The organism is Lysobacter sp. CA196 (genome assembly GCF_052078695.1).
In the GTDB taxonomy this organism is placed as follows: domain Bacteria; phylum Pseudomonadota; class Gammaproteobacteria; order Xanthomonadales; family Xanthomonadaceae; genus Lysobacter.
In genome coordinates, this window is sequence record NZ_JBQJIN010000004.1 from 1 (window position 1) to 114,498 (window position 114,498).

Sequence of the window (114,498 nt, forward strand, 5' to 3'; positions counted from 1 at the left end):
CGCGGGTAAGCCTGGACATCCGTATGCCGGCGGAGGTGTTTCTGGAGAAGCTTTACAGGCGGCCGGTGAACTTCTCTATTGAGGACGTGCTTGCGGTGGGGTGATGCACTTGGATGTTGACTCCGCCGTTACCTTTCTTTTGTTGCTTTTGACAAAAGAAAGTAACCCGCCGCTTCAGTGGCGGAAGCTTTTGGCGTTTGATCTTGGTTTCTCAAAAAGCATCAAGCAAGTGCAAAGCTTCCGCCCGCTGACGCGGCCGGGTTACTTTCTTTTGCTAAGCCCAAAAGAAAGCTAACCAAAGAAAAGGGCTCTCCTTGCAAGGGCACAAGCCCGCACGAGCGATGCATACGCAGGGATGCTCCAGACAGGCCATCCATGGCCTGCTTGCGCACGGCCCGCATCCCTGCGGGCCGCCCTACGGGTCTTCTCTTGACCGGCAAAGCAGCAAAGCAAAGCAAATCAGAATCACGGCAACGGCAACGATCGTCGCGGCGCTTGGGTAAGGCGACGCGAGCCGCGACCGTGATCCATCTGTCGCCGCCCACCGGCATTGCCCGCGCGCCTCGAAGCCATGACTTCCCTGCCGCGCGCCGTACTACGCCGCGCACTAGACTGCAGCCATCCCCGCCATCGCCAGGACCGCCGCATGTCATCCGTGACCTCACCGAAACAGATCGCGGCGTCGCTGACCGAGTTCTGGTCGCCGCGGGTGGTCGCCGAAGTCGACGACGCCTACATCAAGGTCGCCCGCGTGCAGGGGCAACTGGCCTGGCACAGCCACGCCGACGAGGACGAGCTGTTCCTCGTGCTCAAGGGCCGACTGGTGATCGAGATGGAAGACCGCAAGGTCGAGCTCGGCGAGGGCGAGATGTTCGTCGTGCCCAAGGGCGTGCGCCACAACCCGATCGCCGACGAGGAATGCCATCTGATGCTGATCGAGCGCAAGACCACCCTGCACACCGGCGACGTGGTCACCGACAAGACCCGTTCGCTCGACGAGCAATTGCGTCCGCTGGGCTGAGCCGGCATCGGGCCGGGATGGATCGCGCTCAAGCGCCCGCCTTCCGCACAAAAGAAAAGAGCGCGTCCCGTGGAACGCGCTCTTTGGTGCGGAGATGGCCTGTCCTCTGCATGGCGCTATCCGGCGCCCTCCCCCCGAACCGACCTCTTGTCTTTCCGAAGTCCTTATCGGCGTGCGGCCATAATCCAAAGTCCACGCTACGGTTGCTAGGGAGCGCGACCGGAAATTACGCTACTTTCGGTAGCGCTCGTGATTGTAAATCGGCCTAAGTCGTTGTAATAAATAGACCTGTCGATACAGGACGACAGCACAAACGCACGGGCTGGGGCGTCTATCGTTCACCTGGTGACTATTGGTAGCTGAACGTGCGATCTCGGCCGCAAACCTGTCAGGAACTGTCACATGACGCCGCAACAGCGCATCCGCCTCGCCCGCCGACACGCCGGACTCTCGCAAGCCGCGCTCGGGGCCGCGGTCGGGGTGCAACGCAGCGCGGTCGGTCACTGGGAGTCGGCGCAAAGCAAATTCCCGAGCGTCGCCCATCTGCGCGAACTGGCCCTGGTGACCGGGGTGCAGTTCGAATGGCTGGCGACCGGGCGCGGCAAGATGAGCCTGTCGCTGGACACGGCGATGGACTCGGTCGCCGCCGCCGAGGCCTTGTTGATCGACGACCCGCTGGAGCTGCGCCTGATCCAGGCCTTCCGAGAGGCGCCCACGCGCGCCAAGGCGCCGCTGGTCGAGGTCGTCGAGCAAATGGCCGAACTGCGCACCGGCCGCCCGGTGCGTCCGGTCGCCGGCGGCGGCAAGCGCAGCGCAAGCTGAGAAAGCCGTCGCAAGTACGGGCGCGAACCGTGACGCAGGGCAGCGGGCGATGTCATAAACCCCGACTAGACTCGACCGTATGCGCCCGGGGAGGGTGCATCGACCGCGTCGTTCCGCACGCACGCGTCGTCAATACATAAGGAGCCGTTCGATGCCGATGTCCGTTCGTGGCCGATCCACCGCCCTGCACTGTTCACACCCCGCACGCCCCGCCCCTGCGCGCCAGGCCGCGCGCCTGGCCCTGGCGATTTGCGCGCTGTTGCCCTCGCTGGCTTCCGCCGCCGTCTTCATCAACGAATTCCATTACGACGATGCGACTTCCGCCGGCGACGTCGGCGAGCGCATCGAGATCGTCGCGACCGCCGGCGAAACGCTGAGCAACTACCGCGTCTATCTGTACAACGGCAGCTCGCCTTCGTCGGCGGTGACCTACGACAACGACCTCGTACCGGCCGGCAGTGTCGTCACCTGCGGCGGCAGCGTGCGCATCGCGACCCTGAGCTACCCGACCAACGGCATCCAGAACGGCTCCAACGACGGCTTCGCGCTGGTCGACGGCAGCGGCAACGTGATCCAGTTCCTGAGCTACGAAGGCCAGATCACCGCCAGCGGCGGCCCCGCCTCGGGCCGCACCAGCACCAACCTGCCGGTGTCGGAGTCCGGCTCGACCGCGGCCGGCACCTCGCTACAACTGTCGGGCAGCGGCAGCGCCTACTCGCAGTTCGCCTGGCAGAACTCGGCGACCCAGACCTTCGGCGCCTGCAACAACGGCCAGAGCTTCACCACCTCGACACCGAACACGCCGCCGAGCGTGACTTCGACCACACCGAGCAACGGCGCGAGCAACTTCCCGGCCGCCGGCGACCTGGTCGCGAACTTCAGCGAAGCGGTGACCCTGGCCAGCGGCGCGCTGACTCTGCAGTGCGCGACCTCGGGCACGGTCGCCCTGACCTATCCGTCCAGCGGCACCGCCATCACCGCCTCCACCGGCACCGCCCTGCACGCCGGCGAAAGCTGCACCTTCACCGTCGTGGCCAGCCAGGTCAGCGACGCCGGCGGCGCGCATCCGGCCGCCAATACGGTCGCCAACTTCAGCGTCGCCAGCGGCGGCGGTGGCGGCACCGGCTACTACGCCCACGTCAACACCAGCAGCGCCAGCCAGCTGCGTTGCTCGTTGCACGAAACCATCAAGGGCCACACGGTCTATCCGTACAGCGGCGGCACCACCAACACCTGGTCGATCCTGGAAATCGCCGACGAAGATCCCAACAACGCCGGCCGCATCCTCGACGCCTACAAGAACCGCAGCTTCGTCAAGGTCACCGACCGTGCGGGCAGCGGCACCGGGGTGAAGTACAACCGCGAACACACCTGGCCGAACTCGCTCGGCTTCGGCTCGGCCACCGGCAACCTCGGTCTGCCGTATGCGCCCTACACCGATACCCACATGCTGTACCTGACCGATGCCGGCTATAACGCCGACCGCGGCAACAAGCCCTTCGCCGACTGCTCGCTGTCGAGCGGCTGCGGCGAGCGCGTCACCGAGGTCAACAACGGCAACGGCGGCGGCAGCGGTGTGTACCCGGGCAACTCGAACTGGTTCAAGACGCCCGACGGCAACGCCGGTTCGTTCCAGGTCTGGGGCAAGCGCAAGGGCGACATGGCACGCGCGGTGTTGTACATGGCGATCCGCTACGAAGGCGGCACCGACCCGAACAACGGCCAGAGCGAACCGGACCTGGAGTTGACCGACGACCGCAGCAAGATCGTCATCACCTCGTCCTCGCCGGCCTACATGGGCCTGCTGACCACGCTGTTGTCCTGGCACCAGGCCGATCCGCCGGATGCCGCCGAGCTGGCGCGCAACGAAGTGATCTTCAGCTTCCAGGGCAACCGCAACCCCTTCATCGATCACCCGGAGTGGGCGACCGCCTCGCTGTTCAACTCGGCCAAGCCGGCGAGCTGCCAGCCGATTCCCTGATCGCGAAACAACACGCAACAACGAACGCCCGCAGCTGCGGGCGTTCGTTTTTTTGGGGGCACAGAAATCGCCGTGCCTGGCAGAACGCTTGCCTGTATTGCCCCGTATCGATCGTATGGCCGTATGGGTCGTAACCCATCTGGCGTCATCCCCGCGCAGGGGATATAGAGACCTCAAGCGTCCTCGCATGAAAGTCCGGTGGGCACGGAGCGCCCTGGCCGGGTCGTAGAGACCTGGCGACATCCTCCGGATGAAACCCGGCGATAGCACCCGCGCTCAATCGAACACCACCACCGGCTTGCCGATCTCGCGCGCGCCGGCCATCGAAGCGATCGCTGCGGCGCCGTCGTCGAAACCGTAGCGCGCGCCGACCACCGGCTCGATGCGATGGCGTTCGACATCGGCCAGAAAGGCCTCGAAATCGCGCAGGCTGCCGACGCTGATGCCGTGGATGTTGAGCTGGCGCGCCATGATCGGCCCGATCAGATTGCCCTCGACCTGCATGCCGTGCAGGAAGCCGATCACCGCGATGTGGGCGTTGTCGGCGGCGGCCTGCAACAGTTCCAGGAACTGCGGGCCGCCGACCACATCGACGATGCCGTCGACGCCGCGACCGTCGGTGAGCTCGCGCACCGCCGCGGCCAAATCGGCGCGCTGCCGATAATCGATCACCGCGTGCGCACCGAGCGCGCGCAGGCGCTCGGCCTTGGCGGCGTCGCCGGTGGTCGCGATCACCTCGAAACCGCGCGCGACCGCGAGTTGCAACGCCATCAAGGACACGCTGCCGGTGCCTTGCACGAGCACCTTGGCGCCGGGCCCCAGGTCCATGCGCTGCAGCGCGCTCCAGGCGGTGAGGCCGGACACCGGCAGGGTCGAGGCCGCCTCGTCGCTGAGGAAGTCCGGCGCGGGCAGGATCGCGCTCGCCGGCAATACGATCTGGCGCGCCAGCCAACCGTCGAGCGGGCCGCCGAGTTTGCTGAGGTGGTTCGCCGACTTGAACGGCCCGTCGATCCAGCCGGTGGTGTAGTGGCCGAGCACGCGATCGCCGGGCGCGTAACCCTCGACGCCGTCGCCGACCGTATCGATGCGGCCGACCCCGTCGGACAACGGCACGAACGGCCGCGGCAGTTCCGGCTGATAGCGGCCGGTGGCGAGGGCGTAATCGCGGTAATTGACCGAGGCCGCGGCGACCCGGATCCGGACCTGGCCGGGGCCGGGCTGGGGTTCGGTCAGTTCGACACGGCGCAGGCTGTCGAGGCTGTGGCCCTGGAGTTGGTAGGCATCCATCGTGGTGCTCCGCTGGCGGTCCGCGGACCGGCCGGGTGGGGGGATGCCCAGGCTATTGTTGAGTCGCTCGCTGATATAGGATCTCGATGGCAACTCATCATTGAGGATGTCTCAACAATGATCGGCGGGCTCTATTCCGAACTCGAGGCCTTCGAGGCCATCCTCCAGCACGGCAGCTTCACCGCCGCGGCGAAGCAGCTACAGGTCACTCCGGGCGCGATCACTCGCCGCCTCAACACCCTGGAGGCCCGGCTCGGCGCCAAGCTGCTCAACCGTTCGACCCGGCGGCTGAGCCTGACCGAGTCCGGACGCCACTATTACGCCGAAGTCGCGCCGGCGCTGGCGCAGATCCTCGCCGCCGGCGAACGCGTACACGACTTGTCGGCGCAACCGCGCGGCGAACTGCGGGTGTCCCTGCCGATGAATTTCGGCCGTTTGTACGTGATGCCGCACGTCGAGGCCTTCCTGCAGCGCTGGCCCGGCATCGACCTGGACCTGCAGTTCGACGACCGCTTCGTCGACCTGATCGGCGCCGGCTTCGACGCGGCGATCCGCATCGGCGCGCTCGACGATTCGCGCCTGGTCGCACGCCGCATCGCGCAGACGCGGCGAATCCTGGTGGCCTCGCCCGATTACCTCGCACGGCGCGGCGCACCGCGCACGCCGGGCGAGCTGATCGAGCACGACTGCCTGCACTACACCTTGTTCCGCGACACCCCGACCTGGGAATTCCACCGCGACCGCGAACCGCTGCGCGTACCGGTGCGGGGCCGCTTGAAAGCGAACTACGGCGTGCCATTGGTCGACGCGGCCGTGCACGGCCGCGGGATCCTGCAGACCGCGACCTTCGCCGTCGCCGAGGAGTTGGCGAGCGGGCGCCTGGTCGAAGTGATGCCGGACTGGAGCCTGCTGCCGATCGGCATCTACGCGGTGTACCCGGGCCGCGACTACCGGCCGCGCAAGGTCGAGGCCTTCATCGACTTCGTCGAAGCCACGATCGGCGAGCCGGCGGTGTGGGATCGGGTGATTGCAGGGCGGGAGTGATAGGCCAGTGGTGTGGGTGCTTCGAGCAAGAGCAAATCCCCCGCGCTGGGGTTTTGCATCGGCATCGAATCTGCGCTGAGCGCTCGCCCCCTTTGTCAAAGGGGGCGATGGTCGATCGCGCTTATGTCGATGTCGCTTTGTCGACTCCAACTTGTCGCTAGAGCACGAGCAGGTGCAAGAGCAGGAGCACGAAACCTCCAGCACCAAACGTCTACCCGAAGGATTCCCCCCTTTGAAAAAGGGGGGCAGGGGGGATTTGCTCCTGCCCTCAAACCAGGAACCAACCGCCCCCGCCCCACTCCAAGCCCGGTCCCTCATTCCGCTTTCGCGCCCTTTGCTGAAAGCTTGTTCGTCGCCCCCACGGCCCGCCGATGACCCCGCCGACTCCCGCCGCAACGACATCCCACTCCTGGCGCCGCGCGCTGTCGATGCTGGCCAGCCTGGCGATCCTCGCCCTGGCGCTGCATGCGCTCGCCGGGGAATTCAGCGAGCAGGGCTATCGATCGATCCGGCACGCCTTCGCGCAATTGGAAGACCGCCGCATCGTCCTGGCCTTTCTGCTCGGCCTGGCCAGCTATGCCTGTCTGGTCGGTTTCGACGCCATCGGCCTGCGCCGCAATGCGAGCAAGGTCAAACCGCTGCGCCTGGTCGTCACCGCCTTCCTCGCCAATGCGGTCGGGCACACCCTCGGTTTCGCCGCGTTGACCGGCGGCGCGGTGCGTTTGCGCGGCTACGGCGCCGCCGGTCTGTCGCTCGCCGATATCGGCCAAGTGGTGTTGATGAGCACGCTCGGCTTCGTGTTCGGCGCCTGGGTGTTGCTGGCCTGCGCGCTGTTGTTCGAACCGGCACCGGCGGCGTTGTTGCTGCCGCTCGGCGAGCCGGCCATCCGCGCCATCGGCGCGGCGATCGCGCTCGCTTTCGTCGGTCTGTGGTTCGCGGTCGGGCGCGACGGCCGCACCCTGCGCTGGCGCGGCCATGCCCTGTGGCTGCCCGATCGCCGCACCGTGCTCGAAGTGACCGCATTGAGTGTGGTCGAACTGGCCCTGGCCGGCAGCGCGCTGTATGTCCTGCTCGCGCCGATCGCCGGCACCGACTTCATCGGTTTCGTCGGCCTGTATCTGGTCGCCGTGGTCGCCGGCCTGCTGTCGAGCGTGCCGGCCGGCATCGGCGTGTTCGAGTGGAGCCTGCTCAAGCTGCTGCCGGGGGTGGCACCGGCGAGCCTGCTGGCCGCGGCGTTGGCGTATCGGATCACCTACTACGCCCTGCCGCTGGCCTTGGCGACGGTGATCGGCATGGTCGGCGCCGTGCGTGGGCCGGTCGCGGCGCGCGCCGGCGCCCTGCGCACCGCCTGGCTCGCGATACGCCCCTGGCTGCCGCACGTGATCGCGCTCGCCGCCTTCGTGCTCGGCGCCGCGCTGATCCTCGACGGCACCCTGCCAAAACCGCGTCATCGTCTGGTCGGCGCACCGCTGCCCTTGATCGAGACCTCGCAATTGCTCGCCAGCCTCGGCGGCGTCGGCCTGCTGTTGATCGGCCAGGGCCTGCAACGCCGCAGCCATACCGCGTGGGCGCTGGCCCTGGCCGTGTGCGTCGTGTTGCCCCTGCCGACCTGGCTGCGCGGCGGCCACCTCAGTCTCGCCCTGGCACCGCCGTTGGTCGCGTTGGCCTTGTGGGCGGCGCGGCGCGAGTTCTATCGCGAAGGCGCGCTGCTCGACGAAGCCTGGTCGTGGCGCTGGCTGCGCAATCTCGGCCTGGTGCTGATCGCCGCGGTCTGGCTGCTGTTCTTCGCCTACAGCCATGTCGAATACCGCAACGAGCTGTGGTGGGAATTCCTGGTGTCGAGCAACGCGCCGCGCGCCTTGCGCGCGATGCTGCTGGTCAGCATCACCGTGATCGCCTTCGGCCTGGCGCGCTTGCTGCACGCGGCGCGCGCGCCGCTGCCGGCGGCGGGCGATGCCGAACTCGCGGCGATCCGGCCGATCCTCGCCCAGGCCGACGACAGCCAGGCTCATCTCGCCTTGATCGGCGATAAAGCCTTGCTGCTCGATCCGCAACAACGCGGCTTCGCGATGATGCAACGCTACGGCGGGTCGCTGATTGCGATGGGCGACCCGGTTGGGCCGCCCGAGGTGGCGCGCGCCTTGATCTGGCGTTTCCGCGAAGAAGCCGACCGGCTCGGCATGCGGCCGGTGTTCTACCAGGTCGGCGAACAGCACTGGCAGACTTATCTCGACCTCGGCCTGACCCTGGTCAAGCTCGGCGAAGAAGCGCTGGTGCCGCTGAGCGATTTCAGCCTGCAAGGCTCGACCCGCGCCGAGCTGCGCCAGGCCTGGAACCGCGGCAAGCGCGCCGGGCTGAGTTTCCGCATCGCCCCGGCCGACGAGGTCGCGGCCTTGCTGCCGGTACTCGCGGAAATTTCCGAGGATTGGCTGGAACACAAATCCGGCGAAGAGAAAGGCTTCTCGCTCGGCCACTTCGATGCCGATTATCTCCAGCGTCTGCCGGTCGCCCTGGTCGAGCAGGAGGGCCGCATCGTCGCCTTCGCCAATTTGTGGAACGCCAGCAACGGCCGCGAGCTGTCGGTCGACCTGATGCGCCACAGCGAGGCCGCGCCGAAGGGCACGATGGATTTTCTGTTCGCCGAGTTGCTGGGCTGGGGCCGCGAACACGGCTTTGAACGTTTCTCGCTCGGCATGGCGCCCTTGTCGGGCTTGTCCCAGCATCGCCTGGCCGGGCGCTGGAACCGCTTCGCCAACCTGGTCGCGCGCCATGGCGAACGCTTCTACGGTTTCGTCGGCCTGCGCCGCTTCAAGGCCAAGTACGACCCGGTCTGGCGCACGCGCTATCTCGCCGCGCCGGGCGGCATGCATCTGCCGGCGGCCTTGATCGACGTCACTCGTTTGATCTCGCTCGATCCGCGCCGCCACGACGATGCCGAACATCGCATCGCGCGTTTCCCGACCGGCGCGCCCGAGCCTCAGGCGCCCGGCGCGATACCCGCGGCCGACAACACCCGCGCGGCGACGCCATCGTAATCGCCGTCGAGGTGATGATCGCCCGGCAGTTTCTCGGCGCGTGCGGCGCCAGCCGGCAACTTCGGACACAGCGCGTCGCCGTCGTCGGCGCCGTACAAACATAAAGTCCGCGCCGCCGGCATGCGCGCGATCTCCGGCGCGATCGGCAGGCCGCGGTCGCTGCTGCCGATCCAGTTGCTGAGATGGAACTCGTACTCGGCTTTCTCGCCGACCGAAATCAAGGCGGTCAGGGCGATCGCCTCGCGGGTCGGCGAGGGCAAGCGGTTGTAAGCCGCTGGCAACACATCGGCGCCCTGCGAGAAACCGATCAACAACACACGCGGGCGTCGCCACTGGCCGCGGTAGTAGCGGACGATGCGATCGAGGTCGGCGGCGAAGCCCTGCGGCGTGCGCGGGCTCCAGAAATAACGCAGCGAGTCGATGCCGACCACCGGTATCCCGGCTTTCGCCAGGCGTTCGGCCACGCTCTGGTCGAAACCGGCCCAGCCGCCGTCGCCGGACACGAAGATCGCGAAGCTGTCGCGGTGGCCGCCGCTGCCTGCAGCGATCTCTGTCAACGGCAAGCCCTTCAGATCGGCCGGCGGCAACGGTGCGCTGACATGGCCTTGCGCACCCAGGCTGATCAAGGCCGCGCGCAGGCCCGGTGTGGCATCGCCGCGCGCGTCGCGGGCGAAACGGCGCGCCTGGGGAATCGCGGCGACGAAGGCATCGCTGGCCGCCTTCGGGCATTGCGCCTCGTGGCCATCCTTGCGCGCGGCAGCGACCAGCCAGGGCACGGACAGCGCCGACGGCTGCAATTGCGCCGAGCCTGCGCCGCGAGCCGGCACCAGTTTCAGGGCGCCGGACGGGCACAGGGCGCGCGGCAGGGCCAGGCGCGGGCAGAAATCGACCGCGACCGCACCTGCGAACAGGCTCGCATCCCCCTGCGCGGCGATCGCATAGGCCAAGGCGGCGCCCTCGCCGTCGCCGAGCAACAAGGGCAGGCGATACGTCGGCAAGCGGTAATAGGCCTGTACGAAGCGCGAGAAATTCTCGACGTCGCCGGAGGAGAACGCGCAGGCACCGCCGTCCTTGCGCAGGTCGCGTTCGAGCGCGGCAACGTCGACGGTCGCGACCATCGCGCCGTCGGCGACCAAGGCGTCGATACGCGTCCTGCGTTGCGCCGCGCCGAGACCGTCGGCGAACCAGAGCACGAAGCGGCGCGCCTCATCGACGGGCAGGCGCACCGGAATGTTCTGAAAGCGGCCGTGCGACACGCTGCGCGCGAGCGCAGGCGCGGCCGCCGTTGCCGTTTGCGCCGCCTCCGCCGCGCCATACGGCGCCGCGATCAGCAACAGGAACAAGGCCCATCGGGCACGAATCGTTAAGGGCACGCGCTGCATCTCCTGGATGCATGGGCTTATACCATCGGGGTTTGGATGGACTGGCGAATTGGCCGAAGGGCAAATCCCCCCTGCCCCCCTTTTTCAAAGGGGGGGCACCGCGGTTCCGCTGTTTCCGTGACGCCGGCGGAGTTCCGGCCCCCCGGCCCCGATCCGGCCTGATCGGGTTAGGCCAGCCCCGGCCGCGGCCTTACACTTGCCCGGATGTCCCTCACCGACTCCACCCCGCTGCCGAGGCTGGTGCTCAGCACCTGCCCCGACGAAGCCACGGCCGACGCCATCGCGCTGGCCCTGGTCGAGGAACGGCTCGCCGCCTGCGTGAGCCGTTGGCCGGGCGTGCGCTCGACCTATCGCTGGCAAGGCCGCATCGAACACGCGACCGAGGTCCAGTTGCTGATCAAGACCACCCCCGCCCTGGCCTCGGCCGTGCTCCAGCGGATCGCCGAGTTGCATCCGTATGAACTGCCGGAGGCATTGGTGGTCGAAGTCCGCGACGGCCTCGACCCGTATCTGCACTGGGTGGCCGAACAGACCCGAGACCGATGACTGACGACCTGCTTTCCGGTCGGCGCCCGCGCGCCGGCACCGCCCTCGCCTACACCTTCGCCTGCCTGGCCGCGCTGTTCGCCGCGCCGGCGCTCGCGGTCGACGAAAAAGACCTGCTGCCGGTCGACGAAGCCTTCGTGCTCGCCGCCGAGGCCGGTGGCGCGGATCGCGTCGCGGTGTCGTGGAAGGTCGCGCCGGGTTACTACCTCTACAAGCACCGCATCTCGGTCAAGAGCGACGCCGGCTTCGCCGCGCAGGCGCTGCAGCTGCCGAAGGGCAAGGCCTACAAGGACGAGTTCTTCGGCGACGTCGAGACTTACCGCGACCGCGTCGTCGCCACCCTGCCCGGCCAAGCCAAGGCCGGCAGTACCAAGCTCACCATCAAGTACCAGGGCTGCGCCGACGCCGGCATCTGTTATCCGCCGCAGACCCGCACCGTCAACGTCGCCCTGGCCGCACCCGCCGCTGCGATGGACCCGGCACCGGCAGCCGCGCCATTGGTTTCGTTCGGCCCGCGCGGCGGCGCCAACCCGCTGCTCGGCGGCAGCAGTCCGCTCGGCGCACCCTCGGCGGCAAGCGCCGGCACCGATGCCTTGCCGTTGCCGCCGGAACAGGCCTTCGGCTTCGAGGCCATCGTCAGCGACGGCAACACCCTGCTGCTGCGCTTCACCCCGGCGCGCGGCTATTACCTGTATCGCGACAAGACCTCGCTGAAGACCGACCAGGCCGCGATCGCCGCCGGCAAACCGCAGTGGCCGCGCGGCACCGCGCATCGCGACGAGCATTTCGGCGACGTCACCGTGTTCTTCGACCAGATCGACGTGCCGCTGCCGCTGCTGCGCAAGCACGCCGACGCCGCCAAACTGACCCTGACCGCGAATTTCCAGGGCTGCCAGACCGACGGCATCTGTTATCCGCCGATGACGCGCAAGGTGAGCTTGGACCTGCCGCGCGGCACCTTGCTGGCGAGTGCGGTCGCCGACCCGGCGGCCAGCGCCACGACGGTCGTCGCCGCCGATGCAAGCGGCGCATCGCCGGCCAGCGCCAACGCATCGACGCAGGCGGACGCCGCGGACATCGCGACCGATGCCTCGGCCAGCGGCACGGCGGCCACCGACGCAACGCCCGCGACCGGCGCGGCCGGCCTGGCACCCGCCAACGACACGCCGACGCCCGCAACGAATCCCTCGGACGCGGCCGCGCCGCAGGCCGAAGACAGCCTGCTGGCCGCTTCGCTCAAGGGCGCGAACCGCTACTGGGCGCTGCTGACTTTCTTCGGCTTCGGCCTGTTGCTCGCGTTCACGCCCTGCGTGTTGCCGATGGTGCCGATCCTGTCGGGCCTGATCGTCGGCCAGGGCCCGGGCCTGAGCGCGCGCCGCGCGTTCTCGCTGTCTCTGGTGTACGTATTGGCGAGCGCGGTGGTGTTCACCCTCGCCGGCATCGTCGCCGGCCTGGCCGGCGCCAATCTGCAGATCGCCTTCCAGACGCCGTGGGTGATCGTGCTGTTCGCCCTGCTGTTCGTGGTGCTGTCGCTGTCGAGCTTCGGCTTGTACGAACTGCAGTTGCCGCACGCGCTGCGCAGCCGCCTCAGCGAGGCCAGCAATCGCCAGCGCAGCGGCTCTTGGCTCGGCGTCGCCAGCATGGGCGCCTTGTCGGCGCTGATCGTCGGCCCCTGCGTCGCGCCGCCGCTCGCCGCCGCCGTGCTCTACATCGGCCAGACCCGCGACCCGGTGTTCGGCGGCGCGGCGCTGTTCGCGCTCGCCATGGGCATGGGCGCGCCCTTGATCGCGTTCGGCGTCGCCGCCGGCAAGGGCCTGCCGACCACCGGGCCGTGGATGGTCGCGGTGCAGCGCGCATTCGGCCTGATCTTCATCGGCATGGCAGTGTGGATGCTCTCGCGCATCCTGCCCGGCCCGGTGACGCTGGCGCTGTGGGGCGCGCTGTTGCTCGGCGCCGCGGTGACGATCGCCCTGTCGGCCGCCGGCAAGACGCTCGGCCAGGGCGTGCGTGTGTTCGCCTGGTTGGCGACGCTGCTGCTGGGCCTGGCCGGCGCTGCGCAGGTCGTCGGCGCCCTCGCCGGCAGCGACGACCCGCTGCAGCCGCTCGCCGGCCTGCGCGGCGGCCACGCCGCGCAAAGCACCGAGCTGCCGTTCCGCAAGATCAAGTCCGGCGCCGACCTCGACCGCGAGATCGCCGCCGCGCAGGCCGCCGGCCAGCCGCTGATGCTCGACTTCTATGCCGACTGGTGCGTGGCCTGCAAGGAGATGGAGAAGTACACCTTCCCCGAGCCGCAGGTGCACGCAGCGCTGAAGGGCTTCGTCCTGCTCAAGGTCGACGTGACCGCGAACGACGAGATCGACCAGGCGTTGATGAAGCGGCTGGAAATCATCGGCCCGCCGGCCACCCTGTACTTCGTCGCCGGCGCCGAACGCCGCGAACTGCGCCTGTTCGGCTTCGAGAAGGCGCCGGCCTTCGCCGAACGCGCAGCGCGCGCACGCGCCGCGACGCGCTGAGGCCGCAGCGATGGCGATCTCCCCGACCGTCAAAATCGTCGCCCTGGCGCTCGGCGCGGGCGCGCTGGGCCTGTTCGCCGGGCAACTGGTCGGCTCAGGCGGCTGGCTCATGCGCACCGACCTCGGCCAACGCTTCCTGCAGGAACGCATGACCCGCAGCGCGCCCAAGCCGCCGGCCGACCTCGCCGTGGCGAGCCCGGGCCAGGCCATGCCGGCGCTGACCCTGCCCGGCCTCGACGGCCGGCCTTCGCAGCTGCCGCAGGCCTACGCCGGCCGGCCGATCATGATCAATCTGTGGGCCAGCTGGTGCGGGCCCTGCATCAAGGAAATGCCCGAGCTCAACCGCTACGCCAAGGCCCAGGGCGGCCAGGGCACGCAAGTGGTCGGCATCGCCCTCGACAACGCCGAGGACGTCGCCGCCTTCCTGCAGCGGGTGCCGGTCGATTACCCGATCCTGCTCGACGCGCCCGGCCCGCGCGATGCCGGCGTCCGCCTCGGCAACCTCAAGGGCGTGCTGCCGTATACGGTGCTGATCGGCGCCGACGGCAAGCTGGTCAAGCAGCGCATCGGCCCGTTCGAAGACGGCGAGATCGAGGGCTGGGTCGACTGAGCCCGGTCCGGGGCCGAAGCCCGAGCAGTCATGCCCGCGCCACCTCGCGGCGGCAACCTCCGCGAAAACCCGCCGATCGTCGGGTAGCCGCGCCAGCCGCGAGCGACCGGGCAAGCGCCGATTCCGCCAACGGGTTACCGGCTTGCCCGGTCCGATCGTGCTCGAATGGGCTCCACGGACCATCGCTTCATCGCGGTCGTGCCGGCAAATGCGCCGAACCGGTCACGAAAATACGGCGACGCCGGCGAACGTGCCGGCATTCTAGAGTCGCCACTCAAACAACCGCTTAAATCGCGGCAACTTCGCCGATTTGGCGGGCAACTTCTGGACAGCAGGCCGCCCTTCACGCAAACTGCCGCCCTTTGAAGGCAACCGTCCGGTCCCAATGGCCAAGCTCCTGGTCCTGCACGGCCCCAACCTCAACCTGCTCGGCACGCGCGAGCCGGAGGTCTACGGCCGCACCACCCTGGCCGAGATCGATGCCGGGCTGCGCGACCACGCCCAGGCCGCCGGGCACGCCCTGGACAGCCTGCAGTCGAACGCCGAGCACGTGCTGGTCGACCGGGTCCAGGCGGCGCGCACGGACGGCACGGCGATGATCCTGATCAATCCGGCCGCCTTCACCCATACCAGCGTCGCCATCCGCGACGCCCTGGCCGCGGTGGCGATCCCGTTCATCGAGATCCACCTGTCCAACCCGCACACCCGCGAGCCGTTCCGCCACCACAGCTATTTCAGCGACCACGCCGTCGGCGTGGTCTGCGGCTTCGGCGCCGACAGCTACCGCTATGCGCTCGACGCCGCCATCAAGCGACTGGCGACCTGATACCCACCCAGCCCGGGCCGCGTTCGCGCGGACCGCAACGACGATCCAACCAGAGGCCCGCTCCATGGACCTGCGCAAAATCAAGAAACTGATCGACCTGCTCGAGGAATCCAACCTCGCCGAGATCGAGATCAAGGAAGGCGAAGAATCCGTCCGCCTGGCCCGCACCCCGAAGGGCGGCTATGCCTATGCACCGCCGCAGATGCAGGCCGCGCCCTACATCGAGCAGCGCCCGGCCCCGGCCATGCCGATGCACTCGCCGACCGAAGCGGCCACCGGCGGCAGCGCCAAGCCCGGCAGCGACCTGCCCGACGGCCACGTCATGCGCGCGCCGATGGTCGGCACCTTCTACGCCTCCCCGGCGCCGGACAAGCCGCCGTTCGTCACCGTGGGCCAATCGGTCAAGGCCGGCGACACCCTCGGCGTCATCGAAGCGATGAAGATGTTCAACCCGATCGAAGCCGACGTTTCCGGCACGGTGCTCAAGGTCATGGCCGAGAGCGGCCAGCCGATCGAGTTCGATCAGCCTTTGTTCGTCATTGGTTGACATGCGCGGGACTCGGGATTCGAGACTCGGGACTCGGCCGCATCGCCGCATCGGCACCGCCTTGGCGGTCGATGGCAAAGCGATAGCGCCGGCCCCCTTCGCGATCCGGCTTTACGAGTCCCCAGTCCCGAGTCCCGAGTCCCGGAATCTCTATGCTCGATAAAGTAGTCATCGCCAATCGCGGCGAAATCGCGCTGCGCATCCTGCGCGCCTGCCACGCGCTGGGCATCCGCACGGTCGCGGTGCATTCCACCGTCGATCGCAATCTCAAGCACGTCGCCATGGCCGACGAGTCGGTCTGCATCGGGCCGGCGCCGTCGTCGGACAGCTACCTCAACATGGCCTCGATCATCGCCGCGGCCGAAGTCACCGACGCCCAGGCGATCCACCCGGGCTACGGCTTTCTCAGCGAGAACGCCGACTTCGCCGAGCGCGTCGAGCAGTCCGGCTTCATCTTCATCGGCCCGCGCGCCGAGACCATCCGCCTGATGGGCGACAAGGTCGAGGCGATCCGCGCGATGAAGGACGCCGGCGTGCCCTGCGTGCCCGGCAGCGGCGGTCCGCTCGGCGACGACAACGCCGCCAACATCAAGATCGCGCGCGAGATCGGCTATCCGATCATCGTCAAGGCCGCCGGCGGCGGCGGCGGTCGCGGCATGCGCGTGGTGCATACCGAGGCCCACCTCAACGCCGCCATCCAGACCACCAAGTCCGAGGCCAAGGCCGCGTTCGGCAACGACATGGTCTACATGGAGAAGTTCCTCGAGAACCCGCGCCATGTCGAGATCCAGGTCCTCGCCGACGGCCAGGGCAGCGCGATCCACCTGGGCGAGCGCGATTGCTCGATGCAGCGCCGCCACCAGAAGGTCGTCGAGGAAGCGCCGGCGCCCGGCATCACCCCGGAACAGCGCGCCGAGATCGGCAAGGTCTGCGTAGAGGCCTGCATCCGCATCGGCTATCGCGGCGCGGGCACGTTCGAGTTCCTGTACGAGAACGGCCGCTTCTACTTCATCGAGATGAACACCCGCATCCAGGTCGAGCACCCGGTCACCGAGCTGGTCACCGGCATCGACCTGGTGCGCGAGCAGTTGATGATCGCGGCCGGCCGCAAGCTGTCGATCAAGCAGAGCGACATCGTCCTGGAAGGCCACGCCATCGAGTGCCGCATCAACGCCGAGGACCCGGAAACCTTCATGCCCTGCCCGGGCCTGATCCAGCACTTCCACGCGCCCGGCGGCCCCGGCGTGCGCGTCGACAGCCACATCTACGAAGGCTATCGCGTGCCGCCGAACTACGACTCGATGATCGGCAAGCTGATCGTGCACGGCCCCGACCGCGACACCGCGATCGCGCGCATGCGCGTGGCGCTCAGCGAGATGGTCGTCGACGGCATCAAGACCAACATCCCGCTGCAGCAGCGGATCTTGTCCGACGCCGGCTTCCAGCAGGGCGGGATGAACATCCACTACCTGGAAAAGCGGCTCAAGGAACAGAAGGAAAAGACGATCTCGATCGTCTGACCCGGCGGCGCCAGCCGCCTGGCCCGCTGCGAACTCCCGCGACAAAAAAACAACGGCCCGCGTCGATGACGCGGGCCGTTTGCTTTCGGGCGGCTCGCCGGAACGGACGCGCCGTAGCGGCGGCGTAAGCCGCGACGCCATCGGTGCTCGCGGCTTACGCCGTCGCTACGGCCGGCGGGCCGTGGCAGGCGCTGCGCCCGGCTTCACCGCAATACCGGCTCGATCCAGGACGTCATCTCCTGCACGTCGGCTTCGGTGAGTTCCGCGGACGAGGAAGCCGGCAGCAGGCTCGGCGCCTTGCCCGAGGTGCCCGACGCCTTCTTGCCCGAACCCGGCACCTGGGTGCCCGGAATCGGCTGCACGCCGCCGCTCGTCGATGGACTGACCACCATCACGTACTCGCTCGAACCGTCCGGCCAGACCACCTTGAAGGTGCTGCCGGGCGGCAGAGTCGAGAAGGGCGCGCCGCTCTGGGCGCGATAGACGGCCGCGATCTGGGCCGCGCTCAGCGAACGCAATTCGGTCTTCGAATCCACCGAGGTCACCGCCACCTGTCCCAGGTCGCTGTAGTCCTCGCCGAATACGTCGATCATCACGCCGGCTGCGCCGACCGAATACGCGCTGAGCAGCAATGCCCAGAAACCGATCTTGGCCGTATTTACGAAGTGCTCGCGTTTCATTGCACCGTCCTCTGTTCGCCGACCAGCGAATCGACCATTTCTTCAACCACATCCGCCCCCTGACGCGGGATCGCCGCGTCGTATACGAAGCTCGCAAAATCCTGTTTGGCGTCTTGCGAGCAAATTCCGCCATTGGCGCAGTAAGACGTCATCAACGAACCCTTGGGAGTGCAATCCTGCCCGAGCTCGCATGCCGCCAACTGCCAAGCCAGTTCCGCGAATTGAGTGCCGGCCACGCGCATGTCGCCCCAGCGCCGGCCGTTGGCGGCGATGCCCATGCCGGGCGACAACGCCGAATACGCTTCCGGGTCCTTCGAGCGCTGCACGCGATCGACCAGGTTGAGCCGGTACTCCTCGGTCTTCTCCAGCGGCTTGCCGGCGGCCAGCAACGAGGCCTCGGCCGGCAGGCTGCCCGATTGGGCGGCCTCGACCCGCTTGAGGAAGATCATCTGGTAACTCAGGTTGTCGCTCGGCGCGAAGCGCGCGCAGCGCGAGCTGACCCGGTTGCGCGCCTCGGTCATCGTCGAGGCGCCGCGCAGTTTCATGCTCTCGATCGTGCGCGTGTCGTTGCCGTAGTCGGCCGGTGCGTTGGCGTAGTTCGAGCAGTAGTCGTAGACCCGGCTCAACAGCCAGATCGCCTCCGGCTCGCCGGCATCGGCGCGCGAACGGATCGACTGGGCGTACGAATACAGGTCCGGCGCCTGCTCGAACTGCACCCGCAGCGGCGACGGCGCGATCGCGCCGCGCGGCGCGGTCTTGGTTTCGACCACCGGCACCGAATCGTCGCGCAGCGCATCGGCCTGGCCGCGCGCGCGCGGCTGCGGCTTGGCCGTGACCCGGACCGGCGCGCCAACCTCCGGCGCGGCCTGGTCGCCGTCGTTGCGGCGGCCGGCATAGACCAAGGCGGCAGCCAGCAAGGCCAGGCCCATGATCGCGATCAGCGAACGTCCGGACACCCGCACACCGGCCGGCGTCCCGCCTGGGCCTGGCTTGTAACCGGAGGGATAGGCATCGGACATCAAGAGCGTTTCTCTGAGCCTCTACGCTGCTTAGTGCGGGACCGCAGGCGCGCAGACGCGGGCCGGGGCCGGCGCTGCAGGGGCGGTACACGGCCCGCCTGCCGTCCCATCAGGGCCGGCTTCGGCAAGACCATGCTTCGTTGAGATGCCGATAGTAAGTCAAGCGCCGCGCCGATGCCCGCGCGACGCTGAACCGTGATGGATCTCCAACTTCGGCGAGACGGCGTCTCAGCCGGCCGGAGCGGCGCCGCCAGAAGGCGCACTGGTAGGGGCGACACTGGCAGGGGCGGCACTGGTAGGAGCCGCGCTGGCAGGAGCCGCGACGGCCTTCGCCGCGCAGGTCACCTCGCTGCCGACGACCGCGGGCCAGTAGGTCTTGCCCTCGTCTTCGCCATGTTCGCCGGCGGTGGTCACGGCAAGGCCGTCGCCGGCCTCGTTGGCGTATTCGAAGCTGCAATAGCCCTGACCGGTGCCGGCGCAATCGACGACCTCGGGATAGCCGGCCTCGATCAGGCCGCCGAGGAAACTCTCGGCGCCGTCCTCGCGGTCCGGCTGCGCGCCGCGCCAGCCCTGGGCGAGCAACTTCGCCCGCGCCTGCGGCAGGCTCAGGCCCTCGATCCGCGGCACCTTCGCCCCGCCACCGCAGTAGGCGTCCAGCTCGGGCAGCGCGACGAGTTCCAGCCCGGCGGCGGTCGCGAGCACGCGTGCACGCGCCACCTGCCACTCGCCGATACGCAGTTCGCTGCCGGCCTTGTCGGCGGCTTCCGTGCGGTGCTCGAACACGCCTTGTACGCCGCTGTCGAAACTTTCTTCGTCGGCCTTGAGGTCGCGCAATTGCGCGACCGCCCGGCCTTCGCGGAAAAACAGCACCCGCGCGGCCGGGAACATGCAGCCGAAGCCGGCCACCTGGGTCGCGCGCGGCGCCACCCCGACCACGCGGTAATCCTTGCCCCAGGCCATGTCGGCGCGGATGGTCCAGCCGGCCGCGACCGCGGCCCGCGCCTCGCTCGACTTGGCTTCCTCGGCGCAGTCGGGGACGCTGCCGTCGTCGGCCTGCGCCGGGGTGGGTGCGACATAGCGGGGCAGCTCGGTCACCGCCTCCAGCCGCAGTTGCTCGACCTGGCCCTTGGCGCTCACTCGGGCGGCATCTACCTGGGTGGTGCCGCCTCGGGCAGCGTCCGCTTGGGTAGCGCCGGCCCGGCTAGCGCCGCCTTGGGTGGTGCCGTCGCCGGCGGCGCAGGCGCCCAGGGCCAACGATCCGAGCAGGATCCAGGCCCGCGAGGCGGTAGGGACGGCGGCGGCGGTATGGGGGATGACCTGCGATTCCATGGCGTCTAGCTCCTGAGAAGAGCCCGCACGCTATCTGATCGCCGCAAAACGGGTCAATAATGACCGCCGTTTTCGCCTCTCGCCGTAACCGATGCCCTTTCTCGAACTGACCCTGCGCTGCAGCGAAGCCGAACAACCGCGCTACGAAGCCGCGCTCGACGACGTCGGCTCGCTGGCGGTGACGATGCTCGACGCCGATGCCGACACCGGCAACGAGCACGCGATCCTCGAGCCCGGCGTCGGCGAAACCCCGTTGTGGCAGTCGATCGTGCTCAGCGCGCTGTTCCCGCACGATGCCGACGCGCTGGTGATCCTGGCCGCGCTGGAGTCGTTCGACCCGGGTCTGGAATGGACCCAGGTGCGTTTTCGCCAGGTCGAGGATCAGGATTGGGAGCGCGCCTGGATGGACCAGTACGAGCCGCTGCAGTTCGGCCGCCGCACCTGGATCGTGCCGTGGAACCACGAATTGCCCGCCGGCGCCGATGCCGCCGATGCCGCGGTGGTGCGCCTCGACCCAGGCCTGGCGTTCGGCTCCGGCACCCACCCGACCACCTCGCTGTGCCTGCAATGGCTCGACGCGCTGGCCGACGAAGGCGCGCTCGCCGGTCGCAGCGTGCTCGACTTCGGTTGCGGCTCCGGCATTCTGGCCCTCGCCGCGCTCAAGCTCGGCGCCGCGCACGCGGTCGGCGTCGACAACGATCCGCAGGCGGTCATCGCCACCCACGACAACGCCGAACGCAACGACGTCGCCGAGCGCATCGAAGTGCGTCTGCCGCAGGACGAACCGGCCGCGACCTATCCGGTGGTGGTCGCCAACATTCTTGCGTCCGCGCTGGTCGCGCTGGCCGATACCCTGGCCGCGCGCGTCGCGCCGGGCGGGCGCATCGCGCTGTCGGGCATCCTCGCCGGACAGGAAGACGATGTGCTCGCGCGCTATGCCGCCGACTTCGAACAGCTGCGCGCCGACCGTCTCGAAGACTGGATGCGCGTCACAGGCGTACGCCGGCGCTGAGCGCGACGGCATGATTGAATACTGAAATGTTCGCTGCCTGCCCCCATTGCGGATACCTCGTCGCGCTGATCGTCGCCAAGGACGGTCCGACCCGGGCCTGCCCGCGTTGCGGCGGCGACTTGGCCGCCGCGGCGGCGATCGAGTCGGCGCCAGGCGAATCGGCACCAGGCAAATCGGAGCCTGGAAAATCGGAGCCTGGAAAATCGGCACCTGGAAAATCGGCGCCCGGCAAACCTGCTTCGGCCAAAGCCGCTTCGGTCAAAACCGCTCCAGCCAAATCTGCTGCGATCGAAGCAGCGTCGAGCGAGCCGATGTCCATCGAAGCGGCCTCCTCCGAAGCCGCGAGCGCGGCGGCCGCGGACGAGATCGATGCGGCCGTCGACGACGCCCCGGCGAGCGATGCCGCAACCCGAGCTGCCACCGGCGACCCTGAAGACGAATACGGCCAGGCCGGCCATCTTGCCGGCCCGGCCGGGGCGACGACGCTGGACGCCACCGACACGAACGACGAAACAGCGGCCATGGCCGCGCCGACCGTCGCGCTGGCGCCGCTCAGCGCCGCCGCCGATGCGGTGGTGCCGAAACGTGCGGTGCGCAAGCGGGCCGGCAAATCCGAAACCGCGGTGGCGCATGCGCGCCTCGCGCCGAGCTTCGTGCGCAGCCGCGCGCGCGCCGCCGCACCGGCCGCGCGCCGGCACTGGGGCGGCCCGGCCGTGGTCGTCGCGCTGGGGCTGTTGCTGGCCCTGCAACTGCTGCTGGCACAACGCGACGAACTCGCCGCCGACGCGCGCTGGCGCCCGCTCGTCGGCGCCTTGTGCGGGGTCCTGCCGTGCACGATCCCGGCGTGGCGCGAACCGGCCGCGCTGACCATGCTCAATCGCAACGTGCTACCGGTCGCAGAGCGCGCGGGCGTGTTGCGGGTATCGGCCAGCTTCCGCAACGATGCGCGCTGGCCGCAGCCCTGGCCGACCCTGCTGCTGAGCCTGGAAGACGTCGATGGCCGCCGCGTCGGCCAACGCGCGTTCTCTCCAGAGGACTATCGCAAGGGGTACAGGGAAGGCGAGCTGATCGCGCCGGGGCAAAGCGCCGCGGTGCAGTTCGACGTGCTCGAACCGGCGCCGCGCGTAGTCGCGTTCACGTTCGATTTCCGTTGAAATATCGCACCGTCGCGTTGTCTACCGCGACTCCCGCGCGCTAGACTCCCCCTCCCGTCGGCGATGCGCACGAGCGTGTCGGGTAAGCCCCGGCGGATGTCACTTGCTACGGGGACGCACTTGAACGCTCTCAACGACCGCAACGAAGCCGCCCGCTCCGGACCTCGCGTTCCGCTGCGCGACCATGTCGCGACTTCGATCCGTCGTTACCTGGGCGACTTGAACGGCAGCGGCACCGAGAACCTCTACGAGATCGCCTTGCGCGAGCTCGAAATCCCGTTGTTCGCCGAAGTCCTGCAACATTGCGACGGCAACCAGAGCCGCGCTGCGGCCATGCTCGGCATTCATCGCGCGACCCTGCGCAAGAAGCTGCGCGAGTACGGGCTGGAGTAACGGCCGTCGCAGCGCAGCGAAAGTTCTGCGCGCGCAAATCCTCTGATGCGAACCCTTTGCAGGAGCGGCGTAAGCCGCGACAGGCGAAAGGGGGCGAATACCACGCGATGGCCGGAGCGCCGACTCTACTTGCTTCCGATTGTCTGGGCTTCGGTTACGGCGCTTGCGTACACCGCTGCGGTTGGTCGCGGCTTACGCCGCTGCTACAAAAGCGACGAATCCTCCGGGGTAGGAGCGGCGCAAGCCGCGACAGGCGAAGGGGGCGGATGCCATACGGTTGCCGGAGCGCCGACTCTACTTGCTTCCGATTGTCTGGGCTTCGGTTACGGCGCTTGCGTACACCGCTGCGGTTGGCCGGGCGTGTGGCCGGACCAGCGCGCATGCGCGCTGAGCGTTCCGGTCACACCCACCAATATCTGATCAGGTGGAAGAAAACCGGGGCCGCGAAGCAGACCGAGTCGAGACGGTCGAGGACGCCGCCGTGGCCTTCGATCATGTGGCCCCAGTCCTTGATGCCGCGGTCGCGCTTGATCGCCGACATCACCAGCCCGCCGTAGAAGCCCATCAGGTTGATGACCAGGGCCAGCGCCGCCGCCTGCCAGGGCGTAAACGGGGTGATCCACCACAACGCAGCGCCGAGCGCGGTCGCCGAGGCGACGCCGCCGACGAAACCCTCGACGGTTTTCGACGGCGACAGTTTCGGTGCGATCAAACGCTTGCCGCACAACTTGCCCCACACGTACTGCAGCACGTCGGAGGACTGCACCACGATCACCAGGAACGCGATCAGCAACAGATTGCGCCCCTCGTAACCGGGAATGCGCAGATTGATCAACGCCGGCACGTGCGAGATGCAGAACACGCAGATCATCAAGCCCCACTGCACTTTCGCCGTGCGCTCCAGATAACGCGTGGTGTCGCCGCCGACCGTGGCCAATATCGGCAACAGCAGGAACGCATAGACCGGAATCAGCAAGGTGTACAGGCCATACCAGTCGGTGTAGACCAACCAGTACTGAAGCGGCAAGGCGAGATAGAACGCGGCCAGCAAGGCGTAGTAATCGCTGCGCCGGGTCGGGGTCAGGGTGATGAACTCGCGCAGAGCGAACAAAGACACCAGCGCGAACAATAAGATCATGCCGACCCGGCCGACCACGAACGCCAGCCCGACCACCAGCGCCATCACCCACCAGGCGCGGATGCGCGCGACCAGGTTGGCGATCACCGCACTGGGCCGCTCGCGCGTGCGCCAGCGCAGGTATTCGGCGATCGCGGTCGCGACCAGTAATACGGCAGCCACTCCGATGAACAACAGCAACGAGTGCGGCAGGCCGCGCAGCATCTCGATCATGAGCGACCTGCCTGGTTGCCGTGATCGTGCGCATGGGCGTGGCCCGACAGCGCCAACAAGGCATTGCGCGCACGCTCGAGGAATTGCGGCTTGTCCTCGTCCGGCCCCAGCCGCAAGGTGTCGCCGAAGGTCGCGGTGCACAGCAGCGGCAAGGGCAGCAACTTGCCCTTCGGCATCACCCGCGCCAGGTTGTCGATCCATACCGGCACGAACTCGAGTTCGGGCCGCCGGTGCGCCAGGTGATACAGCCCGCTCTTGAACGGCAGCAGCGGCTCGTCGCTCTGGTTGCGCGTGCCTTCCGGGAACAGGATCAGCGAGCAGCCCTCGTCGACCGCCTCGCACAAGGTCTCGATCGCATCTTGCTTGCGCTGCGCCGGGTCGCGCTCGATCAGCACGCCATTGAAGACTTCGCGGATCAGATAACGGCGCAGCGCGTCGCGCTGCCAGTAGTCGGCGCCCGCCACCGGCCGCACCTCGCGCCGCAAGGCCGGCGGCAATGCCGACCAGATCATCACGAAATCGCCGTGGCTGACGTGGTTCCCGTAATAGACGCGATGATCCGACGACGGCGCGCAACGCCACAATGCGCGCGCGCCGGTCAGCAGCCGGATCGCGCCGCTGAAGCCGCTGGCCAGCCATTGCGAAATCATCGCGCCTCCAGCTCGCGCACGATCGCGCGCAGGCGCTGGGCGATGGTCCAGGCGGCGCCGACGATCACCGCGGTCAGGGCCGCCAGCAACATCCAGGCGACCACCACGGCATGCCCCAGCGCCAGGCCGATCGCCGCGAGCACGGCGGCGACGGCGGTGGCGATCATGCGGGTGCGCCGCGGCATCGGGCCCTCGTCGTGTTCGCGCAGGCCGCAGGCCATGCCGAGCACGCGCACGTAGGCCGTGCCGACCGCGAGCAGCGAGGCCGCCCAGCCGAGGTCCGAGGCCCACGCCATCCACGGCGTCAGGCCGTAGCCCACGCCCAGGAACACCAGCGCATCGGCGAGCCGGTCCGGCGCGTCGCTGTAGACCTCGCCGGCCTTGCCGACCATGCCGCCGCGGCGCGCCAGCAAGCCGTCGAGCCGGTTGCACAGCAGGCGGCCGACCAGGCAGAGCGCCGCGAACAGCAACAAGACCGCGCCGTAATGCGGCGGATCGCGCAAGGCGAAGAAGAACGACAGCCCGGCCAATGCCGACAAGCCGATGGCGAACAGGGAAATGCCGTTGGGCGTGGCGCCGCGTGCGCGCAGACGCGCCGCGAGCGCCAGGCGCCAGTCCCGCCGCCGCGGCACCGGTCCGCTGGCTGCGGGCGGGGGTTGATCTCGATCAGAGCCGGGCTGGCCGGAACCGGGTCGTGTCGTCATCGCTGTGCTCCGTTCAATCGCCACCTCCACCACAGCCGCCGCAACCGCCACCGCCGCCGCTGTCGCCGCCGCTGCCGCAACCGCTGGAACTGCCGCTCGAATCGCTGGAACTCGACACCGGCGTACGTAGCGTGTGGTAGTCGGCCAGCGGCGTATCGATCAGCGCCATCGTTCCGGCCAGCGCGACGCGCTCGGCCAGATCGTCGGAGCGGCGGGTCTTGATCGTCGCATCCAGGAGCGCCCGGTCGCCGGCGCGGGTGCGGCGCTGCGCGGTGCACAGTTGCACCAACACCATCAACCCGGCCAAGGCGGTCAGCACCACCAGGAACCCGACCGGCCGCCCGCGGGCTTCGCCGATCGATATCTTGGTCACGCCGAGGACGACGACGGCGTACATCGGCAGCGCCGCGACCAGGCGCCCGCGCCAACGCTGCCTCTCGCTGAGCCACCAGCCCTTGCTTCGCATCGGCTCGGCCAGGCGCGCGTAATGCGCCCGCAGCGCCGGCATCGCCTCGGCGAGTTGCTGGGTGCGCTGCACGATCTTCGCCAGGCCCAGCAATTGCGGCGGCAGGCCGGCCGCGCCGGCGCTGGCGCGCAGCCACACCGGCGAACGCGACGAGGCGGCGCTCGCCACCTCGCCGGGATAGTCCAGCCTGATCGCATCGCGGGTGAGCAGCTCCACCACCGCCACATCGGCGGCGCGCTCGGCGCCGCCCGCCAGGAAGCCGAGTTCGATCGAGTCGGCCGGCACTTCCGCGCTCGGGCCGTCGCGGCCGCGCAACGCGCGCTGCACCGCATTACCGGCGCTGTAGGTCCAACCGATCAGGGCGAAATACAGCGCCAGGAACCAGCCGCCGCGCCACTCCAGCGGATCGAGCGTGCCGTTGCCACCGCCACCGAGCAGAAAGATCGCGCCCAACAGCCCGCTCCAGCCCCAGAACCACGGGCCCAGCCCCTTCGGCTCGAACAACCAGGGCGAGTTGACCCGGGTCAGCGGCAACCACACCGATTCGTCCGCGGTCAGGCGCGCCGGTTGCGGTTCGCCGGCCCAGAACCGCGGCGGCGGATCGCCGAAGTAGCGCCGATAGCTGTCGACGGTGTCGAGGTATTGGCGACGATGCCGCTCGTCTTCCGCCAGCCCGCCGAGCGAGGGCGAATGATGCAGCGGCTGCTCGAGCGCCTCGGGACAGAACCTCAACCAATAGTCGCGGGTGTCGGTCATATGGGTATGCCAGACCCGGTCGACGATGTCGCTCGGGGTGACTGCATGGCCGGCGCCGATGGCGAGGAAACAAAAGCGCCGGTACTCCTCGATGGCCTCCTGCGCGGTTTCGCGGGTCGACTGGCAGGCGTGGGCCACGCGTTCGACGAAGGCCTCGGGCTGATCGCCGCCGAAGCGGTAATCGCTCAAGCGCTGCCACAACGCCTGCCGTGGCGGGGTCCAGATATCGTGCTCGTCCAAGGAAACTCCGTTCATGCCCACACTCGCCCATAGGCCCAGACCAGGGCCGCCGCTTGCAACGCCAGGCTCACCGCCTGACCCATCATCAAACCACGCGCACCGCGCCAACGCGCGGGCCAGTCACGGCCGCCGCGACCGGGCTTGAGCAAACCCAGCGCCAGCAGACTCGCGTCGAGCCGTTGCGCGGCGCGCGTACTGTCCTGGTCTTCGGAGGCGGCCTGGAACAGGCGTGCGTCGAAATCCACCCGCAGCGCGTAATAGCACTGCAGCAAGCCGGCGCCGATGCTGAGCGCGAGCGGCAACGCGCCCGGCGTAGCCGTCGTCGCGACCGCCGCAGGCAGCGCCGCCATGAGCAACGCCGCTGCCAGCAACAACCACGACAGCGCGCACAGCTGCCTTCCCTGCGCCAGCAGGGCCGCCATGGCGCGCAGGTCGAACGAAGTCGTGGTCGAGCCCGTCATGCGGCCTGCCCTCGCGGCAGACCCGCATCGGCTGCGTCTACGCTGCCGAGCGCGACCTCCAGCGCACGCCGATGCGCCGCACCCAGCACGATCGCCGGCCGCGCCCTGCGCAGGATCGCGATGGCCTCGTCGACGTTGACGGCACGACCGCTGAGCAGCAACCAGGCGGCGACCGCCGCGGCGCTGCGCGAATAGCCCAGGGCGCAACAGACCAGGACCTCGCCGCGTTGACGCACGCGCTCGATGTCCTGCGCCGCCTCGCGCAGTTGCGCCGGGGTCGGCGCGGCCAGGTCCAGCATCGGCCGCACCGCATCGCCTTCGCGCCACACCGGCAGCGACAGCTCGGCGCTGCAATCGACGAGCGCGGCGAACTCACCGCGCTGGCCCGCGCCCGGCACGCGGCCGAGCCAGACCCCGTCGGCCACCGCCGCCGGTTGCGGCGCACGCCGCGTCCACCAACGCGAATTGATCCAGGCGCCGAGTAAATAAGGCGCATACAGCCAGCGCGCGGCCAGGCTCAGGCGGCCGTCGGCGCGCTTCTGGAAACCGTTGGCACCGAACAGCGCATAGTTCGCGGCGACCATCGCCAGCGACCAGGCCGGCCACAACAGCCACCACGCCGCCCCGCCGAGCGACCACGCCGCGAACGCGAACGCCGCCGCGCCGGCGCAGTAAATCGCCGCCAGTTTGCAACGCTGTGGGTCGCGCGCCAGCGCCGCATCGCGCCAGGGTGCGGCGACGCGCTCCGGCCACAACCACACGCACAGCCAACCGGCGAGCAGGCCGGTCGGCACATCGATGAAATGATGCTGGAAGGTGGTCAGCACCGACACGCCGATCAGGGCGAACCACAGGTGCAGCCACCAGCGCCACATCCCGCCCAGGTGTCGGGCGAAGCGCACCCACAGCACGATCAGCAACACGATGTGCAACGACGGCGCCTGGTTGAAAGGTTTGTCGAAGCCGAGCAGCACGTCGAACAGCCAGCCGAACACGCCGTCGCTGTCGGGGCGCTGGAAGGTGTAGCGCAGAGGCCATAGCAAGAAGCAGCCGACCGCGATGACTTGCGCGGTCAACAGGCGCAGCGCCTGGGTATCGAGTTCGCGGCGGTCGCGGCAGACGAACAGCGAGATGCCGTAGAACAGGTCGATCGACCAATACGGCACGATGGTCCAGGCCCAGAACGGAATCGCCCGCTCCCAGGCGAACACGATATGCGGCACCTCGCCGCGCGCCGCCGCCACCGAATTGGCATAGCCGTAGCTCAGAAAGAACAGCGGCCCCAGCAACAGCAACCACAGCAGCGCCGTTCCCCATGGGCGGCGCCGCACCGGCGCCGCGGTCACGCCTCGACCCGCTGCGCCAGCGATACGCTGAAGATGCCCCAGGCGTCGATGCGCTGGTCGATCTTGCGAAAGCCCGCCGCGGCGACCAGGTCGTCCATCTCCTGCTGACTGCGACGCCGCATCACCCAGGCTTCGCCGCCGCGGTGGCTGGTCAGGGCGCGGGCGATGAATTCGAGCTGCGGATGCCAGGGCTGGCCGGTGTAGACCAGATAGCCGCCCACCGGCACCGCCGCGGCCAGGCCGTCGAGCGAACGTCGCACCTGCTCGTTGTCCGGGAACAGCTCGTACAGCCCCGACACCACCGCCAGGGTCGGGCGCGGGTCCAGGGCCGCCAGCGCATGGCGGTCGAAGGCATCGCCCTGGTCGAAGCGCGCGATCGCGCCGGCGCCGAGCTCATCGATCAGCGCGCGGCCCTTGTCGACGTTGAGCTCGCTGTAGTCGCGCAGACGGATCGAATCGGCGCGTTCGGCGCCGCCCGCCAGGGCTTCGAGCGCATAGCGGCCGTGACCGGCAGCGATATCGACCGCATCGACCGGCAGGCCGGCCGCGCGCAGGCGGCGCATGGCGATGCGCAACAACTCGTGCAGATGGGTGCGGCGCACGCGGATGCCGCGCCAGCCGATCGCTTCGAGATAATTGCGATCGATCATGCGGCCGAGCGGCCCGCTGCCGCGCGCCTCGTTGCGATAGACGTAGTCCAGGCTGCTGCCGGAATCGAAACCGGTGTCGATGCCGAGCTTGATGCCTTCGGAAAACCGGCCGCCGAAGCGCAGTCCGGCACGGACGAAACGCCAGCGCAGGTCGGCCAGCGACCAGCGCTCGGGCGGCCAGGACAGTTTTTCCGATTCCTCGAAACTCGGCCCGTGGCGATGCGCGTCGAGCAGATCGGCGCGCCGCAACGGTTCGGCGAAACGCGCCTGGACGAAGCTGCGAACACGATTGACCGCCGCCGCCCGGCCCTTCTCGCCGAGGGTGTCGTGGTAGAAATCCGCCAGCAGGTGGCGTTCCTTGATGCTGGAGCCCAGGCGTTCGTAGAAACGGTCCTGGGGCCCACGATGCACCACGAAGTCCGCGCCCGACACCAGCAACTGGGTCGGCACCGTGATCGCCTGGGCGTCGGCGACGATGCGGTCGGCGGCTTCGTACAGACCCAGCAGCACGCGCACCGAGATCGGCCGCGCGATCAGTGGGTCGCTGCGGTAGCTGGCGATGCGTTCGGGGTCGTGGCTCAGCCATTGCGGCTGCACATAGCTGTTGACGAAGAAGTTGCCGCGCAGCTTCTGCATCAGCTTCAAGCCCGGCCGTGCCAACGGCACGTACAGCTTGACCTTGAAGGCCGGCGACGCCAGCACCAGCGCGCGCAGGCGCGGTGCGTAGTCGTGGACCCAGGTCGCCGCGACCACCGCGCCGACGCTCTGCGCGACCAGCGCGATCTGTTCGACGGCGATGCCGTGGGCTTCGGCGATGTGGGCGATGAAACGGTCGAGATCGCGCACCAGCGCCTCGAATCCCGGCGCATCGCCGCGCTCGCCCGGCGAGCGGCCGTTGCCGCGCGCATCCCAGGCGAAGAAATCGCAGTCGTTGAGGTTCAAATCGCCGACCAGGTGCGCGACCCGGCCGGAATGTTCGTGGCCGCGGTGCAGCAGCACGACCGCGCGGCGCGGCTGTCCCGCCGGGGCCTCGGTCGCCGGCCAGTGGCGATAGAACAACTGCGTGTCGTCGAAACTCGGGTAATGGCGTTCCTGATGTTCCCTCATGGTTGTTCTCCTTGTCGTTCGCCGACATTGTCTTGCGCGGCTTCATGCCGCAAACCGGCGCGCACCCGGCGCACCACGGTCCACACGCACATCAGACCCATCAACGCGAGCGCGAGTTCCGTAATCGCCGCGCCGACCCAACCGCCGGCAAGCAGGACGCCGAGCAGACCGATGCCGAAGGCACGGTCGCTCTTGCCCATCGGGCCGTCGTAGCGGCGCGGCGCGCCGACCATCAGCCCGAGCACACCGGCGTATTCGGTCAACGCGGCCAGCAGCACGAACACGAATAGCGGCGCCGCCGTCAGGCCCGGCACCGCCAACACAGACAGATACAGCGCGCTGTCGGACACCACATCGCACAGCTCGTTGAGGTAGGCGCCGAGACGCGATTGCTGGCCGAACTCGCGCGCGAGCATGCCGTCGATGGCGTTCATCGCCATGCGCAAGAACATCCACAGCGGCAACAGCGCGAACAGCCACGGGCGTGCGCCGGCGCCCCAGCCGACCGCCGCCGCGACCGCGAGCGAGACCACCGCCGCCGCGACGGTGACCTGGTTCGCGCTGACCCCCAGCGCGTGCAAACGCCGCACCAGCGGCCGCAGCAGCGCCTGGAAGCGCCCCTTCAAAGCGTAGATCGATGCCATTCCCTGTGCGATCCGTACGGCCCGGCCTGGGCCATCGCGCATCAGCTTAGCCGCTGGCCGGGGCGATGACAGTGCCGTGCTGGTGGCGGCGTGGCCGCCGCCGCTGCGTGGTCGTGGGATTTCGGCTGCCAGCGCTGCGTTGCCGGTGGAGTGCGGAAGAGCGAAATCCCCCCTTCCCCCCTTTTCCAAAGGGGAACAGCAACAGCAGGAGCGGAGGCGGGACTGCGCTTGGCACCTGGCGCTGACTAAGTTGGCTAGAGGCGGGAGACTGAGGTTGGAGGTTGGAGAACCGCGACCCCTCCCGCAGTTGCCCCCTTGGTAAAAGGGGGCGGCGCCTGCGCAGCAGGTGCGGGGGATTTGCTTTTGCTCTGAATCCCCCCGCCCGCCGACCTCCCAGAACCCGATCTACCCCGCCATACCGCCATGAACGGCCGGTGTCCCCGTCCCCCGCGGCTATAATTCCCGCGCCCTTCCGCTGCCCTACCTCCCCGAATGACCTCCGATCGCCTGCCCGGCACGCCGGTTAAAATCCGCCGCGCCCTGCTGTCCGTGTCCGACAAGACCGGTCTCCTCGAACTCGCCCAGGCCCTGGCCGCGCGCGGGGTCGAACTGCTTTCCACCGGCGGCACCGCCAAGGCCATCCGCGACGCCGGCCTGGCCGTGCGCGACGTGTCCGAGGTCACCGGCTTCCCGGAGATGATGGACGGCCGGGTCAAGACCCTGCATCCGCTCGTCCACGGCGGCCTGCTCGGCCGTGCCGGCACCGACGATGCGGTGATGGCCGAACACGGCATCGCCGCGATCGACCTGTTGGTGCTCAACCTGTATCCGTTCGAGAAAGTCGCGGCCAATCCGGCCAGCAGCTTCGACGACATCATCGAGAACATCGACATCGGCGGCCCGGCGATGTTGCGTTCGGCAGCGAAGAATTTCGCCCGCGTCGCGGTCGCGACCGACCCGGCCCAGTACGCCGGACTCATCGCCGAACTCGAAGCCGGCGACGGCGCGCTCAGCGCCAAGACCCGTTTCGCGCTGTCGGTCGCCGCATTCAACCGCGTCGCCCAGTACGACGCCGCGATCAGCAACCACCTCTCGGCGATCGCCGAAGACGGCAGCGCACAGACCTTCCCGGCCCAGCACAACGCCAATTTCGTCAAGGTCATGGACCTGCGCTATGGCGAAAACCCGCACCAGCAGGGCGCGTTCTACCGCGACCTGCAGCCGGTGGCGGGCACCTTGGCCACCTTCACCCAGCTGCAGGGCAAGGAGCTGAGCTTCAACAACCTCGCCGACGCCGATGCCGCCTGGGAATGCGTGCGCCAGTTCGAGCGCCCGGCCTGCGTCATCGTCAAGCACGCCAACCCCTGCGGCGTGGCCGAAGGCGTGGCCTGCGGCGATGCCTACGAATTGGCCTACGCCACCGACCCGACCTCGGCCTTCGGCGGCATCATCGCCTTCAACACCAGGCTCGATGCGGCGACCGCCAAGGTCATCCTCGACCGCCAGTTCGTCGAAGTGCTGATCGCCCCCGACTACGAAGACGGCGTGCTCGACTACGCGAAGAAGAAAGCCAACGTGCGCGTGCTGCGCATCCCGCACGGCGACGGCCGCAATCAGCACGACGTCAAGCGCATCGGCTCGGGTCTGTTGATCCAGAGCAGCGACCTGCGCGAAGTCGGCCGCGACGAACTCAAGGTGGTCAGCAAGCTCGCGCCCACCGACGCCCAACTCGCCGACCTGTTGTTCGCCTGGCGCATCGCCAAGTTCGTCAAGTCCAACGCCATCGTCTATGCGCGCGACCACCGCAGCATCGGCATCGGCGCCGGCCAGATGAGCCGCGTCGTCAGCGCCAAGATCGCCGCGCTCAAGGCCGAGGAAGCCGGTTTGATCGTGCCCGGTTCGGTGATGGCCTCCGACGCCTTCTTCCCGTTCCGCGACGGCATCGACGCCGCCGCCGCGGCCGGCATCAAGGCGGTGATCCAGCCGGGTGGTTCGATGCGCGACAACGAAGTCGTCGCCGCTGCCGACGAGCACGGCCTGGCGATGGTCTTCACCGGCGTACGCCACTTCCGTCATTGACCGAACGGCGCGGGTGCGCTGCATCCGCGCCGGTTCCGAACTCCCGACTTCTCGCGGCCGTCCACTGGCTGCGCCATCCCCACCATGAACCCACCACCGCCGCGACACACGCTGGGCCGTTCGATCGCACGCAAGCTGCTCGTGCTGGCGACGCTGTGCGTGGTCATCACCGGCTGGGCGGGTTGGCAGTATTCGCGCCGCCAGGCGGTCGACAGCGAAATCCTCGGCGACTACCGCGCCGACGGACGCGCGATGACCGTGCTGCTGGTCGAGCCGGACGTGTCTCTGAACCTCGACGCCGGCCTGCGCCGCGACTCGACCGCGCGGCTCGCGCGCGCACTCGACCGGCGCCTGACCGAGCTGGGTTACCGAACCCAGGTCTTGTCCGCGCGCAGCGACGAAGAACGCTTCGGCCAGACCGCGCAAGCCAGCACGCGCACCGCAGCGATGCAGCACCAGGCCCGCACCACCCAGGCAATCCGCGATTTCGGCGCACCGGTGCTGCGGGTGTCGCTCGACGGCATGAAGCGCGACGGCCGCGAAATCGCCGAGCAGGCCTATCGCGCCGAACTGCTGGACCCGCAGACCCTGCAGCCGGCCTGGCGCGCGACCCTGACCTGGCGCGAGGGCCGCTATCAATCGCTCGCCCTGCTCTGGCACCTGCGCCAGAACCGGCTGCCGCCGCCGCTGTGGGACAGCCTGGCCGACTTGGCCGTGGCGACGATGCGCGAGGACGGCGTGATCCGCGCCGAGGCGATCATTCAGTAGGGTTCCTCCGCTTCAGATCGGGCGCGCAACCGCGGCGAGCGCCTGCGTTGGGGTAGGAGCGGCGCAAGCCGCGACCGCTCGAAGCCCGGCCCCTCGAACGCGACACACTTCTCCGAAGCCGCGTCCTTCTTGCTGAAGCACCTCTCCGGCCGGAGGTCGCGGCTTGCGCCGCTCCTACTCCAGAGCTTCGCTGCCTCTGGAGCTTTTCCAGACGGCGGTCGCCCCGCCCCCGTGCCAGCGCGTAAAATCGACGGCTGATGTCCTTACCCCCGCTGGAGCACGCATGAAGATCCTCGTTATCGGTTCCGGCGGACGCGAACACGCGCTGGCCTGGAAGCTGGCCCAGTCGCCGCGCATCGACGAGGTGCTGGTGGCGCCCGGCAATGCCGGCACCGCGCACGAGGAGAAGTGCCGCAACGTCGCTATCGCCGCCACCGACATCGACGGCCTGCTCAAGCTCGCCGCCGACGAAGGCGTGGCGCTGACCGTGGTCGGCCCCGAAGCCCCGCTGGTCGCCGGCGTGGTCGACCGCTTCCGCGCCGACGGCCGCCGCATCTTCGGGCCGACCGCCGCCGCGGCCCAGCTCGAAGGCAGCAAGGCCTTCGCCAAGGACTTCCTGGCCCGCCACGGCATCCCGACCGCGTACTACGCCGTCCACACCGAGGTCGACGCCGCCCTCGCTTATCTGCGCGAGAAGGGCGCACCGATCGTGGTCAAGGCCGACGGCCTCGCCGCCGGCAAGGGCGTGATCGTCGCCATGACCCTGCAAGAAGCCGAAGCCGCGGTAGTCGACATGCTGTCCGGCAATGCCTTCGGCGCGGCCGGCGCGCGCGTGGTGATCGAAGAATTCCTCGACGGCGAAGAAGCCAGCTTCATCTCGATGGTCGACGGCAAGCACGCGCTGCCGATGGCGACCTCGCAGGACCACAAGCGCGTCGGCGACGGCGACACCGGCCCCAACACCGGCGGCATGGGCGCCTACTCGCCGGCGCCGGTGGTGACGCCGGAGGTGCACGAGCGGGTCATGCGCGAGGTGGTGATGCCGACCGTCGACGGCATGATCGCCGACGGCGTGCCGTTCACCGGCTTCCTCTATGCCGGCCTGATGATCGACCAGGCCGGTGCGCCCAAGGTCATCGAATTCAACGTCCGCTTCGGCGACCCGGAAACCCAACCGGTGATGCTGCGCCTGGACTCCGACCTGCTCGACCTGGTCGAGGCCGCGCTCGACGGCAAGCTCGACAGCGCGCAGGCGCAGTGGAGCCCGCGTCCCTCGCTCGGCGTGGTCATGGCCGCGGCGAACTACCCGGAAACGCCGCAGGCCGGCGACATCATCCACGGCCTCACCGCGCCGCAGCCGCCGCACGCCAAGGTGTTCCAGGCCGGCACCAAACTCGGCCCCAACGGCGAAGTGCTGACCGCCGGCGGCCGCGTCCTGTGCGTCTGCGCCCTCGGCGACGACGTCGCCCAGGCCCAGCGCGAGGCCTACACCGCCCTCGCCAAGATCCGTTGGGACGGCGAATTCCATCGCAACGACATCGGCTGGCGCGCGATCGAACGCGAACAGGCGGCGAAGGCCTGAGCCGCGTCTTTCCGGCGCAACATCCGCGCCACGCCGCTCCCTCTGTAGGAGCGGCGTCCCACGGGATTTCCTTCGGTCATAAGCCGCGACCGCGCAGCTGACGGTTGCAAGGCCTCTTACCGCAGAGCCTTGAAGCAACATCTACAGCTTCCGTCCGCTGACGCGGCCGGGTTACTTTCTTTTGCTGGCCCAAAAGAAAGCTAACCAAAGAAAAGGGCTTTCCATGACGAAGCTCCCGTGCGAGTACACAGCTGCCGCGGGGATTTTCCGATAAGACATCCTTGTCTTATCGAAAAACGGCGCACGTCCTGTGCGCCGCCCTCCGGGTCTACGGTTGCATCGCAAGGTCGCAACTGCGCCAAGCTCCATTACGGCAAAGGCAACGCCTCGCAGATTCGTCCCCGCTCTTGGGTAGGAGCGGCGCAAGCCGCGACCACGGAACGCGCAGACACCACAGGGCCATCGTCGTCGATGGAAACCACGACCGCTACGCCGTATTCGCTCCACCAAACCATTCGTTCAACGCCGTGCTCAACCCGGCATCGCTCCCATCGCCCACCCAGGCCACATACCCGTCCGGTCGGATCAACACCGCCGACGGCGCCGGCACGACACCCTCGGTCGGCAACTTCCAGAGACCGTCGTAACGAGCGTCGACCCGACGAACCCGGCGCACCCACGGTCCGATATCGATGCTGCTGCCCGCAACAAAATCAAGCAACAGCGGCCGCGCCTCATGCAACAAGGCGTACACCCGCACCGGCCTAGCGGCGACGACCACATCCAGATCCGGCATGCGCCGCCCCAGCAGCGGATGCCCGTCGCCGAATGCGTAACGAATCTCCAACCCCGACAGCATCGCCGCGAAACGCCGGCGCGATTCCTCCACCCCGAGCAACTCCGCGACGGTCTCGCGCAAGGCCGTCGTACGCTCGTCGCCGCGCCGCAACGCGATCGACGCCATCGTCGTACGCAGCACCCGCGCAGCCACCGGATGGCGCTCGGCGTGATAGCTGTCGAGCAGGCTATCGGGCGATATCCCCTTGACCACCTGCGCCAATTTCCAGCCCAGGTTCACCGCATCCTGCACGCCGAGTTGCAAACCTTGCCCGCCATCCGGCGCATGCACGTGCGCCGCGTCGCCGGCCAACAACACCCGTCGTTCGCGATAGGCCGCGGCCTGCCGCGTCGCGTCGGTGAAACGCGAGATCCAGACCGGGCTGTGCGCGCCGTAATCGGTCCCGCACACCGCGATCAGCGCCGTACGAAGATCGTCTAGCGTCGGCTCGCCGCCGGCGCCGACCTGCGCCTCGGTCAGCATCACCCGCACCGGCCCGGTGTCGCCGTAGATCACTTCGCCGTTGCGGATCTCATAATCCACCCGGCCGAAGGAATGGATGCCGAAGCCACTGCGATGAACGCCCAAGGGCGGCGTCTGCGCCATCTCGACCTCGGCGATCAGATGGCTGGTGGTCGCGTCCCAACCCGGAAAATCGATGCCGGCCGCCTTGCGCACCCGGCTGCGTCCACCATCGCAGCCGACCAGATACTGCGCCCGCAAACGCGTACCGCCGGACAACGCGACCTCGACGCCGGCCTCGTCCTGCGCCAAGTCCACGACCTCGCATCCGCGATGAATTTTCACTCCGAGCTCGTCGACCCAACCGGCGAGAATGCGTTCGATGTGGTTCTGCCACAGCCCGAGCCCATAGGGATGACGGGTCGGAAAGCCGCCCAGATCCAGCATCACCCCGGCGAAACCGGTAACCTGCGCCACCTGCCCCTCAACCAGAACCCGATCCACGATCCCGCGTTGATCCAGCACTTCGAGCGTGCGCGCATGCAGCCCGCCCGCGCGCGAGCCCGTAAGTTCCTGGCTCGCACGCCGCTCGACGATGAGTACGTCGACACCGGCCAAGGCCAACTCACCGGCCAACATCAAGCCGGTCGGCCCGCCGCCGACGATGACCACCTCATGCCGCCCCACCACGCGCTCGGCGCGCCCTTCATTCGCGCTCTCCGCCCGATTGCGAACGGCCGTCGCTGCCTCGTCCGCACGCCCGTGATCGCCGTGCTGCCGCACCGCCCATTTCGATACCCACATGCTCATAGCCCGTCTCCCGGTTCCGTAGCCTCGCTACGGCGGGCGATTGAGCATCACGCCCGGGGGCTTGCCGCAAGCCCCCGGTCGGCTAAGATATTGGCAGGGACGAAGCTCCCTCACTTCCCAGATCGCCTCCGCCCCCTTGTAGGAGCGGCGTGAGCCGCGACCGAAACACACGCAAACAGCGCCGCATCGTCGCCAGCGAACAGGGATAGGAGCGGCGCAAGCCGCGACCAAGGGACGCGCAGAAACCGCCCCCTAATCGCCAAACATCGAAGCCGCGCAAACCAAGACCCGATTCCGCGCCGACCGCCTCACAGCAAAGGCGAGAGAGGAATAGCGCTCAAGCCGCCCCCTCCTCAGGCGCCGGCTGCAAGGCCACCACCACCTCCTCCAACTCCGCGATCTCCTTCTCCAGGGCGTCGTACAACTCGCCCTGCCGCGTCATCAGTTCCTCGATGTTTGCCGCCTGCTTCAACTTCTTCAGCTCGCCGTCGAACAACAGCCACTGCGCCGTCAACTGCTCGACGTAGTTCTTCGCGTAGTGGCGCATTTCCTTGAGCTGGTTCAGCGCCGCATTGACCTGATCCAACGGTGTCTTGGTATCCGCAGACATACCGACCTCCTCTTCACCAAGGTGCCGGACCCAGGGTAATGAGGCTGCGCAGGCTCAATGTGAAATTTCGAGCAAGGTCTTGCGCCCATTCAGCGTATGAACGTTCACCCGACCCCGACATTTCCGAACGCGCCGTCGGCCCCGTACCAGACTTGGCGCGAAATTCAACGTCGTCGCGCCGCAGTCGACACAGGCATCGGATAGTCGATGGGACCGTTTCGAGACGGATGGACGAAACAAGACGTCGAAACCGCAGTCGCACGCGGACGGCCCGAGGAACTCTTGTACGTCCCCATCGTGATCGGCTTGGACCCACCCGACTGCGGATGGGCGGAAGCGATCTGTCTGTCGCTGGTCGCACACCCGGATTTCAACGTCAGAGGCGGTGCCGTCCTCGGGCTCGGCCATCTTGCCCGGACTTGCCGCCGCCTCGACTTGGCAGCCGCCGTTCCGGCAATCGCCGCGGCCTTGCACGACGACAACGCGCATGTCCGCGGCCAAGCCGACAACGCCGCGGACGACCTGCTTCATTACCTCGGAGTCCGGGTGCCGGGCCATGTCCCCTAGACCGGCAATCGCCGCGGCCTTGCACGACGACAACGCGCATGTCCGCGGCCAAGCCGACAATGCCGCGGACGACCTGCTTCGTTACCTCGGAGTCCGGGGGCCGGACCATGTCCCCTAGAGTCGTCACCGCGTTCGACTGTCGCTGGCAACAATCGACCGAGGCCGAAACGTCGACATGCCCCGAGTCCCGCCGAGCACGACACGCTAACCCCTGTCCTCTTACACTGCCGGCCCCTCCCATACGCCAAGGACACCGCCTCCATGTCGCCGACGATCGCAGAAGGCGCCTATATCGCCATGAAGCTGGGCGAGGCCCTGGCGATCCTGGTCGGGGCCTGGCTGTTGACCACGCTGCTGCGGCAGCTGGTGCGGCGGGTCTGCGTCCGCTACGACATCGCACCGGCGTTCGGGCTGGGGCTGCGGCGGGTGCTGAGTACGCTGATCTACATCAGCGCGCTGTTGCTGTTCCTCAATCGGCTCGGCATTTCCGGCTCGGTGGTATGGACGACGCTGACCGGCTTCGTCGCGGTCGGCGCGGTGGCTTTCTTCGCCGCCTGGAGCGTGTTGTCGAACATCTTCTGCGCGTTCCTGATCCTTACCACGCGGCCGTTCCGCTTGTACGACTACATCGAGGTGCTGGAGAACGGCGACAAGCCGGGGCTGCGCGGGCGAGTAATCGACATCAATTTCATCTATACCACCTTGCAGGAGATCCACGCCGACGGCGAGGACTCGGTGCTGCAGGTGCCCAACAGTCAGTTCTTCCAGCGCACCACGCGCCGGTGGCGGCAGGAGCCGGCGTGGAGCCGGGTCGCACGCGAAGAGGCCGGGAACGCGGCGGATTGGCAGGATGCGGCGGGACGTTGAGCGGGCGGGTCGAGTAAGTGGCGACGCAGTAAGTGACGATGCGGGCTGTTGCCCCCTTTGAGAAGGGGGTGGCGCCTGCGCAGCGGGCGCGGGGGACGCTTTTGCTGTTGCTTTAAGCAAAGCCGAAGCAAATCCCCCTACCCCCTTCTCAAAAGGGAGAACAGCAAAAGCTGGGCCGCGCTGAAAGAGCGGCCAGCCGGCGGCTCAGGGCGTTTCGTAACTCAAGCTGGTGTCGTTCGGCAGCACCAGCTTGCTGCTCGCCAGGTCGAGGATGATCTGCGAGCCCGTGGCCAGCGGCGCCATGGTCGGGCCCGGTTGCCCATAGAACATCAGGTCGCCCGCGCCGAGCAGCACCAGCCGGTTGCCGGCATGGACCACGTCTTCCTGCGGATAGAAATTCACGCCGACGTACTGCGGTTCGCCCGCCACGCTCGGTTTGCCGTGCGCCAGACTCTCCGCGTGATTCAGGCTGAGCGAGGCGAAGTTGAACGGACGCAGCGTGCCATTCGGCAATTGCTCGGCGAGGGTCAGCATCAAGTTGGCGCGCGCGCCGGTGGCGGCGACGATACCCTCGAAACGCGGCATGCCGGACAGGTGCAAGTCATTGGTCAGCGGCGCGGTGACGAAGGCGACGCGATCGTCGGGCAGCGGCGTCGTTTCGTTGACGTCCTGACCTGAATAATCGTTGTAGTCCGCAAAGCCCACGCCCTGGGCGGTGCCGAGCGTTCCGGTCACCTGCGGGTACAGCGTCACCTTCTTGGCGGTCGCGGGCCACCGCGGCTCGTTGCGCCACTTTCCGGCGTCGTCCTTCACCTGCACCCTGGGCGCGTCGAGGATGCCGGTGTTGCGATTCTTGAGGAACTGGTCGAACCACGCCGTCATCACCGTGATCCAGTCGCTGCGATCCGGCCAGGCGTGATCCCATTGGCCGAGCCAGGCCTTGAACGGCACGTTGCTGCCCTGCAAGGCTTCGATCCAGCCCTCCATGTTGTGCGGCTTGACGTTCCAGTCCTGCAGGCCATGGATGTAGAACACGCTGGCACGCTTCTTCGAGGGGTCGGCCTTGAGTGCGGCGAGATGGTCGCGGGCCTGCCAGTACGGGGTCTTGTTGCCCGTGACGAGGGACGCGAAGCCTTCGGCGGTAACGTCGATGCGCTCCTTGCAGACCTCGCCGGTCACCGCGTCGGGCGCGGTGACCGGATCGAGCAGCTGGCTGCCGCCTTCCAGGCCGGCCGGGACCATGCCGTCGAGCAGCCAGTAGTAGGTATTGAAGCCCCGGGTGTCTTCGATCGTCACGCCGTTGACGTAGTTGTACTTGTACATGTCGGAAATGCCGCTGATCGGCACGATCGTCTTCAGGTGCGGCGGCGCTTCCACCCACAGGTCCTGAGGCGCGGTACCGTCGTAGCTCACGCCCATCGCGCCGACTGCCTGGTTGGACCAGGGCTGCGCGGCGAAGTATTCGATCGCGGTCGCCATGTCCTTGGCCTCTTGCGGCCCGCCGATGCTGAAACAACCGCCGGAGGCGCCGGTGCCGCGCATCGACAGGATGCCGAAGGCGTAGCCGCGCTTGATCAGTTCCTGGAACGGCGCGGCAATGGCGATGTTGTACGGGTAGCTGGCGGCGTTGCTGACCGGCTTGGTCACCGTCGGATCGCCACCGCCGTAATACGGGGTGAGTTCGAGCACCAGCGGCACCGGACCGGTCACGTTCGGCCGCACGATCCAGGCATCGAGTTCCACGCCGTCGGCCATGGTGATGCGGTGATGCTCGGTGACGCCGGTCATCCAGCTCACCCCGGGAATCGGCTGCGACACGTCGTGCAGGTAGCTCGACACGGAGGCCGATGGCGTCACCTGCGGCGTGTCGAGAGGCAGGGTGCCAAGATCCAGGGCGGATACCGCCGGAATCGCGAGTGCGGCGAACAGGACGGCAAGGAAGCGACGATGACGAACTTGCATGAATCAGGCTCCTACGACGGATGCGACCAATGTCGACATTGCCGCCGAGGTCCGGCAGCCGGAAAAACCCCCAGCGGGTGGACGGAAAACCACCAATGCGATTCGGGGGGAACGGCTAGCGCGATGGTTTGGCACTTGCGCGGCTTGGTAGAGGGCGCCGTTTGCCGTTGCCCCTTTAAAGGGGGCGGTGCCTGCGCAGCAGGCGCTGGGGATTTGCGCTGTTGCTGTTGTTTTGGGTTGGAGCGAGAGCAAATCCCTCCTGCCCCCCTTGTCGAAGGGGGGAACAGCAAAGACGGGTTTGAAAGGAAAACCGCAAGACGGGTGCGAGGGGGAATCGCAAAGGCGAGCCGAGGGGAACAGCCACGCAGCGTGGCGGAAGCGCCGGGGGTAAAAGCGCTGGGGTAAAGGCGTTGCGGCTTGGGGTCGTAGCTTCGGGGTCTACTTTTCCGCTACTCCGCCGATTCCCGCTACACGGCGCGGGGACAGGTTTGTTAGGCTCGCCCGGCGAATCCTTCGCGCGAGCCGCACATCGACGTGCGGGTTTGATCGGACAAGCAGGACGGCATGGCGCACAACCAGTTCGCGTTGCTCACCCAACGGCGTTTCCTGCCGTTCTTCCTGACCCAGGCGCTGGGCGCCTTCAACGACAACGTCTATCGGCAGGCGATCATCGGCCTGTTGTTCTATCTCGGCGTCAGCCCGGAACAGCGCACGCTCTATACCAACCTCGCGCCGGCGCTGTTCATCCTGCCCTACTTCCTGTTCTCGGCGACCGCAGGCCAGATCGCCGAGCGGCTCGAAAAACACAAGCTGATCCGCATCACCACGGCCATGGAGATCGCGATCATGTCGCTGGCCGCGGTCGGCTTCCTGACCCAGAACCTGCCGGTGCTGCTGATCGCGCTGTTCGGTACCGGCCTGCAATCGACGCTGTTCGGACCGGTCAAGTATTCGATCCTGCCCTCGGTGCTCAAGCCCGAGGAGCTCACCGGCGGCAACGGCCTGGTCGAGATGGGCACTTCGATCTCGATCCTGGTCGGCATGATCTTCGGCGGCCTGATCTTCAAGCTCGCCGGCAGCCACGGCCCGGTGGTCGCGGCGAGCGCGATCATCGCCCTGGCGATCACCGGCAACATCGTCAGCCGCCTGATCCCGCGCGCCGACGCTGGCGAGCCGGGGCTCAAGATCAATTGGAACCCGGTCCCCGAGTCGCTCAAGGTGCTGCGCATGACCCGGCGCCAGCCGGCGGTGCGCAACTCGGTGCTCGGGGTGTCGTGGTTCTGGTTCGTCGGCACGGTGCTGACCTCGCAATTGCCGACTTACGCCGTCGACAACCTCGGCGGCGCCGAGACGCTGTACATCTTCGCCCTGGCGCTGTTCTCGGTCGGCACCGGCGTGGGTTCGATGCTGTGCGAGCGGCTGTCGGCGCGCACGGTCGAGATCGGCCTGGTGCCGCTCGGCGCGTTCGGCATGAGCGCCTTCATGGTCGATCTGTTCTTCGCCCGCAGCGGCGCGGCCACGGTCAGCGGCCTGGAAGTCGCCGGCTTCGTCGCCCAGCCCGGCGCCTGGCGGATCGTCATGGACCTGGTCGGCATCGGCGTGTTCGCCGGCTTCTTCGTCGTGCCGCTGTTCGCGCTGATCCAGAACCGCACGCCGAAGAACGAGCTGTCGCGCGTGATCGCCGGGATGAACATCCAGAACGCGGCCTTCATCGTCCTGGCCGCGGTGCTCGGCGTGGTGGTGCAGAAGTTCTTCCGCTGGAGCATCCCGCAGATCTTCCTGGCTCTGGCGATCGCCAATGCCGTGGTCGCGATCTACATCTTCACGATCGTGCCCGAGTTCCTGATGCGCTTCCTGAGCTGGGTGTTCGTACGCACCCTGTACCGGTTGCGGGTGTCGGGCACCGAACGCATCCCCGACGAGGGCGCCGCGTTGGTGGTGTGCAACCACGTCAGCTACATGGACGCGCTGATCCTCAGCGCGAGCATCCCGCGGCCGGTGCGCTTCGTCATGTACTACAAGATCTTCAACATCCCGGTGATGAGCTGGATCTTCCGCACCGCCAAGGCGATCCCGATCGCCGGCGCGAAGGAAAACCCGGAGGTGATGCGGCGCGCGTTCGAGGAAATCGAGGCCGCGATCGACGACGGCCAACTGGTCGGCATCTTCCCCGAGGGCGCCCTGACCAAGGACGGCGAGATCGCCAAGTTCAAGTCCGGCGTCGAACATATCCTCGACCAGCGGCCGGTGCCGGTGATCCCGATGGCGCTGCGCGGCATGTGGTCGAGCATGTGGAGCCGGCGCAACGCGCGCGCCGAAGGCGGGCGGCTGGCGCGGATGCGGCTGCCGCGGCGTTTCCGCGCCCATGTCGAAGTGGTCGCCGATGCGCCGGTGCAAGGGCCGTCGGTCGACGCCGAATCGCTGGAAGCCCAGGTGCGCGCGTTGCGCGGCGACCGCGCCTGAGGTCCGCCCGATCGGCCATGCCCGACCGAGCCGCGCCCTCCCTGCCGGGAGTGCCGGGCCGCGGGTGCGCTGCTAGGATGCCCCGACCGCCGCGTCGCGGCATCCATCGTTCGAGAAAGGGGATCTCATGAATCAGCCGTCCGCCGGAGCACCGGTTTCGCCGTACCCGAATTACCTGGCCTGGTCGATCACGGTCACCGTGTTGACGTTCTGCCTGTGCTGCATGGTCGGCTCGATCCCCGGCATCGTCGCGATCGTCTACGGCAGCCAGGTCAACGGCAAGTTCGCCTCCGGCGACGACGCCGGCGCGCGCCGCGCTTCGGAGAACGCGAAGATCTGGACCTGGGTCTGCACCGGCCTGGCCGTGCTCGGCCTGATCTGGATGATCGTGTCGTTCTTCATCAACGGCGCCTCCTTCCTGTACGGCGATGCGCTGCAGGAATTCCAGCGCATGCAGACGCGCTGATCGCGTCGGGCATCGCCGCAGCGACACGATGAAAGCCGGGTCTCGCCACCTCGCGCTCGCCGCGACCGCCGCAGCCTCCATGGCCGCGGCGGCCGCCGGCGTGTGGGTGTTGCGGCGCTTCGATCCGAGCGCCGCCGGCAGCCCGCTGCCGGGCTGTCTGTTCTACGAATTCACCGGTCTGTATTGCCCGGGCTGCGGCATGACCCGCGCCTTGCACGCGCTGGTGCACGGCGACTTCGCCCAGATGATGGCGATGAACCCGCTGTTGCCGCTGTTGATGATCGCCGTGCCCTTGCTGGCGCTGCAAGGCTTCGGCTATCGCCTGCCGTTGCCTAAGGCGGTCATCGCCACGCTGACCAGCGCGAAATTCTGGATCGGCCTGCTATTGGGTTTCTGGCTGCTGCGCAACCTGCCGTGGTGGCCGTTCGCCTGGCTCGCGCCGGGCTGAGCGCGCGCGGCTTCGCGGCTCAAAAACGATACGTCGCACTGACCAGGTAATAGCGTCCGACCGGATCGTCGTCGGCGATGCTGTAACCGCCCGGGCTTTCGTCGTAATTGACCGGCGTATGGTCGCTGAGGTTGCTGACGTTGAGGCTCAGCAACCAGTGCTCGAAGCCGCCGTAGGCGATGTTCAGATCGGTCACGGTCGCGCTCGGCGTGCGGCATTTGCCGCTGACCCGCCAGGTCTTGTAACAACTTTTGGTGGGGTCGCCGAAATCGACCTTGGCCGGCCCCATGTAGCGCAGGTTGAGGGTCGTGATCCAGTTGCGGTAGCTCCACTGCACGCTGCCGAGCGCGCTGCGGTTGGGCGTGGTGTAGCCGGCGTAGTCCAGCGCATCGACCTTCGGGTGCGAACGGCGGATCAGGTGATCGAGGTAGTGGCCGTTGAGGCGCAGCGCGAACTTGCCCAGGCGCGCGGTCTCGAAGCGGTAGTCGGCATCGAACTCCCAGCCGCGCACGTCGGTGCTGCCGACGTTGTCGAGGTACATGTTGACGCCGATCAGGTAACCGTCGGAATCGCGCACCAGGGCTTCGGGATACAACTCCGGCCGCTGCAGCGAGTTGATCACCAGGATCTCGTTGTTGCGGCGGATGCGGTAGTGATTGAGGCTCAGGCTGAAGGCGTCGGTCGGCGACCAGATCATGCCGAGCGTGCGGCTGTGCGAGGTTTCCGGCTTGAGCTTGGAGTTCACGGTCGCGTGCTTGTCGACCTGGCAGGCGGTTTCGCTGAGCTGGATCAGACAGGGATCGGTGACCGAATTCCACGGCACGATCGCGGTGTCGCCGAAGGTCATCGGCCGGCGCATCTCGAACAGGGTCGGTGCGCGATAGCCTTCGCCGACCGAGCCGCGCAGGGTCAGGCTCTGCAGCGGCGACCACTTGAAGCCGACCTTCGGCGAGACCCGGCTGCCGTAGCCGCCGTTGTGGTCGACGCGCCAGGCGGCGTCGATCGACAGGCTGTCGTGCAACGGCAGGTTCATCTCGGTGTACAGCGCCGAGTCGTAGCGGTGCGAATTGCGCGCGTCCATCTTTTGCGCCAGGGCCACCTCGCCGCGCATGAACGCCCCGCCGGGGCGGCTGCGCAGGCGTTCGCGGCGCGCCTCGGCGCCGATCGCGACGGTCGCATCGCCGCCGGGCATCGCGAACACCGGGCCGTCGAAGTTGGCCACCACGCTGTCGAGGATGACTTCGCCGCCGAGGGTGTTCTGCGGCGAGATCTCCTCGATCACTTCTTCGGTGTTGCCTTTCTTGGTGAAGCTGAATTTTTCCGCCTCGACCGCTTCTTCGAGCTTCGGCTCGTCGATCAGGCCGTCGATGCGGTTGAGCACCTTGTTGCGGCGCTGGGCCAGGCTGAGGTCCCACTCCCAGCGACCGCGATAACCGCGGAAACCCAGGGTCGAATCGCGGGTGGTGGTGGTGGTGCGGTTGCGCACCGGCCCGACCTCGGAGAACGCGTAGGCCAAGGGCAGGACCGGCATCGGCGCGAACGCGTCGGGGCTGTCGTCGGGCAGGTTCACCAGGCCGAAGAACGGCGCGTTCTGCATCTCCAGCACGACCCGGGTCGCGCGCACGTCGGCGTAGATTTCGCTGTTGCTGCCGACCGGCTGGCGATAGTGGCCGTAGAACGCGTTGCTGGTGATGCCCGGTTGCAGGCTGACGTAGCGGGCGCGGTCGAGACTGCAGGTCTGGCCCTCGCTGCCGGTGTCGAGGTCTTCGCACCCCTTGATGGGAATGTAGTAATTGCCGAAGTAATAACCGAACGGAATGCGCGCGTCCTGCAGCCCGTTGTCTTCCTGATCGAGCGTGCTCCACATGCGCTGGCTGCCGACCAGCGGGTTGCGGGTGAAGTGGTCGGCGCTGAGGAAGACGTTGCCGCCGCCGCGGGTCTGCAGGCCCAGGTTGACCGACAAACGCTGCTGCTCGGCGTCGCCGCGCTCGGACACGCCGAAGTTGGCGGTGATTTCGCCGCCGCTGTAGTCCTTCTTCAAGATGATGTTGACCACGCCGGCCATGGCGTCGGCGCCGTAGATCGCCGAGGCGCCGCCGTGCAGGATCTCGATGCGGTCGATCATGCTCAACGGGATGCCGTTGAGATCGCTGAGCGCGCCCATGTCGGTGGAGACCAGGCCGTAGTTCGCGATACGCCGGCCGTCGACCAGGAACAGAGTCGCGCGCGGCCCCAGCGAATACAGGCTCGACGAGGCCGCCGCGGCCGAGGGCACCTGCGAGGCGCCGCTCGCGGTGGCGACGTCGCGTGGATGGTGGCCGGTCATGCCCGGCATCAGCCGCAGCAAGTCGAACAAGGTCTGGTGCCCGCTCGAGCGGATCTGCTCGCGGGTGATGATGGTCAGCGGGGTCGAGGTCTGGAACGCCGAACGCGGGATGCGCGTGCCGGTGACATGCACGGTGTCGAGCTGGGTCGGCGAACCCGGACCGGAGGTATCCCGCCGCACCGTCGCACGAGGCGCCGCGACCGGGCGTGGGCGCGGCACCACCTGCAGCAAGTAGGTATTGGCGTTTACGGCCACCGCCGTGAGGCCGGTACCCTGCAGCAAGCGTGCCAGTGCGTCGCGCGCCGAGACATGGGCGTTCAGGCCGCTGCTGCGGCGGTTGGCGACCAGCGACGGGGAATAGAGGATCTGCACGCGGCTTTGGGCCGCGAAGGCATTGAGTGCGTCATCCAGTGCGCCGGCCTGGATGCGGTAGCCATCTGCAGTGAAATCGCCTTTGGGAGCCTGGAAGGCCCCGACTTCAGGCGCGAATGTCAGCGCGACGGAAACGATGAACGCATAGGAAATCTTGACCATCCACCAACCGCATCGATCAGACCAGAGCGGAACTCGGCGCCCCCTGTTGACGGCGCTGTCCAACCATAGCATCGACACGGCCCACGCAGGCCGGGTCAGCCGGATTTGCGGCGCAGGACGATGTCGCCGTCGCCGTCCGGTTCCCCTTTCAACGACCAACCGCGTTCCAGCACTTCCAGCAGCGAGGCCTGGTCGCCGATATGGAACACGCCGCTGACCGGGATCGCCCCAAGGCCGGGCTCGGCCAGGCGCAGCTTGGTCGCCGAATAGCGGTTCATTTCCAGCAGCAGGGCGTCCAGACGGCGGTTCTTGAACACCAGGTTGCCGGCCGGCCAGGCCTGAGCGGCCTTGACGTCGAGGGGCTCGGCGGCGCCGAGGCGGCCGCTTTCGTCGTAGCTGAGCTGTTGGCCCGGTTGCAGGGTGCTCGAGGCCTGGGCGACGCCGCCGGAGACGATCACCGAACCCTCGATCAGGCCGACGCTGACCACCGCATTGGTCTTCTCGACCTGGAAGGTGGTGCCGATGTCGCGGATCTCGCCGCGGCCGGCCTTGACCAGGAACGGACGCGCCGGATCGGCGGCGACCTCGAACCGGACCCGGCCGCGGTCGAGCACGACTTCGCGGCCACGGTCGCTGAAGCGCGCGACGATCGCCGAATCGGTGTCGAGCAATACCCGGGTGCCGTCGGCCAGCCGCAGCGAACGCTGCTCGCCGATCGCGGTGGCATGGCGTTCGTCGGCGACCGGCGCCGGGCCGGTGCGCAGCCAGGTCACGCCGACCACGGTCGCGACCAGCAAGGATGCGGCCAGCGCGGTCGGCGCCCACCAGCGCGAACGCGACGCTTCGCGGCCGGTGCTGCGCCAGGCGATGCGCGCGGCGGCCTGCAGCATTTCGTCGCCGGCCAAGGCCGCGGCGAGCTGATGGGTGCGCTCGGCCTGCACGTACTCGTCGACGTGTTGCGGCGACTCGTCGAGCCAGCGATCGAACTCGGCGCGCTCCTGCGCCGTGCACTCGGGCGAGGCGAGCCGCGCCACCCACGCTTCGGCGCGGCTTTCGCCGGAAAGCGCCGTGTTCGGATCCATCGATGTGGAAGGTGATGTCTTCATGGTGCTTGTAAGGTCTCGAAGCCGCTGTCCTTCATGCGTGCGCGCAACAGCGCGAGCGCCCGGCCGATATTCTTCTCCACTGCCTTTACAGAAATACCGCAATGGCGCGCAATCTGTGTGTAACTCATGCCGTTGATGCGATTGAGTAGATAGATCTGTCGACTGCGCATCGGTAATTGCATGATCGCTGCACGCACCAGCGCCAATTCCTGCTCGGTCGCCACACGCTGATCGTGCGTGGGTTCCTGCGAAGGCAGCGCGTGATAGTCCTCGTCGAGGCTGACGTGCTCGGGCGCATGCCGGGTCTTCTGGCGGCGCCCGCGGTCGTTGAGCGCGTTGATCGCGATGCGGTACATCAGGATCTTCAGCGCTTCGGCCGGCTGGTCGCGATAGCGCAGCATGCGCATCATCGTTTCCTGGGCGATGTCCTGCGCATCCTCGTGCGTCGCCGCGGATTTGCGCAGAAACGCGATCAGCGGCTCGCGATGCTCACGCAGGAACACGATGAAGTGATCCTCGTCCTGACGCATCGGAGCGGGCTGGTTCGCCGCTGGAGAATCCTGACCCACGTCCACCTTCGCCCACGCCCCGGGAAATTGCTTCGATACTAGCCCAGGCGTGTCAGCCGGGCGAACGAAACCCTGGCCGTCGTGCGTGGCGATGCCGGGCGCGAAACCGGCGTGGATGATGGACGTGAAGCGATTCACCAGATCGAGTCCTCCGCAAACGTGAGGGCGCGCAGGCGCGATGCGGGACCGCTCGCCTACAGAGTTCAGATCGTGACCACCGGACTCCTGCATTGCGTAACGGGTCTTGCATCGCTCTACCGCCGGAACCGTGCTGTTTGTCGCGAACGCGCCCAGGGGCGCGCTCGGGTCGCCAGGACATGCAGCGCGCGGGTCCGTCCGGCCCCTGAGGCTGGACCGGCGTTCGACCCACCGGCCCAAACCGGGGCGAACGCGCTACTCGCGCGGCTCGCAAGGTTCCTGGAAACCTGTTCGTTCAAACGCAGGCCGAGCGGCGCCTCCCTACCCCCATCCATGCGGGGGCGTCGGGTTTTGGCTAAACGGTCGCAATCGGCAAACCGGCGGCGCTCGCCTCAGGCGACGAAACCGGCGATCACGAACAGCGCCAGGATCGCCAGCCAGACCAGCAGGCTGCGCCAGACCAGGCTCATCGCGTCGCGCAGCTCGGGCGCCTCGGACGCGGCCAGGGCGACGGCGGTGGTGGCGGTCACGCCGGACTCGTCGACGTAGTCGGCGGCTTCCTCGGCCAGCTCGCACTTCACGCTGGCGCGGGCGACGGCGCCGAGAAAACGGTTGTCGAGGCTGAAACGCGCCCCGCCCGACTCGCGCCAGGCGCCGAGCACGGTGTCGAAATTGCCGACCAGGGCCAGGGCCAGAGTCATCAGCTGGGCCACCGGCCAATCCAGCAGCGCCAGCAGGATGCGCGCGCCGCCCAGGGTCTCGCCGGGCAGATGGCGCGAGGCCTCGCCTTCGGCGGCGAGCGCCACCAGGCGGTAACCGAGCGCGCCGACCGGGCCGAGCAGCAAGAACCAGAACAACACTCCGAACCAACGACGCAGGGCGTTGCGGAACACCGCCTCGACCAGCGAGCCGCCATCGAGCGCCGGGGTGCCGCCTTCGGGCCAGAACCGCGCCGCGGCTTCGCGCCGGCTGTTGAGGTCGCGCGCCGAGGCCAGGGCTTCGACGTCCTGGTCCAGATCGCGCGGGCCCCAGGCGTAGAACAACACGATGATGCCGAACAACAGCCCGCCGAGCCCGATCAAGGGCTCGTCGAGGGCCAGTTGGAACAGGCTCACCGCGAGCAACGGCGGCACCAGGGCCAGGACCAGGCCCCAGCGTCCACGCCAGAAGCTGTCTTCCGGAAAGCGGCTGTCGATCCAGCGCAACCAGTCGCTGTACCAGCCGTAGTGACGCACCGACGCGGCCAGCGACTGAGCAAGATGGCCGAGCACGAGTGCGACGACGGCGGCGATCAGCGTGACTGACATTGCGGCAACGCTCCTGGCATGGCGAAGAAATCTCGGTCCGATCTGTCCGGGATTCTAGCGCGACCGCGCGACACCGCGACCGCGGGCCGTGGTAACGGCGATGCATCGGCTCCGTACCGCCGCGCATGTGTTCAGCGCTGAGCACGGCCACTCCCGGCCGCGCTGCTGCGGGCGGCGATGCCGCCCTTGCGGAACTCAACGCCGCGCAGCTTCCTCGGCGGCCAGGCGCCATTGGTCGATCAGCCATCGCGAGATCGAGATGCTCGGCGACAACAGCGGGCCGTCGTCGTCAAGCGCGGCATCGCGCTCGCTTGGCGCGGACGCAGCGTCGCGTTCGCCGCGCGCGGACGCGGCACGAATCTCGTCGAGGGTGAACCAACGCGCTTCTTCGAGTTCGTCGCCGACCTGCGGCTCGTCGGCTTCGGCCAACGCGGCGAAGCCGAGCATCAACGCGCCAGGGAACGGCCACGGCTGCGAACCCAGGTAACGGCAGCTGCGCACGCGCACCCCGGTTTCTTCCAGCACTTCGCGGGCGACGGTCTGCTCCAGCGATTCGCCAGGCTCGACGAAGCCGGCGATCACCGAGTAGCGCCGTGCCGGCCAGCCGGTCTGGCGGCCGAGCAACAAACGCTGGCCGTCGCTAACCGCGACGATCACCGCCGGGTCGGTGCGTGGGTAGTGTTCGCTGCCGCATTGGCCGCAACGGCCGAGCCAGCCTGCGCGCGAAAAAGCGATCTCTCCGCCGCACACGCCGCAATGGCGATGGCGGCTGCGCCAATGCTGCAGGGCGCGGGCCTGGGCGAACACGCTGGCTTCGAGCATCGGCCAATGCGCGGCGGCGCGGCGCAGGTCGACCCGGCGCGGCGCATCGAACGCGACCAGTTCGGCATCGATCGCGAACCAGCCCTGCCCGTCCGCGGTCAGCCCAAGAAAAACCGAAGCGCCGACGCCGCCGGGGCCGTCGGTGAGTTCCGGGCCCAGCGGCGCGCACAGGTTGCCGTCCTCGTTGGCGAGGGCGTGGCCGGCGGCGTCGAGCACGATCACCCGCGCCTGCGGCCACAGGGCAGTCAGGGCATCGGCCTGGTCGCGCAGATGGTCGGCGCGGTCGAGCGACGCGCGCCAGGCCGAATCGGCTTCGACGAATGCGAACGGTGTCATCCAGCGCTCCATTCCGAGAAAGGCCGGTGCGGGAAAGGCTGCATCAAGAAAGGCTGCGTCAAAAGAAATGGTTCCGGCAAAACCCAGGCCGCACGAAACACCGCCTCGTGCGCGGCGGCGCTCAAACGCCGAACGACGACCCGCAGCCGCAGGTGGTCTTGGCGTTCGGATTGCGGATCACGAACTGCGAACCGTGCAGGCTCTCGGTGTAGTCGACCTCGGCGCCCATCAGGTATTGCAGGCTCAGCGGATCGACCAGCAGGGTCACGCCGTCGGTCTGCACGGCGAGGTCGTCCTCGCCCTGCTGCTCGTCGAACTCGAAGCCGTACTGGAAGCCCGAGCAGCCGCCGCCCTGGATGTAAACGCGCAGCTTGAGGGCGTCGTTGCCTTCCTCGGCGATCAGTTCGCGAACCTTGTTCGCGGCCGAAGACGAGAACTGCAGAGGCCGCTCCAGCGATTGATAGCCAGGCGCGGCGGAAAGAAGGGTGGTTTCCATGGTGAAAGAATGAGGGCCGCGCGGCGCGCATTCAAGCGCACCGGGCGAACACTGCGGATCAGCCGCCGGCACCGGTGCCGGCGGTGTCGCGGGTGGCGTCGGCCCAACTGAAGGATTGTTCGATCACCGCGCCCTTCTGCGGGGTCAGGCGCACCGTCACCCGCACCGGGGTCAGGCCGGGCGGCAGGAACACGTCGCCCTCGACCTGTTCGAAGTATTTGAACGAATACGGCGTGCCGGGCGCCTCGGGCTGTTGGCGCAGGTCGGCCCAGAGCAGTTTTTCCAGCTTGCCGGCGCGGGTGCCTTCGAGCGCGAGGGTGACGCGGCCGGCGCTGACGGCGCCGCGATTGAGGTTCTGGGTCAGGGTGGTGGTGAAGTGCCAGGCCGACGGCGCGCCTTGCTGCGGCTGCATCTTCAGCGCATGCACGGTCAGGCCGCGGCGCTGCCCGGTGGCCCCGACCAGGCGTTCGTAGAAGGCGACGTCGGCGCGCAGGCCGGCGATTTCCTCGTCGCGCTCGGCCAGGGCGCTCTGCAGGTCGCGATTGGCCTGGCGGCTGATGCCGTCGGAGCGGCCGAGCGTGGTCACTCGCTGGCGCAGGCCTTCGAGTTCGGCCTGCATCTGCCGGGGCGTCATCGTCGCCGCCCCCGCCGTGGGCGGCGGCACCGGCTCGTCGGAACGGGTGATCGCGCCCCACAGGCCCCAGCCGCCGAAGGCCAGGGCCACGGCGAGGGCCAGCCCGGCCAGCAGGCGGCCGCGATGCCAGTGGAGGGGCGTCGCGGCGCTGGGCGAGGCGGAACCGGTGGCCGGCGCAGCCGATCCGGCGGGTCCGGCCGGAGCCGGGGCCGGGGCCGGATCGGCGGGAGACGGAACGGGCTTGGAGGGTTCGTCGCTCATCCGTTCCGTTTTGGGGGCTGGGGCGGCGCCCCTCAATCCATCAGGGCATCCGCGGTAATCAGGGCTTCAGGCGCCGGCAACGCGGCGATGTGCGCATCGACATGAATCAAACGGCCGGTGAGCATCGAACCGGCCGTCATCTCGACGACCTTGTAGTGGACGTTGCCTTGGACCCGCGCCTTGGCGGCGAGTTCCACCCGCTCACTGGCGTACACATCGCCGTTGAGCTCGCCGTTGAGCACCACGATCGGCGCCCGCACCTCGCCCTCGATGCTGCCGTTCTCGGCCAGGGTCAGGCTGGCCGGCTGGCCGTCCTGGGCCACCAGCTTGCCGATCACCCGGCCCTCGATATACAGCCCGCCGCTGAAGTGCAGGTCGCCCCGGATCACCACCTGCGGCCCGATCATGGTGTCGACCTGGCCTTCGCGGATCTGGGTCGGTTTGTTGGTCTTGAACATCGCTTTAAGTTTCCCCGGTTACGGTAACGCCGCTCTTCCAGGCGAAATGCTGCTCGATCGCCGCATTCTCCCCACGCAGCGAGACGCGCACGCGTTGCGGGGTGAATCCGGCCGGCAACATGACGCTGCCACCGAGTTGCTGGAAGTAGCGGAATGAATAGTCCTGGATCGGTGCTTTGGGCTTCTGGTGCAACTCATCCCAACCGATCGATGCGAGCTTGCCCCCTCGCACCCCCTCGACCTGGAACTGCAGGCCGCCGTTGCTGACCGCACCCCGGTTGAGGTTCTGGGTCAGCACGATCTGATAACGCCAGGTGCCGCCGGTCTCGGGCTGGAACTCGACCGAATGCACGTTGAGGCCCTTGGCTGGCGCGGTCGCGCCGACCAGGCGCTCGTAGAAGGCGATGTCGGCGCGCAGGTCGGAGATCTCCGCGTCGCGCTGGGCCAGCGAGCCCTGCACCTGCTTGTTGGCGGCGCGGCTGATCTGGTCGGAGCGTTGCAGGGTGGCTTCGCGCTGGGCCAGCCGGTCGAGCTGGTTCTGGCGGTCGCGCAGCTCGCGCTGGGTGGTGTCCAGTTCGGCGACCAGCTTGGGCAGCCGCGGCGCGGCCAGCGACTGCGACCAGAACCAGGCCGCCACCAGCGACAGCGACCACGCCACGCCCACGGCGCTCCAGATATAAGGACGCTTGTCGGGCTGCTGCTGGACGATGACGAAACGGGGCGGCGGTACTTTGGCCATGCTCGACGACGACGGCTCACACCGCCGGCTTTACCTATACTCAACCTTAAATCTTAACGGGAATGCCACGATGTCCGATGCGCACCTGTTCGCAGTTGGCGTAGTTCTCGCCTGGCTGTCGGGGGTCCGGGTCTATCTGACCGTGTTCGGGGTCGGCCTGGCCGGCTGGCTCGGCTGGCTGGACCTGCCGCAGGCCCTGCAGGCGACCCAGTCGCCGTGGGTGCTCGGGGTCTGCGGCCTGCTCGCCGCCGGCGAGTTCTTCGCCGACAAGATCCCCGGGGTCGATTCGGGCTGGGACCTGCTGCATACCCTGTTGCGGGTGCCGGTCGGCGCCTTCCTGGCCGCGGCGACGATGTCGCCCGACGGCCAGCTCGGCGCGGGCGCGCTCGCCGCCGGCGCCGGCGTGGCCCTGACCAGCCACCTGCTGAAGTCCGGATCGCGCGCCCTGCTCAACACCTCGCCCGAGCCGATCAGCAACTGGACCGCCTCGGTCACCGAGGACGCCGCCGTGCTCGGCGGCCTGGCCCTGGTCTTCGCCTACCCCTGGGTCACCCTGGGCATCGTCGTGCTGATCAGCGTGTTGGTCGCGACGGCGCTGTGGTGGATCTGGCGCAAGATTTTCCGGCGCAAACCCAAAGGGCTTGGAGCGAGTTGAGAGGAGTGAGGAGTGGGTGGGGACGAACGCTAAACGCGGTGTCGCGGCGCCTTCATGATCGCCCAAAGAAAAAAAAGCCGCCGGCGCGAGCCGGCGGCTTTTTCTTGTCTGGCTGGCGGCGCGCGTTGCGCGCGGCTGGCTGGATAGCTGCTTGGGCAGTGAAGCGGCAGCGAACGCCTTACTCGCTCCTCACTTCTCGCTCCTTGCCACTCGTTACTAAGCCGCTCTCAGCCTTGCTCGATCTTGGTCAGCAGGTAGTTCTGCTCGCCAAGGCGCTCGATCAGGGCGAGTTGGGTCTCGATCCAGTCGACGTGTTCTTCCTCGGAATCGAGGATGTCGGCGAACAGTTTGCGGCTGACGTAGTCGCTGACCGTCTCGCAGTACTTGATCGCTTCGCGCAGCAGCGGGATCGCTTCGAGCTCGAGAGCGAGATCGCAGGCCAGCAGTTCGCGCGGGTTTTCGCCAATGCGCAGCTTGCCCAAGGCCTGGAAATTCGGCAGGCCATCGAGGAAGAGGATGCGGTCCGACAGCTTGTCGGCGTGCTTCATCTCGTCGATGGACTCGTGGTACTCGTGTTCGGCCAATTCTTTCAGGCCCCAGTTCTTCAGCATCTTGGCGTGCAGGAAGTACTGGTTGATCGCGGTCAGCTCGTTGTAGAGCGCCTTGTTGAGATATTCGATGACCTTGGGATCGCCTTTCATGGCCGTGCTCCGACGTTGCAATGGGCGGCACTTTAGCCCTTTCGCGAGCGCCATGACGGAACGCGAATCGTGCGCAACGGGAGTCGAGAATCACTGTCGTTAGGGGCCGCCGGCGAGCGGCCGCGGCGGTCGCTCAAGGCGGTCCGACACGACAGGAACGCACAGCTCTGGCCCGGCGCCCGGGCGGCGCGGCGACAGCGGATCGGCGGGGATGCTACGGACGAACGAGAGACAGGATTGGATCGGGCCGGACGGCCCGCGGGCCACGCGGCTCAGGCGGCTTGTTGCAGCACGTCCAGCGGCAGCTCGCGCACGTTGCGGGCCTGTTCGAGCAGCGAGGTGGCCAGCTCCAGGCAGCTGCCGCAATTGGCGCCGGCACCGGTGCGCATGGTCAGCTCGGGCACGCTGCGGCAACCGGCTTCGGCGGCCTGGCGAATGTCGCGGTCGGTGACTCCGTTGCAGATGCAGACGTACACGGGCGTGGGCTGTCGGTCATGCAGCCGGATGGCTGCAGGGCCATTCCGCCATGGATGCGAATGATTGTCAATTAACAGCAGCCAACAATGCCGCGGCGGCGCCGTCCGGAACCAGGCCGGGCCAGCTTGCCGGCGCGTTTGGCGGGCAGGCCGGGCCAGGTCGGCGGCGCCGGCCGGCTCGGCCGCAGCGCTCAGTCCGGCCGGTTCAGCTGCCCGATTCCGAGCCGCTGCCCCGCACCGGGTTGCCGGGCCCGCCGCAGGTCCGCGACCGCGGGTGGTTGCAGCCGGACAGATAGGCCTCGTGCAGGCGCGCGTCCGGGCTGGGCGCGGGCACCGCCTGCTGGCCGGCAACCAGGCGCGCGAACGGGGCCAGATGGCGCAGCGCACTGGCATAGACGCCGCGCTTGAACATCACCACGTGCTCGACCGGGTACCAGAAATCGACCCAGCGCCAGTGATCGAACTCGGGCTTGTCGGTCAGGTCCAGGCGCAGGTCGGACTCCTCGCCGGTCAGGCGCAGCAGGAACCACACCTGTTTCTGGCCGATGCAGACCAGGCGGTCGTTGCGGCGGATGGCCCGGCGCGGCAGGCGATAGCGCAGCCAGCCCGGGGTCGCGCCGAGCACCTCGACATGCTGCGGGAGCAGACCGGTTTCCTCGCGCAACTCGCGATACATCGCCTCGAGCGGCGTCTCGTCGGTGTTCATCCCGCCCTGCGGGAATTGCCAGCCATCGCGATGCACGCGGCGAGCCCAGAACAAGCGGCCGTCCGGGTGCATCAACACGATGCCGACATTGGGCCTGTAGCCGTCCGGATCGATCACGATGCGGACTCCAAATTCACTGTGTCCGACTCTGCCACGGGGTGGCCGGGACGACAAGTCGGGCAAACAAACCGGTCGCGATGCGCTCGGACGATTGACAAGAGCCCGTCCGGCATGAAGAATTCGCGGTTCCCCGTGGCTATGTAGCTCAGCCGGTTAGAGCACAGCACTCATAATGCTGGGGTCGGTGGTTCGAGTCCACCCATAGCCACCATAGAATCGCCGCGCAGCAAGACCCAGGGCCCGCCAGCGCAGCGGGCTTTTTCGTATCCGTCGCCAGGATGCGCGCCGGCCCAGGATTCCGATCGTTACAGATCACCTCGCTCCAGATCACGCGCCACGCCGCGCCATCGCGCGACGCGCCACCGCCCGACCCGGTACCGCACTATGACTGCTGTGAACATCTTCAAGGTCTTCACTCTCGAAGCCGCCCACCGGCTGCCGAACGTGCCCGAAGGCCACAAGTGCGCGCGTTTGCACGGGCATTCGTTCCGGATCGAGGTGCACCTCACCGGCGAGCTGGGCGAGCACACCGGCTGGGTGATGGACTACGCCGACGTCAAGAAGGCGTTCCAGCCGACGTACGACCGCCTCGACCATCACTACCTCAACGACATCCCCGGCCTGGAAAACCCGACCAGCGAACGCCTCGCGGTGTGGATCTGGGAGCAGCTCAAGCCGGTGCTGCCGCTGTTGAGCGAAATCGTGGTCCACGAGACCTGCACCGCCGGCTGCCGCTACCGCGGCTGAGCCCGGGGCGGTTGCCCTGCCCCATCTCCGATCCGATCGCAGCCGGCGCCCTGTCAGACGCCGGCAACGCCGTGGTCATGGCCCCGGATTAGGCTTTGCCTGAACGGCTGCTTGGTCGCTAACCACCTGAACAGGCAGGCTTTCTGAACGGCTTTCGACCGCTCGTCGGCTCGATGTTGCATCGCAACAAAACCCCGCCTATGCTGCACCGCACAATCCAGTCGTTCTCCGTCTGGACCTTTCAGGAGCTCAGCCATGTACCAGCAATTCAACGAACAGTTCGCCGCCGCTACGCGCCAGTTCGCGGACACGGCCGCTCAGGTCAACCGTCTGGCCCTCGACAACGCCGAGGCCGTGTTCGGCCTGCAGGTCGCCGCCATCGAAGACCGCGTCAACGCCACTTTCGCTTTCTTCGGTGAAGCCGCCGAAGCCCGCGACCTGGAAGCCTTCAAGACCCTGTGGCCGAAGGGCGCGCAGATCGCTCGCGAAAACCTCGAGCGCGCTGTCAGCACCGGCCAGGAAGCTTTCGGCCGCACCGTGAAGACCAACGAAGCGATCGCCGAGCTGGCCAAGTCGCAGATCGAAACCGCTGCCAAGGCCACCCAGGCCAACGTCGAGAAGGCCGCCAAGGCCGCGGCGAAGGCGACGGCTCCGACTGCCGCCGCGACCAAGTAAGCGCACCGTCTCTCTCTCCGGCCGTCATGGCGGATGCGAAAAACCCGGCAGCTTCGGCTGCCGGGTTTTTTGTTGGCCGCGATTTTGTTGCCCGCGATTCGGCCTCGCTAATCGCCATCGGCCTGCGACAGGCCGCCAACCACGCCGCAAACGCATCGCCGCGCTAGAACAGCGGCTGCAAGCGCGCGGCCAGGGCCTGCGGATCGGGCGAGGCGACGTACGGCAAACGCCCCCAGCACGGCACCGGCAGACGCCGGCGCAGGATCTCGAAGTTGTCGTCGGCGCGCGCCATGTGCGGATCGATGTCGTTGGCGATCCAGCCGACCAGGCGGGCGCCGTCGGTCTGGATCGCGCGCGCGCTCAGCCGCGCATGGTTGATCGCGCCCAGGCGCAGGCCGACCACCAGCACCACCGGCAGGTCCAGCGCGCGCACCAGGTCGATCTGGTCGAGCGTGGCGCTGATCGGCGCGGCCCAACCGCCGACGCCTTCGACCACCACCGTGTCCGACTGCGCCGACAAGCGCGCATGCGCGGCGAGGATCGTCGCCAATGCGATCTCGACACCGGCCTGCGCGGCCGCGAGTTCCGGCGCCAACGGCAGCGGCAAGGCATAGGGATTGACGTCGTCGTAGCGCGGCGTCGGCGCACTCGCCGCCTGCAACAGCAAGGCGTCCTCGTTGCGCCAACCCTCGGGCGTACGTTCGCAACCGCTCGCCACCGGCTTCATGCCGACCGCGCGCAGGCCGTGCGCGCGCAAGGCGTGCAGCAAGCTAGCGCTGGCCACCGACTTGCCGATGCCGGTGTCGGTGCCGGTGACGAACACGCCGCGCGGAAACACCGCGGATGCGTCCGTTGGTCGGGAGGCGGCCTCCACCGGGGGCTGGGTGTGACTCATCTCGCGCTTTTCCCTGGGGCCTGGAGTCCGCCATGGTAGTGGCGACGGACGCCGCTGTTACACTCCGATGATGTTCACAACCTCCGCACTATCGGGCGGCAAGCCCGAGCAATACGCGCAACTGGTCGCCCAGGCGCGCGGTTTGCTCGACGGCGAACGCGACCGCATCGCCAACGCCGCCAACCTGTCGGCACTGGTCAACCATGCGCTGCCGGAACTCAACTGGGTCGGCTTCTATTTCTACGACGGCGAAGAACTCGTGGTCGGCCCGTTCCAGGGTCTGCCCGCCTGCGTGCGCATTCCGCTCGACAAGGGCGTGTGCGGCGCGGCCGCCTCGACCCGCCAGACCCAACGCGTCGCCGACGTGCACGCCTTCCCCGGCCACATCGCCTGCGATGCCGCCTCGCGTTCGGAAGTGGTGGTGCCGCTGGTCCATGGCGACGCCCTGATCGGCGTGTTCGACCTCGACAGCCCGGTCCCGGACCGTTTCGATGCCGACGACCAGGCCGGCCTGGAAGCGCTGGCGCGTGTGTACGTGGAGACGCTGGCATGACCGCGACGAAGATGCGCAACATCGGTCCCAAGAGCTCGGCCTGGCTGCGCCAGGTCGGCCTGCGTACGCACGAGGACATCTCGGCGATCGGCACGGTCGAAGCCTTCATGCGCGTCAAGCGCGCCGGCTTCAAGCCGACCCTCAACCTGCTGTACGCGATCGAAGGCGCGCTGCTGGACTGCCATTGGCAGGAGATCAGCGACGAACGCCGGCAAGAGCTGATCCAGGCCGCCGAGGCCGCGACCGCCCTGCTGCCGCCGCCGCGCAACAAACCGGCCGCCGCGCCGGTGCACACCACCATGCACGCCGAAGAACGCCACGACCCGTTCGAGCCAAGCAGCCACGACGGCGGCGGCCAGGACGACGACGGCGCGGCCGACCACGACCGTCCCGGCGGCCGCGACGAGGAAGACGGGCGCGACTGAGCCCGTCGGCGCCGTCCCCAGGCTCCCTGCCCCTACCGGTGTTTTGGCCCCGGGCGCCGGCTTCGCGTAGACTGCGCACCGCTTCGAGGTGACCCGGCGGCTTTCTCCATCGCCGGGTTGAAACGGGAAGCCGGTGACGCGCCCTCTCCTGCGGGAGGATCGGCGCCAGTCCGGCACTGCCCCCGCAACGGTAAGCAAGTCAGATCGCGGCAACCGCCACTGTGCTCGGCACGGGAAGGCGCCGCGACCGGCAGCCCGACCCCGTCGGCGCTGCGCTTGCGAGTCCGGAGACCGGCCTTGAGGCGCCACAGGTTGCGATGCGGAGGGCGTCGCGGCGGCTGCTATCCGGCTGTCTCCACGGCCCGCTGCCTCCTCGCAACCGTCTTCCGCCGTCGTCGTCGCGCGCCCCCGGGCGTGCGCGCTGGAGCTGTCCCCATGTCCGTCCCCAACACGCACGCCACGCGCGCACTGAACCTGTCGCTCGCCATCGCCTGTGCGCTCGCGCTGCCCACCGCCGCCATCGCCGCTCCGGCCGGCGAGGCCACCGACCTCGACGAGGTGGTGGTCACCGCCAACCGCACCGCGGTCAGCGTCAACGACACCCTGACCCCGGTCGACGTGCTCGACCGCGAGACCATCGAGCGCAGCCAGGCACGCGACCTCAACGACCTGCTGCGCGGCCGCGCCGGCATCACCATTTCGAACCAGGGCGGCGCCGGCAAGCTCACCACCCTGTTCCTGCGCGGCAGCGAGTCCGACCACGTACTGGTGCTGGTCGACGGCATCCGCGTCGGCTCGCCGACCTCGGGCCTGGCCGCGCTGCAGGACTTGCCGCTGGAACTGATCGACCGCATCGAAATCGTGCGCGGCCCGCGCTCGAGCCTGTACGGCGCCGACGCCATCGGCGGCGTGATCCAGGTGTTCACCCGCCGCGAGAAGCAGGGCTTCGCGCCGCGCATGCATTTCGGCGGCGGCAGCAACGACAGCCTCGAATTCGGCACCGGTTTCGGCGGCCGCAACGACCGCGGCTGGTTCGGCGCCGACTACAGCTTCCGCAAGACCCAGGGCATTAATGCCTGCCGCGGCGCCGGTTTCCCGATCTTCGCCGGCTGCTTCACCGACGAGCCCGATCGCGACGGTTACGAAAACCACGCCCTGTCGCTGCGCGGCGGCCTCGAGTTCAACGAGCAGTGGAGCATCGAAGGCCAGGCGCTGCGCGCCGAAGGCGAGAACGATTACGACGGCAGCTTCGTCAACCGCTCCGAGACCGTGCAGCAGGTGATCGGCGGCAAGCTGCAGTGGCGTCCGTCGGAGACGATTCACCTGCAGTTGCTGGCCGGCCGCAACGTCGACAGCTCGGATAATTTCCTCGGCGAAGTGCCGATGGGGTTTTTTAAAACCGATCGTGATAGCGCCACGCTTCAAGCGGATTTCACCGTGGCCGAAGATCAACTTCTTACGGTTGGTTTTGATTGGCTGCGCGACCGGGTCGACAGCGACACCGTGTACGACGAAAGCGAGCGCGACAACAAGGCCGGCTTCGTCCAGTACCAGGGCCGCTTCGGCGCGCAGTCGTTCGAGGCCAGCGTGCGCCGCGACGACAACGAGCAGTTCGGCGGCCACACCACCGGCGGCGCGGCCTGGGGCCTGAACTTCGCCGAGCGCTGGCGCGTCACCGTCGGCTACGGCACCGCGTTCAAGGCGCCGACCTTCAACGAGCTGTACTACCCATTCTTCGGCAACGCGACCCTGCGCCCGGAAGAGTCCAAGACCTGGGAACTCGGCCTGGCCTATCGCGGCGAGCGTTTCAACGCCCGCATCGACGGCTTCGACACCCGCGCCGACGACCTGATCACCTACGACTCGTCGATCAACCTGCCCAACAACATCGACCGTGCGCGCATGCGCGGCGCCGAGCTCGGTATCGACACCACCTTCGCGCAGTGGACCCTGGCGGCGAGCGCGAGCTTCCTCGACACCGAGAACCGGGTCGGCTTCTACCAGGGCAACGACCTGCCGCGCCGCGCCAAGCACAGCGCGCGCATCGACCTGGACCGCAGCTTCGGCAAGTTCCGCTTCGGTGCGACCGCGGTCGGTTCGGGTTCGCGCTACGACGACGTCGCCAACAGCACCCGCCTCGGCGGCTACGGCACCCTCGACCTGCGCGCCGAGTACGCGATCACCCCGGCCTTGAGCCTGCAGGCGCGCGTGGCCAACGTGTTCGACCGCGAGTACGAAACCTCTTCGTACTTCAACCAGCCCGGCCGCGAGTGGTTCCTGACCCTGCGCTACGCACCGGTCAACTGAACGCGCCGATCAAGAGACCGGCGGATCGTTGAGCCTCGACGGAAAGCCCGGCATCGCCGGGCTTTCTGTTTATGGCGAAGGAACAGGCACAGGCACAGGAACAGGCACAGGCACAGGCACAGGCACAGGCACAGGCACAGGCACAGCGAGCGTACCCAAGCTCAGGTCGGCCGCAGTCCGCATTGCACCCAACTGCGGCCGGCGATGTCGGCGACCACGCCGATCATGCCGTGGCGCCAGCGCCCGTCCTCCGGCCCCGAGGCCAAGGCTTCGTAAAGCTGCGCCGGCACGCCGTCGGCGAGGCTGCGCAACTTGGCCGCGGCCTCGACGTCGTGATGGAACAAGCTCTTGGCCACGACGAAACAACTCAGCGCGCGCGGCGTTCCGTCCGCCGACAAGGCGATGCTGATGCCGACATGACGCGGCAAGGCGCCGCCGTCCACGACCGCTTCGAGCATCTCCATCAACGGCCCGGCATCGCCGAGCACCGCACGCGCCATCGCCACGAGCGCCGGCCGATCCAACTCGTGGCCCAGCGCATAGAACTCGACGCTGCCGTCGGGGTTCACTCCACTCAATCGCCAGGTCAACAAGTTCGAGCGCAGCAGGAAATAGCGATCCCGCCACACCGCCGGCAACCGCCCCGCATACAGATCGACATAGAGCTTGGTCGCGCGCTCTTCGCCATGGCGCGCCGACGCCCAGGCACCGAACACCAGCGGGTCGTCGCGTTGCAGTTCCAGCCACGGCGCCAGGTCGCCCTGCCAATCCAAAGCGCGCGCGGTCAGCATCAGCCGCTCGCGATCGGCTACTTCCGGCGCGGCGACCTCGGCGGTCCAACGCACCGTCGCCTCGCGCGAACTCCAGGAAAACTCGACCGGCATGCCGGTGTTGGTCAGGCGGCTGAAACTGCCGGCCACTTCCGGCCAGACCGAACGGCCGAGCGGCGCGAGCACGCCGCCCAGCAGGTCCGCGGCGGCGGCGGCCTGCGCCGGCAGCACCGTCCCGAGTCGCCGCAAGGTGGCGACGACCGGGCCGGCGATGTCGGCGCCGAGGCTTTGCTGCATCGGCGCGAGCCAGGCTGCCCCCAAATCTCCGCGCGTGCCGCCGCGCGTGTCGATGACGGTATCGCTGCGCATGTCACTGCACCGCCACCAGTTCTTCGCTCTCGGCGATCCACGCGCGCTGGTCGAACTGTCCCTGCATGCCGACGAAGGTGAAGCGCCGGCGGTAGTTGCGCAGGTCCTTGTTCTTCAGGGCGATGCGCAGCTTGACCGGATCGGTCTGGCTGCCGGCCATCTCGATGCGCTCGTTGCGCTTGTAGGCGCCGTCTTCGTACTTCACGTCGATGTAGACACGCTTGACCATGGCCGGGTCGAACACCGGGATGAACTCGAGCTGCAAGGCGTCCTCGAAACTGTCGTGGACGATCAGTTGCGGCACGTCGAGTTCGACCGGCGGCGTCGCCGGGTCCGGATTGGCCACGCCCTTGCGCCGCTGCACCAACTGATAGGTGACGCCGCGGTTGGCCGGGCCGGGCTTGGCGCCGCGCAGGCGCCAGGTCTTCGGGCCGGACTCCTTGGTCAGCTTCAAGGTGGTCTTCGGCTCGGGCTGCGAGTAACCGCGCGCCTGCAGCTTGACGTCGATCGAGTCGACCACGTCCCAATCGATATCGCCCGGAATCGCCTCGATGTGGCGGAACTCGACGTGCTCGTAGGGATTCACGAACATGGTCCGGTCTTCGGTCGAAGCGGCCGGGATCGTGTACGAGGTCCGGTCGGCGGCCCAGTCGGACTGCGGATCGAAGTGGTACTGATACGAGGCGTCGTAGTCGATGTCGCGGGTGGCGTTCATGAACACCTCGAAGCGCTTGACCCCGGTTTCGCCCGGCTCGAACACGAAGTCGGCGTGCTTGTGATCGCGCGGCTTGCTCTTGTCGCCATAGTCCAGGGCCACCTGCGCCGACAACAAATTGATCGGCTCGAACGCGATCGGCATGCTGGCTTCGACCACGAACTGGCGGAAGAACGGATCGTCGAGATCGATTTCCTTGAAGTACTTCGACTTGTCGCTGAGATCGCCGAGCATCAAGCCGAAGAAACCCTGAGGCGCATAGGTGCGGCGCGTGGCCTCGGCACGGTTGTAGCGCAAGGTCAGTTTCTTGCGCTCTTCCTGGCGCACGAACTTGAGCTTGAGCGACAGGCTCATCGCGGTCGGCGGTGTCGGCACCGTCGGTTGCGGTTGCGGTTGCGGTTGCGGTTGCGGTTGCGGCTGCGGCTGCGGCTGCGGTTGCGGTTGCGGCTGCGGTTGCGGCTGGGGTTGAGGTTGCGGTTGTGGCGCGACCGAAGCCGGACGACGCAGGCGTCCGCGCCAGCGGCTCGGCGTGGTCCCCGCGACGTTTCCGATCACATGCACCACCCGGTTGTCGGGATCGCCGCCCATCGGCGTATGCGAGCCGGGACGGCTGCTCGCCGGGACATCGCCGTGCGCATTGGCCGGAGTGACGGTGAAGTTGCCGCCGGTGCGGCGCACCACCGCCGCGGCGACATCGAGGCGGCGCTGCGACAACGCTTTGTTGCGCGCCGCACGCTGAGTCTCGTTCGCGCTGCTGACGTGCTCGTGGCTGGCGTAAGCCTCCAGGCGCACGTTGCGCGGCGGCGGCAGGCGGCGAATCCAGGCTTCCAGGCGCTCGCCACCGTGCTCCGGCCCGCTCCAGTCGCCGTCGCCTTCCATGCGCATGGTGCCCGAGGCATTCCAGTAACGGTCGTCGCCGAAGCGATTGGATGCAGGCCCGGTTCCGGGGTCTACCCGGTTATCGACATAAGCCCGGTACTCCGGCGAAGGCGGCGTCACCTGCCAACCCGTCGGCGACGGCCGGTCGAATTGGAAGAACAGAGCGAAGGTCTGCTCCTGCGTCGCCGCCGGCCATTCGACTTCGATGAGTTTGTTCGAGTCGGGATTGACGGTGACGGTGATGCGCCCTTGCGCATCCGGCGTCACCACCTGGCTCTCCACTTTCACCACCGCGCCGGCGCCGGTCACGGTGATGGTTTCGGCCAGGCCGTTCGCGGCCGGCGTGTGGGCGACCGACTGCCCCGCGGGCAAGGGCGTGGGCTCCTGCGATTCGACCGCGAGCGCGGCCGGCTGGATCTGCGGCGCGGTGGGCGCGGTGCCACCGGTACCACCGCCGGTGCCGCTGGTGCCGTTGAAGCCGCCACCGGGCGTGGTGCCGCCGGTACTGCCTCCGGTGCCGCCCGTACCTCCGGTTCCTCCGCTGCCGCCGCCAGTACCGCCCGTGCCTCCACCCGTGCCACCCGTGCCTCCACCGGTTCCACCGGTACCTCCTGTACCGCCGCCGGTGCTGCCGGAACCACCGCTGCTGCCACCGGTGCCGCCGGTGCCCCCACCAGTGCCTCCCGTACCACCCGTGCCGCCACCGGTTCCTCCGGTGCCACCCGTACCACCCGTGCCACCACCGGTTCTTCCGGTGCCGCCGGTGCCACCCGTGTTGCCACCGGTGCCGCCCGTGCCGCCGCTACCGCCACCGGTGTTTCCACCCGTGCCCGTGCCCGGACCCGCACGTGCCGCATCGGTCGCGAGTTGGCCCGGCGTCAGGGTCGGCTCGAACCACTTGCTCAGCAGATCGTCCTTGAAGAAATCCAGCGCCCACTTTTCCTGGTCGCGGCGGTCTTCGGCGTCGGTGAAGGCTTCGACCTGGATGTCGATGACGCCGTTCTGCACCAGCGACTCGAAGGCCGCGTCGATGCCGGCCTTGAACCAGGCGTACTGGCCTTCGAGGCTGGCGCTGAAGTGATTGAAGATGCGCTCGAAGTCGGCGGTGATGGTGACCCGCAAGGCCGGCCGCATCGCCAGGTACTTGAGGTCGTAGATCACCCCGATGGGGGTCATGCCGTCGCTGAGCGCCTGCTCGAGTATCGTCGCGCCCTCGGCCGACAGGCTCAGGCTGAAGGCGGCGCGGTTGGCCGCATCCATCGACGGCACCGATGCGCCGAGGATGTGCTCGACCGCGTTGAAGGTGCCGGGCGCCGCGGGTTGCGCCGAGGTCCCGCCGCTGCCCTGCACGTTCAAGGCGATGCATTGCACCGAGCCTTCCTCGAAGGTCGCGGTGGTCAGGCGCACCGGCGGCGACACGCCGGGCTCGGAATTGAGCCGGCCCATGATCTTGGATTCCATCTGCGGCGACAGCTGCAAGGTGGTCACGAACATCACGAAACCGCCGCCCTTGTCGGCCGCGGTGGCGTCGGCGACGCGGTACTTGAGGAAACTGAATTCCTTGCGCTTGTCGGCCGCGCGCACGGCCAGTTGCGGCGGACCCGGCAGGACCCAGAACTGGTTCTTGTCGGCGTGATCGCGGAATACGGTGATGCCGTCGACGGTGATCGGCTTTTCGAGGCTGAGCATGACGAACTCCAGAGTTCGAGAGTTCCTCGCGGCGGCATGCGCGCGGCGGAACGGTCCTTGTACGTGGGGACCGCGCCGCCGCGGGACGAAACCCGCGACGGTGCGGCGACCTGGCGCGTTCGCTGCGCGCCGCAGCCCGGGAGCGTGGAGCCGTCGCCGACCTCGGGTGCGCCGCAGCACAGCGGACACGCGCAAAGATCGAACCCTACGACTCCATCGCCGCCGGATCCCCGCCTCCGCGGGGACGGACAGCCACCGGCGAACCTCAAGGCATCTTCAACACCAGGTCGGTCGCATCGGTCGCGGTCCAGTTGGTGCTCTTGTTGGTGCCGTTCTCGAGCAAGTAACTGGCCTTGTACTCATAGCGCATGCGGGTCGGGTCGAGGTAGTCGTACTCGAACTCGCCGGCCGCCTGGGCGCTGTCGAATTCGAAGTCCTCGGCGAACGATAGGCCGCCGGCAAAGTCCTCGAAGCGCAGCGACACCTTGGTGCGGCGCATCTTGCGCTTGGCGAAATCGAGCGGCGGCTTGACTGTGACGATGCGCCGGCCCTTCATGCCCGACTTCAACATCACCCGGTTCCCGTTGGTCACCGACTCGGGGATCTCCTCGATGTCGCGGCCGTCCTTGTAGAGGATGCTGACGCTGTAGAACACGCCCTTGACCTCGGGATTGCGCAAGTCCACCGCGAACGTCTGCGCCGCCGCCCCTTCCTGGAACGACATCTGCTTCTCTTCCAGCAGGTCGTTGACGCGATCGACGTAGCGCAGGTCGACGAACACCTCCTGCACTTCGTTCCAGTTGAAGTTCGGCACCACCTGCACCACGCGCCGGGTCGGGAACGGGTTGCGCACCGTCACCTGCGGTTCGTCCAGGGTGGTCCAGTCGCGTACCACGTCGCCGCCGCTGATCGCGTGGAATACGGTACGCACCTCGTAGTTGACCTTGGCCGGGTCGAGCATGAACATCTTCCAGTTGCCGCCCGGAGCGTCCTTGGTCAGACGCACCAGGTCGTTCTGGTTGATCTTGTTGGCCGGGTCGCGGTAACGCAGGAACACCTCGACCGAGCTGTAGCGCTCCCACGGGAAGTTCTCGGCCAGCACCGGCACGGTGTTGATCGTGTACAGGTCGCGCGGGATGATCTCGATGTTCTCGACGTCGTAGACCTGCGGCTTCGACTTGAGCTTGGTCGGCCGTTCGGCCGCGTCCACCCCCTTGAAGCTGACTTCGTACTCGACCTGCACGTCGCGCTTCATCGCCCCGCGTTCGAGCTGGCTCAGCCATTCGAAGCTGGCCTCGCCGGCGTTCGCGTTCAACAGCGCGTTCATCGGCTTGTCGCCGTAACGCACGCGCACGTTGATGCTGCCGATGTCGTCGGCGGCCAGGTCGGCGCGCGAGATCACCTTGACCCGGCGCTTCTTGAAGAAGTCGTTGTCCAGGCTGATCTGCTTGACTAGGCGCTCGCGCGGCACGCTGCCCTCGCGGATGGTCTTGAACAGCGCCGCCAGATGGCCCTGCGGGTAGATCGAACGCTTGATCGCCACGCGCTCGGAGAAGTTGACGTTGAGCTTCTTCTTGTCGACGCGCTTGTAGTCCATGCGCTTGTAGCTGAAGCTCGGCATCAACGCTCCGATCGGCCCGCCCGCGGCTTGGGCCGAAGACTGCGCGGCGAATTTGCCGATCGCATCCAGGCCGCGCTCGAAGTCGGACTTCTTTTCCGGCGTCCACGGCGGCAGGCTGACCTGGAAGAACGCGTCGGTGATCATGTTGCGCACCTGCGCCAGGGCCGCGTCGCGGCGGTCGATGATGCCGCGGGTGTCGTCGCCCTCGGCGACGAAGGTGTCGGCCTCCAGCACGATTGCGCGGTTGTCGACCAGTTCGTCCACCGCCTTGCCGATCTCGGTGGAGAAGAACATGTTGCCGCCGGAGAAGCTTTCGTCCATGTGCTTCTGGACCCGCTCCCAGTCGACCTTGAGGCTGATGTTGTAGGCCGGGCGCAGGCCGAGGAAGTCCAGCGAATAGATCACCGCCACCGGCAGGATCTCGCCTTCCAGGCACTGCTCCATGACCGTATAGCCGTCCTGGTCCAGGCGCACCGAGAAGGCGGCCTGGTTGGAGCCGTACAGCGCCGGCTTGGCCGACTGGTCGATCTTGAGTACGAACTGCGGCCCGGCGCCGGGCGTGGGCGCGACGTCGCCGCTGGCCTTGCCGAGCATCAGCAGCTTCACCGTGCCGTCTTCCAGCGGCACCGGCGCGATGCGCGGCTTGTTGCGCAGGTTTTCGCTGTTGGCGATCTCGCGCGCGAGATCGTCGAGCTGCTTCTGGCTCGCGCCGATGTTGCAGTCGAAATTGAGGAACCCGCCGGTGCCCGCGTCGCCGCGGAAACCGATCAGGAGGAACTGCGGCACGTCGACGCCGAGGGTGTTGTCGCGCACCGTGCTCAGGTGCGGCGTGGTCGGCATGTAGTACCACTGCTCGGGATCGGCATGGTCGGGGAAGACCGAGATGCCGTTGATCTCGCGAGTGCGGCTGTCGAGGAGAAGCATGATCGGACTCCTTCCGAGTCAAGCGTGATGGAACGTTCGGATGGCACGGCGACCCGTCGTGGGGCCCGGCCGTCAGTCGGCCGGGCCCGCGGGTTCAAGCCGCCGGAAGCTCGAGGAAGACCGTCAGGTCGGTCTTGGTCTCCGGGCCCACCACCTTGCGTTTGCCGTCGCTGAGGAAGTAGGTGACGGTGGCCTTGTACTCCGGCGCTTCGCCGTCGTTGAGCGGCAGCTTCCAGTTCTTCTCCTCGTCGCCCGGCTTGAAGCGCAGGTCGATGCGCTTGGGGCCGTGCGACAAGGCCACGCTGACCATCTTCAGCTCGTCCCAGTTGAGCAGGTCCGGCACCACCGCCACTTCCAGCGCATCGAGCTTCTTGCCGACCAGGATGGTCGAGCGCGCCGCGACCTTCTCGGCCTCTTCCTTGCTGGTGCCGTCGGCGAACAAGGTGGTGACCGAATACTTGACCTCGCCCAAGTCCTCGTCGACGACCGGGAAGGTCCAGTCGAACGAGGTCATCTCGCTGGACAGGGTGACCACGGTCTTCTGGTTGTACTTGTTGGCCTTGTCGGCATAGCTGGCATCGACCGTGATCGAGGCGATCTCGGCGGTCAGGTCGCCGGCAGCGCGGAAGCTGATGGTCCTCGACGCCGAGAAGGGATCGTCGACGAACAATTCCTTGGCCTGCTGCTTCGCCGTCTTCTTGACCTGGCGGCCGTCGGCGAGCGTGTACAGGAACTCCAGGTCGATGTCCTCGGTGCGGGGCGCACCGATGATCTTGCGCAGCTGGAAGGTCGGCGTGTCCTTGGTCATGTTGAACTTGGCTTCGACGGGCTGCTTGCCGCCCTTGTAGCGCACCGTGACCTGGGTGCGCGGCACCTGGGCGAAATCGATGTCGCCGGGGCCGATGTCGAGCGCGAGCACGCCGAGGTCGTCGACGCTGATCGTCAGGTTGGTATCGTCGGTCTCGATTTCCGGCGACTGATGCTTGAAGGTGCTGTTCTTGTAGTTGACCGTATAGGAGTACTTGAACTTGCGGATGCCCTGATGAACGAAGGCCTCGAACTTGGCCACGTCGTCGGGCTTGGTGAAGGTGAACTCCTGGACTTTCTTGTTCGCTCCGTGCGGATAGCTGATCTTCACCTCGACGCTGTGGATCGGCAGGTTGGCGAAGTCGGCGTTGACCCGCATCACCACCTGCACGGTCTTGAGGAACTCGTCCAGGTTGATCTTGGAGTAGTAGTCCTCCCACTTCAGCGGCTTGTTCTTGTCGTCCTTGAGCGAGGTGATGGTCGGCAGCATGCCCTGCGGGTTGCGGTCGACGATGACCGCCTTGGCCTCGCTCCACTCCACTTTCACGTTGGCGATCTGGGTCTTGCTGATGCTGCGGCGGATGTTCTCGATGTCCTGGCCTTCCTGCAGCTCCTTGGTGTTCGGGTCGACCTCGGCGATTTCCTTGAGCAGGTTGCGTTGCACCGCCGCTTCCAACTGCTTGTTGATGATCGCGCGGATGTCGGCTTCGAGCTTGGCGTTGTCCTCGGCGCTGAGATTCGGCGCCTGCACGAACTCGAAATGGCTCTTGGTGATGTCGTTCTTCCAGCGGGTCGAGTTGACCGATTCGCTGTAGCTGTCGGGGCCCCAGAATCTGTCCTCGGTCTTGACCTCCTGCACGAAGCGGTAGAACTCCGAGGCGTTCCAGGTGCCCCAGACCTTCATTTCCGGCAGGCGCATGTAGCACTTCATCTTGTAGACGACCTGCACCGCCGAGGCCGAGCCGGTGCTCAGGGTTTCCTTGAAGATCGCCGTACCCAACTCGGACAGCTCGATCATGAACGAGGCGACGTTCCTGCCGTAGATCGAGGGCTTGCCGGCGCCGCGGATCTTCTCGACCAAGGCGCCGCCTTCGGTCAGCAGCAGTTCTACGGTGCCGTCGGTCCAGGTCACCGGCGCGATCGCCACCTTCGGCGGCGTCTTGCCCTTGTACTTCTCGGCGAGCTTCTTCTGCAGTTCGCCCGCGATCTTGGTCTGGACATCGGCGGGCACCGACAACTCGGTGTCGAAGGCGATGAAGCCGCCGAATTTCTTGCCGCCGTCCTCGCGGATCTGGCCATACTCGACGAAGCGCAGCGCCAGTCCCCCGCTGGCCATCTTCGCGAAGTTCGGCGCCTCCGGCATGATGTAGTAAGTGAAGTCGTTGGCGTCGTCGCCATAGACGACATGTCCTTGAATCGTATCTACGTTGTCGATCTTAAGCATGGACCTGCTCCTTATCCGATGTCTGAATTGCGCGCGTTCCTGTTGCGCGCCTGCCTGTTCCGTGACTGTCCTGCGTGCCCTTCCCGTGCGATGTGACGACCGCGCTTCGCGACGCAACGTAGTTCGGTACGAATGATTCAAACGCCGACGACGCTTCGCACCGGACAACGATCACACTATTTTTTCAGTAGTTTTCAGCGACTTTTCGAGCGCGCAGGCGCCCCCATCGATGCGCGCTTGCGGACGCGAACCGGCGTATCGGAGGCGAAGGGCGTCGACGCGATTCGGCATCGCGCGCGGCTCTCGTCGTTTTTACAAAGCGGCATCGCCGCCGACGCAATGCGCGTCCCCCACGGACCCGAACCGCTCCGCGAACGGTGTTTGCCAACGCGTTCGCGGTCGCGGGACGATCCAACCGGGCCGGCCGCCGCGCACGACGGCGACCGGCCCGCAAACCTAGCTGCGCGGCAGGCCCCAATCGGCGGCGTCGGCCGTGTACTGCTGTGTTTCGCCGGCCTCGCCGGGGTCGTCGCTGTCGACCCGGCTTTGTCGGTACCGCCCGGCACTGACCGCCTCCTCGCCCTGGTGCGAGCGTAGCGACAGATCGACCTCGACCGATTCGCTCCGGTAGGTCGATGCGCTGCGCCGCATCGGCGCGGCATCGGTGACGGCGTAGCGCACCGCCATCCAACCGTGCTCGCCTTGCAACGCCTTGCGCACCTTCGCCGCCTGCTCGCCGTCGAGCATGACGTTGAAGGCGGCGTGGTACGGCGGCACGCCCGATGACTTGCTATGGGCCAACGCGACATAGGCACCCTGGCCGTCGCCGAGCATCAGGCTCGCGCCGTCGACCGTCACCGGCGCCTGGCGCAGCGTCACTCGCTCCAGCGGCAGTTGCGCACGCGCGGCGAGTTCGACCCGGATCGCATCCAACGTCGCCGCCGACACGCCCCAGGCGCTGGTCAGGGCCAGCATGACCACGCTGCCGACGCTCACCAGGGTGAACTGCGGCCGGCCATCGACGCCGCTGGCCAGCCCCGGCGTACGCGCCCGGTAATGCCAGCACGCCGCTTCATCGGCTGGCGCCACCCACACGCCGAGAATGTCTTCGTAAGAGGTGTTGCTGTCGTCGGCACTCATGTGCGTTCTCCGATCGTCGTCCTTGGGGCGTCGCTGCTGTGCAACTGCAACGGCGTGTCGGGTTGCAGCACTTCGGACCAGGGCGACTGCGCCGACCAGCGCCAGCGATAGCCGGAACGGAACGGCGACAGCGATAGCCAGGTCCACTGCGCCTGGGGCGCACTGCGGGTGAATCTCACTTGCCTGCGTCGTGCAGGTTGTTCGGTGGCGTCTTCGGGGGCGATCTCGATCACCCGCTGCGGCGCGTCGTCGTCGAATTCGCAATGCAGTAGCAGTTCGCGCGAGCCGCTGCCTTCGAAGCTGAAGGCATCCAGGCGCAGGGCCTCGGCGTCGACCGGCGCCATCGCCCGCTGGGTGCCGTCGCTGCGCGCACGCGCATTGGCGCGGATGGTCGCCTGCTCGACATCGGCCGGAATGGCGAAGGCGAAGCTGGCCGAGTTTCGGTCCAGGTTCGCGCGCGCCGACCACGGCTTGCCTTTGCGCAGGCCTTTGCACTCGACTTCGATGTCGGCCTGCTCGACGAACACCGGCTCGGCCTCGACCGATACGAAACGCAGGCCGAAGTCGTCGGGCGCGACCAACAGATGCTCGCGGCTCGAAGTGCGCAGTGGGCCCTTGATGGTTTCGGCGCGCCCGTCCGACAGCAGCAGGGCGGTGGCTTGCCAGGCGTAGTCGAGTTCTTCCTTCGGCGACAGGCGCAGGTCCAGGGTGGTCGGACGATCCGCGGCGGCAAGTCGCGCCGAAGCCTTGATCGTAAACATGCGCGCCGGCGGCTTGGCCGGCACCTGCACGTCGACCTGGGCCTGGACGATGCCGATGCGCCGCTCCGGCAGGTTCGGCCGCACCGTGATCGCGCGCCAACCGCTGCTCAGGCTGTGCACGTCGTGGCGGCGCACCACCGTGTCGTGCAGGCTCGCCGCCGGCAGGGTCCGCAGCGGGCCGAGCGGGTCGGCCTCGACCGCGAACAAGCGCGGCGCCAGCACCGGCTCGGACAGGTTCCATCGCACCGAACCGGTCGTCATCGCCGCGGCGTCGAAGACGACGCGCACGCCGGTGGCGGCATCGGCCGGCGACGGCATCAAGTTGGCGTAGCGGGTGACGATGCGATCGATCAACGCATCGGCAAGCGGCTCCTTGAGCAGATCGCCGGAGCTCGCCGCGAGGCCGAGGCCCATGCTCTGCGGTGCCTCGATCAGGCGGCGGCGCAGCAGCGCCAGATCCAGCGTGGTGGCGCCGTCGCCGAGAGTCTTGACCGCGGTCAACAACGCGGCCGGATCGAAGTTCAGCGTCAGCGGCAGGCGATCGGCGACGCCGCGCACGCGCAACCAGGCCTGGCCGTTGACCGCGAGCAGGCCGCGTTGCAGCGCGGCGACGAACAGATCGGTGGCGGCACTGTCCAGTCGTACCGCCAACCCCATCGAGCCAACGCTGGCGCTGTCGAGCGGCAACAATTCGCCCAGCGACGGCGGCAGATCCAGGGCTTCGACCGCACTCAGACGCAACCAACCGCCTTCGTTCGGTAGGGCCGCCAAGGCGACGTTCTGGCCGGCATCGAAGGTGGCGCGGCGCGCCTCGTCGAGGCCGAACTCGGCGGCGAAGGCGATCGACAGAATCGAAAAACGCTCCAGCCCGGCCTTGCCGCGGTCCTGCTGGAAGATGTCGAGTCGCATCGGCGGCTCGCCGCCGATGCTCAATATGGCCGGCGGCTCGGCGCCGTGCGCCGCGAGCAGCACCGGCGGCAATTGGAACGCACCGGGGCGTTCATAGGCGGCGAACGCGATGCGTTCGCCGACCAGCATCGGCATGCGCCAATCGGGGCGGCCCGAGAACGACATCGCTCAAGCCCCCGCGATCAACACGGCGGGTTCGTCGGTGCGGGACCAGGGCGTGCTCGGCAGGCTCTGGCCCGACCTGTACACCACCGTCTGCCGGTACTCGTAGAAGCCTTCGCTGTCGCGGCGCAACAGGATGTCCATCAATGGCACCGGCACGTCGACGTCGATGGCCAGGTTGGCGGCATCGAGCACCGCGCGTTTGTTGCCGCGGAACTCGACGATGATGCTGGCGATCTCGCCCGCGGCCTGGCCCGCGTTGAGCAGCACCTCGGGCGTGGTCATCAACCGCACCGGACGCACCGTTTCCTGGTCGATGGTCTCGTCCAGGGTGTATTTCATGATCGCCTCGCCGTCGGGAATGCTGCGTACCGAGGCGGTGTTGAAGATCGCATCGGCCGGCGCGCTGCCGCTCAGCGCGGCGGTCGGCTGAACCACGAAATCGACGCCCTGCTCGGGTGCTATCTCGATCGGCTGGCTCAGGTCCAGCCCTTCGATGCGACCTTCGACCAGGCCTTCACCGCGGCTGATCCAGGTCGGCAGGCGGGCGATGCGCAGCTTGCTTTCGGTCGCGTTGAGCAAGCGCACCGCCACCGCGCCGGTCTGCGGGTCGGGGGTCTCGATCGACTGGAACAGCTCGCCTTCCATGTCGGCGAAGTTGAGCTTGACCGGCACCATCACGTTCTCGTTGATGCCGGTCGACACCACCACGCTGCCTTGCAACAGGTTGGAGTTCGACAGCGACATCAGCACCGCGAACACTTCCTGGAAATCGTCGAACTCGAAACGCTCGTTGACGGTGAAACCGTTGTCCCAGTCGATCGCCGCCGGCACCGTCTCCGAGCGGATCGCGCCATCGCGCATCAACGCCAGCTGCAGGGTCGAACTGGCGCGCAGCAGACGCAGGTCGAACTCGCGCTGCGGGTTGTCGGCGCTGGCCGGCACCTTGCTCGCCAGTTCGCGGCGCGCGGCGAGCAGGCGCTCGCCGTCGGTGACCGGGCGCACTTCGCAGGTCAGGTCGACCTTGGCGTCGTCGGCGTCGGTGCCCTGGTCGATGCGGAACGCCAGCGACGGCGCATGCGGTGCTTCGCTGCGGCGCGCGAGCTTGAAGGCGTCGGGCAGGTAATAGATCCGCGACGGGTCGCTCATGTCCTGGAAATAGGCATGGCTGCGACCACCGGCTGGGTAGCGCAGCGAATGCACCACCCAACGCGGCGCCGCCGGGCCGGGCTGCGCGCCGGACGGATACAGATACGGATGCAGCATCGGCTCGAAGAACAGCGCGATCGCCCAGTCCTGCGATTGGTTGGAGACGTCGTAGCGCGGCTCCGGCGCCGGCGCCGGCTCAGGTTGCGGCTGCGGCTGCGGTTCGGGCTCCGGCTCGGGCTGGACGATGATCGGCTCGCCGTCGAAACCGCGGCGCTTGATGTGCATGCGCATGCCCGGCATCGCAGCGCCGCGAGCCATCATCGCTGGACGCATCGCAGCTGGCTTGACCGCCACCGTCGGCGCCGCACTCGGCGCCACCCGCAGGCTCGCCGCCGAAGCATGCGACAAAACCGCCGCCGACACGCTCGCCTGCGGCGCCCGCGACAGCAGCATCTGACCCTTGATCATCATCAGCTGGCGCTTGGGCGCGTCCGGCGCCGGGCTGGCCGGCAACGGCACCGCCACGGTGTAGCCGCGCGAGATCAGCAGGCGCGCCTGCGACTCGCTCGACATGAAGGCGCGCAACAAGGCGTCGCGCTCGGCCAGGCTCAAGCGCAGCATCGCCACGCAGCCGCCGCGCGGGTCGTCGATCAACTCGCCAACCGGAAGACGCTGCTCGATCGCGGTGCCGGCGGCGCGATAGCTGATCACCGCGTTGCGCGCGAGCGGCAGCATCTGCGCGCTGCGCGCTGTGTCGGCGATCTCGGCGGCCGGATAGGTCTCCACCGCCACGCTGACCGCCCACAGACCGTCCTGGGCCTGCGCGACCTTGATCTCGTAGCGGCCGCCCTCGTTGCGCACGCGATAACGCGGCAGCCAATAGCGCTGCTGCGGGCTATGCGGATCTTCGAACAGGCAACGATCGTCGGGCGTGGTGCTGGGGCTGATCGGATGCGACGATTGCGAGCGCACGAAACCGGCATCGGCCTTGATAGGAAACAAGCCCGGGCGCAGATCGTTCAAGCGCGGCCGCACCGTGCGGCCTTCGAGCTGGGCGATGATCGCCGGTTGCGCACGCAACAGCGCCGGGTTGATCCGCATCGCCGGCATGACCGCAGGACGCGCGACAACTTCGGCGGCCACGACAGGCGCCATCACGACAGGCGCCACCACCGCGGGCGCCGCGACCGGCGCGGCGATCTTGATGGGTTTGGCGGGAGCGACCGCGACGGCCGGGCGCACGCCGGCGACGATCTGGTTGAGATTGAGCAGACGGCCCGGGGGCATGCGGTTCTCCTTGAAATCAGCGTCGGAACGCTGTCCGGCGAGGCGGTCCGGCCTCGTCGGGTCCTGGGTATCGTTCGAGTGCGCCCATGGCGCCCATCACCTGCAATACAACGCGGCGCCTGCGCGGCGCAGGACGTTGCATGGATGAAACGGATTCGACGCGTCGCGCATTCAGCACCGGCGACGCGCCTGGCGAGGGCGAAAACGATGGCCCGATCGGCGCAGCGATACGGATGCAAGCGCAAAAAAAACGGGAACGCCAGGCGCTCCCGTTTTACGACCCTAGACGATGGACCGCCGCGCACAACAGGCCGCGGCGAGCTGCGAACACCGCTACAGCGACCTTTACGACAGCCCCACTTTGAGAGAACCTTACGCATGGGGGAGGAGATTCGTGTTGAGGTAGTCACGCCGACGGCTGGCTTTACTGCCACGCCCTAGAAAAGGAGCTTGGGGGACCGGAGCATGGTGACAACAACGATTAAGCTTCAGAACTTCGCTAGCTACTCGCCTACAGAATCAACAACGCTCACGCTGACGAAGCCCGTCGCCGTTCTCTACGGTCATAACGGCGCGGGCAAATCAACAATCGCGAAGGTCATACGCCATCACGTCAACGCTACTCTCGACGGTGCCGGGAACTGCTCCGTTACGGTAAGTGGGTTAACTGAGCCAGAGTTCCTCATATACGACACCGAATACGTAGAGGAAAACTTCCACGCCAAGGAAGGGAAAGGCATCAGAGGAATCTTTACACTTGGCAAGAAGACAGCGGAAGAACTGGAAGAGATTGAGAGTCTCGAAGACGATGCACACAGGATTTCAACCGAACTAGAGACAGCGAACGCTGCGCAGTCGCAGTTGGACACCGATCTTGAGAAGGCATTAAACAGCGCCAAGGACGCCACCTGGTCCATAAAATCAGACTACGAAAAAGGTCCACTTCGCTTTTGCTTGGAAGAGAACAAGGTTCGTGGAGACAAGGCGAGACTCTTTCAGCATCTATCTAAAGCTGAGGATTCAGATGGTTCGATCCTGATTGAGGATCTTCTTCGCGAAGCTTCGGAGATCGAGGACGAGACTGCGGAGAAGAAGGCAGAACTGTCCATTCCGGCTAACTCTATAAGCAGCCTAGAGAGCAATCATCTCCTCGGAAGCGTCATAGCCGGATCATCAGACAGCCGCCTATCTGCGCTCATAGCGACCCTGAAGAACGAAAGCTGGGTGAGAAGCGGACAAGGATATTTAGACGACAGCAATGGTGCTTGCCCGTTCTGTCAACAAGCGCTTCCGCATGATCTCACGCTTGAGCTCGCAAAGCTCTTTGATACTGCGTATGAGGATCAGTGCAAGCAACTTGCCACGCTGCGCGACGAGTACAAGTCATCGGTCACCGCAATCATCAGTCTAGCGGGCGGCGCCCCCTATCATGACGAATATGTTTCTAGCGACCTAGCACTCCAGAATGCGTGGAAGGACTTGCTTCTAATCCTTGAGCACAACTCAACTGAGCTGGATAAGAAGGTCGGGAATCCAGGTGATCCGATTACGCCTACGGACTCGACCAAAACATTTGACGCATGGAGCGACCTCGCTGCTACCGCTGCAGCCAAGATCATCGACTACAACAATCGCATCGCCAATCGGGATCAAGTCAAGAAGAGCATAGACAAGCGGTTCTGGCAGCGCATGCGACATGATCACTCAGCCTCGCTTGCGCTCTACAAGACTCAGGCTGCGAGCATCACGAACCAGAAATCCACAATGGCGGAATCAATCACATCACTGACCACTGATCTTGCCACAAAGAAAAAGAGCCTTCGAGAACTCCGCGCCTCGGCCACGAACATCGATGCATCCATAGACGCAATTAACCAGCGCATTCAGAACATCGGCACTCAAGGCTTCAAGATCGAGAGAGACACCAAGAATGATGGCTATTACCACATAGCCAGAGGCTCCAAGGGGAAAATTGATTACAAATCCCTCAGCGAGGGGGAGAAGAATCTCATTACCTTCCTCTACTTCATTGAGTCGCTCGAAGGTTCACATAAATCTGACGGGAACTCCAACAAGTTAAATCGAATCATCGTCATTGATGACCCTGTATCGAGCCTCTCGCACAACCATATCTACGACATTGCCTCGCTGATTACGATTAACGTCATCGAACGAAGAACATTTCCGCAGATCATCATCCTCACGCACAGTTTGTTCTTCTATCACGAGCTTTTCAAAGCAATTCGTGAAAAGGAATGGAAGGACTATCAGTGCTTCCGTGTCACCAAGAAAGATTTCTCAGAGGTATGCGAGATGCGTCCCGATGAAATCAAGAACGATTACCAGTCGTACTGGTTGGTACTGAAGGAAGGAATCACCAGCCACAAGTATTCCGTGGCGGTCCCGATAGCTATGCGCTACATACTGGAACACTACTTCAGCTTCATTGGCTACCATGACAAACTTCGCGATGCCCTTCTCGCGCTCGGTGACGACGACAAGCCATTTCATGCGTTCTACCGATACATCAATCGCCAGTCTCACTCTGACGACATCAACATCTCCGACCTGCCTGAGATTGCCCCTAGCATCTACGTGGAAAAGTTTAGGCAAGTTTTCGACAAGACCGGCTATCTCCGGCACTTCAACCACATGATGGGAATCGAGGAAGCGGAGACGGAAGCGAGCTAGCTCAGGCTTAGCACGGAAGCCCGCCTCCTTTTGCCCATCTGCCTGAGCCTGCCCGCCTGAGCTGGCTGATGCCGCTCTTGTTAACTGCCCCGACGAGTTCGACTCGTCTGCGGTCCGGGCGAACACCAAGCCCCGCTGATCCGTAGCCGCTGAACCTGCTCCGCCAGCACCCGATGCCCCTCAGAGTGGCTAGGCTGCCACAGCTGAGGGGTAGTCACCACGACCGTAAGTTCAGGCTACCTGTTGGAAACTATTCCACCGTAACCGCCTTGGCCAGGTTGCGCGGCTTGTCGACGTCGGTGCCGCGCGCGAGCGCGGCGTGGTAGGCGAGCAACTGCACCGGGATCGCGTGCACCACCGGCGACAGCACGCCGACGTGGCGCGGGGTGCGGATCACGTGCACCGCCTCGGATTCGCCGAAGTGGCTGTCGAGGTCGGCGAACACGAACATCTCGCCGCCGCGCGCGCGCACTTCCTGGATGTTGGACTTGACCTTCTCCAACAGGCTGTCTTTCGGCGCGATCACCACCACCGGCATGTCGGCGTCGACCAGAGCCAGCGGGCCGTGCTTGAGTTCGCCGGCCGGATAGGCCTCGGCGTGGATGTAGGAGATTTCCTTGAGCTTGAGCGCGCCTTCCAGGGCGATCGGGTAATGCACGCCGCGGCCGAGGAACAGCGCGTGCTGCTTCGGCGCGAAGCGGTCGGCCCAGGCGGTGATCTGCGGTTCCAGGTTGAGCGCATGCTGGATGCTGCCCGGCAGGTGGCGCAGGGCGTCGATGAACTCGGCTTCCTGCTCGGCCGACAGCTTGCCGTGCTGTTTGGCCAGGGTCGCGGTGAGGATGAACAGCGCTACCAGTTGGGTGGTGAAGGCCTTGGTGGAGGCCACGCCGATCTCGGCGCCGGCGCGGGTGTAATACACCAGCTGGCTCGCCCGCGGGATCGCGCTTTCCGGCACGTTGCAGATCGACAAGGTCTTGTCGTGGCCGAGCGACTTGGCGTACTTCAGTGCTTCCATCGTGTCGAGGGTTTCGCCGGACTGCGAAATCGTCACGATGAGTTGCTTGGGATTGGCGACCGCGGCGCGGTAGCGGTATTCGCTGGCGATCTCGACCTGGCACGGCAGGCCGGCGATGGCTTCGATCCAGTAGCGCGCGGTCATGCCGGCGTAGTAGCTGGTGCCGCAGGCGAGAATCTGCACGCCCTCGATGCCGGCGAACACCGACTCGGCCTGCGCGCCGAACAATTCCGGCGAGAACTTGCCGTCGTCCATCACCGCTTCGATGGTGTCGGCGATGGCGCGCGGCTGCTCGTGGATTTCCTTCTGCATGAAGTGGCGGTACGGGCCGAGTTCGAGCGAGGCCAGCGACACGTCGGAGACGTGCACGTCGCGCTCGATCGCTGCGCCGTTGCCGTCGAACACGCGCACCTGGGCGCGGGTGATGTCGGCGGTGTCGCCTTCTTCCAGGAAGATCACCCGGCGGGTGGCCTGCAGAATCGCCGAGACGTCGCTGGCGACGAAGTTCTCGCCTTCGCCCAGGCCGATCAACAGCGGGCAGCCCATGCGCGCGGCGATCAGGCGGTCGGGTTCGTGCTTGCTGACCACGGCGATCGCATAGGCGCCGACCAGCTCGCGCACCGCCGCCTGCACCGCCACCAGCAAATCGCCCCCTTGCGACTGGTGGAAGTGGATCAGGTGGGCGATGACTTCGGTGTCGGTCTGCGACTCGAAGCTGTAGCCGGCCGCGCGCAGACGCTCGCGCTGCTCTTCGTGGTTTTCGATGATGCCGTTATGGACCACGGCCAGTTCGCCGAAGCTGATGTGCGGATGCGCATTGGCTTCGGTGACGCCGCCGTGGGTCGCCCAACGGGTGTGACCGATGCCCACCGAGGCGTTGAAGCCTTCGGCCTGGGCGGCCGCTTCCATTTCGCCGACGCGCCCGGTCCGGCGCACGCGGCGCAGGTCGGTGCCGTCGAACACGGCGATGCCGGCCGAGTCATAACCCCGGTATTCCAGTCGCTTCAAGCCATCGATCAAAATCGGTACCACGTCACGATCTGCGATCGCACCTACGATTCCGCACATGCTGGGGCAACTCCTTGGGGGATGCCCGCATTCTATCCGCGCCCCATGGCGGACACGTCCGGCGGACGCACTGTCCGTCCGGCCGGACACCCGGACAGCGGCGTCCGGCCTTAAAAATCAAAGGCTTGCGGTTGGCACGCGTTGTGCTTGGGTTATGGATAAACCGCCAAGCCCGAGTCCCACCGAAATGAGCATCCGCGACACTTCTGCGCAGGACCACCGAGTCGCCACCGCCACCGTGCAGGGTCGGCACCGTCGCCGCTGGCTGCTCGGCGCCGGCGCCGGTGTGTTCGCGTTGGGCGCGGGCGCCTGGCTGCTGTCGGGCTGGAGCGCGGGCGGCCGTTCGGTCGATGCCGAGCGTTTGCGCATCGCCGAGGTGAAGCGCGGCGAGCTGGTCCGCGACATCGCCGCCGACGGCCGGGTGATCGCCGCCAACAGCCCGATCCTGTATGCGATCGCCGGCGGTTCGGTCGACCTGAAAGTGGTCGCCGGCGACGTAGTCCGCAAGGGCCAGGTGCTGGCCGAGATCGACAGCCCGGAACTGCGCAGCAAGCTCGCCCAGGAGCAGGCCACCCTGGCCAGCCTGGAAGCCGAGGCCAGCCGCGCCGAGCTCGACGCCGAACTGGCGCGTTCGACCGCACGCAAGGAACTCGACCAGGCCCAGATCGCCCGCGTCGCCGCGCTGCGCGACCTGGAGCGCTACCAGCGCGCCTTCGAAGGCGGCGCGGTCGCCAAGGTCGACGTCGCCAAGGCCCAGGACGATCTGAAGAAATCCGACATCGGCCTGAGCCACGCCCAGGGCGACCTCGGCCGCCAGGGCCGCAGTGCCGCGCTGGACACCCGCAACAAGCGCCTGCTCGCCGATCGCCAGCGCGCGATCGCGGTCGAGGCCCAGCGCCAGGTCGAAGCGCTGACCCTGCGCGCGCCGTTCGACGGCCAGGTCGGCCAGGTCCAGGTCGCCCAGCGCGCCAACGTCGCGATCAACGACCCGGTGTTGAGCGTGGTCGACCTGAGCGTGTTCGAAGTCGAGATCAAGGTGCCGGAAAGTTTCGCCCGCGACCTGGCGATCGGCATCCCGGCCCAGGTCACCAGCGGCAGCGGCCAGCCGTTCGCGGCGCAGATCTCCGCGGTTTCGCCCGAAGTCGTCAACGGCGAAGTGGTCAGTCGCCTGCGTTTCACCGGCAAGCAGCCGCCGGGCCTGCGCCAGAGCCAGCGCCTGAGCGCTCGCATCGTCCTGGACACCCGCCGCAACGCGCTGATGATCGAGCGCGGCCCGTTCCTGGAGCAAGCCGGCGGCAACAGCGCCTATGTCGTCGCCAACGGCGTCGCCACCCGCCGCCCCATCCGCACCGGCGTGAGCAGCCTCAACGCCGTGGAAATCCTCGAAGGTCTGCAACCGGGCGAGCGTGTCGTCGTCTCCGGCAGCGACCAGTTCGAAAACGCCGAAACCGTCCGCATCAGTGGAGAATGATCATGCAAACCCAACACCACGCCACCGACGTCCCGTTCGCCCCGCAGTGGAGCTCGCAAGAGCTGACCGACGCCGTGCCGCTGCGCCTGCATCAGCTGATCGATTTCGATCAGGCCCGCGATGCCGGCAATGCGCGCAGCGCCAACGAAGCCGCACCGCGCCGCCCGATCCGCATCCATCGTTACCTGGCCGCGTGCGCGCTGCCGATGTTCGCGATCCGCTGAAGCCCACCGCCAAAGGAAACACGTCATGCTCGACATGCGCCAGGTCACCAAGGTCTACCGCACCGAACTCGTCGAAACCCACGCCCTGCGCTCGCTGGACCTGCACGTACGGGACGGCGAATTCGTCGCGGTGACCGGCCCCTCGGGCTCGGGCAAGACCACCTTCCTCAACATCGCCGGCCTGCTGGAGACCTTCAGCGGCGGCGAGTACCGACTCGACGGCGAGGACGTACGCGGTCTGTCCGACGATGCGCGTTCGCGCCTGCGCAACCAGAAGATCGGCTTCATCTTCCAGAGCTTCAACCTGATTCCCGACCTCAACCTGTTCGACAACTGCGACGTGCCGCTGCGCTACCGCCGCATGCCGGCGGCCGAGCGCAGGCAGCGCATCGAGCAGGCCCTGACCCAGGTCGGCCTGGGCTCGCGCATGAGGCACTACCCGGCCGAGTTGTCCGGCGGTCAGCAACAGCGCGCGGCGATCGCCCGCGCCCTCGCCGGCACCCCGCGTCTGCTGCTCGCCGACGAACCCACCGGCAACCTCGACTCGCAGATGGCGCGCGGGGTGATGGAACTGCTGGAAGAGATCAACGGCCAGGGTACGACCATCATCATGGTCACTCACGACCCCGAGCTCGCCGCGCGCGCCCAGCGCAACGTCCACATCGTCGACGGCATGGCCACCGACCTGAAGGCCGAGCCGAGCCTGATCCGCGCACCGATGCCGACGGCCTCCGTCGATGCCGACGCCACCCTCGCCTGAGACCGTCGCCATGACCGGAAACAGCCAGTTCGGCTATTACGTCCAGCTCGCCCTGCGCAGCTTCAAGCGCAACCAGGTGCTGACCGCGCTGATGGTGGTCGCCATCGCGCTCGGCATCGGCGCGGCGATGACCACCCTGACCGTGTTCTATGTATTGTCCGGCGATCCGCTGCCCGGCAGGAGCGAGCACTTGTTCCATCCGCGCATGGATCCGCGCCCGATGGCCGGCTACACGCCCGGTGCCGAGCCGCACGAGGACATGACCCGCCTCGACGCCGAGACGCTGTTGCGCGAGAAGCGCGGCGACCGCCAGGCGCTGATGAGCGGCGGCGACGTCGCCATCGAGCCGCGCCGCGACGGCCTGCCGCCGTTCCGCCAGATCTCGCGCTACACCTCGACCGATTTCTTCGCCATGTTCGGCGTGCCGTTCCAGTACGGCGGCCCGTGGCCGAGCGAAGACGATGCGCGCCGCGCCCGCGTCGCGGTGATCGGCGCCGCCCTCAACGAGAAACTGTTCGGCGGCGGCAACAGCGTCGGCAAGTCGTTGTGGATCGACAAGAGCGAGTTCCGCATCGTCGGCGTGATCCGCGACTGGAACCCGCAGCCGAAGTTCTACGATCTGTCCGACCGCAACGGCTTCGGCGAACGCGAACTGCTGTTCCTGCCGTTCTCGACCAGCCGCGACCTGAACATGAGCTCGCAAGGTAACTTCGATTGCTGGGGCGAGAGCAACCTCGATGCGGAAGGCAGTCGCGGCATCAACGCCCCGTGCGCCTGGGTGATCTACTGGGTCGAGCTGGGCACGCCGGAAAAAGTCGCGGCTTATCGCCAGTACTTGCAGAACTATGTCGCCCAGCAACGCAGCGCCGGACGCTTCGAACGCCCGACTGCGCCGGTGCTCGATGACGTCATGCAATGGCTGGATTTCAAGCGCGTCGTGCCCGCCGACGTGCGCCTGCAGACCTGGCTCGCCTTCGGTTTCCTGCTGGTCTGCCTGCTCAACACGGTCGGCCTGCTGCTGGCCAAGTTCCTGCGCCGCTCCAGCGAGATCGGTGTGCGCCGCGCGCTCGGCGCGAGCCGTAGCGCGATCTTCGCCCAATGCCTGGTCGAAGCCGGCACCGTCGGCCTGGCCGGCGGCCTGCTCGGCCTGCTGTTGGCGCAGGTGGGGCTGTGGGCGGTGCGCCAACAGCCGGTCAGCTATGCCGCCCTCGCCCGCCTCGACCCGACCATGTTGCTCGTCACCTTCCTTCTGGCCGTCGTCGCCAGCGTGCTCGCCGGGCTGTTGCCGGCCTGGCGCGCCTGCCAGGTGACGCCGGCGATCCAGCTCAAGAGTCAGTGACCCATCTTCCGTCGAGGCACGCCATGGATATCCGCCCCATCCTGTCCACCCTGCGCCGGCACAAGACCGCCGCCGCGCTGATCGTGTTCGAAGTCGCCCTGACCTGCGCGATCATCTGCAATGCGGTGTTCCTGATCGAAAGCCGCATCGCCCGCATGCAGCGCCCCAGCGGCATGGTCGAGAACGAACTGATCCGCTTCTCGATCGGCGGCATCAACGAGAAAGGCGGTGCCGATTCGTTGACGAAGTCGGACCTGGCGGTGTTGCGCTCGCTGCCCGGGGTCAAGGCGGCGACCGTGACCAACCAGGTGCGCTACGGCCGGTCGTCGTGGAACACCGGCCTGGAGCTCAAACGCGGCCAACCGGTGCCGACCACCAACGCCACGACCTATCTCGGCGACGAGCAGTTCCTCAAGACCATGGGGCTCAAGCTGGTCGCCGGCCGCGATTTCAACGCCGACGAGGTGCTCAGCTACCGCAAGATCCGCGAACCGGGTTCGGACTATCCGGTCTCCTCGGCGATCGTCACCCGCTCGCTGGCCGAGATGTTGTTCCCCGGCCAGGACCCGATCGGCAAGGTGTTCTACGATTCGGACGACTCGCCGATCCGCGTCGTCGGCATGGTCGAACACCTGCTGCGCCCGAACGAGCTCTTCGGCCCGGCCAGCGCCGACTACTCGGTGATCTACCCGATCCAGGTGGACTACAACGGCGGCATCTACCTGATCCGTACCGACCCCGCGCGGCGCCAGGAAGTGCTCAAAAGCGCCGCCGAAGCGCTGAGCAAGAACGGTCCGTTGCGCATCCTCGACGAGAACAACGACACCCTCGAGAACATGAGCGACAAGTTCCATCAGACCGACCGCTCGATGGTCTGGCTGCTCGCTTCGGTCTGCATCGCCCTGCTGATCGTGACCGCGCTCGGCATCGTCGGCCTGGCCAGCTTCTGGGTGCAGCAGCGGACCAAGCAGATCGGCGTGCGCCGGGCGCTCGGCGCCACCCGCGGCCAGATCCTGCGCTATTTCCAGACCGAGAACTTCCTGCTGACCAGCATCGGCATCGGCCTGGGCATGGCGCTGGCATTCGCGATCAACCTGGCCCTGATGCGCTATTACGAGCTGCCGCGCCTGCCCGGGTTCTATCTGCCGCTCGGCGCGCTGTGCCTGTGGCTGCTGGGGCAACTCGCGGTATACGGCCCGGCCCGGCGCGCGGCGCTGGTGCCGCCGGCACTGGCGACGCGTTCGGCTTGATCGCTCGCACCGCCGGGAAAATAAAATCGCTCGGCAGCGCCACCGATCCGCCCTTCGACGTATCTGTGAATATCAATCCCGTCCGGCACCGGACGGGACCGGGACTTCGCCTCCCGTCCCAACGCCATTCGCCACCATGGAGCCCACCATGACTCTTGCGTACCCGCATCGCCCCACCCGCTCCGCGCTCCGTATCGCCGCACTGTCGGCCGCGCTCGTCGGCGCGATGGGTCTGCCCGCCGCTTATGCCGCCGCAAAGACCACCGACAGCGCGGTGGGCGCACCCGCCTCCGCCGCAGCCAACGACGTCGTCGCGCGCACGCGCCAGTTCGACGCCCTGGTCGACGAGCAGTGGGAAGGCCTGATGCGCGAGCTGCCGGAACAGGCCAGCTTCTTCGGCGACTACCGCTACAACGCCGCCTGGAGCGATTTCTCCCTGGCCGGCGCCCGGCGCCACAACCAAGCGACCCGCGCCCTGCTCAAACGCCTCCAGGCCGTCGACACCACCGGCTTCGCCGACAGCGACCTGCTCAATCACCGCCTGCTGGTGCGCTGGCTCGAAAACGACCTCCAGGGTTATGAGCTCAAGACCAACCAGATGCCGCTGGACCAGTTCAACGGCACCCATCTGTTCCTGACCATCATGGTCAAGGCATTTCCGTTCAACGACACCCGGCAGTACGACGACTATCTGGCCCGTCTACGCGCGATTCCGCGCATTCTCGATCAGGTCACCGAGGTCGCCCGCGAGGGCGCCAAGAACGGTCTGATGCAGCCGCGCTATCTGCTCGACAAGGTCGCCGCGCAATGCAACGGCATCGCCGACGTCGCCGGCGAGGACAGCGTGTTCGCCGCGTCGCTGAAGAAGTTCCCCGACAGCGTGCCGGCGGCCGAACGCGAACGCCTGCGCAAGCAGATCCTCGACGTCGTCGACCAACAGGTGCGGCCGGCCTATCGCCGCCTCGCCGAGTTCGTCGCCAAGGAATACGCGCCGCAGGGCCGCGAGCAGTACGGCGTTTGGTCGGTGCCGAACGGCGATGCTCTGTACCGCTATGCGATCGAACAATTCACCTCTTCGTCGATGACGCCCGAGGCGATCCATCGGCTCGGCCTGAGCGAGGTCGAACGCATCGAACGCGCGCAGACCGAGATCGCCCGGCGCCTGGGTTACGCCGACCTGAAGACCGCGCGCAAGGCGATGGCCGCCGATCCCGCCCGCCATGCGAAATCGCGCGAGCAGATTCTCGAGCTGTACCGCCAGTACATCGCGGCGATGGAAAAACGCCTGCCCGATTTGTTCGGCACTCTGCCGACCACCGCGGTGCAGGTGCAGGCAGTGGAAACCTGGCGCGAGAAAGAAGCCTCGTCGGCGCAGTACATGCCCGGCACGCCGGACGGCAAGCGCCCGGGCCTGATCACGGTCAACACCGGCGAGCCCGACAAGCGCCTGCTGACCACGGTCGAGGCCATCGCCTACCACGAAGGCGTGCCCGGCCATCACCTGCAGCTGTCGGTCGCGCGCGGCCTGCCGGCCCTGCCGAAGTTCCGCACCCTGACCGGCCAGCTCGCCTACATCGAAGGCTGGGGCCTGTACTCGGAAGATCTCGGCAAGGAAGTCGGTTTCTACCAGGACCCGTACAGCGATTTCGGCCGGCTCTCGCAGGAGCTGATCCGCGCCAACCGCCTCGTGCTCGACACCGGCGTGCATCACGAACGCTGGAGCCGCGAGCAGATGGTGCAGTGGATGCGCGAGCACTCCGACATGGAAGAACCGAACATCCAGGCCGAGGCCGACCGCTACATCGCCTGGCCGGGCCAGGCCCTGGCCTACAAGATGGGGCAATTGAAGATCCGCGAATTGCGCGCCCGCGCCGAATCGCAGCTCGGAGGGCGCTTCGACATCCGCGCCTTCCACGACCAGATCCTCGGCGGCGGCGCCTTGCCGCTGCGCGAACTGGAAACGCGGATCGATCGCTGGATCGCCTCGGTGCCGGCGGATGCGTCACCGGCCAAGCTCGCGAAATAAGCATCGCCCAATAAGCATGGCCAAGTAAGCATCACGAAACGGCCTCGTCCGGGCCGGACGACGGCCGCCCCGCTCCTCTCGCGGCCCATGCGAGAGGAGCGCGGACGATCCGCGGATCGCGGACTGCGCACTCGGCGGGCCGGTTGCGGTAAGCGCACGCCGAACATCGACGTCCCCGGCCGCGCCTCGCCGGCCCGACCTGCACCCCCGAGCCCGCGCCGTATACTGCCTCGACAACGAGTCGCCGCGATCCGGCGCCCGCTCCCGAACCACACGGATTCCTGATGCGCACGGTCCTGGTCATCGACGACAACCCGGCGGTCGGCACCGCGCTCGACCTGCTGTTCGGCCTGCGCGAGATCCGCGTGATCACCGCGCAGTCGCCGGACGAAGGCCTGGAGCTGCTGGGTCGCGAGGATATCGGTCTGGTCCTGCAGGACATGAACTTCACTGCCGACACCACCTCGGGCGAGGAAGGCGTGGCGCTGTTCCGCGCGATCCGCGCGCGCCATCCGGACCTGCCGATCATCCTGCTGACCGCATGGACGCATCTGGACATCGCCGTCGACCTGGCCAAGGCCGGCGCCGCCGATTACCTGGCCAAGCCCTGGGACGACCAGAAACTGCTCGCCAGCGTCGAGAACCTGCTCGAACTCGGCGCCAGCACCCGCGAGGTGTCGCGCCTGCACGAACAACGCCGCAAACTGCAGCGCGACCTGGAAGCGCGCTACGACCTGCGCGGCCTGGTGTTCGGTTCCGAACCGCTGGCGCGGGTGATCGAGCTCGCCGGCCAGGTCGCGCGCGCCGACGTGCCCGTGCTGATCACCGGCCCCAACGGCGCCGGCAAGGAAAAAATCGCCGAGATCATCCAGGCCAATTCCTCGGTCAAGTCCGGCCCCTTCGTGACCCTGAACTGCGGCGCGCTGCCGACCGAACTGATCGAAGCCGAGCTGTTCGGCGCCGATGCCGGCGCCTACACCGGCGCCAACAAAATGCGCGAAGGCAAGTTCGAGGCGGCCGACGGCGGCACCTTATTTCTCGACGAAATCGGCAACCTGCCGCCGGCCGGACAAATGAAGTTGTTGCGCGTGCTCGAGACCGGGCGCTTCGAACGGCTCGGCTCGAACCGCGAGCGCCAGGTCAAGGTGCGGGTGATCAGCGCCACCAACGCCGACCTGCCGACGATGATCCGCGACGGCCGTTTCCGCGAAGACCTGTACTACCGCCTCAACACCATCCAGATCGACATTCCGCCGCTGGCCGAACGCCGCGACGACGTGCTGCCGTTGGCGCGGCATTTCCTGCGCGACAACCCGCTCGGCCAGGGCAAGCGCCTCAGCGAAGAGGCCGAGCGCGCGCTGTACGCGCACGCCTGGCCCGGCAACGTGCGCGAGCTGCGCAACACCTTGCAACGGGCGGCCCTGCTCGCGCGCGGCGACAGCATCGGCGCGGCCGACCTCGGCCTGCCGGCTGCGCCGCCGCCGAGTGCGGCCAACGGCGGCGAAGAACCCGACCGCATCGCCATCGAGGCCGCGCTCGAACGCGCCGGCGGCGTGCTCGCACAAGCCGCCGGCGAACTCGGCCTATCGCGGCAGGCCTTGTACCGCCGCCTCGAACGGCTCGGCATCAAGCGCGACTGAGGTCCGATCATGCGCCGTCTTCCCCTGAGTCTGGTCTTCAGCGTCATCGCCCTGGCCTACCTCGCAGGCGGTGCGGCGCTGACCCTGTGGCTGTCGGACCGCCTCGCCAGCCGCTGGCTTGCCTTCGCCATCGTGGTGGCGGTGCTCGCGCCGCTGCTGATCTATCACGTCCATCGCGCCTTCGCGCCGATGAACTCGCTGTTCCGCGCGCTCGCCGGCTCGGTGGCGAGCTATCGCGATGGCGATTACTCGATCAGCTTCCACTGGACCGGCCAGGGCGATCTCGGCGACCTGGTCGCCAGCCACAACCGTCTCGGCGACGCCTTGCGCGAACAACGCCTGAGCCTGGTACAGCGCGAGCTGCTGCTCGACACCATGATCCAGAACACTCCGGTGGCGATGATGCTGGTCGACCCGACCCGGCGCATCGTCCACGGCAACCTCGCCGCGCGCAAAATGCTCGGCGAAGGCCGTCGCCTGGAGGGCCAGAGCTTCGCCGACCTGCTGTCGCGCGCGCCCACACCGATGCAGGAAGCCTTCGAGCGCGGCGGCGACGGCATGTTTTCGGTCGGCGACATCGAGAACGAAGAGATCTATCACCTCTCGCGCCGCATCTTCCGCCTCAACGGGCGCGCTCACGAACTCGTGCTGTTGCGTCAGCTCACCGCCGAGCTGCGCCGCCAGGAAGTGCAGACCTGGAAGAAAGTGATCCGGGTGATCAGCCACGAGCTCAACAACTCGCTGGCGCCGATCGCCTCGCTCGCCCACTCCGGCGCCGAGCTGCTGCGCCGCGGCCAGTACGAGCGCCTGCCGACCGCGCTGACCACGATCGAGGAGCGCGCGCGCCATCTCGAAGGTTTCATCCGCGACTACGCTCGCTTCGCCAAGCTGCCCTCGCCGCGCCTGCAACCGATCGAGTGGTCGCGCTTCGTCGAGCAACTGCGCAGCCAGGTCGACTTCGCCTACGACGGCGTGCAGGGTGAAGCGATCGCGCGGGTCGACGCCGCACAGCTCGAACAGAGCCTGATCAACCTGCTCAAGAACGCCCACGAATCCGGCTCCAAGCCCGAGGACGTACGCCTGCAACTGCGCCGCGTGCAGGACGCCTGGCGCATCGACGTGCTCGACCGCGGCAGCGGCATGAACGATGCGGTGTTGTCCAATGCCTTGCTGCCGTTCTACTCGACCAAGCGCAACGGCACCGGCCTGGGCCTGGCCCTGGCGCGCGAGATCGCCGAGGCCCACGGCGGCCGCATCGCCCTACTCAATCGCGAAGGCGGCGGCTTGTGCGTGTCGATGGTGTTGCCGGATTCATGAGCCACGGGCAGGCGCGATCGGGCAAGTGAGATGGCGGCCGATGCATGTATTCATTCCGGCCGCCGCGACCGGCTCGACGGCGGATCGAAGCCACGATCTGGGTCAACCGCTTCTTTGCCTCCCGATTTCACTGCGCGCCTGCGGCATCGAAGCAGCGTCGCCGAACACATCGACGCCTGCGACTCCGCGAGCAATGTCCGCCCGCATCGAAGATGCGTGATGGCGGTCATCGCGGCATCGACGATGCGGTCGCAACACCTCGACCGCGCTCGCCTCAACATAGCCGGCGCCAGCTGAGCGTCCATGCGATCCTCGCTGACCGCAGCGACTGCGCATGTGCCTCGTATGACGGTCGAAGTGCGCGAAGTCGAAGTGCGCGAGATCGCTTCGCTCACCGTTCGCGCTTGAGTCGATGCATGAGATCGATGTAGGGGAGCGGCCCTCGCCTTCGTTTCTAGACAGGACGCCCTTGAAATCCGAACGACGGAGGACGCGTGCGCCCGAAAAAACCGCAGAAAATTCCAAACAACCGAACAGGAGATTCGCCAATGCTTAGCAAATCTACGCTTCTGGCTGCCGGTCTAATCGCATTTCTTACAAGCTTCGGAGCTTGCGCGCGCAACGTCGTATTCTTGAACAATCCATCGCCGCAGGACGTAAAGGACGTCGGCCACTACCGGGTCAAGAGCAGCGGCCAGCCGTTCTTTTCCGACCTGGTGTTGTTCGCCGCCAACATCAACGGCAGCACGCCCAACACGCCCGTGCTGTACTACAACACGGAGATGAGCGCGATCCTGAAAGACAACATCGACGCCGTCCGCCAGTTGCAGGACGCCGGCATCAAAGTCCAGATCTCCTACCTGGGCAACCATCAGAACGCGGGCTGGTCGTGCAACATGACCTCCAAGGCCGCAACCCGGCTCGGCAATGCGATGGTGACCGACGTGGTGAAGTACGACCTCGACGGCATCAACGTCGACGACGAATACTCCAGCTGTTCGGGCAGCGCGAGCTCGTTCTATGCGGTGCTCAAGGCGATCCGGAGCAACCCGTACTTTTCCGGCAAGACCCTGAGCAAAGCGCTGTGGTCCGACTCGCAGTATTTCCGCTCGCCCAACAACGCCGCCAACCAACTGACCGAAGGTTATGAAATGACCTACGCCGGCAGCGTCAGCTATCTGACCCCGTATGTCGGCTACGGCATGAGCAAGTCCAGCCTGTTCCTCGGCATCTCGCCGGAGTTCAGCTCGGCGTCGCAAGCGCACAGCATCGCCCAGAACGTCGCCAGCGGCGGCTATCAGGGCGTGATGATCTGGGCGCCGAACGCCTTCCTCGACCGAACCGCAGCCGCGCAGTACTACACCGAGATCGCCAGGGCGCAGATCGGCGCCACCGAGACGGTGGAATACGTTCCCTGATCGAAGGTGATTTCCGAGAAGGCGCGCTCTACTTCGGCGGAACCGAACACCCAGGCTTTCCCGAGGGATGACGCTGAAGCCTCCACGCCTCGCTTTCGCGCAATTGCTCGCACCGACGGCCCGATCGTGCATCGCGGCGCGCCACAAGGCGCGCCGCGATGCGTTTGCGACCGCTTACTTCTTTTTCACCGGCCGTTTCCAGCCTTCCACCGTCGACTGGCGCGCGCGCGCCACGGTCAGTTCTCCCGGCGGGGCCAAGCGGGTGATCACCGAACCCGCGGCAATCGTCGCGTCCTTGCCGATGGTGACCGGCGCGACCAGCGAGGAATTGGAACCGATGAAGGCGCCGTCCTCGATCGTCGTCGTCGACTTGTTGACCCCGTCGTAGTTGCAGGTGATGGTGCCGGCGCCGACATTGACGCCCGCGCCGATCAGCGCGTCGCCGAGATAGGTCAGGTGATTGGCCTTGCTGCCGACGCCGAGGGTGAGGTTCTTGGTTTCGACGAAGTTGCCGACGTGGGCGCCGTCGGCGAGCACCGTGCCGGGGCGCAAACGCGCGTAGGGACCGATCTGCGCCGCGCCTTCCACGACCACGCCGTCCAGATCGCAATGCGCGCGCACCAGGGTGCCGGCGCCGAGCTTGACGTCCTTCAGCCGGCAGAACGGGCCGATGCGCACGCCGTCGCCGAGTTCGACCTTGCCTTCCAGGACCACGTCGACGTCGATCTCGACGTCCTGGCCCACCCGCACTTCGCCGCGCAGATCGAAGCGCGAGGGATCGGCCAGGCGCGCGCCCTGCAGGCAGACCGCGCGCGCTGCGCGCCACTGGTAGGCGCGCTCGAGTTGCGCGAGCTGCCAGGCATCGTTGGCGCCTTCGACTTCGATCGGGTCGGCGACGTGGACCATCTCGGCCGGGCTGTATTCGGCAGCGGCCGCGGCGAACACGTCGGTGAGGTAGTACTCGCCCTGCACGTTGTCGTTGCCGAGGCGGTCGAGCCAGCGACGCAGCGGCTCGCCGTCGGCGACCAGGATGCCGGTGTTGACGGTGCGGATCTCGCGCTGTTCCTCGTCGGCGTCCTTGTGCTCGACGATGCGGCCGACCCGGCCTTCGGGATCGCGGACGATGCGGCCGTAGCCGGTCGGGTCGTCCATGTCGGCGACCAGCACCGCGATGCGGCCGGGTGCGGCGAACAGACGCTGCAGTGTCTCGGGGGTGATCAGGGCGACGTCGCCATACAGCACCAGCACCCGCGCGTCCTGCGGCACGCCCGGCATCGCCTGCTGCACCGCATGACCGGTGCCGAGGCGCTGCTGTTGTTCGGCCCAATGCAGGTCGTCCTGGCCCTCGAAGGCCGCCCGTACCTGTTCGCCGCCATGGCCGTAGACCACATGGATGCCGGCCGGGCGCAGCGCCCGCGCGGTATCGATCACGTGGGCCAGCATCGGCCGGCCGGCGATCTTCTGCAGCACCTTCGCGGTGGCCGACTTCATCCGCTTGCCCTCGCCCGCGGCGAGGATGACGATATGCAATTGATTCATCGAATCGTGAGCCATGGATTTCGGGTTCCTCGACGCGCACTCCGCGTCCGGGCCGAATCTTAGCAACTGCCTTGACGAGGATTCTGCATGCCCGCTGAGCGCGTTTCCTGGCGACCGACCGCCCTGGTCGCCCTGTGCTTCACCTTGCTCGCGGCGCTGGTCCAACGCCAGGACGCAAACTGGGACCTGCGTAACTATCATTTGTACACGCCGCTGGCCTGGCTCGACGGACGCCTGGGCTACGACATCGCCGCGGCGCAGATGCAGACCTGGCACAACCCGATCGCCGACCTGCCCTTCGCCCTGTTGGTGCGGGCCGGCGCCAGCGGCTGGCTGGTCATGCTGTGGCTGGCCCTGCCGAGCGTCATCGCCCTGTGGTTCGGACTGCGCCTGCTCGATGCATTGATGCCGGCGCAGCGCAGCCGGCTGCGCACCTGGATGGCGGGCCTGGTCGCGATCGCCGGCGCGGCGGTGTATCCCGGCACCGCGGCCACCTTCAACGACCACATCGTCGCGGCCTTCGTGCTGGCGGCCTTGTGGTGGGCGGTCGATTCGTCGCGGCGCCGCGGCGCCTGGGCGACCTGGCTGCCGGTCGGCCTGTTGGCCGGCATCGCCGCCGGCCTCAAGCTCACTGCGGTCATGTACTGCCTGGGCTTCATCGCCATGGCCTTGTGCGCGGGGCCGCTGAAGCAGTTGCCGGCGCGCCTGACCGCGCTGGCGATCGGCGGTGCGATCGGTGCGGCGCTGAGCTGGGGACCGTGGGGCTGGTACCTGTGGGAGCATCACGGCAATCCGCTGTTCCCGTATTTCAATCATTGGTTCCACTCGCCCGATGCGCTGTTCAGCGAGCGCCGCGATCTGCGCTTCCTGCCCAAGACCGCGCTCGATGCGCTCAACGTGCCGCTGCGCCTGCTGCGCAAGAGCAACGATTTCTCCGAGGCCTCGCTGGCCGATGCGCGTCTGCTGCTCGGCTTCTGCGCACTCGCGGCGTGGTGGTGGTTGCGCGCTAAGCGCGGTGCCGAAGCGACGAGCGCATCGTCTGTCGCTACCGATGGTTGCAAGGGACGCGAAGCCGCCGCCTTGTACTGGCCGCTGCTGGCCTTCGTGCTGGTCAGCTACTGCTTTTGGCTCGGCGTCTACAGCATCTACCGCTATCTGTATCCGCTCGAATTGTTGTTCTCGGTGTTGATCGTCGGCGTGATCTCGGTCGCATTCGCGCGGCGTTGGACGCGCACCGCGCTGGTGGTCGGCGCGCTGCTGGTCATCGCACCGACCAAGCATCCGGGCTGGGGACGCGACCCGTTCCGTAGCCCGATGATCTCGGTCGAATTCCCCGGACTGCCCGCAGACAGCCTGGTCGTGACCAGCACCGAGACGCCGATCGGCCACGCGGTCGCGTTCCTGCCGCGCGGGGTTCCGGCGCTGGCGATACGCAACAACTTCATGGACCCGCAGCAGTGCACGCGGTTGCAGATGCGCGTGGAAAGCCGGATCGCCGGCCATGACGGGCCGCTGTGGCTGCTGCGTCCGGTCGAAGTGGATACGGTCGCGGCCGAACGCATGACCCTGTACGGATTGCGCGTCGACGGCACCTGCCGGCGCGTCGCCGACAGCCTGGCCGAGATCGAACTGTGCCCGCTCGCGCGGACGCCGTTCACTCCGATCTGTAGCGCACCACCTGGTCGGTGATCAGGCGCAGGATCTCGTTCGAACGCCGGTTGACGGTGTCGAGGATCAGCCCGGTCGCGAGCAGGATGAAGGCGGTCAGCGCCAGCGCCGCGGCGAGCACCGCGGTCGAGGGATGGGTGACCGCGCCGCTGAGGGTGTATTCGTGCACGACGAAGGCGCCGAAGCCCAGGCTCGCCAAGCCCGCGACCAGGGCGGCGACGCCGAAGAACAGCAACGGCCGCAGGTCCTTGAACAGGAAACCGATCGTGCGCAGCACGCGGAAGCCGTCGCGGAAAGTGTTGAGCTTGGACTCGCTGCCTTCCGGGCGCACGCCGTAGGGCACGGTGCGTTCGCTGAGCACGAAGGCATGGGCCATCGCGAACACGGTCATCTCGGTTTCGATCTCGAACCCGCGCGACAGCACCGGCATCGATTTGACGAAACGTCGCGAGAACGCGCGATAGCCCGACAACACGTCGCGTACCGGTTGCCCGAACAGACGGCCGATGCTCCAGCGCACCAGGCGATTGCCGAAGCCGTGAAAGCGCCGGAACGAGCCGCTGTCGTGGCTTTCCAGGCGCGTACCGACGACCATGTCGGCGCGGCCTTCGAGGATGTCCTCGATCAGCATCTCGGCGTGGTCGGCCGGATAGGTGTCGTCGCCGTCGACCATCAGATAGACGTCGGCCTCGACCTCGCGGAACATCGCCCGCACCACGTTGCCCTTGCCCTTGGCCGGCACGCGGTGGACCCGGGCGCCGGCGGCGCGCGCGATCGCCGCGGTGTCGTCGGTGCTGGCGTTGTCGAACACCCAGACCTCGGCGTCGGGCAGGACGCGACGGAAGTCGGCGACGACCTTGGCCACCGTGCGGGCTTCGTTGTAGCAGGGGATGAGTACTGCGCTGCGCAAACCGCCGCTCCCGTCGTGCCGGCTGGTGATGGGCGCGATGGTACAGGGTCGCTTGGCTAGAATGCGCGCATGACCGCCGCCCCGCCCGCCTTCGTCGAGCTCGCCCCCGCCGGGTTCGGCCACGCCGCCACGGCCGAGGCCGGCGCATGAGCCTGACCCGCCAGGGCCGTAACTACCTGATCTTCGGCGCGCTGCAGTACTTCATCGATTGGGGCGTGATGGTCGGCCTCAGCCACTTGGGCATGCCGGTCGAAGCGGCGAACCTGGCCGGGCGCATCAGCGGCGCCCTGATCGGCTTCTGGCTCAACGGCCGCTTCACCTTCGCCAGCGAGGACAGCCGAGTCGGCCGGCGCCAGTTCGGGCGCTTCGTGATGCTCTGGATCGGCACCACCATCGTCAGCACTTGGGCGGTCAGCACCGTCGATGCCTACGCCGGTCTGCAATGGACCTGGCTCGCCAAGCCGGTCATCGAAGTCTGTCTCGGCGGCGTCGGCTTCCTGGTCTCGCGCCACTGGGTGTATCGCCGCTGAGAACAGGCGCTGAGCTCTCAACCTCGCGGTGACGCAGGCACACCACGCCTCTCTCCCACCGTCATCCCCGCGCAGGCGGGCTCGGCTTTACTTCAGCGGCGCCGAACATCCAGGGCCCATCCGACAGGACTCTGAAGTCCCGTCCCGAAACGAAAAACGCCGGCGCGAGGCCGGCGTTTTCGTTGCAGCGATGACCTGCTGCGCGTCGCGAAGCAAGACTCAGTGCTTGATGTTCTTGCGCAGACGCTCCAGCGCCTGCAACTGCGCCATCGCTTCGGCGAGCTTGGACTGCGCTTCGGCGACGTCCATCTGCGGACCACGGTTGGCGAGCATGCGCTCGGCCTCTTCCTTGGCGGCGCGCACGGCGGCCTCGTCGATGTCCTGGGCGCGGATCGCGGTGTCGGCCAGCACGGTCACGACCTGCGGCTGCACTTCCAGAATGCCGCCGGAGACGGCGAAATCCAGCTGCTCGCCGCTCGGCAGGGTCACCACGACCTTGCCCGGCTTCAAGCGCGTGATCAGCGGCGCGTGGCGCGGTGCGATGCCGAGTTCGCCGATCTCGCCGGTGGCGACCAGCAGCGTCGCCTCGCCGTGGAAGATCTCTTCCTCGGCGCTGACGATGTCGCAACGGAACGTAGTTGCCATAAAGAAACGCCTCTATTCATTGTCCCCCTCTCCCGCTGAGCGGGAGAGGGCAGGGGCACGCGAAGGACGAGTACGAACGTCGCAAGGAAACAACCAGCAACAGCGCCCTCACCCTACCCTCTCCCGCAAGCGGGAGAGGGAACCGCGGGTTTAGCCCACACCCATCTTCTTGGCCTTCTCGACCGCTTCTTCGATGCCGCCGACCATGTAGAACGCCTGCTCCGGCAGGTGGTCGTACTCGCCTTCGACGATGCCCTTGAAGCCGCGGATCGTGTCCTTCAGCGACACGTACTTGCCCGGCGCGCCGGTGAACACTTCGGCGACGTGGAACGGCTGCGAGAAGAAACGCTCGATCTTGCGCGCGCGCGACACGGCCTGCTTGTCTTCTTCCGACAGCTCGTCCATGCCGAGGATCGCGATGATGTCCTTGAGCTCCTTGTACTTCTGCAAGGTGGACTGGACGCGACGCGCGGTGTCGTAGTGCTCGGCGCCGATCACGTTCGGGTCGAGCTGACGCGAGGTGGAGTCGAGCGGGTCGACCGCCGGGTAGATACCCAAGGATGCGATGTTGCGGCTCAACACGACGGTGGCGTCGAGGTGGGCGAAGGTGGTGGCCGGCGACGGGTCGGTCAAGTCGTCCGCGGGCACGTACACGGCCTGGATCGAGGTGATCGAACCGGTCTTGGTCGAGGTGATGCGCTCCTGCAGGACGCCCATTTCCTCGGCCAGGGTCGGCTGGTAACCCACCGCCGACGGCATACGGCCGAGCAGTGCCGACACTTCGGTACCGGCCAGCGTGTAGCGGTAGATGTTGTCGACGAAGAACAGGACGTCGCGGCCCTTGCCGTTCTCGTCCTTCTCGTCGCGGAAGTACTCGGCCATGGTCAGGCCGGTCAGGGCGACGCGCAGACGGTTGCCCGGCGGCTCGTTCATCTGGCCGTACACCATCGCGACCTTCGAGTCCTTCAGGCTCTCGAGCTGGATGACGCCGGCTTCGGCCATCTCGTGGTAGAAGTCGTTGCCTTCGCGGGTACGCTCGCCGACGCCTGCGAACACCGACAGACCCGCATGCTCGGTGGCGATGTTGTTGATCAGTTCGAGCATGTTGACCGTCTTGCCCACGCCGGCGCCGCCGAACAGGCCGACCTTGCCGCCCTTGGCGAACGGGCACATCAGGTCGATGACCTTGATGCCGGTTTCCAGCAGCTCGTTGCCCGAGGACTGGTCGGCGTAATCGGGGGCCGCGCGGTGGATTTCCCAATGCTCGGTGGCTTCGACCGGACCCGCTTCGTCGATCGGCTCGCCGAGCACGTTCATGATGCGGCCCAGGGTACCCACGCCGACCGGCACCGAGACGCCCTTGCCGGTGTTGATGGCGATCAGGTTGCGCTTCAGGCCGTCGGTGGAACCGAGCGCGATCGCGCGCACGATACCGTCGCCGAGCTGCTGCTGCACTTCGAGGGTGATGGCGGTGTTCTCGACCTTCAACGCGTCGTACACGCGCGGCACCGACTCGCGTGCGAACTCGACGTCGACGACCGCACCGATGATCTGAACGATCTTGCCCTGGCTGCTGCTCATCTTTGATTCCTCAGTAACTTTCAAATGCTGCTCGTGGTCGCGGGCCTAGGCCGCGCCCACCGGATGGTTTAGACCGCCGCGGCGCCGCCGACGATTTCGGAGATTTCCTGGGTGATCGCTGCCTGGCGGGCCTTGTTGTAGACCAGGTTCAGGGTGCCGATCAGCTTGCTGGCGTTGTCGCTCGCCGACTTCATCGCGACCATGCGCGCGGCATGCTCGGAAGCGACGTTCTCCAACACCGCCTGGTACACCAGCGACTCGATGTAGCGGGTCAGCACGTGATCGAGCACGGTCTGCGCATCGGGTTCGTAGATGTAGTCCCAGTCGTGCTTGGCGACCTGCGTCTCCGGCGCCGGCAGCGGCAGCAGCTGATCGAACGCCGCGCGCTGGGTCATCGTGTTGACGAAATCGTTGTAGCTCAGGAACACGCGATCGATGTTGCCGGCGCTGTAGGCGTCGAGCATGACCTTGATCACGCCGACCAGCTGCTCCAGGTGCGGCTTGTCGCCCAGGTGGGTGACCGAAGCCAGCATGTTGACCTTGATGCGACGGAAGAACACCGACGCCTTCTGGCCGATGGTGACCACGTCGACCTCGACGCCCTGTTCCTGCCACTTGCGGATTTCGCCGAGCAGCTTGCGGAACAGGTTGTTGTTGAGGCCGCCGGCCAGGCCGCGGTCGGACGACACGATCACATAGCCGACGCGCTTGGGATCCTTGCGCTCGACCATGTACGGATGCTTGTAATCGGTGTTGGCCTGGGCCAGGTGACCGATCACCTGCTTGATCACGCGCGCATACGGGCGCGAGGTCTTCATCCGATCCTGCGCTTTGCGGATCTTGGAAGCCGAGACCATTTCGAGCGCGCGCGTCACCTTGCGGGTGTTCTGCACGCTCTTGATCTTGGTTTTGATTTCGCGTCCGCCTGCCATCTCTTTATCCGGGACTTGGGACTCGGGACTCGGGACTCGAAAGAGGCCCTGCCGGAATCGTTACTGCTCGCCCGGGACGCTGGATCCGGCACCGCGGAACCCGCTTTCGCGAGTCCCGGGTCCCGAGCCCCGAGTCCCGGCTCCTGGTTACCAGCTACCGGTACGCTTGAACTCTTCGATGCCCTTCTTGAAGGCGCCTTCGATCTCGTCGTTCCAATCGCCGCTGTCGTTGATCTTCTTGACCAGCTCGCCGGCGGTGTTGGTGAAGTGCGCGTGCAGCGCCTCTTCGAACGCACCGATCTTGGTCACCGGCACGTCGTCCATGTGGCCCTTGTCGACCGCGTAGATCGACAACGACTGCAGGGCGATCGACATCGGCGCGTACTGCTTCTGCTTCATCAGCTCGGTGACGCGCTGACCGCGCTCGAGCTGCTTGCGGGTGGCTTCGTCGAGATCGGAAGCGAACTGCGCGAACGCAGCCAGCTCGCGGTACTGGGCCAGGGCGATACGGATGCCGCCGGACAGCTTCTTGACGATCTTGGTCTGGGCCGCGCCGCCGACGCGCGACACCGAGATACCGGCGTTCACGGCCGGGCGGATGCCGGCGTTGAACAGGTCGGTTTCCAGGAAGATCTGGCCGTCGGTGATCGAGATCACGTTGGTCGGCACGAACGCCGAGACGTCGCCGGCCTGGGTTTCGATGATCGGCAGCGCAGTCAGCGAACCGGTCTTGCCCTTCACTTCGCCGTTGGTGAACTTCTCGACGTAGTCGGTCGACACGCGCGCGGCGCGCTCGAGCAGGCGGCTGTGCAGGTAGAACACGTCGCCCGGGTAGGCTTCGCGGCCCGGCGGACGCTTGAGCAGCAGCGAGATCTGGCGGTAGGCGACGGCCTGCTTGGACAGATCGTCGTACACGATCAGCGCATCTTCGCCGCGGTCGAGGAAGTACTCGCCCATGGTGCAGCCCGAGTAGGCGCTGATGTACTGCATCGCGGCCGATTCCGACGCGGTCGCGGCGACCACGATGGTATGGGCGAGCGCGCCGTTCTCTTCGAGCTTGCGCACGACGTTGGCGACCGAGCTGGCCTTCTGGCCGATCGCGACGTACACGCACTTAATGCCGGTGCCCTTCTGGTTGATGATCGCGTCGATCGCCAGAGCGGTCTTGCCGGTCTGGCGGTCGCCGATGATCAGCTCGCGCTGGCCGCGGCCGATCGGGATCATCGCGTCGACGGTCTTGTAACCGGTCTGCACCGGCTGGTCGACCGACTTGCGCCAGATCACGCCCGGGGCCACGCGCTCCACCGGAGCGGTCATGGTCGCGGCGATCGGGCCCTTGCCGTCGATCGGCTCGCCGAGGGCGTTGACCACGCGGCCGAGCAGTTCGCGGCCGACCGGCACTTCCAGGATGCGTGCGGTGGTCTTGGCGATGTCGCCTTCGCGCAGGTGTTCGTAATCGCCCAGCACCACGGCGCCGACCGAGTCGCGCTCCAGGTTCAACGCCAGGGCGAAGGTGTTGTTCGGCAGTTCGATCATTTCGCCCTGCATCACGTCGGCCAGGCCGTGGATGCGCACGATGCCGTCGGACACCGAGGTGACCGTGCCTTCATTGCGCGCTTCGGCGGCCAGCTTGACCTTCTCGATGCGGGTCTTGATCAGTTCGCTGATTTCGGACGGGTTGAGCTGGGTGCTTGCCATTGTCGTTTCCTTGGTCCTGCATCGCGATGGGGCGACGCGCGGGTGCTTTCTTTTGGTTCGGGATTCGGGATCGGTGATTCGCGATTCGCCGGGGCCTTGGCCGCTACGATTCCCGCATCCCTAATCCCGAATCGCTGCTTTAACCGGCCAGCGCCGTCTGCAGGCGCGCGAGCTTGCCCTTGAGCGAGCCATCGATCACGACATCGCCGGCATCGATCACCGCCCCGCCGATCAGCGACGCGTCGACGGCCGTCTCGACTTCGACCTTGCGGCCGAAGCGCTTCACCAGCGCGGCCTTGATCGATTCGAGTTCGGCCGCGGGCAGATCGCTGGCGGAGGTGACCTTGGCCTTGACCACGCGGTCGGCTTCGGCGCGCAGTTCCTCGAACTGGCCGGAGATTTCCGGCAGCAGCGAGAGACGGCGGTTGTCGGCCAGCAGCGCGAGAAAGCGCTGGAAGGCTTCGTCCGCGCCGTCGATCGCGACCAGGCCGACGGCGTCGGCGAGGGTCAGCTGCGGATGACCGAGCAGCCCCTGCACCTGCGGATCGCCGGCGACGCGCGCCGCGAAGGCGAGCGCCTGGGACCATTCGGCGGAGCGGCCGGCGTCGTTCGCGGCCGCGAAAGCGGCGCGGGCGTACGGTCGTGCGAGGGTGAGGTTCTGGCTCATCGCGTTGGGCTATCCGATCAGATTTCTGCGGCCAGCTCGTCGAGCAGCGCCTTGTGGGCGTTGGCGTCGATTTCGCGCTTGAGCAGCTTTTCGGCGCCGGTCACGGCCAGCGTGGACACCTGCTTGCGCAGATCCTCGCGAGCGCGATCGGTGGCCGCGGCGATTTCGGCGTCGGCCAGCGCTTTCAGGCGCGTGCCTTCGACGACGGCGTCGGTCTTGGCCTGGTCGACGATCTGATTGGCGCGCTGATGCGCCTGATCGATGATCTCGTTGGCCTTGGTACGGGCTTCACGCAGCGCCGCGTCGACGCTTTCCTGCGCCTGCGCAAGGTCTTTCTGGCTGCGCTCGGCAGCCGCAAGACCTTCGGCGATTTTCTTCTGGCGCTCTTCGATCGCTGCGTTCAGCGGCGGCCAAATGAACTTCATCGTGAACCATACGAGGATCGCGAAGGAGAGCATCTGACCGAAGAAAGTCATGTTGGGATTCATGACGGGTCCTCGACGTTGCTTACGTTGGGCCGGCGTACCGGCCCGGATTGCCCAGTCCGCGCCGTAAGGCGCGGACCGACACGGATCAGCCGGCCTGCAGGACGCTGATCAGCGGGTTGGCGAACGCGAAGAACAGGGCGACGGCGAGACCGATGATGAACGCGGCGTCGATCAGGCCGGCCAGCAGGAACATGCGGCCCTGCAGCATCGGGACCAGCTCCGGCTGACGCGCGGCGGATTCGAGGAACTTCGAACCCATGATCGCGATGCCCAGGCAAGCGCCGAGCGCGCCGAGGCCGATGATGATGCCGATCGCGATGGCGGTCAGACCCTGAACGTTGGCGATGAACTCCATGGTGCTTCTCCTGGTAGAGGTAGTGCTAAACGGTGAAGGGAAAACGAATGAGGGGTGGTGCGCGTCGAGCGATGGATCAATGACTTTCGCGGGCGCCGGCGATATAGACGACCGTGAGGATCATGAAGATGAAGGCCTGCAACAGGATGATCAGGATGTGGAAGATCGCCCAGGCCGCGTTGGCGAGCACGCCAGGCACGAAGGTGTAGATGCTTCCCATCAGGCCGGCGATGAGCATGAACACCAGCTCGCCGCCGTACATGTTGCCGAACAGTCGCATCGCGAGCGAAACCGGCTTGACCAGCCACTCGATGATGTTCATGACCAGGTTGACCGGCACCAGCACGAGCTTCATCGGGCCGTGCGCGTGGAACGGCGCGGTGACCAGCTCCTTGCCGAAGCCGCCGACGCCCTTGGCCGAAACCGCGTGGCCGATCAGGATGAAGAACACCGAGGCCGAGATCGCGAACGTGGTGTTGAGGTCGGCGGTCGGAACGGCGCGGAAATACGTGTGGTGCGCCGCTTCCGGACCGGCGGTGACGTGGACCAGCCAGCCGAACAGATCGAGCGGCAGCAGGTCCATCGTGTTCATGAACACGACCCACATGAAGATGGTCAGCGCCAGCGGGGTCACCGAACGGCGGTCGCCGTGGAAGGTGTCCTTCACCTGGCCGTCGATGAACTCGAGAATGATCTCGACGAAGGCCTGGCCCTTGCTCGGGACGCCCGCGGTGGCCTTGCGTGCCGCCAGACCGAACCACAGGATGAAGAGCAGGCCGAGCACCAAAGCGACGATCCACGAGTCGAAATTGAACTTCGACATCGCTTCACTGCCAAAGACCTCACTGGTGTTGTGGGTCAAATGGTGCTTGATGTATTCGTTCAGGCCGCCCGAACCGGTCTGTTCACTCACGAAAGACACCTTATCGTTTCAAAAGATTGGCCAGTACGAAGGCCAGCGTTGCCGCCAGCAATCCCACCAGCATTGGAAGCGGAGGTAGACGCCACCAGGCCATTCCGAGCCCGAACACCGCCAGTACCACCACCCATTTGAATATGACTCCGGCCAGCAACCGACCCACTGCCATCCCGGCCGGTTGCACGCCACCCCCCAATGCCATCCTGGCGGCCACGAGGCTGCCAGCGACCGTCGCGCCGCCGCCGACCGCCGCCGCCAATGCATGGGACGCACCGAAGGGGTAGAAGGCCAGCGCAGCCAGCGCCATCGCGCCGAATTGCCAGGCAATCGCGCGCGACGCCAACCGGCGACCTGCGGACAAAGGATCGTGCACGCGGGACTCGTCGGTATGGGGTTGGCGCAAAGCGCCCGGTAGAGCCGCAAAAGTATAGAACGCGGGCGCAGTTGCGGCAACCGGCGTCGGTCATGCCTGTGCGCAGCGCCCGGTAGTACACGGCATCTATGGCGACGACGGAGGGCTTCATGGCCGCGACTATGGCCCGCACTGCGCGGCCGTTGAATTACCCCCCAGGTAAAGCGCGCGCCACCGGCGGCCGCATCGATAGCCGGGATCTATCGTATCGAGCATAAAGGTCGATTTGATTTTCCAAGGCAAGAGCGTATTGTTGAGAACAATTCTCATTTGGGCCGCTCCCATGAGCAAGACACTCAGCTTTGCCTGCGTGCATTTCTCGGTCGCCTTCCTGGTCGGCTATCTGATGACCGGCAGCGTCTGGGTCGGCGGCGCCCTGGCCCTGGTCGAACCGGCCTGCAACACGGTCGCCTTCCACTTCCACGAGAAGATCTGGAAGCGGATCGAGCGCCGCCGCGCCGCGTCCTTGCCCGGCACGCTGGCGACTTGATCGAAATCTTTGACGAAGTTCGGAACCTTTCGCGCAAGCACCGGTCAGTATCTGTGAACGCCCGCCGCCTCTCTCTCCTCGTCAATGGCAAAGCAGCGGCGGGCTCCCCCGAAGCCCCGGCATGACCCGCCGGGGCTTCGCCTTTTTTGCGGCAGCGGTCACCGTTTAAGGTTTTCCGACTTTGCAGCAACGGTCGGACCGGTTTTTTTTCACCGTCACTCCACTTATTGCGCGGCATTCATGTACGCGCCAGTACATCAAACCGTACTGCGCTTCCCCCGCAACGGAGTGAGCCTGTGAACCCGAAACTTTTGCCTCTGACGCTCGCGTTGGCCGCGACGGGCGCCTTGTTCGCGCAATCCGCGCATGCCGAAGACGATCGCTTCACCGTACGCCTGGGCGCCATGTCGGTCGACGGCAGCGGCGAACTCAGCGCCGGCACCACTTTTCGCGGCGAGCCGTATCGGTTCGCCCAGGATTTCGATTTCGGCAGCAAGGAAACCGTACCGCGCATCGAAGGCGTGTTCCGCTTCAGCGAACGCAACCGACTGCTGTTCAATTACTTCGGCTACGACAAGAGCAAACGCGCCACCCTGCGCGAAGCGATTTCCTACGACGACACGACCATCCCGGCCGGCAGCTTCGCCGAGGCCAAGGCCAAGTTCGAACTGGCCAGCGTGATGTACGACTACGCCGTGGTCGAGACCGAGACGGTGAGCTGGGGCCTGCAGATCGGCGTGGAGTACGCCAAGCTCGAAGGCAAGCTGCGCGCCGAGGCCGGCGCCAACCACTACCGCACCAGTTCCAGCGAAGACGGCTATGCGCCGGTGGTCGGCACGCGCCTGACCTTGTCGCCGAACGACAAGTGGCGTTTCGTCCTCCAGGGCCAGTACCTCGACGCCGACTGGGGCGATTTCGGCGATTACGAAGGCGACGTCAGCCGCGCCAATGCCCTGGTCGAGTACCGCTTCACCCCGGCGATCGGCGCCTTCGTCGGCTACGACTGGTTCAAGATCGACGCCCGGCGTCCCGGCAGCGACGGCGTGATCGGCCTGGACCAGCGCTTCAAGGGACCGATGGCGGGCGTGACGTTTTCGTTCTGAGCAAGACCGCATGCGTGCGGCGCAGTCGTGCCGCACGCGGCGGACCTGTAACGCCGTGACGCGGCCGGGGTAGGAGCGGCGCAAGCCGCGACCGCGCACGTGAGGATCGCTGCGCCGGCCGCCGTTAGCCAAGGGTCGCGGCTTGCGCCGCTCCTACCCTGGGATCGCTGGTCGCGGCCAGCGCCTGCCGGCGCCGGCGCTCGAGAGCGGATCAGCCCTTCTTCTTCGGGATATACAAATCGGTGATCGTGCCGTCGAACACCTCGGCGGCCATGCCGACCGATTCGCTCAGGGTCGGGTGCGGGTGGATGGTGTGGCCGATATCGGCGACTTCGCAGCCCATCTCGATCGCCAGGCCGATCTCGGCGATCAGGTCGCCGGCGTGCACGCCGACGATGCCGCCGCCGACGATGCGGTGAGTGGCTTCGTCGAAGATCAGCTTGGTGAAGCCCTCGGTGCGGCCGATACCGATCGCACGACCGCTGGCGGCCCACGGGAACTTGCCGATGCCGACCTTGAGGCCCTTGGCCTTGGCTTCGCTCTCGGTGACGCCGACCCAGGCGATTTCCGGATCGGTGTAGGCCACCGACGGAATCACCCGCGCGACCCATTCCTTCTTCTCGCCGGCGGCCACTTCGGCGGCGAGCTTGCCTTCGTGGGTGGCCTTGTGCGCGAGCATCGGGTTACCGACCAGGTCGCCGATGGCGAAGATATGCGGCACGTTGGTGCGCATCTGACGGTCGGCGGGAATGAAACCGCGCTCGCTGACGCTGACGCCGGCCTTGTCGGCGCCGATCTTGCCTCCGTTCGGCGCGCGGCCCACCGCGACCAGCACGCGATCGTAGACCGTGGCCTCGAGCGCGGCAGCCTTGCCGGCTTCGGCGCTTTCGAAGGAAACCTTGATGCCTTCCTTCAGCGCTTCGGTGGCCGCGGCCTTGGTCTTCAGGTGCACCATTACGCCCTGCTTCTTCAGGCGGTCGGCGAGCGGCTTGACCAGGTCGGGATCGGCGCCCGGCATCAGTTGGTCCAAGAACTCGACCACGGTGACTTCGCTGCCGAGCGCGCGGTACACGGTGGCCATTTCCAGGCCGATGATGCCGCCGCCGACGACCAGCAGTTTCCGCGGAATCTCGGCCAGCTCCAGCGCGTCGGTGGAATCCATCACGCGCGGGTCGTCCCATGGGAAATTGCCGAGCTTCACCGCCTGCGAACCGGCGGCGATGATGCATTGCTCGAAGCGGATCAGCTGGGTGCCGCCCTCGCCCGTCACTTCCAGCTCGTTGGGCGAAACGAAGCTGCCGGTACCGGCGACCACGCGCACCTTGCGCTGCTTGGCCATGCCGGCCAGGCCCTTGGTCAGCTGGCCGACCACTTTTTCCTTGTACTTGCGCAGCGCGTCCAGGTCGATGCTCGGCTTGCCGAAGCTGACGCCGTAGTCGCTGGCGTGCTCGGCCTCGTCGATGACCGCGGCCGCATGCAGCAGCGCCTTGGACGGAATGCAGCCGACATTGAGGCAGACGCCGCCGAGGCTGGCGTAACGCTCCACCAACACGGTGTCGAGGCCAAGGTCGGCGGCGCGGAAGGCTGCGGTGTAACCGCCGGGGCCGGAGCCGAGCACGAGCATGCGGCATTCGACGTCGGCCTTGCGGCCGCTCGCCGCGGCGGCGGCCGGTGCGGGCGCGCTGCTTGCCGCTGCCGGAACTGCCGCAGCGGCTGCGGGCGTCGGCACTGCGGCCGGCGCCGGTGCGCTGCTTTCCGCGGCCGGCTTCGGCGCCTCGCCGGCGCCTTCGGCTTCGAGGATCGCGATCACCGCACCCTCGGAGACCTTGTCGCCGATCTTGACGCTGATCGACTTGATCACGCCGTCGGCCGACGAGGGCACTTCCATCGTCGCCTTGTCCGATTCGAGCGTGACCAGGCCCTGGTCCTTCTTCACCGTGTCGCCGACGGCGACCAGCAATTCGATCACCGGCACGTCGTCGTAGCCGCCGATGTCGGGAACCTTCACTTCGATGTTGTTGGCCATGACGCTGCGTCCTCTGGTTCTATCTCGGGCCGACGGCGCTCGAAGCGTCCGTCGTGGGGGCGGCCATCGCGATGCGACGGCCTGGCATGGGGGTGGCGGCTGGCCTGATCAGTTCGCCGGCGTCGAGGCGGCCTCGGCCAGGCGCTTGTCGAGTTCGTCCAGCGACTCTTCCAGCGCGCGCCAGCGGCGTTCTCGCTTGGACTCGCTTTCGTTGGCGGCTTCGGTCATCAGGCCGACCTGTTCCATGATCGATTCGCCCGGCCCGCAATCGGGGCGCAAGCCGCTGACGCGCAGACCGTCGACGACGAAGATCAACTGGTCCTGCTCGTGGAACTCGGCGGCCTTGCCGTCCGGCGCCAAGCTCGACAGCGCGCGTTTCCAGCTCGCCACGATGCGTTGGGCCAACACGGCCGGCATCGGCGCCTCTTCGTTCTCGACTTCCTGGTCCACCCGCAATTCCAGCGCCGAGCTGCGGCGCGACGAGCTCCAGGCCGCCACGCGTTCGCTGGCGGTGGCGTGGCGCAGGGTCCAGTCGCCTTCGGCCGGAATCAGCATCAGGCCGCTCTCGGCGCCGCGCGCCGGCAGGTAGGTCAGGCTCAGGTTCGGCGTGGCCTTGGCCGCGAGCAATTGCTCGACCGCCGAGCCGTGGTTTTCGGTGGCCGGCGGCCAACCGCGGCCCAGGGACACTTGGCAGCCATCGGCGGCGTGAGCCAACGGAGCGGCCAGCAGCAAGGCGATCAGGCCGAGGCGGCCAAGACGGCGTGGAGCGGAGACGTTCGGTATGCGGCTCATTACGGCGGGCAATCCTATGGAGAACAACGGGCGTCGGGGCGTGCCGCTGGCAAGCTCGGCGTGGTCGAAACGAGGCGGTCGTGGACCGGAACGCATCGCGGCCGCTTCGCCGGCATCGGGCGAAGGCGGCACGGTGGCCTGCTGCAGCGCTGGCCTGCCCAGCGCCGCCGCCGTTGACGGCAGCGGCGCAATGCACAGTGCGGGACCGCAGCCGACCGCCATGCCTGCCGCGCTTACAACAGCACGCGGCGCAGGTCGGCCAGCAACTGCGCCAGGTAGGCGGTGAAGCGTGCAGCGGCGGCGCCGTCGATGACGCGGTGGTCGTAGGACAGCGACAGCGGCAACAGCAGGCGCGGCACGAACTGCTTGCCGTCCCAGACCGGCTTGGTCGCCGACTTGGACACGCCGAGGATGGCGACTTCCGGCGCGTTGACGATCGGCGTGAACGAAGTGCCGCCGATGCCGCCGAGCGAGCTGATCGAGAAGCAGCCGCCGCTCATGTCGGCCGGGCCGAGCTTGCCGTCGCGCGCCTTGGCGGCGAGTTCGCCGGTTTCCTTGGCGATCTGCAGCACGCCCTTCTTGTCGCAGTCGCGCACCACCGGAACCACCAGGCCGTTCGGCGTGTCGGCGGCGAAACCGATGTGGAAGTACTTCTTGAGGGTCAGGTTTTCGCCGGAGGCATCGAGCGAGGCGTTGAAGTCGGGGTACTTCTTCAGCGCGGCGACGCTGGCCTTCATCAGGAAGGCGAGCATGGTCAGCTTCATGCCGGACTTCTCGTTTTCCTTGTTGAGCGCGACGCGCAGCGCTTCGAGCTCGGTGATGTCGGCATCGTCGTGCTGAGTGACGTGCGGGATCATCGCCCAGTTGCGCGCGAGGTTAGCGCCGGAGAGCTTCTTGATGCGCGACAGCGCGACTGTCTCGGTCTCGCCGAACTTGCTGAAGTCGACCTTCGGCCACGGCAGCAGGTTGAGGCCGCCGCCGTTGGAGGCCGCGGCGGCGCCGGTCGCGGCGACCGCGCTGCCGCCCTGCATGATGCCCTTGACGAAGGACTGCACGTCTTCCTTGCTGATCCGGCCGCCACGCGCACTGCCGCTGACCCGGCCCAGGTCGACCCCGAGCTCGCGTGCGAACAGACGCACCGCCGGACTCGCATACGGCACCTTGTCGGGCATCAGTTCGTCGGCGGTGAACGCCACCGGCGGGGTGCGCGGCGGCATCGCTTCGGGATCGGTGCCGGCGTTGGCGCCGGGGATCGCTGCGGGCGCGGCCGGGGCTTCGGTCTTCGCTGCGGCGGGGGCTTCGGCTTTGGCCGGAGCGGGGGCCGCAGTTGCGGGCGCGGCGGGTTTGGCGGGTTCTTGGGGCGAAGCAGGCGCTGTTTTCGCTGTCTCTTCGGTTGGCTCGATCAACGCGACGACGCTGCCTTCGGCCAGTTGGTCGCCGATCTTGACCTTGAGCTCGCGCACCACGCCGGCGAACGGGGCCGGCACTTCCATCGTGGCCTTGTCCGATTCCAGCGTCACCAGTCCCTGGTCCTGGGTGACCGTGTCGCCGACCGCGACCAGCAGTTCGATGACGGGTACGCCGTCGTAGTCGCCGATGTCGGGGACGCGTGCTTCCTTCAGCTCAGCCATTTCGTGGGGCTCCGCAATGCGCGAAAACCCTATTGTGGCGGTTGCAGGCGGTCACGCCAACCGCGTTGCGGGCCAATACCCACTAAAGGCCTAAGCGGCCCGGGAACGCACACCGGCAAGGCCAGCGTACGCCCCAGTACTGCATGCATCGCCTGCGGTTCGGCTTAAGGCTTGGCCGATTTGTCCGACTTGCCCGGCGGCGTCTCGACCTGCAACAGGTCCAGCGGCTGGCCCTGGTAGCGGTAATCCAGTGCGCTCTCGAGTGCGTCGAGGGCGCGCATCTGCCGGCACAGGCCGTCGGCGCGGCGTCCGAGCGCGTCGGCGCGCGGCTGCACCGCGGCCTCGATCCTCGCGTCCAGGTCGTCGAGCTTCTGCAGGCGGCCGACATCGCCGCTGAAAGCGGCGGTGACCGCGCCGCCGACGACTTCGCCGATCACCGTCGGCAAGGTGTCGCCGAGCGCTTCGCCGATACCGTCGCCGAGCGCCTTGCCGCTGAAGTGGGTTGGGGTGATCGCTCGGCTCAGGCGGGCGTCGAGCTGCTGGCGCGCCCGCTCGACGTGGGCGCGGGTGCGCTCGGGATGGCTGCCGAGCGCCGCGGCGAGTTCGCCGAGCGCGGTGAAGGCGATGCCCGCGGCCTCGCGGCCGATCTGCTGCGCTTCCGGCATGGCCGCGCGGGTGCCGCGTTCGAACTCGGCCAGGCGGCGCGCGTCGGCGGCATCGAGCGCGACCCAGCGGTCGTCGACGAACAAACGGCCCTGGCGCATCACGATGGCCTTCGGCTCGCCGCTTTCGCGGGTCAGGATCAGGCTGCGTTGATTGAGGGTCAGGAAGTAGCCGCTGTCGATCTCGCAGCCGGCGTCGACGTGGATGTTGGCAGCGAAGCTCGAACCGCAGGCCAGCGTCAGTGCGGCCAGGGCGGTCAGTCGGAAGGTGCGGGACAGGCGCATCGTCGGATCCTCGACGGTGAAGTGCGTTCAGGTTGCCGCAGCCGTGTCGCCCCCGCCTGTGCCGATGGGCGGCGTGACCTTAGTCATGGCCGTTGGGCTTGCCGGTCGTGGCGATTGGATCGATGGATGGCCATCGAACATCGAGGTTGGGCGCGATGCATCGCCGTCGATCGAGAGCAGACCAATCCGCGCAATCGCGCCGACGGCTATGTGCATTTCGTTCCCCGCATGGAACGCACCGGTTCGCCGATCGCCCATGCAGAAAAGTAGCCATGGCATGACGACACTGCGGCTTTGCGCAATCGGATCGTTCGGCCACGACGCGAGCACAAGCAGGCCTCGCCGTTCGACAGCGTTCATCGTTCACGACCGGCATGCGAAACCCTTGCGCCGCGTGCGATCCACGCATGCGAACGTCCGCATCGACATGGCTGCGGCAACGAATCCTCATGCATTCGCAGTGCGAGATGAACGCAGGTTCATGTAAGTCGCACACGGTTCATTTCGTTCATTTTCCCCTTGAAAACACGCCTCTAACACGATGCGCGCGTGAAAGTTCCTTCACCTGCGTTCGCGCGGCAAGTTCGGTTCATGCGTGCATGGCTACCTTGTGCCCCGCCTCCCCCAAGGCATCGACACAACACAACAACAGGAGATATCTCCATGATGCGCTTTCGTCATTTGACCCTTGCCCTGATGGGTGCCATGGCCTTTGCCCCGGCCGCCTTCGCTCAGGATTCCACCACCGACACCGCGAGCGGCAAGCGTTTCGCCGTCGTCGGCGGTTACGCGCTGTCGCAGCCGACCAAGAACCCTCTGATCGGCGGCGTGCGCACCGATCTCGACGGTGAAGGTGCGGCCACCCTCAGCGCCAGTTACTACATCACCGACAACATCGCCGTCGAGGCGTGGGGTTCGGCCGACAAGTTCGGTCACCGCGTCAACGCCGGCGGCGGCAAGATCGGCAGCGTCGATTCGCAGCCGATCGCGCTGAGCGGCCAGTACCACTTCCGCACCGCCGACAGCACCGTGCGTCCGTTCCTGGGCCTGGGCTACTACGAAGCCAACTACAGCAACGAGACCCCGATCGCCGGCCAGCGCCTGGGCGTCGAGAACGCCAAGGGCGCGATGGCGACCGCCGGTGTCGACCTCAACATCACCCCGACCTGGTTCGCCCGCGCCGACGTGCGCTACATGCAGGGCAAGTCGGACGTGAAGCTGAACGGCCTCAAGGTCGGCGAAGCCGAGTTGAACCCGGTGACCGTCGGTATCGGCGTCGGCGCGCGCTTCTGATCGCCTGATCCGCTGCACTTGCA

The 114,498-nt window shown here is 67.1% G+C and carries 97 protein-coding genes, 1 tRNA gene and 1 riboswitch; of the genes, 45 read left to right on the forward strand and 53 right to left on the reverse strand.

All coding sequences use genetic code 11. The features are described 5' to 3' along the window. Positions 1-646 precede the first annotated feature (646 nt). The 3 genes from ACTOWK_RS05165 to ACTOWK_RS05175 all read left to right on the forward strand — a co-directional run bounded on the left by ACTOWK_RS05165 (position 647) and on the right by ACTOWK_RS05175 (position 3,824). Entirely contained in the window at positions 647-1,021 is a 375-nt protein-coding gene (locus ACTOWK_RS05165; protein ID WP_031370296.1) for a cupin domain-containing protein, read from the forward strand. Between the two features lie 402 nt (positions 1,022-1,423). Continuing rightward, complete coding sequence (locus ACTOWK_RS05170) at positions 1,424-1,843, forward strand: helix-turn-helix transcriptional regulator (protein ID WP_441329124.1); 420 nt, start codon at positions 1,424-1,426, stop codon at positions 1,841-1,843. Positions 1,844-2,000: 157 nt separating this feature from the next. Beyond that, entirely contained in the window at positions 2,001-3,824 is a 1,824-nt protein-coding gene (locus ACTOWK_RS05175) for an endonuclease (protein ID WP_441329351.1), read from the forward strand. A gap of 276 nt (positions 3,825-4,100) precedes the next feature. On the opposite strand, the gene ACTOWK_RS05180 is transcribed toward ACTOWK_RS05175, so the two are convergent. Next, the gene (locus ACTOWK_RS05180; RefSeq protein WP_441329125.1) at positions 4,101-5,111 is read right to left on the reverse strand and encodes a zinc-dependent alcohol dehydrogenase family protein; all 1,011 of its coding nucleotides are present in this window, start codon (positions 5,109-5,111) and stop codon (positions 4,101-4,103) included. A gap of 117 nt (positions 5,112-5,228) precedes the next feature. On the opposite strand from ACTOWK_RS05180, the gene ACTOWK_RS05185 reads away from it, so the two are divergent. Both ACTOWK_RS05185 and mprF read left to right on the forward strand, forming a co-directional pair. Next, on the forward strand, positions 5,229-6,155 hold the full coding sequence (locus ACTOWK_RS05185) for a LysR family transcriptional regulator (protein WP_441329126.1): 927 nt from the start codon (positions 5,229-5,231) through the stop codon (positions 6,153-6,155). A gap of 371 nt (positions 6,156-6,526) precedes the next feature. After that, positions 6,527-9,190, forward strand: coding sequence for a bifunctional lysylphosphatidylglycerol flippase/synthetase MprF (gene mprF / locus ACTOWK_RS05190; RefSeq protein ID WP_441329127.1), 2,664 nt, complete (start codon positions 6,527-6,529; stop codon positions 9,188-9,190). Here the strand turns inward: mprF and ACTOWK_RS05195 are convergent. Next, a complete protein-coding gene (locus ACTOWK_RS05195; RefSeq protein ID WP_441329352.1) occupies positions 9,133-10,521 on the reverse strand; it encodes a virulence factor family protein in 1,389 nt (462 codons plus the stop codon). The two genes, mprF and ACTOWK_RS05195, sit on opposite strands and share 58 nt — an antisense overlap. Before the next feature lie 255 nt (positions 10,522-10,776). On the opposite strand from ACTOWK_RS05195, the gene cutA reads away from it, so the two are divergent. From cutA to accC, 6 genes are all read left to right on the forward strand, one after another. Further along, positions 10,777-11,118, forward strand: coding sequence for a divalent-cation tolerance protein CutA (cutA, locus tag ACTOWK_RS05200; RefSeq protein WP_408950964.1), 342 nt, complete (start codon positions 10,777-10,779; stop codon positions 11,116-11,118). Then, complete coding sequence (gene dsbD / locus ACTOWK_RS05205; RefSeq protein ID WP_441329128.1) at positions 11,115-13,631, forward strand: protein-disulfide reductase DsbD; 2,517 nt, start codon at positions 11,115-11,117, stop codon at positions 13,629-13,631. The genes cutA and dsbD overlap by 4 nt, the downstream gene beginning before the upstream one ends. Positions 13,632-13,641: 10 nt before the next feature. Continuing rightward, positions 13,642-14,241: a TlpA family protein disulfide reductase gene (locus ACTOWK_RS05210; protein WP_441329129.1), complete on the forward strand. Its 600-nt coding sequence runs from the start codon at positions 13,642-13,644 to the stop codon at positions 14,239-14,241. A 385-nt stretch (positions 14,242-14,626) separates the two neighbouring features. Beyond that, on the forward strand, positions 14,627-15,067 hold the full coding sequence (aroQ, locus tag ACTOWK_RS05215; protein WP_441329130.1) for a type II 3-dehydroquinate dehydratase: 441 nt from the start codon (positions 14,627-14,629) through the stop codon (positions 15,065-15,067). 64 nt (positions 15,068-15,131) lie between these two features. Next, positions 15,132-15,614, forward strand: coding sequence for an acetyl-CoA carboxylase biotin carboxyl carrier protein (accB, locus tag ACTOWK_RS05220; RefSeq protein ID WP_441329131.1), 483 nt, complete (start codon positions 15,132-15,134; stop codon positions 15,612-15,614). A gap of 152 nt (positions 15,615-15,766) precedes the next feature. Further along, a complete protein-coding gene (gene accC, locus ACTOWK_RS05225) occupies positions 15,767-17,134 on the forward strand; it encodes an acetyl-CoA carboxylase biotin carboxylase subunit (RefSeq protein ID WP_441329132.1) in 1,368 nt (455 codons plus the stop codon). Positions 17,135-17,337: 203 nt separating this feature from the next. On the opposite strand, the gene ACTOWK_RS05230 is transcribed toward accC, so the two are convergent. The 3 genes from ACTOWK_RS05230 to ACTOWK_RS05240 form a co-directional block, all read right to left on the reverse strand. Continuing rightward, positions 17,338-17,814: a hypothetical protein gene (locus ACTOWK_RS05230; RefSeq protein WP_441329133.1), complete on the reverse strand. Its 477-nt coding sequence runs from the start codon at positions 17,812-17,814 to the stop codon at positions 17,338-17,340. Then, on the reverse strand, positions 17,811-18,833 hold the full coding sequence (locus tag ACTOWK_RS05235) for a hypothetical protein (RefSeq protein WP_441329134.1): 1,023 nt from the start codon (positions 18,831-18,833) through the stop codon (positions 17,811-17,813). The genes ACTOWK_RS05230 and ACTOWK_RS05235 overlap by 4 nt, the downstream gene beginning before the upstream one ends. A 228-nt stretch (positions 18,834-19,061) precedes the next feature. Further along, positions 19,062-20,162: a hypothetical protein gene (locus ACTOWK_RS05240; RefSeq protein WP_441329135.1), complete on the reverse strand. Its 1,101-nt coding sequence runs from the start codon at positions 20,160-20,162 to the stop codon at positions 19,062-19,064. A gap of 91 nt (positions 20,163-20,253) precedes the next feature. Between ACTOWK_RS05240 and prmA the strand changes: the two genes are divergently transcribed. Next, positions 20,254-21,174 (forward strand): 50S ribosomal protein L11 methyltransferase, encoded by a 921-nt coding sequence (gene prmA / locus ACTOWK_RS05245; RefSeq protein WP_441329136.1) that lies wholly within the window; start codon positions 20,254-20,256, stop codon positions 21,172-21,174. Here prmA and ACTOWK_RS05250 read toward each other — a convergent pair. Continuing rightward, positions 21,152-21,493 carry a pentapeptide repeat-containing protein gene (locus ACTOWK_RS05250; protein ID WP_441329137.1) on the reverse strand — a complete coding sequence of 114 codons (342 nt, stop codon included), beginning with the start codon at positions 21,491-21,493 and terminating at the stop codon, positions 21,152-21,154. The two genes, prmA and ACTOWK_RS05250, sit on opposite strands and share 23 nt — an antisense overlap. Between ACTOWK_RS05250 and ACTOWK_RS05255 the strand changes: the two genes are divergently transcribed. Further along, entirely contained in the window at positions 21,486-22,328 is an 843-nt protein-coding gene (locus tag ACTOWK_RS05255) for a DUF3426 domain-containing protein (protein ID WP_441329138.1), read from the forward strand. The genes ACTOWK_RS05250 and ACTOWK_RS05255 overlap by 8 nt on opposite strands. 120 nt (positions 22,329-22,448) lie before the next feature. Next, complete coding sequence (gene fis / locus ACTOWK_RS05260) at positions 22,449-22,721, forward strand: DNA-binding transcriptional regulator Fis (RefSeq protein WP_031370276.1); 273 nt, start codon at positions 22,449-22,451, stop codon at positions 22,719-22,721. Between the two features lie 400 nt (positions 22,722-23,121). On the opposite strand, the gene ACTOWK_RS05265 is transcribed toward fis, so the two are convergent. Genes ACTOWK_RS05265 through ACTOWK_RS05300 form a run of 8 tightly spaced genes read right to left on the reverse strand, consistent with a single transcriptional unit; the run spans position 23,122 to position 31,096 of the window. After that, the gene (locus ACTOWK_RS05265) at positions 23,122-24,072 is read right to left on the reverse strand and encodes a phosphatidate cytidylyltransferase (protein ID WP_441329139.1); all 951 of its coding nucleotides are present in this window, start codon (positions 24,070-24,072) and stop codon (positions 23,122-23,124) included. Continuing rightward, positions 24,069-24,722 (reverse strand): lysophospholipid acyltransferase family protein, encoded by a 654-nt coding sequence (locus ACTOWK_RS05270; protein WP_441329140.1) that lies wholly within the window; start codon positions 24,720-24,722, stop codon positions 24,069-24,071. The genes ACTOWK_RS05265 and ACTOWK_RS05270 overlap by 4 nt, the downstream gene beginning before the upstream one ends. Next, on the reverse strand, positions 24,719-25,426 hold the full coding sequence (locus tag ACTOWK_RS05275; protein ID WP_441329141.1) for a CDP-alcohol phosphatidyltransferase family protein: 708 nt from the start codon (positions 25,424-25,426) through the stop codon (positions 24,719-24,721). Before ACTOWK_RS05275 ends, ACTOWK_RS05270 begins: the two co-directional genes overlap by 4 nt. 13 nt (positions 25,427-25,439) lie before the next feature. Next, a complete protein-coding gene (locus ACTOWK_RS05280) occupies positions 25,440-26,888 on the reverse strand; it encodes a TIGR04222 domain-containing membrane protein (protein ID WP_441329142.1) in 1,449 nt (482 codons plus the stop codon). Between the two features lie 11 nt (positions 26,889-26,899). Beyond that, positions 26,900-27,349: a hypothetical protein gene (locus ACTOWK_RS05285; RefSeq protein ID WP_441329143.1), complete on the reverse strand. Its 450-nt coding sequence runs from the start codon at positions 27,347-27,349 to the stop codon at positions 26,900-26,902. Continuing rightward, positions 27,346-28,695 (reverse strand): phosphatase PAP2/dual specificity phosphatase family protein, encoded by a 1,350-nt coding sequence (locus ACTOWK_RS05290; protein ID WP_441329144.1) that lies wholly within the window; start codon positions 28,693-28,695, stop codon positions 27,346-27,348. Before ACTOWK_RS05290 ends, ACTOWK_RS05285 begins: the two co-directional genes overlap by 4 nt. Beyond that, positions 28,692-30,452: a bifunctional alpha/beta hydrolase/class I SAM-dependent methyltransferase gene (locus ACTOWK_RS05295; RefSeq protein WP_441329145.1), complete on the reverse strand. Its 1,761-nt coding sequence runs from the start codon at positions 30,450-30,452 to the stop codon at positions 28,692-28,694. The genes ACTOWK_RS05290 and ACTOWK_RS05295 overlap by 4 nt, the downstream gene beginning before the upstream one ends. Continuing rightward, complete coding sequence (locus ACTOWK_RS05300) at positions 30,449-31,096, reverse strand: CDP-alcohol phosphatidyltransferase family protein (protein ID WP_441329146.1); 648 nt, start codon at positions 31,094-31,096, stop codon at positions 30,449-30,451. Before ACTOWK_RS05300 ends, ACTOWK_RS05295 begins: the two co-directional genes overlap by 4 nt. A 492-nt stretch (positions 31,097-31,588) precedes the next feature. Between ACTOWK_RS05300 and purH the strand changes: the two genes are divergently transcribed. From purH to purD, 3 genes are all read left to right on the forward strand, one after another. Beyond that, positions 31,589-33,175: a bifunctional phosphoribosylaminoimidazolecarboxamide formyltransferase/IMP cyclohydrolase gene (gene purH / locus ACTOWK_RS05305; protein WP_441329147.1), complete on the forward strand. Its 1,587-nt coding sequence runs from the start codon at positions 31,589-31,591 to the stop codon at positions 33,173-33,175. A gap of 84 nt (positions 33,176-33,259) precedes the next feature. Further along, on the forward strand, positions 33,260-33,943 hold the full coding sequence (locus ACTOWK_RS05310) for a hypothetical protein (RefSeq protein ID WP_441329148.1): 684 nt from the start codon (positions 33,260-33,262) through the stop codon (positions 33,941-33,943). A 283-nt stretch (positions 33,944-34,226) separates the two neighbouring features. Beyond that, positions 34,227-35,525, forward strand: coding sequence for a phosphoribosylamine--glycine ligase (gene purD / locus ACTOWK_RS05315; RefSeq protein ID WP_441329149.1), 1,299 nt, complete (start codon positions 34,227-34,229; stop codon positions 35,523-35,525). A 487-nt stretch (positions 35,526-36,012) separates the two neighbouring features. On the opposite strand, the gene ACTOWK_RS05320 is transcribed toward purD, so the two are convergent. Together ACTOWK_RS05320 and ACTOWK_RS05325 are read right to left on the reverse strand one after the other, a co-directional pair. Next, entirely contained in the window at positions 36,013-37,635 is a 1,623-nt protein-coding gene (locus ACTOWK_RS05320) for an FAD-dependent monooxygenase (protein ID WP_441329150.1), read from the reverse strand. A gap of 337 nt (positions 37,636-37,972) precedes the next feature. Next, positions 37,973-38,245, reverse strand: a complete 273-nt coding sequence (locus ACTOWK_RS05325) for a hypothetical protein (RefSeq protein WP_441329151.1) — start codon at positions 38,243-38,245, stop codon at positions 37,973-37,975. A 282-nt stretch (positions 38,246-38,527) separates the two neighbouring features. On the opposite strand from ACTOWK_RS05325, the gene ACTOWK_RS05330 reads away from it, so the two are divergent. Beyond that, positions 38,528-38,812 (forward strand): hypothetical protein, encoded by a 285-nt coding sequence (locus tag ACTOWK_RS05330; protein ID WP_441329152.1) that lies wholly within the window; start codon positions 38,528-38,530, stop codon positions 38,810-38,812. Between the two features lie 261 nt (positions 38,813-39,073). Beyond that, positions 39,074-39,679, forward strand: a complete 606-nt coding sequence (locus ACTOWK_RS05335) for a mechanosensitive ion channel domain-containing protein (RefSeq protein ID WP_441329153.1) — start codon at positions 39,074-39,076, stop codon at positions 39,677-39,679. Positions 39,680-39,883: 204 nt separating this feature from the next. Here ACTOWK_RS05335 and ACTOWK_RS05340 read toward each other — a convergent pair whose 3' ends face one another. Then, positions 39,884-41,641 carry a CocE/NonD family hydrolase gene (locus ACTOWK_RS05340; protein WP_441329154.1) on the reverse strand — a complete coding sequence of 586 codons (1,758 nt, stop codon included), beginning with the start codon at positions 41,639-41,641 and terminating at the stop codon, positions 39,884-39,886. Between the two features lie 564 nt (positions 41,642-42,205). On the opposite strand from ACTOWK_RS05340, the gene ACTOWK_RS05345 reads away from it, so the two are divergent. From ACTOWK_RS05345 to ACTOWK_RS05355, 3 genes are all read left to right on the forward strand, one after another. Further along, positions 42,206-44,104 carry an MFS transporter gene (locus ACTOWK_RS05345; RefSeq protein ID WP_441329155.1) on the forward strand — a complete coding sequence of 633 codons (1,899 nt, stop codon included), beginning with the start codon at positions 42,206-42,208 and terminating at the stop codon, positions 44,102-44,104. A 127-nt stretch (positions 44,105-44,231) separates the two neighbouring features. Further along, positions 44,232-44,570: a CD225/dispanin family protein gene (locus ACTOWK_RS05350; protein WP_441329156.1), complete on the forward strand. Its 339-nt coding sequence runs from the start codon at positions 44,232-44,234 to the stop codon at positions 44,568-44,570. Between the two features lie 28 nt (positions 44,571-44,598). Next, positions 44,599-45,018, forward strand: coding sequence for a DUF2752 domain-containing protein (locus ACTOWK_RS05355; protein ID WP_441329157.1), 420 nt, complete (start codon positions 44,599-44,601; stop codon positions 45,016-45,018). Positions 45,019-45,037: 19 nt separating this feature from the next. On the opposite strand, the gene ACTOWK_RS05360 is transcribed toward ACTOWK_RS05355, so the two are convergent. The 9 genes from ACTOWK_RS05360 to ACTOWK_RS05400 all read right to left on the reverse strand — a co-directional run bounded on the left by ACTOWK_RS05360 (position 45,038) and on the right by ACTOWK_RS05400 (position 54,744). After that, a complete protein-coding gene (locus ACTOWK_RS05360) occupies positions 45,038-47,878 on the reverse strand; it encodes a TonB-dependent receptor domain-containing protein (RefSeq protein WP_441329158.1) in 2,841 nt (946 codons plus the stop codon). Positions 47,879-47,973: 95 nt separating this feature from the next. Then, positions 47,974-48,960 carry a FecR family protein gene (locus tag ACTOWK_RS05365; protein WP_441329159.1) on the reverse strand — a complete coding sequence of 329 codons (987 nt, stop codon included), beginning with the start codon at positions 48,958-48,960 and terminating at the stop codon, positions 47,974-47,976. A gap of 20 nt (positions 48,961-48,980) precedes the next feature. Continuing rightward, on the reverse strand, positions 48,981-49,691 hold the full coding sequence (locus ACTOWK_RS05370) for an RNA polymerase sigma factor (protein ID WP_441329160.1): 711 nt from the start codon (positions 49,689-49,691) through the stop codon (positions 48,981-48,983). A gap of 392 nt (positions 49,692-50,083) precedes the next feature. Then, positions 50,084-50,998, reverse strand: a complete 915-nt coding sequence (gene ampE, locus ACTOWK_RS05375; protein WP_441329161.1) for a regulatory signaling modulator protein AmpE — start codon at positions 50,996-50,998, stop codon at positions 50,084-50,086. Positions 50,999-51,193: 195 nt separating this feature from the next. Further along, positions 51,194-52,156 carry an NAD(+) diphosphatase gene (gene nudC, locus ACTOWK_RS05380; protein ID WP_441329162.1) on the reverse strand — a complete coding sequence of 321 codons (963 nt, stop codon included), beginning with the start codon at positions 52,154-52,156 and terminating at the stop codon, positions 51,194-51,196. Between the two features lie 121 nt (positions 52,157-52,277). Continuing rightward, on the reverse strand, positions 52,278-52,652 hold the full coding sequence (gene erpA, locus ACTOWK_RS05385; RefSeq protein WP_031371162.1) for an iron-sulfur cluster insertion protein ErpA: 375 nt from the start codon (positions 52,650-52,652) through the stop codon (positions 52,278-52,280). A 58-nt stretch (positions 52,653-52,710) separates the two neighbouring features. Beyond that, positions 52,711-53,547 carry a DUF6776 family protein gene (locus ACTOWK_RS05390; protein WP_441329163.1) on the reverse strand — a complete coding sequence of 279 codons (837 nt, stop codon included), beginning with the start codon at positions 53,545-53,547 and terminating at the stop codon, positions 52,711-52,713. A gap of 32 nt (positions 53,548-53,579) precedes the next feature. After that, positions 53,580-54,005 carry a bactofilin family protein gene (locus tag ACTOWK_RS05395; protein WP_441329164.1) on the reverse strand — a complete coding sequence of 142 codons (426 nt, stop codon included), beginning with the start codon at positions 54,003-54,005 and terminating at the stop codon, positions 53,580-53,582. A gap of 4 nt (positions 54,006-54,009) precedes the next feature. Beyond that, a complete protein-coding gene (locus tag ACTOWK_RS05400) occupies positions 54,010-54,744 on the reverse strand; it encodes a DUF6776 family protein (protein WP_441329165.1) in 735 nt (244 codons plus the stop codon). A 70-nt stretch (positions 54,745-54,814) separates the two neighbouring features. Between ACTOWK_RS05400 and ACTOWK_RS05405 the strand changes: the two genes are divergently transcribed. Beyond that, positions 54,815-55,399: a DUF4126 domain-containing protein gene (locus ACTOWK_RS05405; protein ID WP_441329166.1), complete on the forward strand. Its 585-nt coding sequence runs from the start codon at positions 54,815-54,817 to the stop codon at positions 55,397-55,399. Positions 55,400-55,626: 227 nt separating this feature from the next. Here the strand turns inward: ACTOWK_RS05405 and bfr are convergent, their stop codons facing one another. The 3 genes from bfr to ACTOWK_RS05420 all read right to left on the reverse strand — a co-directional run bounded on the left by bfr (position 55,627) and on the right by ACTOWK_RS05420 (position 57,399). Further along, complete coding sequence (gene bfr, locus ACTOWK_RS05410) at positions 55,627-56,100, reverse strand: bacterioferritin (protein ID WP_441329167.1); 474 nt, start codon at positions 56,098-56,100, stop codon at positions 55,627-55,629. Positions 56,101-56,372: 272 nt separating this feature from the next. Continuing rightward, entirely contained in the window at positions 56,373-56,576 is a 204-nt protein-coding gene (locus ACTOWK_RS05415) for a (2Fe-2S)-binding protein (protein ID WP_031371156.1), read from the reverse strand. 205 nt (positions 56,577-56,781) lie between these two features. Continuing rightward, positions 56,782-57,399: an RNA pyrophosphohydrolase gene (locus ACTOWK_RS05420; RefSeq protein WP_441329168.1), complete on the reverse strand. Its 618-nt coding sequence runs from the start codon at positions 57,397-57,399 to the stop codon at positions 56,782-56,784. 137 nt (positions 57,400-57,536) lie between these two features. Between ACTOWK_RS05420 and ACTOWK_RS05425 the strand changes: the two genes are divergently transcribed. The 3 genes from ACTOWK_RS05425 (at position 57,537) to ACTOWK_RS05435 (ending at position 58,824) form a co-directional block, all read left to right on the forward strand. Further along, a tRNA-Met gene (locus ACTOWK_RS05425) sits at positions 57,537-57,613 on the forward strand. A gap of 182 nt (positions 57,614-57,795) precedes the next feature. Then, entirely contained in the window at positions 57,796-58,149 is a 354-nt protein-coding gene (queD, locus tag ACTOWK_RS05430; protein ID WP_441329353.1) for a 6-carboxytetrahydropterin synthase QueD, read from the forward strand. Between the two features lie 255 nt (positions 58,150-58,404). Further along, the gene (locus ACTOWK_RS05435; protein WP_408950998.1) at positions 58,405-58,824 is read left to right on the forward strand and encodes a phasin family protein; all 420 of its coding nucleotides are present in this window, start codon (positions 58,405-58,407) and stop codon (positions 58,822-58,824) included. Between the two features lie 163 nt (positions 58,825-58,987). Here ACTOWK_RS05435 and bioD read toward each other — a convergent pair whose 3' ends face one another. Then, positions 58,988-59,662: a dethiobiotin synthase gene (gene bioD, locus ACTOWK_RS05440; protein WP_441329354.1), complete on the reverse strand. Its 675-nt coding sequence runs from the start codon at positions 59,660-59,662 to the stop codon at positions 58,988-58,990. A gap of 127 nt (positions 59,663-59,789) precedes the next feature. On the opposite strand from bioD, the gene ACTOWK_RS05445 reads away from it, so the two are divergent. The 3 genes from ACTOWK_RS05445 to btuB all read left to right on the forward strand — a co-directional run bounded on the left by ACTOWK_RS05445 (position 59,790) and on the right by btuB (position 63,004). Beyond that, entirely contained in the window at positions 59,790-60,272 is a 483-nt protein-coding gene (locus ACTOWK_RS05445; protein WP_441329169.1) for a GAF domain-containing protein, read from the forward strand. Continuing rightward, the gene (locus ACTOWK_RS05450) at positions 60,269-60,697 is read left to right on the forward strand and encodes a TfoX/Sxy family protein (RefSeq protein ID WP_441329170.1); all 429 of its coding nucleotides are present in this window, start codon (positions 60,269-60,271) and stop codon (positions 60,695-60,697) included. The genes ACTOWK_RS05445 and ACTOWK_RS05450 overlap by 4 nt, the downstream gene beginning before the upstream one ends. Positions 60,698-60,766: 69 nt before the next feature. After that, a riboswitch (cobalamin riboswitch) is annotated at positions 60,767-61,011 on the forward strand. Between the two features lie 121 nt (positions 61,012-61,132). Then, positions 61,133-63,004, forward strand: coding sequence for a TonB-dependent vitamin B12 receptor (gene btuB, locus ACTOWK_RS05455; protein WP_441329171.1), 1,872 nt, complete (start codon positions 61,133-61,135; stop codon positions 63,002-63,004). Positions 63,005-63,165: 161 nt separating this feature from the next. Here btuB and ACTOWK_RS05460 read toward each other — a convergent pair whose 3' ends face one another. The 7 genes from ACTOWK_RS05460 to ACTOWK_RS05490 all read right to left on the reverse strand — a co-directional run bounded on the left by ACTOWK_RS05460 (position 63,166) and on the right by ACTOWK_RS05490 (position 77,630). Further along, a complete protein-coding gene (locus ACTOWK_RS05460; RefSeq protein WP_441329172.1) occupies positions 63,166-64,143 on the reverse strand; it encodes a hypothetical protein in 978 nt (325 codons plus the stop codon). A gap of 1 nt (position 64,144) precedes the next feature. Next, positions 64,145-67,426, reverse strand: a complete 3,282-nt coding sequence (locus ACTOWK_RS05465) for a hypothetical protein (protein ID WP_441329173.1) — start codon at positions 67,424-67,426, stop codon at positions 64,145-64,147. 265 nt (positions 67,427-67,691) lie between these two features. After that, on the reverse strand, positions 67,692-69,971 hold the full coding sequence (locus ACTOWK_RS05470; protein ID WP_441329174.1) for a hypothetical protein: 2,280 nt from the start codon (positions 69,969-69,971) through the stop codon (positions 67,692-67,694). 94 nt (positions 69,972-70,065) lie between these two features. Further along, positions 70,066-72,222: a hypothetical protein gene (locus ACTOWK_RS05475; protein ID WP_441329175.1), complete on the reverse strand. Its 2,157-nt coding sequence runs from the start codon at positions 72,220-72,222 to the stop codon at positions 70,066-70,068. Between the two features lie 456 nt (positions 72,223-72,678). Further along, complete coding sequence (locus tag ACTOWK_RS05480; RefSeq protein WP_441329176.1) at positions 72,679-73,362, reverse strand: hypothetical protein; 684 nt, start codon at positions 73,360-73,362, stop codon at positions 72,679-72,681. After that, positions 73,359-75,167, reverse strand: coding sequence for a hypothetical protein (locus ACTOWK_RS05485; RefSeq protein WP_441329177.1), 1,809 nt, complete (start codon positions 75,165-75,167; stop codon positions 73,359-73,361). Before ACTOWK_RS05485 ends, ACTOWK_RS05480 begins: the two co-directional genes overlap by 4 nt. Positions 75,168-75,200: 33 nt before the next feature. Further along, positions 75,201-77,630, reverse strand: a complete 2,430-nt coding sequence (locus ACTOWK_RS05490) for a hypothetical protein (RefSeq protein ID WP_441329178.1) — start codon at positions 77,628-77,630, stop codon at positions 75,201-75,203. Positions 77,631-78,095: 465 nt separating this feature from the next. On the opposite strand from ACTOWK_RS05490, the gene ACTOWK_RS05495 reads away from it, so the two are divergent. After that, complete coding sequence (locus ACTOWK_RS05495) at positions 78,096-80,321, forward strand: AAA family ATPase (protein ID WP_441329179.1); 2,226 nt, start codon at positions 78,096-78,098, stop codon at positions 80,319-80,321. Positions 80,322-80,571: 250 nt separating this feature from the next. Here ACTOWK_RS05495 and glmS read toward each other — a convergent pair whose 3' ends face one another. After that, a complete protein-coding gene (gene glmS / locus ACTOWK_RS05500) occupies positions 80,572-82,404 on the reverse strand; it encodes a glutamine--fructose-6-phosphate transaminase (isomerizing) (RefSeq protein ID WP_441329180.1) in 1,833 nt (610 codons plus the stop codon). Between the two features lie 187 nt (positions 82,405-82,591). On the opposite strand from glmS, the gene ACTOWK_RS05505 reads away from it, so the two are divergent. From ACTOWK_RS05505 to ACTOWK_RS05545, 9 genes are all read left to right on the forward strand, one after another. Next, a complete protein-coding gene (locus ACTOWK_RS05505; protein ID WP_441329181.1) occupies positions 82,592-83,875 on the forward strand; it encodes an efflux RND transporter periplasmic adaptor subunit in 1,284 nt (427 codons plus the stop codon). Positions 83,876-83,877: 2 nt separating this feature from the next. Continuing rightward, positions 83,878-84,099 (forward strand): hypothetical protein, encoded by a 222-nt coding sequence (locus tag ACTOWK_RS05510; protein WP_441329182.1) that lies wholly within the window; start codon positions 83,878-83,880, stop codon positions 84,097-84,099. A 25-nt stretch (positions 84,100-84,124) separates the two neighbouring features. Then, positions 84,125-84,859: an ABC transporter ATP-binding protein gene (locus tag ACTOWK_RS05515; protein ID WP_441329183.1), complete on the forward strand. Its 735-nt coding sequence runs from the start codon at positions 84,125-84,127 to the stop codon at positions 84,857-84,859. Positions 84,860-84,869: 10 nt separating this feature from the next. Then, a complete protein-coding gene (locus ACTOWK_RS05520; protein WP_441329184.1) occupies positions 84,870-86,198 on the forward strand; it encodes an ABC transporter permease in 1,329 nt (442 codons plus the stop codon). A gap of 23 nt (positions 86,199-86,221) precedes the next feature. Then, positions 86,222-87,448, forward strand: coding sequence for an ABC transporter permease (locus ACTOWK_RS05525; RefSeq protein WP_441329185.1), 1,227 nt, complete (start codon positions 86,222-86,224; stop codon positions 87,446-87,448). A 226-nt stretch (positions 87,449-87,674) separates the two neighbouring features. Next, the gene (locus ACTOWK_RS05530; RefSeq protein ID WP_441329355.1) at positions 87,675-89,474 is read left to right on the forward strand and encodes a DUF885 domain-containing protein; all 1,800 of its coding nucleotides are present in this window, start codon (positions 87,675-87,677) and stop codon (positions 89,472-89,474) included. Between the two features lie 284 nt (positions 89,475-89,758). Continuing rightward, on the forward strand, positions 89,759-91,114 hold the full coding sequence (locus ACTOWK_RS05535) for a sigma-54-dependent transcriptional regulator (protein ID WP_441329186.1): 1,356 nt from the start codon (positions 89,759-89,761) through the stop codon (positions 91,112-91,114). A gap of 9 nt (positions 91,115-91,123) precedes the next feature. Further along, complete coding sequence (locus tag ACTOWK_RS05540) at positions 91,124-92,431, forward strand: sensor histidine kinase (protein ID WP_441329187.1); 1,308 nt, start codon at positions 91,124-91,126, stop codon at positions 92,429-92,431. A gap of 632 nt (positions 92,432-93,063) precedes the next feature. After that, a complete protein-coding gene (locus tag ACTOWK_RS05545; protein WP_441329188.1) occupies positions 93,064-93,849 on the forward strand; it encodes a hypothetical protein in 786 nt (261 codons plus the stop codon). A gap of 174 nt (positions 93,850-94,023) precedes the next feature. Here ACTOWK_RS05545 and glmU read toward each other — a convergent pair whose 3' ends face one another. After that, positions 94,024-95,403 (reverse strand): bifunctional UDP-N-acetylglucosamine diphosphorylase/glucosamine-1-phosphate N-acetyltransferase GlmU, encoded by a 1,380-nt coding sequence (glmU, locus tag ACTOWK_RS05550; RefSeq protein WP_441329189.1) that lies wholly within the window; start codon positions 95,401-95,403, stop codon positions 94,024-94,026. Positions 95,404-95,475: 72 nt separating this feature from the next. Between glmU and ACTOWK_RS05555 the strand changes: the two genes are divergently transcribed. Then, positions 95,476-97,077 (forward strand): glycosyltransferase family 87 protein, encoded by a 1,602-nt coding sequence (locus ACTOWK_RS05555; protein WP_441329190.1) that lies wholly within the window; start codon positions 95,476-95,478, stop codon positions 97,075-97,077. On the opposite strand, the gene ACTOWK_RS05560 is transcribed toward ACTOWK_RS05555, so the two are convergent. Next, the gene (locus ACTOWK_RS05560) at positions 97,043-97,966 is read right to left on the reverse strand and encodes a glycosyltransferase (RefSeq protein ID WP_441329191.1); all 924 of its coding nucleotides are present in this window, start codon (positions 97,964-97,966) and stop codon (positions 97,043-97,045) included. The genes ACTOWK_RS05555 and ACTOWK_RS05560 overlap by 35 nt on opposite strands. Positions 97,967-98,112: 146 nt before the next feature. Between ACTOWK_RS05560 and ACTOWK_RS05565 the strand changes: the two genes are divergently transcribed. Continuing rightward, positions 98,113-98,496, forward strand: a complete 384-nt coding sequence (locus tag ACTOWK_RS05565) for a GtrA family protein (protein ID WP_441329192.1) — start codon at positions 98,113-98,115, stop codon at positions 98,494-98,496. A gap of 219 nt (positions 98,497-98,715) precedes the next feature. Here the strand turns inward: ACTOWK_RS05565 and ACTOWK_RS05570 are convergent, their stop codons facing one another. From ACTOWK_RS05570 to ACTOWK_RS05610, 9 genes are all read right to left on the reverse strand, one after another. Next, positions 98,716-99,141 (reverse strand): F0F1 ATP synthase subunit epsilon, encoded by a 426-nt coding sequence (locus ACTOWK_RS05570; RefSeq protein WP_408951025.1) that lies wholly within the window; start codon positions 99,139-99,141, stop codon positions 98,716-98,718. 150 nt (positions 99,142-99,291) lie between these two features. Beyond that, a complete protein-coding gene (gene atpD / locus ACTOWK_RS05575) occupies positions 99,292-100,722 on the reverse strand; it encodes a F0F1 ATP synthase subunit beta (RefSeq protein WP_441329193.1) in 1,431 nt (476 codons plus the stop codon). A 68-nt stretch (positions 100,723-100,790) separates the two neighbouring features. After that, positions 100,791-101,654, reverse strand: coding sequence for a F0F1 ATP synthase subunit gamma (gene atpG / locus ACTOWK_RS05580; RefSeq protein WP_031371122.1), 864 nt, complete (start codon positions 101,652-101,654; stop codon positions 100,791-100,793). A gap of 147 nt (positions 101,655-101,801) precedes the next feature. After that, a complete protein-coding gene (gene atpA, locus ACTOWK_RS05585) occupies positions 101,802-103,352 on the reverse strand; it encodes a F0F1 ATP synthase subunit alpha (RefSeq protein WP_441329194.1) in 1,551 nt (516 codons plus the stop codon). A gap of 139 nt (positions 103,353-103,491) precedes the next feature. Further along, positions 103,492-104,019, reverse strand: coding sequence for a F0F1 ATP synthase subunit delta (locus tag ACTOWK_RS05590; RefSeq protein WP_441329195.1), 528 nt, complete (start codon positions 104,017-104,019; stop codon positions 103,492-103,494). 17 nt (positions 104,020-104,036) lie between these two features. Continuing rightward, positions 104,037-104,507: a F0F1 ATP synthase subunit B gene (locus ACTOWK_RS05595; RefSeq protein WP_441329196.1), complete on the reverse strand. Its 471-nt coding sequence runs from the start codon at positions 104,505-104,507 to the stop codon at positions 104,037-104,039. An 85-nt stretch (positions 104,508-104,592) separates the two neighbouring features. Continuing rightward, positions 104,593-104,862, reverse strand: a complete 270-nt coding sequence (gene atpE, locus ACTOWK_RS05600) for a F0F1 ATP synthase subunit C (RefSeq protein ID WP_441329197.1) — start codon at positions 104,860-104,862, stop codon at positions 104,593-104,595. Positions 104,863-104,938: 76 nt separating this feature from the next. Further along, positions 104,939-105,775, reverse strand: coding sequence for a F0F1 ATP synthase subunit A (atpB, locus tag ACTOWK_RS05605; RefSeq protein WP_441329198.1), 837 nt, complete (start codon positions 105,773-105,775; stop codon positions 104,939-104,941). A 10-nt stretch (positions 105,776-105,785) separates the two neighbouring features. After that, entirely contained in the window at positions 105,786-106,154 is a 369-nt protein-coding gene (locus tag ACTOWK_RS05610; RefSeq protein WP_441329199.1) for a hypothetical protein, read from the reverse strand. A gap of 322 nt (positions 106,155-106,476) precedes the next feature. On the opposite strand from ACTOWK_RS05610, the gene ACTOWK_RS05615 reads away from it, so the two are divergent. Together ACTOWK_RS05615 and ACTOWK_RS05620 are read left to right on the forward strand one after the other, a co-directional pair. Further along, positions 106,477-106,683, forward strand: a complete 207-nt coding sequence (locus ACTOWK_RS05615; protein ID WP_441329200.1) for a DUF2061 domain-containing protein — start codon at positions 106,477-106,479, stop codon at positions 106,681-106,683. Between the two features lie 296 nt (positions 106,684-106,979). Next, positions 106,980-107,786 (forward strand): hypothetical protein, encoded by an 807-nt coding sequence (locus ACTOWK_RS05620; RefSeq protein WP_441329201.1) that lies wholly within the window; start codon positions 106,980-106,982, stop codon positions 107,784-107,786. A 211-nt stretch (positions 107,787-107,997) separates the two neighbouring features. Here ACTOWK_RS05620 and lpdA read toward each other — a convergent pair whose 3' ends face one another. The 4 genes from lpdA to ACTOWK_RS05640 form a co-directional block, all read right to left on the reverse strand. After that, the gene (gene lpdA / locus ACTOWK_RS05625) at positions 107,998-109,812 is read right to left on the reverse strand and encodes a dihydrolipoyl dehydrogenase (RefSeq protein ID WP_441329202.1); all 1,815 of its coding nucleotides are present in this window, start codon (positions 109,810-109,812) and stop codon (positions 107,998-108,000) included. A gap of 108 nt (positions 109,813-109,920) precedes the next feature. Beyond that, positions 109,921-110,604, reverse strand: coding sequence for a hypothetical protein (locus ACTOWK_RS05630; RefSeq protein ID WP_441329203.1), 684 nt, complete (start codon positions 110,602-110,604; stop codon positions 109,921-109,923). Between the two features lie 233 nt (positions 110,605-110,837). Continuing rightward, entirely contained in the window at positions 110,838-112,235 is a 1,398-nt protein-coding gene (gene aceF, locus ACTOWK_RS05635) for a dihydrolipoyllysine-residue acetyltransferase (RefSeq protein ID WP_441329204.1), read from the reverse strand. Between the two features lie 164 nt (positions 112,236-112,399). Further along, a complete protein-coding gene (locus ACTOWK_RS05640) occupies positions 112,400-113,182 on the reverse strand; it encodes a DUF2884 family protein (RefSeq protein ID WP_441329205.1) in 783 nt (260 codons plus the stop codon). 126 nt (positions 113,183-113,308) lie between these two features. Between ACTOWK_RS05640 and ACTOWK_RS05645 the strand changes: the two genes are divergently transcribed. Both ACTOWK_RS05645 and ACTOWK_RS05650 read left to right on the forward strand, forming a co-directional pair. Beyond that, on the forward strand, positions 113,309-113,452 hold the full coding sequence (locus tag ACTOWK_RS05645) for a hypothetical protein (RefSeq protein ID WP_441329206.1): 144 nt from the start codon (positions 113,309-113,311) through the stop codon (positions 113,450-113,452). A gap of 393 nt (positions 113,453-113,845) precedes the next feature. After that, the gene (locus ACTOWK_RS05650; RefSeq protein ID WP_441329207.1) at positions 113,846-114,475 is read left to right on the forward strand and encodes an OmpW/AlkL family protein; all 630 of its coding nucleotides are present in this window, start codon (positions 113,846-113,848) and stop codon (positions 114,473-114,475) included. The last annotated feature ends 23 nt before the right edge of the window (positions 114,476-114,498 follow it).

What these genes read in the sequence shown, in the direction of transcription:
- ACTOWK_RS05165 (WP_031370296.1), top strand. Translation starts at nt 647, where the DNA reads ATGTCATCCGTGACCTCACCGAAACAGATCGCGGCGTCGCTGACCGAG.
- ACTOWK_RS05395 (WP_441329164.1), bottom strand. Translation starts at nt 54,005, where the DNA reads ATGTTCAAGACCAACAAACCGACCCAGATCCGCGAAGGCCAGGTCGAC.
- cutA (WP_408950964.1), top strand. Translation starts at nt 10,777, where the DNA reads ATGTCCCTCACCGACTCCACCCCGCTGCCGAGGCTGGTGCTCAGCACC.
- ACTOWK_RS05360 (WP_441329158.1), bottom strand. Translation starts at nt 47,878, where the DNA reads ATGGTCAAGATTTCCTATGCGTTCATCGTTTCCGTCGCGCTGACATTC.
- ACTOWK_RS05355 (WP_441329157.1), top strand. Translation starts at nt 44,599, where the DNA reads ATGAAAGCCGGGTCTCGCCACCTCGCGCTCGCCGCGACCGCCGCAGCC.
- ACTOWK_RS05265 (WP_441329139.1), bottom strand. Translation starts at nt 24,072, where the DNA reads ATGATCGAGATGCTGCGCGGCCTGCCGCACTCGTTGCTGTTGTTCATC.
- ACTOWK_RS05615 (WP_441329200.1), top strand. Translation starts at nt 106,477, where the DNA reads ATGAGCAAGACACTCAGCTTTGCCTGCGTGCATTTCTCGGTCGCCTTC.
- ACTOWK_RS05515 (WP_441329183.1), top strand. Translation starts at nt 84,125, where the DNA reads ATGCTCGACATGCGCCAGGTCACCAAGGTCTACCGCACCGAACTCGTC.
- bfr (WP_441329167.1), bottom strand. Translation starts at nt 56,100, where the DNA reads ATGAAAGGCGATCCCAAGGTCATCGAATATCTCAACAAGGCGCTCTAC.
- btuB (WP_441329171.1), top strand. Translation starts at nt 61,133, where the DNA reads ATGTCCGTCCCCAACACGCACGCCACGCGCGCACTGAACCTGTCGCTC.
- ACTOWK_RS05520 (WP_441329184.1), top strand. Translation starts at nt 84,870, where the DNA reads ATGACCGGAAACAGCCAGTTCGGCTATTACGTCCAGCTCGCCCTGCGC.
- ACTOWK_RS05350 (WP_441329156.1), top strand. Translation starts at nt 44,232, where the DNA reads ATGAATCAGCCGTCCGCCGGAGCACCGGTTTCGCCGTACCCGAATTAC.
- ACTOWK_RS05590 (WP_441329195.1), bottom strand. Translation starts at nt 104,019, where the DNA reads ATGAGCCAGAACCTCACCCTCGCACGACCGTACGCCCGCGCCGCTTTC.
- prmA (WP_441329136.1), top strand. Translation starts at nt 20,254, where the DNA reads ATGCCCTTTCTCGAACTGACCCTGCGCTGCAGCGAAGCCGAACAACCG.
- purD (WP_441329149.1), top strand. Translation starts at nt 34,227, where the DNA reads ATGAAGATCCTCGTTATCGGTTCCGGCGGACGCGAACACGCGCTGGCC.
- ACTOWK_RS05175 (WP_441329351.1), top strand. Translation starts at nt 2,001, where the DNA reads ATGTCCGTTCGTGGCCGATCCACCGCCCTGCACTGTTCACACCCCGCA.
- ACTOWK_RS05495 (WP_441329179.1), top strand. Translation starts at nt 78,096, where the DNA reads ATGGTGACAACAACGATTAAGCTTCAGAACTTCGCTAGCTACTCGCCT.
- atpA (WP_441329194.1), bottom strand. Translation starts at nt 103,352, where the DNA reads ATGGCAAGCACCCAGCTCAACCCGTCCGAAATCAGCGAACTGATCAAG.
- ACTOWK_RS05510 (WP_441329182.1), top strand. Translation starts at nt 83,878, where the DNA reads ATGCAAACCCAACACCACGCCACCGACGTCCCGTTCGCCCCGCAGTGG.
- atpG (WP_031371122.1), bottom strand. Translation starts at nt 101,654, where the DNA reads ATGGCAGGCGGACGCGAAATCAAAACCAAGATCAAGAGCGTGCAGAAC.
- dsbD (WP_441329128.1), top strand. Translation starts at nt 11,115, where the DNA reads ATGACTGACGACCTGCTTTCCGGTCGGCGCCCGCGCGCCGGCACCGCC.
- ACTOWK_RS05475 (WP_441329175.1), bottom strand. Translation starts at nt 72,222, where the DNA reads ATGCTTAAGATCGACAACGTAGATACGATTCAAGGACATGTCGTCTAT.
- ACTOWK_RS05320 (WP_441329150.1), bottom strand. Translation starts at nt 37,635, where the DNA reads ATGAGCATGTGGGTATCGAAATGGGCGGTGCGGCAGCACGGCGATCAC.
- ACTOWK_RS05535 (WP_441329186.1), top strand. Translation starts at nt 89,759, where the DNA reads ATGCGCACGGTCCTGGTCATCGACGACAACCCGGCGGTCGGCACCGCG.
- accC (WP_441329132.1), top strand. Translation starts at nt 15,767, where the DNA reads ATGCTCGATAAAGTAGTCATCGCCAATCGCGGCGAAATCGCGCTGCGC.
- ACTOWK_RS05405 (WP_441329166.1), top strand. Translation starts at nt 54,815, where the DNA reads ATGTCCGATGCGCACCTGTTCGCAGTTGGCGTAGTTCTCGCCTGGCTG.
- glmU (WP_441329189.1), bottom strand. Translation starts at nt 95,403, where the DNA reads ATGGCTCACGATTCGATGAATCAATTGCATATCGTCATCCTCGCCGCG.
- ACTOWK_RS05450 (WP_441329170.1), top strand. Translation starts at nt 60,269, where the DNA reads ATGACCGCGACGAAGATGCGCAACATCGGTCCCAAGAGCTCGGCCTGG.
- ACTOWK_RS05435 (WP_408950998.1), top strand. Translation starts at nt 58,405, where the DNA reads ATGTACCAGCAATTCAACGAACAGTTCGCCGCCGCTACGCGCCAGTTC.
- ACTOWK_RS05295 (WP_441329145.1), bottom strand. Translation starts at nt 30,452, where the DNA reads ATGAGGGAACATCAGGAACGCCATTACCCGAGTTTCGACGACACGCAG.
- ACTOWK_RS05630 (WP_441329203.1), bottom strand. Translation starts at nt 110,604, where the DNA reads ATGAGCCGCATACCGAACGTCTCCGCTCCACGCCGTCTTGGCCGCCTC.
- ACTOWK_RS05640 (WP_441329205.1), bottom strand. Translation starts at nt 113,182, where the DNA reads ATGCGCCTGTCCCGCACCTTCCGACTGACCGCCCTGGCCGCACTGACG.
- ACTOWK_RS05565 (WP_441329192.1), top strand. Translation starts at nt 98,113, where the DNA reads ATGAGCCTGACCCGCCAGGGCCGTAACTACCTGATCTTCGGCGCGCTG.
- mprF (WP_441329127.1), top strand. Translation starts at nt 6,527, where the DNA reads ATGACCCCGCCGACTCCCGCCGCAACGACATCCCACTCCTGGCGCCGC.
- ACTOWK_RS05255 (WP_441329138.1), top strand. Translation starts at nt 21,486, where the DNA reads ATGTCCATCGAAGCGGCCTCCTCCGAAGCCGCGAGCGCGGCGGCCGCG.
- nudC (WP_441329162.1), bottom strand. Translation starts at nt 52,156, where the DNA reads ATGACACCGTTCGCATTCGTCGAAGCCGATTCGGCCTGGCGCGCGTCG.
- ACTOWK_RS05505 (WP_441329181.1), top strand. Translation starts at nt 82,592, where the DNA reads ATGAGCATCCGCGACACTTCTGCGCAGGACCACCGAGTCGCCACCGCC.
- ACTOWK_RS05285 (WP_441329143.1), bottom strand. Translation starts at nt 27,349, where the DNA reads ATGACGGGCTCGACCACGACTTCGTTCGACCTGCGCGCCATGGCGGCC.
- ACTOWK_RS05240 (WP_441329135.1), bottom strand. Translation starts at nt 20,162, where the DNA reads ATGGAATCGCAGGTCATCCCCCATACCGCCGCCGCCGTCCCTACCGCC.
- ACTOWK_RS05540 (WP_441329187.1), top strand. Translation starts at nt 91,124, where the DNA reads ATGCGCCGTCTTCCCCTGAGTCTGGTCTTCAGCGTCATCGCCCTGGCC.
- ACTOWK_RS05345 (WP_441329155.1), top strand. Translation starts at nt 42,206, where the DNA reads ATGGCGCACAACCAGTTCGCGTTGCTCACCCAACGGCGTTTCCTGCCG.
- atpE (WP_441329197.1), bottom strand. Translation starts at nt 104,862, where the DNA reads ATGGAGTTCATCGCCAACGTTCAGGGTCTGACCGCCATCGCGATCGGC.
- ACTOWK_RS05645 (WP_441329206.1), top strand. Translation starts at nt 113,309, where the DNA reads ATGGCCATCGAACATCGAGGTTGGGCGCGATGCATCGCCGTCGATCGA.
- ACTOWK_RS05270 (WP_441329140.1), bottom strand. Translation starts at nt 24,722, where the DNA reads ATGATTTCGCAATGGCTGGCCAGCGGCTTCAGCGGCGCGATCCGGCTG.
- ACTOWK_RS05460 (WP_441329172.1), bottom strand. Translation starts at nt 64,143, where the DNA reads ATGCGCAGCGATACCGTCATCGACACGCGCGGCGGCACGCGCGGAGAT.
- purH (WP_441329147.1), top strand. Translation starts at nt 31,589, where the DNA reads ATGACCTCCGATCGCCTGCCCGGCACGCCGGTTAAAATCCGCCGCGCC.
- ACTOWK_RS05230 (WP_441329133.1), bottom strand. Translation starts at nt 17,814, where the DNA reads ATGAAACGCGAGCACTTCGTAAATACGGCCAAGATCGGTTTCTGGGCA.
- erpA (WP_031371162.1), bottom strand. Translation starts at nt 52,652, where the DNA reads ATGGAAACCACCCTTCTTTCCGCCGCGCCTGGCTATCAATCGCTGGAG.
- ACTOWK_RS05650 (WP_441329207.1), top strand. Translation starts at nt 113,846, where the DNA reads ATGATGCGCTTTCGTCATTTGACCCTTGCCCTGATGGGTGCCATGGCC.
- ACTOWK_RS05170 (WP_441329124.1), top strand. Translation starts at nt 1,424, where the DNA reads ATGACGCCGCAACAGCGCATCCGCCTCGCCCGCCGACACGCCGGACTC.
- ACTOWK_RS05180 (WP_441329125.1), bottom strand. Translation starts at nt 5,111, where the DNA reads ATGGATGCCTACCAACTCCAGGGCCACAGCCTCGACAGCCTGCGCCGT.
- ACTOWK_RS05595 (WP_441329196.1), bottom strand. Translation starts at nt 104,507, where the DNA reads ATGAATCCCAACATGACTTTCTTCGGTCAGATGCTCTCCTTCGCGATC.
- ACTOWK_RS05250 (WP_441329137.1), bottom strand. Translation starts at nt 21,493, where the DNA reads ATGGACATCGGCTCGCTCGACGCTGCTTCGATCGCAGCAGATTTGGCT.
- ACTOWK_RS05235 (WP_441329134.1), bottom strand. Translation starts at nt 18,833, where the DNA reads ATGTCCGATGCCTATCCCTCCGGTTACAAGCCAGGCCCAGGCGGGACG.
- accB (WP_441329131.1), top strand. Translation starts at nt 15,132, where the DNA reads ATGGACCTGCGCAAAATCAAGAAACTGATCGACCTGCTCGAGGAATCC.
- ACTOWK_RS05485 (WP_441329177.1), bottom strand. Translation starts at nt 75,167, where the DNA reads ATGCCGATGCTGGTCGGCGAACGCATCGCGTTCGCCGCCTATGAACGC.
- atpD (WP_441329193.1), bottom strand. Translation starts at nt 100,722, where the DNA reads ATGAGCAGCAGCCAGGGCAAGATCGTTCAGATCATCGGTGCGGTCGTC.
- glmS (WP_441329180.1), bottom strand. Translation starts at nt 82,404, where the DNA reads ATGTGCGGAATCGTAGGTGCGATCGCAGATCGTGACGTGGTACCGATT.
- aceF (WP_441329204.1), bottom strand. Translation starts at nt 112,235, where the DNA reads ATGGCTGAGCTGAAGGAAGCACGCGTCCCCGACATCGGCGACTACGAC.
- ACTOWK_RS05470 (WP_441329174.1), bottom strand. Translation starts at nt 69,971, where the DNA reads ATGCTTCTCCTCGACAGCCGCACTCGCGAGATCAACGGCATCTCGGTC.
- ACTOWK_RS05310 (WP_441329148.1), top strand. Translation starts at nt 33,260, where the DNA reads ATGAACCCACCACCGCCGCGACACACGCTGGGCCGTTCGATCGCACGC.
- ACTOWK_RS05300 (WP_441329146.1), bottom strand. Translation starts at nt 31,096, where the DNA reads ATGGCATCGATCTACGCTTTGAAGGGGCGCTTCCAGGCGCTGCTGCGG.
- ACTOWK_RS05210 (WP_441329129.1), top strand. Translation starts at nt 13,642, where the DNA reads ATGGCGATCTCCCCGACCGTCAAAATCGTCGCCCTGGCGCTCGGCGCG.
- ACTOWK_RS05390 (WP_441329163.1), bottom strand. Translation starts at nt 53,547, where the DNA reads ATGAGCGACGAACCCTCCAAGCCCGTTCCGTCTCCCGCCGATCCGGCC.
- ACTOWK_RS05490 (WP_441329178.1), bottom strand. Translation starts at nt 77,630, where the DNA reads ATGCCCCCGGGCCGTCTGCTCAATCTCAACCAGATCGTCGCCGGCGTG.
- ACTOWK_RS05340 (WP_441329154.1), bottom strand. Translation starts at nt 41,641, where the DNA reads ATGCAAGTTCGTCATCGTCGCTTCCTTGCCGTCCTGTTCGCCGCACTC.
- aroQ (WP_441329130.1), top strand. Translation starts at nt 14,627, where the DNA reads ATGGCCAAGCTCCTGGTCCTGCACGGCCCCAACCTCAACCTGCTCGGC.
- lpdA (WP_441329202.1), bottom strand. Translation starts at nt 109,812, where the DNA reads ATGGCCAACAACATCGAAGTGAAGGTTCCCGACATCGGCGGCTACGAC.
- ACTOWK_RS05335 (WP_441329153.1), top strand. Translation starts at nt 39,074, where the DNA reads ATGTCGCCGACGATCGCAGAAGGCGCCTATATCGCCATGAAGCTGGGC.
- ampE (WP_441329161.1), bottom strand. Translation starts at nt 50,998, where the DNA reads ATGTCAGTCACGCTGATCGCCGCCGTCGTCGCACTCGTGCTCGGCCAT.
- ACTOWK_RS05480 (WP_441329176.1), bottom strand. Translation starts at nt 73,362, where the DNA reads ATGAGTGCCGACGACAGCAACACCTCTTACGAAGACATTCTCGGCGTG.
- ACTOWK_RS05365 (WP_441329159.1), bottom strand. Translation starts at nt 48,960, where the DNA reads ATGGATCCGAACACGGCGCTTTCCGGCGAAAGCCGCGCCGAAGCGTGG.
- ACTOWK_RS05275 (WP_441329141.1), bottom strand. Translation starts at nt 25,426, where the DNA reads ATGACGACACGACCCGGTTCCGGCCAGCCCGGCTCTGATCGAGATCAA.
- ACTOWK_RS05525 (WP_441329185.1), top strand. Translation starts at nt 86,222, where the DNA reads ATGGATATCCGCCCCATCCTGTCCACCCTGCGCCGGCACAAGACCGCC.
- ACTOWK_RS05465 (WP_441329173.1), bottom strand. Translation starts at nt 67,426, where the DNA reads ATGCTCAGCCTCGAAAAGCCGATCACCGTCGACGGCATCACCGTATTC.
- ACTOWK_RS05445 (WP_441329169.1), top strand. Translation starts at nt 59,790, where the DNA reads ATGTTCACAACCTCCGCACTATCGGGCGGCAAGCCCGAGCAATACGCG.
- ACTOWK_RS05570 (WP_408951025.1), bottom strand. Translation starts at nt 99,141, where the DNA reads ATGGCAACTACGTTCCGTTGCGACATCGTCAGCGCCGAGGAAGAGATC.
- ACTOWK_RS05530 (WP_441329355.1), top strand. Translation starts at nt 87,675, where the DNA reads ATGGGTCTGCCCGCCGCTTATGCCGCCGCAAAGACCACCGACAGCGCG.
- ACTOWK_RS05555 (WP_441329190.1), top strand. Translation starts at nt 95,476, where the DNA reads ATGCCCGCTGAGCGCGTTTCCTGGCGACCGACCGCCCTGGTCGCCCTG.
- ACTOWK_RS05185 (WP_441329126.1), top strand. Translation starts at nt 5,229, where the DNA reads ATGATCGGCGGGCTCTATTCCGAACTCGAGGCCTTCGAGGCCATCCTC.
- ACTOWK_RS05325 (WP_441329151.1), bottom strand. Translation starts at nt 38,245, where the DNA reads ATGTCTGCGGATACCAAGACACCGTTGGATCAGGTCAATGCGGCGCTG.
- ACTOWK_RS05400 (WP_441329165.1), bottom strand. Translation starts at nt 54,744, where the DNA reads ATGGCCAAAGTACCGCCGCCCCGTTTCGTCATCGTCCAGCAGCAGCCC.